We start from the raw sequence: 110,531 nt of genomic DNA on the forward strand, positions 1-110,531 counted from the left end.
CCCTCCTGCATGACCGCCGCGACCAGCTCGCCGTACCGGTTGAAGATCTTGCCCTGACACAGCGAACGACCCGCGCAGGCCGACGGCGACGACTGGTCGTAGAGCAGCCACTCGTCGGCCCGGAACACCCGCATGAACCACATCGCGTGGTCCAGCGACGCCACCTGCAGGTGCTCGCGCTCCTCGAGGTGGGTGACTTGCGCCGAGCCCAAGAGGGTGAGGTCGCTCATGTAGGCCAGCGCGCAGATGTGCAGCACGGGGTCGTCGGGCAGCGGGTCGCGGTGGCGGAACCACACCTGCTGCTGGGCGGCCTTGCCGGGCACCAGCTGCAGGCGATCCCGCGGCACGATGCGGACGTCCCACTCCTCGAACTGCCGGAACCCGGCGTCCTCGAACACCTTGATCGAGTTCAGCCCGGGCAGGCCGTCCGGCGGCGGCGCGGCCGGCATGGCGTCCTGGTGGTTGATGCCTTCCTGATCGGTCTGGAACGACGCCGACATGGAGAAGATGGTCTCGCCGTGCTGGATGGCGTTGACCCGCCGGGTGCAAAACGAGCCGCCGTCGCGGAGGCGCTCGACGATGAAGACGGTGGGCGCCTGGGCATCTCCGGGCCGCAGGAAATAGCCGTGCAGCGAGTGCACCAGGTAGCGGGGGTCGACGGTGCGCACCGCCGACACCAGCGACTGGCCCGCCACATGGCCACCGAACGTTCGTTGCAAAAAACCCGAATCCGGGCTGAACACGCTTCCGCGGTAGATGTTGACCTCGAGCTGCTCGAGATCGAGGATCTGTTCGATCGCCACGACCGATTATTACCAGCCGCGCTCCGCGAGGCGATGCGGAGCGGCGATCTGTTCGACGTTGATGCCCACCATCGGCTCGCCCAGCCCGCGCGACACCTTGGCCAGCACGTCGGGGTCGTCGTAGAACGTGGTGGCCTTGACGATCGCGGCGGCGCGGTGCTCGGGGGCGCCCGACTTGAAGATGCCCGAGCCGACGAACACGCCCTCGGCGCCGAGCTGCATCATCATCGCCGCGTCGGCCGGGGTGGCGATGCCGCCCGCGGTGAACAGCGTGACCGGCAGCTTGCCCGCGCGGGCCACGTCGGCGACCAGCTCGTAGGGCGCCTGCAATTCCTTTGCCGCGACGTACAATTCGTCCTCGGACAGCGACGTCAGCCGGCGGATCTCGCCGCCGATGGCCCGCATGTGCGTGGTGGCGTTGGAGACGTCCCCGGTGCCGGCCTCGCCCTTGGAGCGGATCATGGCCGCGCCCTCGGTGATGCGTCGCAGCGCCTCGCCGAGGCTGGTCGCGCCGCACACGAACGGCACGGTGAACTTCCACTTGTCGATGTGGTGGGCGTAGTCGGCGGGGGTCAGCACCTCCGACTCGTCGATGTAGTCCACGCCGAGGCTCTGCAGGATCTGCGCCTCGACGAAATGCCCGATGCGCACCTTGGCCATCACCGGGATGGTCACCGCGGCGATGATGCCCTCGATCATGTCGGGGTCGCTCATCCGCGACACCCCGCCCTGGGCGCGGATGTCGGCGGGCACCCGTTCCAGCGCCATCACGGCGACGGCGCCGGCGCCCTCGGCGATGCGGGCCTGCTCGGGGGTGACGACGTCCATGATGACGCCGCCCTTGAGCATCTCGGCCATGCCGCGCTTGACCCGCGCCGTTCCCGTTGCTGCCCGACTCGACGCTGCGGCGCTGTCCATTGGCTCGTTCTTTCCCTCAACCATTGCGCTTCCACTCTAGTGGTCAGCGACGAGCGAGTTTCCCCGCGATCAGCGGATCGCCTCGGGGACGCCGGGGTTGCGGGCGCCATCGGCCAGCCGGTTGGCCGCGGGCAGCAACTCGCCCAGTTGCCGCGGGTAGACCTGTTCGCCGGCCGCGGTCAGCGCGGCGATGTCGTTCGCGTCGCACCAGCGGGCGCCGCGAATGTAGCGGTGCTCCAATTCGGTCCGTCCCGCAATGGACGGCTCGAACCGGCGGGTGCGGTGGACCAGGTAGAACTCCTCGCTGTCGATCAGCGAGCCGTTGAACTCGAAGACCTCGTCGCGCCGCCAGACGGGTCCGATCAAATCGGCCGGTGCGACCCGCAGGCCGGTTTCCTCGGCCAGCTCCCGCGCGGCGGCCTCGGCCAACCGCTCGCCGTGCCGCACCTCGCCGCCGACGGTGAACCACCACCTCGGCGCGGCCCCGTCCCGGAAGGCGGGGTTCGCCGGGTCCGACCCGCACAGCAGCAGGACCGCGCCGGTCTCGTCGAGCAGCACCGCCCGCGCCGAGGTGCGGTGGTTGGGCACGCCCGGCGCGCTCAGGTCGTCGTGCGCCAGCGCGTGCGGCCGCTCGACGATCTCGAAATAGCTTGGCAGCGCGGCGGTTCCGCCGAGCCGAAAGGCGCGCACCAGGCGTCGTTCGGCCAGCGCGAGGGTGTCCCGGACCGCGTCGTTGTGGAATCGGCGGGCCAGCACCACCCGGGCCTCGGCGTCGGCCAACTCGGCGACCAGGCCCGCCGGCAGCGACGCCGGATCGACTATCGCCAGCGCGGCCGACAGCTCGTTCTCGGCGTTCTCGCGCGCGGGCCGGGGCGCGTGTTCCGCGGCGTCGGCCAGCGCCGCCAGCCGGCCACCCTCCGAAGAACTCCCATACCCGTCGATCGCGACGGCGCGCGCCACCACCGCGCGCCGCGCCAGCGCGCCGTCCAGCGCCTGCCACGACAGGTCGTAGCGGACGTGGAGCCGGTCCAGCCGGTTGGCCGTGCGGTACGCCCAGCCTCCGGCCAGCGCGACCAGCGCCACCAGCACCACGATGGCGATGATCGGCCAGATCATCAGCTGGCCACCTGCACCTTGGCGCCCGACCCGGCGACCGTCTCGTACACCCGCATGATCTGGCCGGCCACCACCGACCAGTCGTAGCGGCGGACCGCCGCCGAGGCGGCCGCGACGTAACGTTCGCGCAGCACGTCGTTCTCCAGGACTTCGATCAGCGCGCCGGCCAGCGCGGCGGCCTGCAAATCTGGGGGGTCCACCGGCACCAGCCGCCCGCACTCGCCGCCGCGCAGCACGCGCCGGAAGGCGTCCAGGTCGCTGGCCACCACCGGGGTGCCGGCGGCCATCGCCTCGACCAACACGATGCCGAAGCTTTCCCCGCCGGTGTTGGGCGCGCAATAGGCGTCGGCGCTGCGCATCGCGGACGCCTTCGCGGCGTCGTCGACCTGGCCGAGAAAGCGCATGTGCTTCGCCAATTCGCCGGCCTGGTCGCGCAATTCGTCCTCGTCGCCGCGCCCGACGATCAGCAGCTGCACGTCCGGGCAGCGCCGCACCACCCGCGGCAGCGCGTCGAGCAGCACCGCCATGCCCTTGCGGGGTTCGCCGTAGCGGCCCAAAAACAGCACCGTCTTGCCCGGCCGCGGATAGCCGTCCAGCCGCGGCGCCGCGGCGAACGCGGCGACGTCGACCCCGTTGGGGATCTCCACCGCGTCGGTACCCAGCGCCTCCATCTGCCAGCGCCGGGCCAGGTCGGACACCGCGATGCGGCCGACGATCTTCTCGTGCATCGGGCGCAGGATGCCCTGAAACACCGTCAGGGTCAGCGACTTGGTGGTCGACGTGTGAAACGTCGCCACGATCGGCCCCTCGGCGATGTTCAGGGCCAGCATCGACAGGCTCGGCGCGTTGGGCTCGTGCAGGTGCAGCACGTCAAAGTCACCCTGTATGAGCCACCGCCTGACCTTGCGGTGGGTGGCCGGGCCGAACCGCAGCCGGGCCACGGACCCGTTGTAGGGAATCGGGACGGCCTTGCCCGCGGAGACGACGTAGTCGGGCAGACAAGCCTGCGGCGACGCCGGCGCCAGGACGCTCACCTGATGCCCGCGGGCGCGCATCACCTCGGCCAGCTGCAGCACGTGGGACTGCACCCCGCCCGGCACGTCGAACGAGTACGGACAGACCATCCCGATCCGCATCAGGTGTCCTCGAGCCGCGCCAGTTTGACCCGCCTTTCAGTGGGCAGGTCGGCCAGCCACTGCGGCTGCAGCATGTGCCAGTCCTCGGGGTGGGCGGCGATGTTCTTGGCGAACCGATCGGCGAGCGCCTGGGTGATGGCTTGGGTGTCGCCGCCGGTGCAGTCCAGCGCCGGGCCTATCCACGCGACCCAGCCGTTGCCCTCGAACCAGCAGTGCGTCGGCAGCAGCGCCGCCCCGGTCTGCAGCGCGAGCTTCGCCGGTCCCGCCGGCATCCGGGTGGGTTCGCCGAAGAAGTCGACCTCGACACCGGTGCGGGTCAGGTCGCGCTCGGCCATCAGGCACACCACCCGGTTGGCCCGCAGCCGTTCGCACAACACCTCGAAGGGCGGGCGGGCGCCGCCGGAGAGTGGCAGCACTTCGAAGCCGAGGCTTTCGCGGTAGGCGATGAAGCGCCGGTACAGCGACTCGGGTTTGAGGCGCTCGGCGACGGTGGTGAAGGTGCCGTGGGCGTGCGCCAGCCACACCCCGGCCATGTCCCAGTTGCCGCTGTGCGGCAGCGCGAGCACCGCGCCGCGGCCCGCGGCCAGCGCCGCATCCAGATGGTCTTGCCCCAGCACCGAGTCGTGCAGCTGGCGGGCCAGCGCGGGCAGGTTCATCGTCGGCAGGCGGAAGGCCTCCCGCCAGTAGCGACCGTAGGAGGCCAGCGCGGCGCGCATCAGCGCGTCGGGCACCTCGTCCGGCGCCACACCGATGACGCGGGCCAGGTTCTTGCGCAGCTGGGTCGGGCCGCCGCGGCGGGCCGCGTACCGCGCTCCGGCGTCGAACGCGGTGCGGGCGGCGAACTCCGGCAGCGCCCGCATGGCCATCCAGCCGGCCGCGTAGGTCCAGTCGGTCGCGGTGCCCGTCACCAGGCGGCTCCCGGGGATCACGGCTCGCTCGTTCCCGCCGTGGGGCCCATGGGATCGCCGGCCCCCGGCGAGGTCCGCACCGTGTGCAGGCGCTGCGCGCAGGTGACCAGGCTGGCCGCCGCGAGCAGCCACATCGCCACCGGTAGCGCCGGCGGCCAGGGGACGAACGGGAAGTCCGAGACGCCGGTTCCGACCAGCACGATGATCAGCCGTTCGGGCCGTTCGATGATGCCGCCGCCGCCGCGCAGCCCGCTGGCTTCGGCGCGGGCCTTGATGTAGGAGATCACCTGCGAGGTGATCAGGCAGATCAGCGTCGCCGCCACCAGCAGTTTGTCGCGCAGGCCGAAGGCGATCCACCACAGCAGGCCGCAGAACACCGCGCCGTCGCTGACGCGGTCGCAGGTGGCGTCCAGCACCGCGCCGAAGCGGGTGCCGCCGCCCCTTTCCCGGGCCATCGCGCCGTCGAGCATGTCGAAGAGCACGAAGAACGACACCACCACCGCGCCGGCGAACAGCTTGCCCGTCGGGAACAGCGCCAGCGCCCCCGCCACCGCCACGACCGTGCCCACGATGGTGACGGCGTCCGGCGTCAACCCCACCCGCAGGCATGCCCTGGCGGCCGGAACGGTGAGCCGCGCGAACGCCGCCCGGGACAGGAACGGCACCTTGCTCATGAGCGCCGCCCCTCCTCATCGCTGCGCTCTGCATCGTCGCCGCCGCGGCTCATGACTGCCGTGCCCACTCCGTGGCCAGCAGCCGGCGGGTGTCGCGCAGCAACTGCGGGATCACCTTCGACCCGCCGACGATGGTGATGAAGTTGGCGTCGCCACCCCAGCGGGGCACGACGTGCACGTGCAGATGCTCGGCCAGCGATCCCCCCGCCGACGTTCCCAGGTTCATGCCGACGTTGAAGCCGTGCGGCCGCGACACGCCCTTGATGACGCGAATCGCCTTCTGGGTGAAGGCCATCAGCTCCGCGCTCTCCGCGTCGGTCAGGTCCTCGAGCTCGGAGACCCTCCGGTAGGGCACCACCATGAGGTGCCCGGGGTTGTAGGGGTAGAGGTTGAGCACGGCGTAGACGAGTTCGCCGCGAGCGACCACCAGGCCGTCTTCGTCGGGCAGCTGCGGAATGTCGGTGAACGGCTGCTCGGTCTTGCCGTTGTCGCGCTTCAGCGGCGCCTCGGCCAGATACGTCATCCGGTACGGCGTCCACAACCGCTGCAGGTGGTCGCGCTCGCCGACGCCCCTGTCGACGATGGTCTCCTCGGTGCGGCCGGGACGCTCGTCATCACTCACCGACGGCGACTTTCACCAGTTCGGCTGCGGGAACGGCGTTTTCGCGATCGGCGATCCACTTCACGATGGCATCGACCGCGCTGTCGCGGCGCACGCCGTTGATCTGCGTGCGGTCACCGAAGCGAAAGCTCACCGCCCCGGCCTGCACGTCGCGGTCGCCGGCCAGCAGCATGAACGGCACCAACTGGGCGGTGTGGTGGACGATTTTTTTGGCCATCCGGTCGTCGCTGGCGTCCACCTCGACTCGCACGCCGTGTGACTTCAGCTGCGCCGCAACGCTTTCCAGGTAGGCGACGTGCTCGTCGGCGACGGGGATGCCGACCACCTGGACGGGCGCCAGCCAGGCCGGGAACGCCCCCGCGTAGTGCTCGGTGAGGATGCCGAAGAACCGCTCGATCGACCCGAACAGCGCGCGGTGGATCATCACCGGGCGCTGGCGGGTGCCGTCCCGGGCGGTGTATTCCAGCCCGAAGCGCTCCGGGAAGTTGAAGTCCAGCTGAATGGTCGACATCTGCCAGGTGCGCCCGAGCGCGTCCTTGACCTGCACCGAGATCTTCGGGCCGTAGAACGCCGCGCCGCCCGGGTCGGGCACCAGGTCCAGGCCGGATTCGGCGCCCACCTCGGCCAGCACGTTGGTGGCTTCCTCCCACACCTCGTCGGAGCCCACGAACTTCTCCGGGTCCTTCGTCGACAGTTCGAGGTAGAAGTCGGTGAGGCCGTAGTCGCCGAGCAGGTCGAGCACGAACCGCAGCAGTGAACGCAGCTCGTCGCGCATCTGGTCGCGGGTGCAGAAGATGTGCGCGTCGTCCATCGTCAGGCCGCGCACCCGGGTCAGCCCGTGGATCACGCCGGACTTCTCCAGGCGATAGACGGTGCCGAACTCGAAGAGCCGCAACGGCAATTCGCGATACGACCGCCCGCGTGCCCCGAAGATCAGGCAGTGCATCGGGCAGTTCATCGGCTTGAGGTAGTAGTCCTGGCCCGGCTTGCGCAGCGAGCCGTCGTCGTTGTACTCCGCGTCGATGTGCATAGGCGGGAACATGCCGTCGGCGTACCAGTCCAGGTGGCCCGACGTGTGGAACAGCTGGGCCTTGGTGATGTGCGGGGTGTTGACGAATTCGTAGCCGGCCTCGGCGTGCTTGCGCCGCGAGTAGTCCTCGAGCTCCCTGCGCACGATGCCCCCCTTGGGGTGGAAAACCGCGAGGCCCGAGCCGATTTCGTCGGGGAAGCTGAACAGGTCCAGCTCGACGCCCAGCTTGCGGTGGTCGCGGCGCTGGGCCTCGGCGATCAGCTCCAGGTGGCGGTCGAGCGCCTCCTGCGACTCCCACGCGGTGCCGTAAATGCGTTGCAGGCTGGCGTTTCTCTGGTCGCCCCGCCAGTAGGCGGCGGAGCTTCTGGTCAGCTTGAACGCCGGGATGTGCTTGGTGGTGGGGATGTGCGGTCCGCGGCACAAATCGCCCCAAACCCGTTCCCGGGTGCGGGGATTGAGGTTGTCGTAGGCGGTGAGCTCGTCGCCGCCGACCTCCATGACGTCGGGGTCGCCGGACTTGTCGTCGACGAGCTGGAGCTTGTAGGGCTCGTCGGCGAGCTCCTCGCGCGCCTGGTCCTTGGACTCGTAGACCCGCCGGTCGAACAGCTGCCCGTCCTTGACGATCTGGCGCATCCGCTTTTCCAGCTTGTCCAAGTCCTCGGGCGTGAACGGCTGCGCCACGTCGAAGTCGTAGTAGAAGCCGTCGGTGATCGGCGGCCCGATGCCCAATTTGGCGTGCGGGAACAGGTCCTGGACGGCCTGGGCCAGCACGTGCGCGGTCGAATGCCGGATGACGCTGCGGCCCTCGTCGGTGTTGGCGGCCACCGGGATCACCTCGGCGTCGGCGTCGGGAGCCCAATTCAGGTCGCGCAGCTTGCCCTCGGCGTCGCGGACCACCACGATCGCGTCGGGCGCGCCCCGCCTCGGCAGCCCGGCCGCACCGACCGCGGCGGCCGCGGTGGTCCCGGCGGCAACCCGGATCGGGGCTTGCGGGTGGCCGCCATCGGCTCGCGGGGCGGGCTGTGCGGGGGCGCTCATCGGGTTGGTCTCCAGGGTCGGTTGGGGTGACTGATAATCGTTGCCATGCTATCGGGGCCGACCGGCCTCAGGGCTGGCCAGGCTTGAGCCGCACGAACAGCGCGTCGGCTTCGGTCAGCAGGGTGTCGCCGTCGCTCAGCCGCCCGGAGACGAAGATCTTGCGCCCGTCCACCTTGTCGACTCCCGCGTCCAACCGCAATTCCTTTTCGATCGGCACGATGTTGCGGTAGTCGATCTTCAGGTAGGCGGTGCGCTGGTAGGGGCCGCCGGTGAGCACCGCCGACGTCAACCCGAGCACGGTGTCGAACAGCATCCCCAGCGCCCCGCCGTGCACGGCGCCGTTGCGGCCCAAGTGAAACCGGGCGAAGCGCGCCGTGCCGTGGATCCGGCCGTCGTCGCCCTTGCTCGCCGACATCGGCACCGTCAGGACGTTGCCGCGCATCGGCAGGTCCATCCGCCGCCCCGACGGCGACGCCCACTCGTCGGCGTCGAACGGGCTCAGCAACGCCGACACCTTCTCCAGCAGGTCGGCGGCCTCGGTGATCACCTCGTCGGGCGCGTCGACGGCGCGGGCGTGGTCCTGGAGCCTGCGCACGCCGTCGACGAAGCGGCCGTAGTCGGGTCCGCCCTTGGTCGTCGGCTCGGGCGGATTGAACCCGCCGCCGGGATGCTGCTGATTGTCCGCCACCAGGACACCGTATCCAGCCCGCGAGACTGCAACTACCGACGGGTTCACTCGCGAAACGCGTCGTGGAACGCAGTTTCGCGGCGCGACTAGACGGTGGTCTGCGCCCCGGCCGCCGTCAGCGTCTCGAACTCCTCGTCGGTCAGGGTGATCTCGGCGGCGGCGACGTTCTCCTCCAAATGCGCGACGCTGGACGTGCCCGGGATCGGCAGCATCACCGGCGAGCGCTTCAGCAGCCAGGCCAGCGCCAGTTGCGACGGCGTCGCGTTGTGTTCTGCGGCGATGCGCTGCAGCGGGCCGTCGGGGGCGGCCAGCGGCCCGGCGGCCAGCGGGAACCACGGGATGAAGCCGATGCCCCGGCCTGCCGCGGCGTCCAGCAGCGGCTCGGCACCGCGCGCCGACAGGTTGTACATGTTCTGCACCGACACGATCTCGGTGATCTGCTGGGCCGCGTCGAGCTGGTCGACGTCGATCTCGGACAGACCGATGTGGCGGATCTTGCCCTCGTTCTTCAGCGTGAGCAGCTCGCCGACCTGGTCGGCCAGCGGGAAGTCGCGGTCGATGCGGTGCAGCTGGAACAGGTCGATGGTGTCGACGCCGAGGCGGCGCAGGCTCATCTCGCACTCCTGGCGCAGGTAGCTGGGATTGCCCAGCGGGATCCAGACGTCCGGGCCGGTGCGCAGCAGCCCCGCCTTGGTCGCGATCACCAGCCCGTCATAGGGGTGCAGCGCCTCGTGGATGATCTCCTCGGATATGTAGGGGCCGTACGAGTCCGCGGTGTCGATGAAGTTCACGCCGAGTTCGACGGCGCGCCGCAGGACCCGGACGCACTCGGCGCGGTCGGCGGGCGGGCCCCACACGCCCTTGCCGGTTATCCGCATGGCGCCGAAGCCGAGCCGGTTGACGGTCAGGTCGCCGCCGAGGGTGAACGTTCCGGATGCTTGGGCTATCGCTTTGGTCACCTTTTCGACCGTACGCCGCAAACGCGGCCGCGCATCTCGGCGTGGCAAGCTGGGCGGGTGGACCTGGCAGCGCTCGAGGAGCTTCCGCTGACCTACCGGGAGGTGGGGGCCACCGCGGCCGGCGAGCTGCCCGCCGGGTACCACCATCAATATGCCGAGCGCCAGATCGGCACGGGCCAGGAACGTTTCGAGCGGGCCGCCGACGCCGTCATGCGCTGGGGCATGCAGCGCGGGTCGGGGCTGCGCGTGCACGCCAGCTCCGACGTCGCGGAAGTCGACACGGTGCTGGTGGTGCGGATGGGCTTCCTGCCCGCGCCGTGCCGGGTGGTGTACGTCGTCGACGAACCCGACATGCGCGGGTTCGCCTACGGCACCCTGCCGGGCCATCCAGAGTCCGGTGAGGAACGCTTCATCGTGCGCCGCGACCCGACCACCTCCGCGGTCTACGCGGAGGTGTCGGCGTTCTCCCGGCCCGCGACCTGGTGGAGCAAGGCCAGCGGGCCGTTGGTGACGGTGGCCCAGCGCGTCATCGCCGGGCGCTACCTGCGCGCGGTGTGAGTTCTCGGCGGGCGGACCCGCTCGAACCACACCGGCATGCCGCCCACGACGCGCCGAGATTTGCGTTAGCGCGGGAAAGTTCGAGTGGACGGCGCGCTCACGTCGATCTCGATGCGGAAAAACGACCCCGAACCCCGACCGACGAAAGGCCTACCGCCCCCAGCGGGCCAGCAACGCTTCCGCGCCGGCGCACATCCGGTCGATGACCTCCCCCACCGACGCGTCGTCGCGGATCATCCCGACGCCCTGGCCGGCGTCGACGGGGGCGATGCGGCGGTCGTCGGCGGCGAGGGCCGCGGCCAGTTCGTCGCGGGCCGGCGGGTCGAGCGCGTCCTCGCGGCCCGTCCAGCGCGCGACGAAGTCGTTGGCCAGCACGCGCGACGGGAACCGCGCCGGCCAGGGCCGCCCCCTGGCGACGTCGAAGGCCCGGGTGAGGGCCGTGTCGGTGGCCCCGGCGGCGATGAGCGCCCGGCGACTGCCGTCACCGGTCAGCGCCTCCGGGCAGGCCGCCAGGCGGGTGCCCACCCACGCCCCGCTCGCGCCGGCGGCCAGCACGGCGGCCAGGCTCCGCGCCGAGGCGATGCCGCCGCCCGCGAGCACCGGCACGGCGGCGCCGTCCAGGGCATCCAAAACGGTGTCGAGCAACGGCAGCGTCGCGAGCTTGACCTCGCCATGCCCGCCGCCCTCCGACCCGCGCGCGACGAGGATGTCCACGCCCGCGTCGACCGCCCGGTGCGCCCCGACACCGTCGTATACCTGTGTGACGGTGGCGATTCCGGCGTCGTGGGCCTTGCCGACCCACGACCAGTCGGTGCCGAAGCTGACCGACAGCAGGGCCGGCCGGGCGGCCAGCGCGTCGTCCAGCAGTCCCGCCTCGGTGCGCATCACCCAGTCCACCAGGCCGATCCCGAACGTCCCGCGCACGTGCCGCAGCTGGGTCCGCAGCAACTCCCTGCTCCCGTCGCTGCCCATGCCGACCATGCCCAGGCCGCCGGCCGCGCTGACCGCGGCGGCCAGCCGGCCACCGGCGACCCCGCCCATCGGGGCGTTGACGATCGGTACCCGGAGCCCGAAATCCCTTGACCAGGGTGTGGATAGCATCCCGCTACGAGGGAAGGCTCTTCAGCACGGTCAGCATGACCACCGAATCCTCGACCGCGTGCAGGGCGTGCCGTTCGGCCGGAATCGCGACATAGTCGCCGGCCTTGCCCTCCCACGCGTCACCGCCGGTGGTCAGGCGGACGTGCCCGTGCAGCACCTGCAGCGTCGCCTCGCCGGGACTGTCGTGCTCCGAAAGGTCGTGGCCGGCGAGCAAGGCCAGCACGGTCTGCCGGAGCTCGTGGGCGTGACCACCGTGGATGGTGTGCGCCGCGCGCCCGCTGTGCGACCGCCCGGCCTCGGCCAGCTTTTCGGAGGCGAGGCCGGTCAGCGAGATGGATTCCATAGTCGGACCCTTCGGTTGTGAAAGCCGGTTATCAGACGGTCAATAGCAGTATCCCCGCCACGAGCAGGGCGACCACCTTGACCGCCTCGAAGCCGACGTAGACGTAGTGGGCGCGGGAGCGGGGTCCATCCGACCCGGCGAGCACCCGGTCGGAGCGGCGGGTCAGCGCGGGGCGCACCGCGATCAACTGGATGGCGAGCGCGGCGATGGCAACGAAGAACGCCACGGCGATCCGCGTGGGTGTCGGGCCGGCCACCACGATCGCGAGGATGACGAGGGCAAAACCAGCCTCGACGGTGTTGAGCGCGCGGAAGACCAGGCGCCCGATGCCGAGCCCGATCTGCAGGGTCACGTCGGGGGCGCGGAACTTCAGCGGGGCTTCCAGAAACGAGATGGCGAGCACCATGCCGAGCCAGACGAACGTGACGGCGACGGCGACGGCCGGCCCGGCGCTCATCCGGCGGCCCCCACGGGCGTGAGGTGGGCCAGGCACAGATCCGGTTCGACGAACGCGTCGAGCCGATCGACGGAAACCGGCGCCGCCCAGGTCTCGAGGGCCCCCTGCATCAGCCCGAGGTGGATGGGGCAGACGACGGAACTCCGGGTTTCGGCCAGCTCCAGGAACGGGCAGTGCCGCAGGCCGACCTGGTGCTCCCCGTTGGACGTCCGGCGCTCCGGCGCGAACCCCAGGTCGTCGAGCACGCCGACCAGGTGGTCGATCGCCTCGTCGGCGCTCGTGGCGCGCCCCGGCGGCGATTCCTGGCTTGTCTCCAGCGTTCGCCCCCACTCGCGCCCCGCGGCCATCGCCTTGGCGCGCGGATTTCGTTCGGTGGCCAGCGCCATCGTCAAAATCTCGGCGAGCATCCGGTAGTGGCGCGTTCCGCCGCGATCCATCTGGCGGACCGCCTGGAACATCAGCGCCGGGCGCCCCGGACCCTTGCGGCCGGGCTCGACCTGCTCCACCTGGCCGTCGCCGACCAGGCTGTCGAGGTGGAAGCGCACGGTGTTGGGGTGCACGCCCAGCTCCTCGGCGATCGCGACGATGCTCATCGGAGCGGGCGACGACCGCAATAACCGCAGCACCTCGCGGCGGCGGCGACCGGTGGTTTCCTCGACTGACCTAATGCCGCTCACGCTCCTTCAGTCTCGTCGGTTCTCGGCCGGGTGAAGAACGCCTCATTATCGGCCAGGCAGGGCGTCAGCTTCTTGGGCGGGTCGTCTTCGTCGTCGATCGCCTCCACCCGGCGCGCCATGAGTTTACACAATAAATTTTGTAAAAACAAAGACGGCTCCGACGACTGGCGAGCTCGGCGCGCGAGCGGCGCAAGCCGGACAGGCGCCCGGCGATCGTTCGCGGCCCGTGCCGCGCCGGCGGCGGGGCCCGGGCCGAAAAGCGCTGTGCGGCAAGCGGGTCCGAGCCGTCTCGGGCCGGCCGCGTCTTCCGGTGACTTTGGACCCTATCCGCAACGAGCGCGTTACTGAATAATGACCTCGTCTGACGTAACTTGGCTGCGGCGGTTGCGGCTGAACACAAAGGAGTATGACGGTTATGGGTGGCAACCCACCGTTGTTATTGACCGATTCTGACGTAGACGCCCTCGCGCGGGAATTCCTGCGCTCGCGCTACCTCGGTCCCACCTACGCCGGCTGGTCGCCCGATCGCCGCCTCGACACCTTCCTGCGGCGCAGCGGCCTGGCCCGTGTCGCCGACGACGGCGACCTGTCCACCATCGTCCTGGATCGCATCATGGCCCAGGTGAGCGTCGCGCCGCGCAATTAGCTCGCCGGACGGCCCCCGCCAACGGGACCCCGAAGCCTTGCCGCCAAAGAAGTTGTTAGCAAACGGTTTTCGACCGGGTGCCGGCCATTCAACAAATTGGTCGATAAACGAACCGCCGATCTTCATCGACAATATCGTTGGTCTTAATCAACAATTTCGTTGGCGTATACCGACCCGCCCATAAAGTAACTGGCGTGTCCGACCGCTCGAGGCAGGCCGAGTACATGCACGCCTCCCGACGCCGCCGTTCCTCGCCTCACTCGTGTGACAACCGCGAACAAGCGATCCTGGCCACCGCCGAGCGGCTCCTGCGGGAACGGCCGCTGGCCGACTTCTCCGTCGACGACCTAGCAAAAGGCGCGGGCATTTCCCGTCCCACCTTTTACTTCTACTTCCAGTCGAAGAACGCGGTGTTGCTATCGCTGCTCGACCAGATGAACGGCAAGGCCCATGCGGCGCTCAACGCGCTGGGCGGCACGCTGTTTGGGGACCCCGCGACGCTGTGGCGGGCGCGCATCGAGGCGTTCTTCGAGGTGTCCGGCTCTCACCCGGCGGTCGCCGTGGCCGGCGCGGCGGCCAAGGCCACCAATCCCGAGGTCCGCCAGCAATGGTCGACGCTCATGCAACGGTGGATCTCCTCCACCACCGCCGCGATCACGGCGGAGCGCCAGCGCGGCGCCGCTCCCGACACCTACCCGGCCGAGGACCTGTCCGTCGCGCTGAACATGTTGAGCGAGCGGGTGATGGCCGCGACGTTCACCGCCGAGGAGCCGGCGATCCCCGAACACCGGGTGATCGACACGCTGGTCCACATCTGGCTGGCCAGCATCTACCGGGGCGACTCCAGGGTCCTGGCGACCTAGCCCCCGCCGTCGGCTACAGGGCCCGCACCAGCGCCGCGCGGCCCTTCGTGCGCAGCTTGTGCAGCGCCGAGCCGCGGTATTGCTCCATCCTGGCGGCCATCTTGTTGCCCAGCTCCTCCAGCTCGGCGTCGGTGATCTCCACCTCGGGAGGCGCGGGAATCATGTCGCGTTCCTCCTCGTCGGCGTGCGCCTCGAGAACCGTCTTGAAGGAGTTCCACTCGTCCTCGTAGCCCGGCGCGCTCTGCGGCGTCTTGAGCAGCACCGAGAGCTGGTCGATCACCTGGCGATGCTCGGCATGGGCGACGGCGATCAGCTTGCTGGCCGCGCCCAGGGCCGGGTAGTACAGGTCGTCCTCGATGCGGAAATGGATGTCGAGCTCGATCAGCATCTCGTCGAAAAGGCCATGGCGCTCTTCGCTGTTCACCGGCGCCTCGCTGACCTTGCGGCCGAGGCCCTTGATCACGACGTGGTGCTCTTTCAGTACGTCGTAGGCGTTCACTGCGCTTCTCCCTTTCGACCCGCGGCGGGCTCCTCCTCGCCGCGCACTTCGACCATTCCGTCGACCAACCTGGCCTCATACCGGGGCAGCGGGGCCGCCGACGGGCCGCGCAAAACCTCGCCCGACTCGGCGGCGAACCACGATCCGTGCCACGGGCACACGACCCGGCCGCGATCCACCCAGCCGTCGGCCATCGGGGCCGCCAGGTGCGGGCAGAACTCGCCGAACGCCGACACCTCCCCGGGCTTGGTCTGGCACACCACCAGTCCCACGCCGTCGACCTCGACGCGCACCGGCTTTCCGTTCAGCGAGCTGGCGGGCAACACCGCCGTCCACTCCTTGGTGCGCAGCCGCTCACCCGACCGGTCGATTCCGATCCCGGACTCGAAGACCAGGGCCCCGCCGAGGTAACTCCCGCCGAGGGTGATCGCGTAGCCGAGCGCGGTCAGGACGATCCCGCGGCGATGGCGGCCCCGGTGGCGATCCCACCAGGACTGCGCGTAGAGCGCGGTCGCCGCCAGGTTCACCAGCCCATGCACCAGCCCCACCCGGCGGTCCTCCTCATGGGTGTGCTGCCAATCGGTGACGCCGGTGATGGCGGAGCCGACGCTGGCCAGGACCGCCAAGCCGAGGGCGCGGGAGGCGAACCGCGACGCGTCGCGGACCTCGGTGGCCGGCCGGCCCGGCAGCACGCTGAGCGCGTCCAGCGCCACCGTCGTGCCGAGCGCCCCGCTCGTCAGGGAGGCCAGCGGCGGATGGACCGGGTGCCCCAGCCAGACGCCGTGCAGCGCGTTGGTGACGGTGTTGCGCGCGCCGCCCATCGCGTTGTAGCCGAAGCTGAGCAGGTGCTCCAGTCGATAGCTCGGCCGATCCAGCCACTCTTGCCGGCCGATCGCCGAGAGCACTCGCGGTCCGAGTTCGCGCAATCGACCACCGGCACCCCGTGACCGATCAACCATGACGCCGCCCTTCCTCACCTACAGAGCCACACGGCGGTAATCCACGCAAAATCGGCGATTACCCCTGCCTTACCGCGCGCTCACAGGCGCGGCAGGCCTAACGTGACCCACCGTAGCGGCGCCCCCTGGATCCTTAGTTGTGTGCCACCTGTGAATTAGCACAAAGCATTCTTGTAAGAACCTGGCAGTCGGTTTCGTGGCCGCGGGGGAGTGTCGGGCCACCGGAATCGAAATTGCCATTAGTCTCGGCTTCGTGTGCGGGGCTAGTGTGACCGGATACCGCCGATACGTCGCCATCGGTGACAGCCAGACCGAGGGCCTGTGGGACGGCGACGACGCCGTCGGCCTCCTCGGGTTTGCCGACCGGCTCGCCACAGTCATCGACTCCCTCTATCCGGGTTTGCAGTACGCCAACCTGGCGATCCGGGGCAAGCGGATGGGCGACGTGCTCCGCGAGCAAGTGCCGCGGACCCTGGCGATGCGGCCCGACCTGATCACCGTGTGCGCGGGCATGAACGACGTCATCCAGCCGGGACGCTCGTTTGGGCGCGCCCTGATCGACCTCGAACACGTCCACGCCGCGCTGGCCGGATCGGGGGCGACGGTGGTGACGACGACCTTCCCGAACGTCGCACAATTCCTCCCGCTCGGCCGGATCGTGTCGTCGCGGCTCACCCGCATCAACGACGCGATCGCCGCTGCCGCCGCCCGCTACGGGTTCAGGCTGGTCGACCTGTACGGCGCCGCCTCCATGCGCGACGTGGACACGTGGGCCGTCGACCGCGTCCACGCGTCCACCAAGGGCCACATCCTGTTCGCCGCCGCGGCCGCCGAGGCCCTGAATCTGCCTGGCAGCAACCATGATTGGGCCAACGCCAGCGGCGACCCCATGTGGCTGTCATTCCCGTCCGGCGCGTACGAACAGCTGCGCTGGGCCCACGACAGTTTCGTCCCCTGGATCTGGCGCCGCCTGCGCGGACGGTCGTCGGCCGACGGGCGATCGCCCAAACGCCCGCTGCTGGAACCCCTCGGCGCGCCGCGGGAAAGCGACGACGTTGCGGCGCGGTTTGACGACCGGTCGGGCATCCTTGACCCATGAACGTCGAGGCCCTGCTGCAGTCGATCCCGCCGCTCGCGGTCTACCTCGTGGTCGGCGGCGTGGTCGGGATCGAGAGCCTGGGCATTCCCCTTCCCGGCGAGATCGTGCTCGTCAGCGCGGCGCTGATGTCGTCGCACCACGACCTGGCCGTCAATCCGCTCGGCGTCGGCGTCGCGGCGGTGATCGGCGCCATCGTCGGCGACTCGATCGGGTACACGGTCGGGCGCCGGTTCGGCATGCCGCTGTTCGACCGGCTTGGCCGGCGGTTCCCCAAACACTTCGGCCCCGGACACGTCGCCCTGGCCGAAAAGTTGTTCAACCGCTGGGGGGTTCGGGCGGTCTTCTTCGGCCGCTTCATCGCGCTGCTGCGGATCTTCGCCGGCCCGCTCGCCGGGGCCCTGAAGATGCACTACCCGCGCTTCCTGGCCGCCAACGTGTCCGGCGCCATCTGCTGGGCGGGCGGCACCACCGCGCTGGTTTACTTCGCCGGCATGGCCGCCGAACGCTGGCTGGAGCGGTTCTCCTGGATCGGGCTGGTCATCGCGGTCGTGTGCGGGCTGGTCGCCGCGATCCTGTTGCGCGAACGCACCTCGCGGGCGATCGCCGAACTGGAGGCCGAGCACTACCGCAAGGCCGCCGCGGCCGACGTCGCGTGAGGTCCCCGGGCCGGATGGGCTAGCCCGCCGCCTCGCCGACGTCCTCGGGCGCCACCGGGCGGTGCTGTTCGATCAGGGCGCTGGCCATCTTGCGGGCCCGCAGGGCGGCGTCCAGCTCGCCCACGGCCGCGAGAATGATGGCGCCCTTCATCAGGATGTGCCAGGACGAGGCGAAGTCCTCGACGTCGGTCAGCCCCGCCGCGAGGGCGCGGTGACGCACGATGTCGCGGACGTGGTCGATGTGGGCGATGCTGGCCCGCCCAGCCGGGTGATCCGCCCCCAATTCGAGCAGCACGTTGATGAACGAGCAGCCTTCGTAACGGTCGCGGAGCTGAAACCAGTCGTGCATGACGTCGAAGATCGCGAGCAACTGTTCCTCGGGCGTGTTGCCCCGCCGCCGTGACTGCTCCTCGATCAGGCCGTGCGTCCACAGCTCCTCGCGTCGCTGCAGCACGGCCAGCACGAGGTCGTTTTTGGTGGCGAAGTGACGGTAGAGGGTCGCCCTGGCCACGCCGGCCCTCTCGATCACCTCGTCGGTGCCGACCGCGCGGATCCCGCGCCGGCTGAACAGGTCGTACGCCGAGCTCAGGATGCGTTCACGGGCCGACGAAGCCGGCGTCGTGACATCATGGCTTGTCATAGCGAGCCTTACCATACTCTTAAGTGGCCACATGTAGACAGACCGCCCTGTCTCGTTATACAAATGAGATTCGCGATTTGCGAAAGAAGTCGTCTTCAGACAGAAGGACGGGCGTCCATCCCCGGCGTCAGTAGCGCCGGTCGATTAGGGAGTCCACCATGAGTCCGGTAATCGCTGAACCCATGTCCAGCCCGCATTTGACGCTCAGCACGCGGCTCGTCTACGAGCTGGGCGACCCACACAGCACGCTGCGGGCGACCACCGACCGCGACGGCGCGGCGGTGCTCATCAACGCGGGCGGCGAAATCGACGCCTGCAACGAGCACACCTGGCGCCGGCTGGTCGGCGAGGCGGCCAACGTCGTCACTCCGCCGGGGCCCTTCGTGGTCGACGTCACGGGGCTCGATTTCATGGGCTGCTGCGCGTTCGCCGTGCTGGCCGACGAGGCGCGACGGTGTCGACAACGCGGCATCGACGTGCGTCTGGTGAGCCGCGAGCCGATCGTGGCCCGCATCGTCGACGCGTGCGGCCTCAACGGCATGCTGCCCATTTACCCGACCGCGGACGCCGCGCTCGCGATGGCCGCTCGTCACGTCACCGCAAGCAGGCGGTAGAGCCCGACGAGGGCGATCAAAACCATCTGGGAGAGCGGCACTTGCCCTCGGGGCGCTACTCGGGAAGGCCGAAGAGCTTGACGACGCCGTGATCGCGGCCGGCCGTGTAGCCCCCGTCGACGGCGATGGCCTGACCGCTGACGAACGAGGCGTCGGCGGACAGCAGGAACGCCGCCATGGCCGCGACCTCGTCCGGACGGCCGAGCCGTTGCAGCGCATGCTCCTTGGTGATCGAATCCAGCGGACCCTCCATCCCCGGCAGGCCGAAGACGCCCTGGGCCATGGGCGTTTCGATGAAGCCGGGGCAGATGGCGTTCGCCCGGATGCCGCTCGGCCCGTAGTCGAGCGCGATGTTCTTGGTGAGCAGCACGACGCCGCCCTTGGCCGCGTTGTAGGAGCTGCCGCCCGCGGTGCCCTCCAGCCCCTCGATGCTGGCGACGGTCACGATCTAGCCCCGCTCACCGTCGACTCGGGGTTGCTCGATCATCCTGGCCAGGGCCGCCTTGGCCACCAGGAACGTGCCGGTGAGGTTGATCCCGATCACCCGGTCCCATTCGGCGCGATCGAGCAGGTGGACGGGGCCGCCCCCGGCGACGCCGGCCGCGTGGAAGACGCCGTCGAGGCGCTCGGGCACGGCGGCCAGCACCGCGGCGACGGCGGCTTCGTCGGTCACGTCGGCGGTCACGAACCTGAAGTCGGGGCCGAGATCGGGCGGGGCGGCCAGGTCGGCGCCGACGACGCTGCCGCCGTCGGCCAGCAGGCGCTTCGCGGTGGCCAGGCCGATGCCCGACGCCGCACCCGTCACGACGAACGTGCGGGCGCGGGCGGCGTTGACCATGTCAGCCATGGTGGCACACCGCGGATCGGCCTTCCGGCCGCCCGGCCGAATCGAGTGGGCGCCCATGGCTTTGGCCGTGAGCCCACGGCGGCGGATCGGCCGGATTTTCCGCTCTGTGCGCACACGCAAAGCCGCTGGCGCACAATGTGTCCTGGACATCCGCGGGCACGGTGCGACGGGAGAGCCGCGACCGCGCGTCACGGAATGGAACACATCGCACCAGCGGAGGGACTATGACGGCAGCCGACGCCACGGCCGGGACGACGGAGACGCTCGTCGGATTCGTCGAGCGACACGAACGGCGGCGGCCCGACGGCATCGCGATCCGCTTTGGCGACCGGCAGTGGTCGTGGGCGCAGTGGGCGTCGCGGATCCGGCGCGCGGCCGGGGCGCTGCGAGCCGCCGGCGTCGAGCGTGGCCAGTGCGTGGCATTCCTGGACAAGAATCACCCCGCCTGCCTCGAAATCCTCTTCGCCGCCGCCTCGATCGGAGCCGTGACCACGGTCGTCAATTGGCGACTGCGCGGCGCCGAGCTCGTCCACGTGCTCGACGACAGCCGGGCGCGCGTGCTGTTCGTCGGCGACGAGTACGAATCGTTGCTCGACGCGGCCTCGCCCGTGGAAACCGACGCCGGCGTCGACCAGGGCGAGACCGCGCTGGTGATCTACAGTTCCGGCACCACGGGCCGGCCGAAAGGGGTGCTGCTGAGCCAGCGCGCGCTGGCCAATCACGCGGCGAACCTGGCGCCGGCGTTCCCGTTCTCCGAGGGGGACGCGAACCTGGTTGCGATGCCGCTGTTCCACGTCGGCGGGATCGGCTACGCGCTGTTCGGGATCCGGGCGGGGGTGCCGACGATCATGGCCCGCGAACCCGACGCCGCGGCGCTGATCGGGGCGGTGCGGGCCGGCGCGACCCACGCGTTTTTCGTGCCGCCCGTGATCGCCCGGTTCCTGGACGCCGGCGAGGCGGCGAGCGTGACGATCTCGGGCTTGCGCTACATCGTCTACGGGGCCGCCCCCATGCCGTTGCCCCTGCTGCAGCGGGCGCTCGCGACCTGGCCCGACACCAACTTCGTCCAGGTGTACGGGCAAACCGAGCTGTGCGGGGCGGTCACGGCGCTCGGCGACGCCGACCACCGCGATCCGTCGCGGCCCGAGTTGCGGCTGTCGGCCGGAAAGGCGGTGCTGGGCACCGAGATTCGGGTCGTCGACCCCGAGACGGGCACGCGGCGTCCCGCCGGTGAGCCGGGCGAGATTTGGGTGCGCAGCAATCAGAACATGAGCGGCTACCTGAACCGGCCGGAGGCGACCGCCGAGACGATCACCGCCGACGACTGGGTCCGCACCGGCGACGTCGGGCGCCTCGACGCCGACGACTACGTCTACATCGAGGACCGGCTGAAGGACATGATCATCACCGGCGGCGAGAACGTGTATGGGCCCGAGGTGGAAAGCGTGCTGATCGAGCATCCCGCCGTCGCCGACGCCGCGGTCATCGGTGTGCCCGACGACTACTGGGGCGAGTCCGTCAAGGCGATCGTCGTCGCCGCCACCGAGGTCGACGCGAAAGACATCATCGAATTCTGCCGCCGGCATCTGGCCGGCTACAAATGCCCGCGGACCGTGGATTTCGTGCCGTCACTCCCCCGCAACCCGAGCGGAAAGATACTGAAAACCGCCCTGCGCGAACCCTATTGGCGAAACCGCGCGCGTAAGGTCTAAGGACCTACAGGCGCCCCTCGACGCGCAGTTGCGGGTGCACCCAGTCGGGCGAGCGCCGCTCCTTGAACGCGCGGAAGCCCTCCCTGGCCTCGGCGTCGGACAGGCTGGCGGTCATGCCGATGCGGTCATAGAGGCCGAGGTAGCCGTCGATGCTGGACTTGATGACGCCGCGGGCGCGGGGCGCGGTCCGGCAGGCCTGCGCCAGTGCGTCTTTCGCCGCGGTGAGCAGGCTGTCGTGGGGCACCACACGGGTGACCAAACCCCAGTCGAGGGCCTCGGCCGCGGTCAGCACCCGGCCGGTGAACATGAGGTCGCGGGTGCGCACCGGCCCGATCAGGCGGGCGAGCATCTGGCTGTAGTAGGTGTCGGCGTAGCCGCGGAACAGCTCGGGCACCCGGAAGGTCGCCCGCTCGCTCACCACGGACAGGTCGCTGCACAACGCGATCTGCATGCCGCCGCCCTGGCACAGCCCATTGACCGCGGAGACCACGGGCTTGGCCGAGGTCCGCACCGCGTCGAACGGCGTGACGTCCATGCCCAGCGCCGAGCCGAAGGTGATCCAGTCGTCGGCGCCTCCCCCGCCGCCCATGTCGCCCCCGGGCGCGAAGACGTCGCCGGTTCCGGTGATCAGCAGTCCGGCCAGATCCGGATCCTCGTTGAGACGTCCTACTGCGCAACGGATTCCGAAGTACATCGCGGGCGTCATGGCGTTTTGCACGTCCGGGCGGTCGATGGTGCACACCGCGATCGGTCCCTGGCGCTCGAGCCTCAGGTACGGGGTGCCGAGCCAATCGCCTTCGGGTGGGCGCGGGCCGCTGTGCGGTGTCGCCTCGTGATTGCCTGCCATCATTCACCGTCCTTGAGTCAGCGCTGCTGGATTTCGTTGGCGATGTCGACCGGAACTATCGAGCCGTCGGTCCGGTGGTCGGACGTGTCGCGGCATTCGCCGTCGACGTCGACCCACGCGTGGCCCTTGAGTGGGATTCCCGCGGGCGGACGCGGGGGCACCGTGAGGATGATGTTGACGCCGCCCTTGCGCAGGGTGGGCGAGTGGGATGTGAAGTCGGAGTCGGTGCTCCAACCGTCGGCGACGAGCGCCTTGATCACCGCTTGAGGATCGGCGGGTCCATTGTGCGGGACCCCGGCCACCCAGAACGAGACCTTCGCGGCCCCGCGAAATGGCGGCTCTCCCTGATCGTTACACGATTCGTAACTGAACGTCGCCTCGGTCACCTGGCCATGCACGGCGTTGACGATGTCGCGGGCGGCGTCGACGACCTGGGCGCGGGCCTGTTGCGGCGAGATCGGGTGGCGCACCTCAGCACACCCGGACAGCGCCAGGCCGACGCTCACCGCCGCCGCGGCGATCCGTAACGACAGGTTCCACACTCGTCACTTCCTTTCACCGTCGCGATGGCGCTAGCCGGCCGGTCCGCTGTGAACGTGGCCGGCGGTCCCCAGCCGCAGGGCTTCGGGGTCAAACCATTCACCCACACCGTATGCACCGCGATGGCTCGCGGTCATGCCGTCGTGTTGCAGGGCATCGCCATGGCTGGAGACCACGTCGGAGATGCTGAACAACGACTCCGAGCCCTTGTCGAAGTAGTGGGAGTGGTCGTAGATGGGATTCGCGGTGTACTCGGGGTTTTCGGCCCTGAACCGGGTGGAGCCGTAGCCCTCCACGGCGGGGTCGTCGCCGAGCCCCGCGAGGCTCGGACCGATCAGGCCGGGCCCCCTCACCTGACCGGGTGACCAGGTGACCGCGTCACCCGAGGCCGCCCCGACGAAAAGGTGCCCACCGGGCGACAGATGGAAGTCGGCCGCCGAATGCGCCAAATCGGTGCCCGGCGAGCCGACCAGCACCACGTCGTCGGTGCGCATCCCATACGCCGCCGACGCGTCCGACACGACGGTCGATCCGTAGGAGTGGCCGACCACCGTCATGTGCGTCGGGGCGCCGTCGTGGGTGACCGCCAACGCGTTCACGTCGGCGGCCAACAACTGGCCACCGGTGCGCGCCATGTTCGGCTCCCACAGGCCCGGGTCGTGCCAGGTGTTGGGGGCGTCGTAGCCCACCCACATCACCACCGCGGTCTCCTTGCCCCAATCGGCGCGGGCGGACTCCTCGTACAGGCGCACGCCGTCGGGGTTGGCCAGCGTGCCCTCCCGCACGCCCGACCCCAGCCCCTTCACCAGCACCGCGGTGTTGGCCGCCGTGTCGGGGTTACCGATCGCGATGGCCGCGGCCCCCTCGCCGCCGAACGCCTCGGGCTCGTACCTCAGCAAAAACACGGGCGGGTGGTTGTCAGGCCACTTGTCGACGGCCTGCGCGGACTTGGCCAGGCCGTCCCGGGCGCGGCAGGCGTTGGTGTAGCGGGTGACCGCCGAGGCGGACAGCCCGTACTTGCCGGGATCGCTCAGCACGTCGTTGACGGACACGCCGCTCCGCTGGGCGAGGTCCTCCACGCGATGAAGGTCGTCGTTCATCACGGCCCTGTTGACCTCGCCGCGAGCGTCGACCGGAATGCCGTTGAGGTTCCCCAACTCCGGGGGATGGCTGGCGATCAGTTGCCGTTGTTGCTCCGGGCTCAGCGTCTTCCACCACCGGTTGACGTCCTCAGTGCTGGCCCCCGGCGACGGAAGCTGAACCGGCTCTTGGGGTTTCGGCGGCGATTCCGGCGCGTCCAGCGCCTGGATGGCCGCCGGGTCGTAGCCGTCGGTGCGCAGCGTGGTCAGCGACGTGTTCAGGTAGCCGGAGTAGCCGGCGCGTATCGACCGCAGCTGGCCCAGCGCTGATTTGGCGTCCCGGATGGCGTCGTCTTCGCAGGTCCGGATGAGCGCGTCGAGCGCCGATCTGTCGTCCGCGCCGAGGTGGCCGTTCTTCTCCAGTTGCACCGCCTGGCCGATTTCGTTGTCGAGTTGCTGCAGTTGACTTTCCAGGGTCGAGATCAGCCCCGCGCCGGTGCGTTGCGCCTCCGCCAGGGCGGCCGCGATGTTCTCCAGGTCGACGCCGATCTTGGGCAGCTGCAACGACTGCGCGCCCAGCGCTTGGGTCGTCCGCCGCACTTCGGCGGAGTCATTGATCGGGTGCTCGCCGTTCTCGTGATTCCACGACGCCGCAAAGCGGCGACGGGCCTCCTCGAAGGCCGCGCCGGACTCGGCGGTGCAGCGACCCGCGGCATGAAATGCCTCGGCGAGATCGGAAATCTGCGCCGGGCGTCCGGATTGCAGGCTTTCGTTGATCGCCCAGGGGTCGCCGCCGGCTTCGGCGATCAGCGCCGGGATGCTTATGTAGCGCAGCTGCATCGCTTCGCCCGCGGCCTCGCGCCGACGCGCCCAGGGGCCAGCAATGCAATATCGGCGAGCATCGCTACCCCTTCCCCAAGGCCAGTGATAACGCTACTACCGCGTATCTCGGCACACAGCTCAGAGGCGACCGCAAAGAAGGCTATTGCCGCTGCGAAGTGATCCTGTCGGTGCGGTAACCGGAAAAGATTGCGGGACAAACCCGTTCGCGCTGGCCAGGCAGGACCAGCTGGACCAGCAAGCGGTCGTTGAGTCGCCGGTTCTGAGACTGACGGCGGACCGATTCGACGCGAACCGCGGGCCCGACACGGTGCACCATCGGGCTGTCACGTATAACGATGACCCGACGGGGCGCCGTGCTCACGGCTCGCCTAACAGCCGGTACGCTGCGTCCGCCACACGACGGCCAGCCCCAAGCAGCGGTGGTCACCTGGCCGAGCAGCTACAAGCCGGACGATGGTCGGCAACTCAGGATCACGGTAGTGATAAGACAAGATCCATTTGCCGACAAAACAGGATAAGTAGACCGACAAATCAGGATTATATGATCGACAAAACAGGAGTACCATCTCGACCGTGATGTTAGATGGTGCTGGTCACGAGCTGATTGAGCGGCACATGTTAGAACAGTTGCGGGAGGTTGCAGAGTACACCCGTGTCGTACTCATCAATGGTCCACGGCAGGCTGGTAAGACGACACTGCTCGAACAGCTACACGCCGAGCTAGATGGGTGGCTGCGTTCGTTGGATGTTGACGTCGAGCGCGCGTCCGCGCGAGCCGATCCCGAGGGGTATGTCATGTCCGCGCCGCGCCCGACGTTCCTGGACGAGGTCCAGCGCGCCGGGGATCCGTTGATCCTGGCGATCAAGATGGTGACCGATCGTGACCGCCAGCCCGGACAGTTCTTTCTGTCGGGGTCGACCCGATTCCTGACGGTACCGACATTGTCGGAGTCACTAGCCGGGCGGGTCGCAATCCTTGACCTGTGGCCGCTGTCTGTTGCCGAGCGAGCAGGTGTTCGGCCGGAGATCATTGCGCAACTGCTCACCGAACCCCAAGCGGTCCTGGGCATCGAGGCCGCGCCCGTCACGCGGCATGAGTATCTGCAGCTGGCCTGCACCGGTGGCTTTCCGGAAGTGGTACAGCGGCCCGCGGGTCGCGCTCGCAGCCGGTGGTTCTCGGACTATCTACGCACGGTGACGCAGCGCGACGTGCGTGAGCTGAAGCAAATCGAGCATCTGGAGCGCCTGCCTCGGTTCATGCGCTACCTCGCCGCTATCACCGCGCAGGAGTTGAACGTAGCCGAAGCGGCGCGGGTCATGGGGGTCGACGCGGGGACGATCCGCTCGGATCTCGCGTTGTTCGAGACGGTCTATTTGGTGCATCGCCTGACGGCCTGGTCTCAGAATCTGACCGCGAAGATCAAAAAGCGGTCCAAGATCCACGTCGTCGACAGTGGTTTCGCGGCCTGGTTACGCGGGCAAAGCGTCGACTCTCTGGCCAGGCCAACCGCGGAGGGCGCGGGCCCGATCATGGAAACGTTCGTGATCAACGAGCTGATGAAGCTACGTGCGGCGGCCGATATCGAGGTTGACTTGTATCACTTTCGCGACCGAGACGGACGAGAAATCGACTGCATCCTCCAGACACCAGACGGTCGCGTCGTGGGTGTCGAGGTCAAAGCCTCGGCAACAGTGAACATCCACGACTTCCGACACCTGTCATTCGCGCGCGATCGACTCGGCGACCAGTTCATCACCGGCGTTGTCTTCTACACCGGTACCCGCGCACTGCCGTTCGGCGACCGGTTAATGGCCCTACCCATCAACCTTCTCTGGAACGGACAACCCGTCTCTGGCCTGTAGTCGCATACCCAATTGCCTTACGGCAAAGGCAGGTTGGAACGTCCGCCACCAAATGTCGCGGGGTAAGGGTCCACGGATCGGAGTCGGACAGCGACTCGCGGACATGATCGGTCCCCACCTTGCCGAGGTTCCAGTAACGTCGTAGCCACTTCGCCGCGTCGTGATCGTCGCTGCCGCTTGCCGGCCACCACAATCCTGGGATCGAACATGCAGCCGCGCCGCCATCGAATGCGCAAGCCGGCCCGCCCTGACTCCGCGCGACAGTGGGTTCGCTCCGGAGCCCGGGCCGCCGTGCGGGCGTATGCCAAGCGGTATGGCGTCGACCGCTACACCGCGCACGACGAACTCACCGCAATCGGGTTTCCACTGCCGGCCAGCGCGGGGAAATGGGCGCAGCGACCACCACCCCCTGTGCCGCGCAAACGTCCCCGGCGCGCTGATGAGGTCGACGACGCTACCCTGACTGGGTCTGGGTGGGTGACCGTCGGATGTTTGTCGTCGGCCGTTGGTTGAGCTCCTGCGGCCCGCGTATCTCGCACTTGGGTGCGGCGATCTAGAAGAATACGCTGCACGCCAAGACCTGACTCGACGTTTCTGGTCCTCCGCACCGGTGGGCCGCATGTCGGGTGCAGTGCGGTTCCTCCGAAGGACCTTCCGCCAGCCGAGCGGAAGATCGAGCTGCGGCGGATTTTTAGCGGATTAATGCAATCGCCAGCGATGGCCGGCCCCGCCAAAGTTACTGACCTGCGCGTGACGTGCAAGGTGTCGGTGGTCCCGGCTGGGATCGAACCAGCGACCTTCCGCGTGTGAAGCGGACGCTCTTCCACTGAGCCACGGGACCGGCGCCGAGAGGCGAACGAGGTCGAAGACTAGCACGAGGCGGGCGTCCCAGGACGGGCCGCATGCGCCGCAACAGGGCACGCGCTAGCCTAGAGCCGCAACTCATCAAGAGATTTGTGCGCGCCCGTTCACGTGGACTATCGTCGTCCTTCGCACCGGGCGACGATCTCGTCCGTTGCGCGCGGATGTAGCGCAGTTGGTAGCGCATCACCTTGCCAAGGTGAGGGTCGCGGGTTCGAATCCCGTCATCCGCTCGAAGGTGCAAGTGGCATCAATCCCAGCGGTGGAGTGGCCGAGTGGTGAGGCAACGGCCTGCAAAGCCGTGCACACGGGTTCGATTCCCGTCTCCACCTCCAGTTTTGAACCCCCAGCGCGATTAGCTCAGCGGGAGAGCGCTTCCCTGACACGGAAGAGGTCACTGGTTCAATCCCAGTATCGCGCACTGCATTTCTGCCTCCACAGGGAGGCGCTGCCCATCCAAGCAAGCACACCACGAGGGCGGCGGCATTTGCTGCCGCATGAACAGGCCCGGCTGCCTCCATCACATTAGCCGCGGGCCGCCGCGTCTTCCAGGAGATCGGCTGCCTTGGCGAGGCTTTCGGCGGATTTGGTCATTCGCGCGGCAACCTCACGGGCCGAAGCGACGCACCGCGGAGCCAGGACGGAGCCCAGGTCCGCGGCCAGCGATTCCGGGGTGGTCGCCACCAACTGACGCCCGAAGCCGACTCCCAGCCGCTCGACGGCGGCCGCCCACATCGGCTGATCGAGCCAGAGCCAAAGGACCAGCGTGGGGATCCCCGCCCGCAGGCCCGCGGCAGTCGCGCCCGCTCCCCCGTGGTGGACCACAGCGCGGCACGCGGGAAGGACCGCGGCATGGTTCACCGCCTCCACGACCTTGACGTGGTCGAGATGCGGAATCGTGGTGAAATCATTGGGACCGCTGCACACCAGCGCCCGCACGCCCAACTGCGCACAGGCCGCTCCGATCATGGCGACCGTGTCAGCGGGAGACGAGATCGGTGTGCTGCCCAGGCCGAAGCAGATCGGCGGCTCCCCCGCGGCGATCCACGACAACACCTCGTCGTCGACACCCGTGGGCGACTCGAGCGTCAGCGCGCCGACGAAGGGCCGTCGGCCATTCGATTCCACCCAGTGGCCGGCCGGCCCGGGCAAGCAGATCTCGTCGTAGGCCTGAATCTCCAACGCGCCCGGTTGCGACGAGGACTCGGCCGCCTCCGGCAAACCGAGCGCACGGCGCTGGGCGTTGGCGACCCCCGCTGTCGTCGCCGAATAGAGCAGCCCGGTCGACAGGATCCGCGCCGGGAAGAAGTGCAGAGCGGCCAGCGGAATGCCGTGATACTCCGCGACATTGGCGGCGAGCTTCTGCTCGTTGATGCCCGCCACGAGCAGGTCGGCACCCTGTGCCAGCGACGTCAGCGTGGCGCTTTTGTCCATCCAGGTCCGGGTCAGATGCTCCACGGCTTCGGGCAACGCGCCGATCGGGTTTCGAACGTTGCGAACGAATTCCTGGGCCGCGTCTATCCGCTCCCGCGTGTCCGGTCCGTAGGCGACCGCGGCAAGCCCGGCCGACTCGACGAAACCGAGCTTGTCGGGCGGGACCGCCATGCGCACGTCGTGGCCCCGGCGCCGCAGCTCCCGGCCCACAGCGGCGCACGGCTCGACATCGCCCCGACTTCCGTAGCCGGCCAGGACGAATTTCATCGGCGGAATCGCTCACGCAGTTGCGGGTCGGTCTCCCACCACAGTCCTGACGGCGCGGCGCTTTCACCCTCGGCCGCTTCCGCCGCGTCCAACTCGGCGTCGACCTGGACCGCCTGTGCCCTCTCGTCGCGGGACAGCGCCCGCATCAACAACAGCACGAACGGCCACCCGACGACGTCCCCGAGGATCCATAGGACCCCGGCGCCGATCGTCTGATCGAGCCGCTGATCCGGGCCCCACGATCGGTGCAACGCCGCGTAATACGCGGCGCCTATCAACGAACCCTGCCAGATGACCAGCCACAGGACGCCGTCGCCGAGGGCCTCGGCGACGGTGATCAGCAGCGAGATCAGCTGCGGGTACTTGCGGGGAACGGGGTCCGCTTGCAGCCGGGCGTAGAAATAGCCGAAACCCAGCGCTACCAACAGGATTCGAGTGGGCGCGCCGATCCATTCGCTGTCCAGGGACGCGGTGTACCAGGGCGTCAGGTAGAGCAGCCACGGCGTGCCGAGCATCGCCAGCGACGTGGTCGACGGGTGCGCGAACACCCGGGCGACCCGGGTCGCCAACACCCGGTCGATGCGATCGCGCCCGGTGGGGCCCAGCGCGTCGCGGGCGGCGGTGAGCGGCCTGCCCTGCGCGAGGAAGAACGGCACGACGTACAGCAGCAGCAACACCTGCAGTGCCCGCACCCAAAACAGGGCGTAGGCGTACGCGCCGATCGCGCTTGCCGTGGCCAGGGCCCACACCGCGATGCCCACCGCGAAGCACCAGGCCTGCGCGGGTCCGACCGGTTGCTCGGCGTTTCGGCCGCGCCGGTAGCACCAGGCGTACGCGGCGGCCGCCAGCACGATCGCCGCCGCGGAGACCAGGTCCAGATGCCACGTCCGGACCGCGGCGGCCCCGGTCAGCGGTCCCGGATCGACGGGCATGACAAAGGCCTACGGGCCGGCGTCGGTCTTGACGCCGTGGGCCGACAGGGCCGTGGGGCAGTACACGTTGGCGGCAATCGCGGTGAACCTGGCGGCGTTGTCCCCGTGCAGTCCGGAGTTCTGGGCCTGGATCGTCTTGACAACGTCCGCCATCTGCGTGCCCTGCCCCACCGCCTGGCACACCCATTTGCCGGCCGTGATGACCCTGCCCGCGTCGGGGTAGGTGATGCCGGCCGCCTGGAGCGACGCGAGGAATGCGTCGTCGTTGCTGTCGGCGCGCGCGGGCACCGCCATGCCGAGCAGGGCGGCAAGGCTGATCAGCGTCACGAGTGGCGGTTTCACGGCTTCCCGATCGTCGCAGACCGGCGACCAGCCCGCATCCCCATAATGCGAGATGATGCGAGCGTCAACCAACGGTTGACAGCGTCTAATCGTCAACCTACCGTTGACGGCATGTCCCAGCCGACGCCCATCGCCTATCCCGTCCGCCTCGACGAATTGATCAACGCCATCAAACAGGTCCACAACGACGTGCTGGACCAACTCGCCGACGCCGTGCTGGCCGCCGAGCACCTGGGCGAGGTCGCCGACCACCTGATCGGGCACTTCGTCGATCAGGCCCGCCGCTCGGGGGCGTCCTGGACCGACATCGGCAAGAGCATGGGCGTCACCAAGCAGGCCGCCCAAAAGCGGTTCGTCCCGCGGGCCGAGGCCGGCGCGCTCGATTCCGAGCAGGGCCCCTTCAGCCGCTTCACACCGCGAGCCCGCAACGCCGTGGTCGTCGCCCAGAACGCCGCGCACGACGCCGCCAACGCCGAGATCACGCCCGACCACCTGTTGCTCGGGGTGCTCAGCGATCCGGGCGCGCTGGCCACCGTGTTGCTTCATCGGCAGGACGTCGACATCGCCGTTCTGCGTGCGTCCGTCGAGCTGCCCCCGGCCGGCGCCACGTCGCTTGCGCTCATCCCGTTCAGCGGGCCCGCGCGCAAGGCGCTCGAGCTGACCTTCCGCGAGGCGCTTCGGCTCGGCCACAACTACATCGGCACCGAACACATGCTGCTGGCGTTGCTCGAACTCGAGGACGGCGCCGGACCCCTGCACCGGTCCGGCGTCGACAAGGACCGCGTCGAGGCCGATCTGATCGCCGCGCTCGAATCGCTGAGCGGCGGCAGGGGCGTCGATGAACCGGCGCCGGAGGACGGCTGACCAGCTGCGTCGAACCCCTCCCCTTCGCATTACCCCATGTGGCATCATGCGAGGGTCCCGTTCAAGGGTGCCTAGGAGGCGAAGACGTGGCAAAGATGCACCGTTGGCTGATCGTCCTGTCCATCTTTCTCGTCGCCGTGGCGAGCGTCACCGCCGTCGGTGTTGCTGTGTCCGCGCCGCGCGCGTGGGCCGGGGACGCGCCGATCGGCCACATCGGCGACACCCTGCGGGTGGACACCGGCACCTACATCGCGGACGTCACCGTCAGCAGCGTCGCCCCCTGCGACCCGCCGCCCGGATTCGGCTACACCCGCAGCGGCGTTCCGATCAAAAGCTTCCCCGGCAGCACCCCTAACCGCGCCGACGTGACGGTCCGCGCGATCCGGGTGCCCAACCCGTACATCATGGCGACCGAGTTCAGCTTCGACGGGGTAACCCCGTTCGCCGACGCCTACAAGCCGCGGGCCTCCGATGCGCCCGACGCGCTGGACAGCGTGCTCGGCAACGCGCCGAACGGGGCGATCGTGCGCGGCGGGGTGTATTGGGACGCCTACCGCGATCCGGTCTCGACCGTCGTCCTGCTGGACAAGAAGACGGGCGTGCACCTCGCGCAGTGGAACCTCTGAGAACCCGGTCGCTCACCGTACGCACCGCCACGACGGGTTCGGTCGACGCCGACGAGCTGGCTGCCGTCGCCGCGCGCACCTTTCCGCTGGCATGCCCGCCCTCGGCGGCCCCGGGGAACATCGCGTCGTTCATCGCCGCCAACCTGTCGGCCGAACGCTTCGCCGAGTATCTGGCCGATCCGCGACACGCGATCGTCACCGCGGCACAGGGCGGCCGAATCATCGGTTACGCCATGATCATTCGCGGCGCCGACGACGACACCGCGGAGCTGTCAAAGATGTACCTGCTGCCCGACCACCACGGCGCCGGGGTGTCGACCGCGCTGATGGACCTCGCGCTGGCCACCGCCGAGGAATGGGGCGTGCGCCGCGTGTGGCTGGGCGTCAACCAGAAAAATCAACGCGCACAACGCTTTTACGCCAAGAACGGATTCACGGTTAACGGCACCAGGACCTTTCAGGTGGGCACCGGCCGCGAAAACGACTACGTCATGGTCCGCGAGCTTGGTTGATTCCGGCGGCCGTCGGCGTCGTACGGGCCGGAAGCGGACCCGTGCATGCGGGAACTGTAGCGGCGTGCTGCAATCAAGCCCATGCCGCTCTCTGACGCCGGCGGGGCCGAGACGCCGCTGACGCTGCTCGGGTCGATGCGCGAACTCGACGACGGCGAACTCCTGCGGCTCTACGGCTACCCGAAACGCGACGGGCCGTGGGTGCGGGCGAACTTCATCACCAGCGTGGACGGCGGCGCCACCGCCGACGGCACCAGCGGCGCGATGGGCGGGCCCGGCGACCGCCTCGTCTTCAACCTGCTGCGCGAACTCGCCGACGTCATCGTGGTCGGCGCGGGCACGGTGCGCATCGAGGGGTATTCCGGGGCGCACCCGGCCGTCGCCGAGCGGCAGCGGCGCCAGGCCGGCGGGCAGAGCGAGGTCCCGCCGTTGGCGATCGTCACCAAGTCGGGCCGCCTCGACCGGGACATGGCGGTGTTCACCCGGACCGAGGTGCCGCCCCTGGTGCTCACCTGCACGGCGGCGGCCGACGAGACGCGCAGCGTGCTCGGCGACCTTTGCGAGGTGGTCGACTGCTCCGGCGGCGACGCCGGCAAGGTCGACGAGGCCGTCCTGCTGGACGCCCTGGCGGCCCGCGGGATGCGCCGCATTCTGACCGAGGGCGGGCCGATGCTGCTCGGGTCGTTCGTCGAGCGCGACATGCTCGACGAGCTGTGCCTGACGATCGCGCCCTACCTCGTCGGCGGCCTGGCGCGACGCATCGCGACGGGCCCGGGTCAGGTGCTCACCCGGATGCGCTGCGCCCACACCCTGACCGACGGCGCCGGTTACTTGTACACCCGCTACCTGAAGGCATAGCTACTGTGGTCGGCATGAGTCGGCAGATCGCCTCCGCGACGGTCCTGGTCCCGTTGGCCGTCATCGTCACCGCGGCGGTGGCCGGCTGCGTCCCGGGCCTGGGGGCCGACCCGCGCTTCGCCACCAATTCCGGCGCGCGGCCGCAAGGGGTGGCCACGACGAAGCCCCCGGCCAGCGGCCCGCCGCCGATCGCCGCGCCCAAGAACGACCTGTCGTGGCATGACTGCACGTCGAAGGCCTTCAGCGACGCCGCCGTCCCGGCCGCGCCCGGCGTGCAGCTGGATTGCGCGAACTACGACACCGACCTCGACCCGGTGAACGGCGGGTCCGGGACGCTGAGCATCGGCGTGGTCCGCGCGCGCTCGAGTCAGACGCCGCGCGACGCGGGCCCGCTCGTCTTCACCACCGGCTCCGACCTGCCGTCGTCGACGCAGCTGCCGGTGTGGCTTTCGCAGGCGGGCGCCGACGTGCTGCAGACCCATCCCGTCGTCGCCGTCGACCGGCGCGGCATGGGCATGTCGAGCCCCATCGACTGCCGGGATCAACTCGACCGTCAAGCGATGCGCGACCAGGCGCAGTTCCAGCCCGGCGACGACCCGGTGGCCAACCTCTCCGACATCTCGAACACCGCCACCACCAACTGCACCGACGCCATCGCGCCGGGAGCCACCGCCTACGACAATTCGCATGCCGCCTCCGACATCGAGCGGCTGCGCAGCCTCTGGGACGTGCCGGCGGTCGCCCTGGTCGGGATCGGCAACGGCGCCCAGGTGGCGCTGGCCTACGCCGCGTCGCGGCCCGACCGGGTCGCCCGGCTGATCCTCGACTCCCCGGTCGCCCTGGGCGTCAACGCCGAGGCGGCCGCCGAGCAACAGGTCAAGGGCCAGCAGGCCGCGCTCGACGCGTTCGCCGCCCAGTGCGTCGCGGTCAACTGCGCGCTGGGTCCCGATCCGAAGGGCGCCGTCAGCGCGCTGCTGGCCGACGCCCGCGCCGGGAAGGGCCCCGGCGGCTCACCGGTGGCCGCGGTCGCCAACGCCATCACCGTCGCGTTGGGCTTTCCGGCCGGCGGCCGTGTCGACGCCACCACCGCCCTGGCCAACGCGCTGGCGGCCGCCCGCTCCGGCGACGCCAGCCAGTTGAACAGCTTGATCAACCACGCCTACGCCGTCGGCGACTCCGACGGCCAGTTCATCAACTCCTGCAGCGACGCGATCAACCGCCCGACCCCGGACCGGGTCCGCGAACTCGTCGTGGCATGGGGCAAGCTGTATCCCCAATTCGGCACCGTCGCCGCGCTGAACTTGGTCAAATGCGTGCACTGGCCCACGGTTTCGCCGCCGGCGCCGCCGAAGAACCTCAAGATCGACGTCCTGTTGGCGGGCGTGCAGAACGACCCGATCGTCGGCAGCGAGGGGGTGGCTCAGACGGCGGCCACCATCATCAACGCCAACGCGGCCAGCAAGCGGGTGATGTGGCAGGGCATCGGCCACGGCGCCAGCATCTACTCGCCGTGCGCGGTCCCGCCGCTGATCGGCTACCTCAACAGCGGCAAGCTGCCGGGGACCGACACCTACTGTCCCGCCTGATTGTTGGGGCACTCCATCGGTGTACGGTGCGCTGGTGACGGCAGCTGACTTGTTTCGTCCCCGCGCCGGCGCACCCAGCGCGGCGACGATACTGCGGTCGGCGTTGTGGCCGGTGGCCATCATGTCGGTGTTGCACCGCAGCATCGTGCTCACGCTCAACGGCAACATCACCGACGATTTCAAACCCGTCTACCGCGCGGTCCTGAACTTCCGGCACGGCTGGGACATCTACAACGAGCACTTCGACTACGTCGACCCGCACTACCTCTACCCACCCGGCGGCACGCTGTTGATGGCGCCCTTCGGGTACCTGCCGTTCGCGCCGTCGCGCTATCTGTTCATCCTGATCAACACCGTGGCCATCCTGATCGCCTGGTACCTGCTGCTGCGGCTGTTCAAGTTCACGCTGTCCTCGGTGGCCGCGCCCGCCCTGCTGCTGGCCATGTTCTGCACGGAGACGGTGACCAGCACGCTCGTCTTCACCAACATCAACGGCTGCGTCCTGCTGGCCGAGGTGCTGTTCTTGCGGTGGCTGCTGGACGGCCGGGTTAGTCGACAGTGGTGGGCGGGCGTGGCCATCGGGCTAACGCTCACGCTCAAACCCGTGCTCCTGCCCCTGCTGTTGCTGCCGCTGCTGAACCGCCAGTGGCGGGCGCTGGTGCCGGCGTTCGTGGTGCCCGCGGTCATCAACGTCGCCGCGTGGCCGTTGGTCAGCGATCCGATGGACTTCGTCACCCGCACGCTGCCCTACATCGGGGGCGTCCGGGACTACTTCAACAGCTCGATCGAGGGCAACGGCGTGTACTTCGGCCTGCCCACCTGGCTGATCGTCTTCCTGCGGATTCTGTTCACGGTGCTGGCCGCCGGTGCCGTGTGGCTGCTGTACCGCTATTACCGCACGCGCGACCCACTGTTCTGGTTCACCAGCTCGTCGGGCGTGCTGCTGCTGTGGTCGTGGCTGGTGCTGCCGCTGGCCCAGGGCTACTACTCGATGATGCTGTTGCCCTTCCTGATGACCGTCGTGCTGCCCAACTCGCTGATCCGCAACTGGCCGGCGTGGCTGGGAATCTACGGCTTCCTGACGCTGGACGACTGGCTGATCTACCGATACATGAGGTATGGCCGCGCGCTGCAATACCTGAAGATCACCTACGGCTGGTCGCTGCTGCTGATCGTGGCGTTCAGCGTGCTGTACTTCCGCTACTTAGACGCCAAGGCGGACAACCGGCTGGACGGCGGGATCGATCCGCGCGCTAGCGTGGACGCATGACCCCGAAGGTGCAACTGACCGACGACGAGTGGCGCCGGAAACTCACGCGTGAGGAGTTCGACGTGCTGCGTCGCGCCGGCACCGAGCGGCCCTTCACCGGTGAGTACACCGACACCAAAACCGAAGGCGTCTACCAATGCCGGGCCTGCGGCGCCGAATTGTTCCGCAGCACAGAGAAATTCGAGTCGCACTGCGGCTGGCCGTCGTTCTTCGACCCGGCCAACTCCGACGCGGTGATCCTGCGCCCCGACCATTCGCTGGGGACGACGCGCACCGAGGTGCTGTGCGCGAATTGCCACAGCCACCTCGGCCACGTCTTCGCCGGCGAGGGCTACCCGACGCCGACGGATCAGCGCTACTGCATCAACTCGATCTCGCTGCGGCTGGTTCCTGCCTAGGACGCGCGAGACTGTAACCAGCGACGGCTTTACTCGAGAAACGCGTCGCGGAATACAGTTTCGCGACGAGCGGCGTCAGTCCGCGCGGGTGGCGTGCACCTCCCAGAACGGGGCGTGCACCCGGCCGCCCACAAGCCACGGCTCCATGACCCGGAACCGGTCCAGCAGCGTCCGCGCCTGGTCGGCCATGTCGGGGTTGCGGGCCGCCATCATCTCGATCGTCTGGACGCTCAGGTTGACCCGGTAGGTGGTCGGGCCCAGGTAGGTGATCTCCCAGCCGGCGTCCGGCAGCACCTGGCGAAAGTCGGCCTCGGACAACGACCGCATCATCCTGAAGCCGTTGACGTCGTGCTCGCCGAACTCGAACATGTACAGCCGCGCCCCCGGCTTCGTCGCCCGGCGCAGCGCCCGCGCGTACGCCTTCTGCATCTCGGGTTCGGTGCTGAAGGTGTGGTAGAAGGCGCAGTCGACGACGGTGTCGAACCGGTCGTCGAATCCCTCCAGCTTGGTGGCGTCGGCCAGCTCGAAATTCACCGACACCCCGGCCTTTTGCGCGTTCTCCCGGGCCCGCTCCAGCGCGCCCGCCGACCCGTCGATGCCGGTCGCCGAATAGCCCTTCGAGGCGTAATAGATCGCGTGGTGCCCCGGCCCGGTGCCCGGGTCGAGCACCTCGCCCTTGATCGCCCCCAGCGCGACGAGCTGCTGGACCACCGGCTGCGGGCCGCCGATGTCCCACGGCGTGGCGGCCGGCAGCCCGTGGGACAGCCGCTCGTCGCGGTACATCTCCTCGAAACGGGTGGGGTCGGTGACGTCGGGATGGCTCATGGCAGCGAGTTCACCAGCTGCTCGACCGGCACCCGCGGCCCGGTGAAGAACGGCGTCTCGGCGCGGGTGTGCCGGCGGGCGTCGGTGGCGCGCAGCTCGCGCATCAGGTCGACGATGCGGTCCAGCTCGGGGGCCTCGAACGCCAGGATCCATTCGTAGTCGCCCAGCGCGAACGCCGGCACCGTGTTGGCGCGGACGTCCTTGTATTCGCGGGCGGCCATGCCGTGCTCGGCGAGCATGCGGCGGCGTTCCTCGTCGGGCAGCAGGTACCACTCGTAGGACCGCACGAACGGGTACACGCAGATGTAGGCGCCGGGCTCCTCGCCGGCCAGGAACGCCGGGATGTGGCTCTTGTTGAACTCGGCCGGGCGGTGCAGCGCCACGCTGCTCCACACCGGCGCGCAGGCCCGGCCCAGCGTGGTGGTGCGCCGGAAGTCCGCGTAGGTGGCCTGCAGCGCCTCGACGTGGTCGGCGTGGGTCCAGATCATGAAGTCGGCGTCGGCGCGCAGGCCCGCGACGTCGTAGAGGCCGCGCACCACAACGCCGCGCTCCTCCTGCTGCTTGAAGAAGGTCGCGGCGTCGTCGGTGACGGCGTCGCGCTGGTCGCCGAGCTCGCCGGGGCGCACGGAGAACACCGAGAACATCAGGTAGCGAAGGGTCGCGTTGAGCGCGTCGTAATCGAGTTTGGCCATGGAACCTATCGTGCCACTTCCGCATTGAGGGCCTCGGCGGCTCGTCCGGCCGCCCCGACGCACGCCGGCACGCCGATGCCGTCGAGGTAGCTGCCGGCCACGGCGAGGGCCGGCGGCAGGCCGGCGCGCAGCTCGGCGACCAGGTCGGCGTGGCCGGGGCCGTACTGCGGCATGGCGTCGATCCAGCGCTGGACGCGGGCGTCGACCGGGCCGACGGCAACGCCGAAGACGGTGGCCAGGTCGCCCAGCGCCCAGGCGAGTAGCTCGTCGTCGGAAGTGCTTTTGGCCACGTCGTCGCCGAACCGCCCGAACGACAGCCGCAGCTGCTGGGTGTCCCCGCGGGAGCCCCACTTGCGCGATGAGAGCGTAATCGCCTTGGCCCGCAGCGGCTCGCCGGTGGCCACCAGCACGCCGGAGCACTGCGGGAACGGGGTGCCGGCGGGCACGGCGAGCGCCACCACCGCCGACGACGCGCTGGCGATCCGGCCGGCGGCGGCCGAGCTGCGCGGCGCGACCTCGCGCACCAGGCGGGCCAGCCGTGGGGCCGGGACGGCCAGGACCACCGCGTCGGCGTGCCAGCGGGCGCCGGTGTCGTCGTGCAGCTCCCAGCCCGGCTCCAGCCGTTCCACCGCCGCGCGAACCCACCGCACCCGGCCGCGCTCGACGAGCTCGTCGATCAGCGTCTGGTAGCCGCCGTCCAGCGCCCCGAACACCGGCCCGCCGGCGTTCGGGGGCAGCGCCCGCCGGACCGCGTCGGTCAGGCTGGCGGCGCCGCCGTCGAGGGCCGCCGCCACGCCGGGGGCCGCCGCGCGCAGGCCGATCGTCGCCGCCGATCCCGCGTACACCCCGCTCAGCAGCGGGTCCACCGACCGGGCCACGACCTGCTCGCCGAACCGGTCGCCCACCAGCTCGGCGACCGCGGGATCGCCGCCGGGCCGCCACTCCAACGGCCGGGCGGGCTCGGCGTCGATGCGCGCGACCGTCGCCTCGTCGACCAGCCCCGCGACCGAGGCGGCCGACGACGGGATCCCGACGACCGTGCCGGCCGGCAGCGGGTGCAGGTCCCCCCGGCTGTAGATCAGCGGCCGGGCGCCGGTGGTGGACAGCCGGCGCCCCGACAGGCCCAGCTCGGCCAGCAGCGCCGGCATTTCGGGCCGGCGCAGCACGAACGCCTCGGCGCCCAGGTCCATCGGCCGCCCGCCGACCCGCTCGGTGCGCAATATCCCGCCCAGCCGGTCGGCGGGCTCGAACAGCGTGATCGTCGCGTCCTCACCCGCCGCCGCGCGCAGCCGGTAGGCCGCCGTGAGCCCCGAGATCCCGCCGCCCACAACGCAATACGAGCGGGGCCTCATAGCGAGTGGACCAGCGACACCAGCTCGGTCAGCACGCCGGGATCGGTCTCCGGCAGCACCCCGTGGCCCAGGTTGAAGACGTGGCCGGCCGCGCCCGCGTCGACGGCGCGGCGCCCGTCGTCGACCACGGCCCGCGCGGCGCGTTCGGCCACCGGCCACCCCGCCAGCAGCACCGCCGGATCGAGGTTGCCCTGCAGCGCCGTGCCGGGTTGGACGCGGGTCGCGGCGTCGGTCAGGGAGGTTCGCCAGTCCACGCCGACCACCGTCGCCCCCGCCTGCGACATGGCGCCGAGCAACTCCGCGGTCCCCACCCCGAAATGCGTCATGGGCACGCCGCATTCCGCCAGGCCGGCGAACACCCGCGAGCTGTGCGGCAGCACGTAGTGGCGGTAGTCGGCCAGCGACAGCGTCCCCGCCCACGAGTCGAACACCTGGATGGCGTCCACCCCGGCGTCGACCTGGGCCCGCAGGAACGCGACGGTCAGGTCGGTCAGCTTGGACATCAGCGCGTGCCAGCTGGCGGGCTCGGCCAGCATCATCGCCTTGGTGCGGGCGTGGTTGCGGCTGGGACCGCCCTCGACGAGGTAGGACGCCAGCGTGAACGGCGCGCCGGCGAAACCGATCAGCGGCACGTCGCCCAGCGCGGCAACCAGCAGCGACACCGCCTCGTACACGGGCTGAATCGCTTGCGGGTCAAGGGGTTTCATCGCGTGGACGTCGGCATCGGTGCGCACCGGGTGCGCGATCACCGGCCCGACGTCCGCGACGATGTCCAGCTCGACGCCCGCGGCGCGCAGCGGCACCACGATGTCGGAGAACAGGATCGCCGCGTCGACGCCGTGGCGACGGATCGGCTGCAGCGTGATCTCGCAGGCCACCTCGGGGCGCAAGCACGCCGCCAGCATGCTGTGCCGTTCGCGCAGCGCCCGGTACTCGGGCAGCGAGCGGCCGGCCTGCCGCATGAACCACACCGGCACCCGGCCGGGCTTGCGCCCGGTGACGGCGGCCAGGTACGGCGACTCGGGAAGCGCGCGACGGGCGCGCGCGGGGACGTCGGGGGTCTTCATCGGCCTCAATGCTGCCATGCGCCGACATTGCGTAACATCGACGCCGATGCCCGCCACGTACGACGAATTCCCCAGCCTTCGCTTCGAACCCGGTGAGAACGGCGTGCTGACGCTGGTTCTGGACGCCCCGGGACTGAACTCCGTCGGGCCGCAGATGCACCGCGACCTCGCCGACGTCTGGCCGGTGATCGACCGCGATCCCGACGTGCGGGTCGTGCTGGTCCGCGGCGAGGGGAAGGCCTTTTCCTCCGGCGGCAGCTTCGAGCTGATCGAGGAAACCATCGGCGACTTCGACGGCCGGATCCGCATCATGCGCGAGGCCCGCGATCTCGTGCTCAACATGGTCAATTTCGACAAGCCCGTGGTCTCGGCGATCCGGGGGCCGGCCGTCGGCGCCGGCCTGGTGGTGGCGCTGCTGGCCGACATCTCGGTCGCGGGCCGGACCGCGAGGTTCATCGACGGGCACACCCGACTCGGGGTCGCCGCCGGCGACCACGCCGCGATCTGCTGGCCGCTGCTGGTCGGCATGGCCAAGGCCAAGTACTACCTGCTCACCTGCGAGACCCTGCTCGGCGAGGAGGCCGAGCGCATCGGCCTGGTCTCGACCTGCGTCGACGACGACGACGTGCTGCCCACCGCCACCCGCATCGCCGAAAACCTGGCGCAGGGCGCACAGAACGCGATCCGCTGGACCAAGCACAGCCTCAACCACTGGTACCGCATGTTCGGGCCCGCCTTCGAGACGTCGCTGGGCCTGGAATTCGTCAGCTTCGGCGGCCCCGACGTCCGGGAGGGCCTGGCCGCGCATCGCGAGAAACGCCCGGCCCGATTTACCGGGGAAACCGGCGGCTGAGCAGGCTCGATACCGGCCACCATGAGGCCTGATAACGGCTTGGTCGCGACGGGTGCGCCATCCGGCGCGCCTGTTCCCGCTTGTCGGCCGAGGGGTCTACCGTCGAGTTTTGGGACCCGCGCCCGCGACGATGCGGAGCGGGAGCGACGAAGAGGAGCGACCCCGTTGACCTCAGCTGAACCGGCCCCATTCCGCGAGGCGGTGACGGCGATGAACGCCGTCACCGTGCGGCCGGAGATCGAGCTGGGCCCGATCCGACCGCCGCAGCGGCTGGCGCCCTACAGCTACGCGCTCGGGGCCGAGGTCAAACACCCCGACCTCGACGTCATCCCCGAACGGTCCGAGGGCTTGACCAACGAAGAGGCGTTCGGTCGCCTGATCCTGCTGTACGACCCCGACGGCGCCGACGCCTGGGACGGGAACATCCGCCTGGTGGCCTACATCCAGGCCGACCTGGACCCCAGCGAGGCCGTCGATCCCCTGCTGCCGGAGGTCGCGTGGAGCTGGCTGGTCGATGCGCTGCAGTCGCGCCTGCAGCAGGTCACCGCGCTGGGCGGCACCGTCACCGCGACCACGTCGGTGCGCTACGGCGACATCTCCGGGCCGCCGCGGGCCCACCAGCTCGAGCTGCGGGCGTCGTGGACGGCGACCACCCCGGCGGTCGGGGCCCACGTCGAGGCGTTCTGCGAAGTGCTGGAGCACGCCGCGGGTCTCCCGCCGGACGGCGTCACCAATCTGAGCTCGCGGTCCCGCGCCTGACATGGGCGAACCGGCGACCCCTGGGCCCGGCAGCACCCCACCCGAACCCACCCCCCTGGTCCAGCCGGCCGACGGGATTCCCGATCTCTCCGTGACCGTCCCCGAGATCGAGGCGGCCGCCCGGCTCCTGGCCCGCGGGCGCGGACCGTTCGCGGTGGACGCCGAGCGGGCGTCGGGTTTCCGCTACTCCAACCGGGCCTACCTGATCCAGATCCGGCGGGCCGGCGCCGGCACCGTGCTCATCGACCCGGTCAGCCACGGCGCCGACCCGCTGACGGCGCTGCGGCCCGTCGCCGAGGTGCTCGGCACCGACGAGTGGATCCTGCACTCCGCGGACCAGGACCTGCCCTGCCTGGCCGAGGTCGGCATGCGCCCGCCGGCGCTCTACGACACCGAGCTCGCCGGGCGGCTGGCCGGATTCGACCGGGTGAACCTGGCGACCATGGTCGAGCGGCTCCTGGGCCTCGGGCTGGCCAAGGGCCACGGCGCGGCCGACTGGTCCAAGCGCCCCCTGCCCGCCGACTGGCTCAACTACGCGGCGCTGGACGTGGAGCTGCTGATCGAGCTGCGCGCCGCGATCTCGGGCGTGCTCGCCGAGCAAGGCAAAACGGAGTGGGCCACACAGGAATTCGACTATCTGCGGATCTTCAAGGCGGGAGAGGACGGCGGCGAGCTGGCGCCGGCCGCGCGGCGGGAACGCTGGCGGCGCACGTCGGGGATCCATCGGGTGCGTGACCCGCGCGGCCTGGCCGCGGTTCGCGAATTGTGGGCGGCGCGCGACCGCATCGCCCAGCGCCGCGACATCGCGCCCCGCCGCGTCCTGCCGGATTCGGCCATCATCGACGCCGCCCTCACCGATCCGACGACGGTCGAGGGCCTCGTCAAACTGCCGGTGTTCGGGGGACGCAACCAGCGCCGCAGCGCCGAGGTCTGGTTCGCGGCGCTGGAGGCGGCCCGGCACAGCACGGATCCGCCGGACGAGGTCGAGGCGCCGAATGGGCCGCCACCGCCGGCGCGCTGGAGCCGGCGGAAGCCGGAGGCCGCGGCGCGGCTGGAGGCGTCGCGGGCCGGGCTGTCGGAGGTGTCGCAGCGGGTGGGTGTTCCCACGGAGAACCTGGTCTCACCCGACCTGGTGCGGCGCCTGTGCTGGGACTGGGAGACCGCGCCCGACGCGCTCGAGGCGGTCGACGGTTTCCTGCGCGCCGGCCACGCGCGGCCGTGGCAGCGAGAGCTCGTCGACCCCGTTTTGGCCCGGGCGCTGCAGCCGCCGGCCGACGACGGTTAGTCCAGGTGCTCGCGGATCTCCGCCTCCGCGACGCCGCTGCCCAAAGCCGCGACCCAGCCGGTGATGCGGCGCGCCACATCCTGGTCGGTCAGCCCCTGGTCGGCCAGCACCTCGCCCCGCGAGGCGTGCTCGTAGAACCCCTGCGGCAGCCCGACGTCGCGGCAGGGCACGTCGATCTCCGCGCGCCGCAGCGCGGCCGACACCGCCGAGCCCACGCCGCCGTTGACGCCGTTGTCCTCGCACGTGACGACCAGCTTGTGCCACGCCGCCAGTTCGAGGACGCCGTCGGAGACCGGCAGCACCCAGCGCGGGTCGATCACCGTCACCCCGATCCCCTGGTTGTGCAGCCGCTTGGCCACCGCCAACGCCATCGACGCGAACGCGCCGACGCCGACCAGCAGCACGTCGTGGTTCAAGCCGGGTGCCGGCACCGCGAGCACGTCGACACCCGAGTGGCGCTCCAGGGCCGGGATGTCTTCGCCCACATCGCCTTTGGGGAACCGGATCGCCGTCGGGCCGTCGTCGACGTCGAGGGCCTCGCCGAGTTCCTCGCGCAGCCGGGTCGCGTCGCGGGGCGCGGCCACCCGGATGCCGGGCACGATGTTCAGCATCGACAGGTCCCACATGCCGTTGTGGCTGGGGCCGTCGGAACCGGTGACGCCGGCCCGGTCGAGCACCATGGTGACGGGCAGCCGGTGCAGCGCCACGTCCATCATGATCTGGTCGAAGGCCCGGTTGAGGAACGTCGAATAGATGGCGACCACCGGGTGCATGCCGCCCATCGCCAGCCCGGCCGCCGACGTCAGCGCGTGCTGCTCGGCGATGCCGACGTCGAACAGGCGATCCGGGAACTGCTGGCCGAACGCCGTCAGCCCGGTCGGGCCGGGCATCGCCGCCGTGATGGCGACGATGTCGCGGCGCCGCCTGCCGTAGCCGATGAGCGCGTCGGAGAAGGTCGCCGTCCAGCCCGGGCCGGCGACCTTGGTCGCCTGGCCGGTCGCCGGGTCGATCACGCCGCAGGAATGCATCTGCTCGGCCTCGTCGTCCTCGGCCGGCGCGTAGCCCATGCCCTTGCGGGTGACGACGTGCACGATCACCGGCCGCCCGAAGCCGCGGGCGTGGCGCAGCGCGGCCTCCACCGCGCGCTCGTCGTGGCCGTCGACCGGGCCGACGTACTTCAGGCCGAGGTCGGTGAACAGCAGCTGCGGCGACAGCGAGTCCTTGATACCGGCCTTGACGCTGTGCATGAAGCGGTAGGCGAGCTGGCCGATGAGCGGCAGCGAGCGCACCGCGTCGCGGCCCTTCTCCAGCACGTGTTCGTAGGCCGGCTGCAGCCGCAGCGTCGCGAGGTGGTCGGCGACGCCGCCGATGGTCGGCGCGTAGCTGCGGCCGTTGTCGTTGACCACGATGATCACCGGGCGGCGCGACGCGGCGATGTTGTTCAGCGCCTCCCAGCACATGCCGCCGGTGAGGGCGCCGTCGCCGACCACCGCGACCACGTGCCGGTTGCGCTGCCCGGTCAGCTCGAACGCCTTGGCCAGGCCGTCCGCGTAGGACAACGCCGCGCTGGCGTGGCTGGACTCCACCCAGTCGTGGTCGCTCTCGGCGCGCGACGGGTACCCCGACAGCCCGCCCTTTTTCCGCAGGCTCTCGAAGTCGTGGCTGCGGCCGGTCAGCATCTTGTGGACGTACGCCTGGTGGCCGGTGTCGAAGAGGATGGGGTCGTGCGGCGAGTCGAACACCCGGTGCAGCGCCAGCGTCAGCTCGACGACGCCGAGGTTGGGCCCCAGGTGCCCCCCGGTGGCGGCGACCTTGTGGATCAGGAACTCGCGAATCTCGGCGGCCAGATCGCATAGCTGCTGCTGGGAAAGGTGTTGCAGATCGGCGGGCCCGCGGATCTGTTCCAGCATCCCGTCAGTCTACGCAGCGGCCGCCCGATCCCCGGTCCCTCAGTGCCCGGCCGGCCCGGTGGGCGGCCGGGCGCCCCGACGTATTGTCTGCACTATGCGCGCCGCGGAACTCGCCGAGGACTTCCCGGTCGTCACCGTCGACTCCGACGCGCTCGATGCCGCCCGCCTGCTCGCCGAGCACCGCCTGCCCGGGATCGTCGTCACCGACCGGTCCGGAAAGCCCTTCGCGGTGCTGCCGGCCTCCCAGGTCGTCCGGTTCATCGTGCCGAAATACGTCCAGGACGACCCCTCGCTGGCCGGCGTGCTCACCGAGTCCGTGGCCGACCGCGCCGCGGACAAGTTGGGCGGCAAGACGGTCGGGGACATGCTGCCCGAGCACCTGACCAATGTGCCGTGGGCGCAGGCGGACGACACGATCATCGAGGTGGCCGCCGTGATGGCGCGGCTGCGCAGCCCGCTGATCGCGGTGGTCAAAGACAAGGCGTTGGTCGGCGTCATCACCGCGTCGCGCCTGCTGGCCGCGGCCCTAAAACACTGACGCCAAACCCTTGAGCACACAGGACAATCGATGAGCGTCGTCGCGGTCGCCGTGTTCGTCGTGGCCTACGCGCTGATCGCCAGCGACCGCGTGCACAAGACGCTGGTGGCGCTGGCCGGCGCGGCGATCGTGGTCGCCCTGCCGGTGATCGATTCCGACGACGTGTTCTACTCCCGCGACACCGGAATCGACTGGGACGTCCTGTTTTTGCTGCTGGGCATGATGATCATCGTCAGCGTGCTCCGGCAGACCGGCGTGTTCGAGTACACCGCGATCTGGGCCGCCAAGCGCGCCCGCGGCTCGCCGCTGCGCATCATGGTCCTGCTGGTGGTCGTCACCGCGATCGCGTCGGCCCTGCTGGACAACGTCACCACGGTGCTGCTGATCGCCCCGGTCACGCTGCTGGTGTGCGACCGGCTGGCGATCGGTCCGGCGCCGTTCTTGATGGCCGAGGCGTTCGCGTCGAACATCGGCGGCACCGCGACGTTGATCGGCGACCCGCCCAGCATCATCATCGCCAGCCGGGCGGGCCTGAGCTTCAACGACTTTCTGATCCATCTGGCCCCGATCGTGATCATCGTCCTCGGCGTCTTCGCCGCGTTGTTGCCGCGCCTGTTTCCGGGCGCGTTCGCCGTCGACCCCGAGCGGGTCGCCGACGTCATGTCGCTGGAGGAGCGCGAGGCCATCCGCGATCCCCGCCTGCTGATCAAATGCGACGTCGTCCTGATCGCGGTCCTGGCGGCGTTCGTCGCCCACGGCCCGCTGCACATGCAGCCGTCCATCGCGGCGCTGCTGGGCGCGGGCGTTCTCATCGTGATTTCCAGGCTGGAGCATTCCGACTACCTGGCCGGCGTCGAGTGGGACACGCTGTTGTTCTTCACCGGGCTGTTCGTGATGGTCGGGGCCCTGGTCAAGACCGGCGTCGTCAACGACCTGGCGAAGGCGGCCACCGCGGCGACCGGCGGGCACGCCCTGCTGACGACGATGGTGATACTCGCCGCGTCGTTCGTGCTCAGCGGCCTCATCAACAACGTCCCGTACGCCGCGACGATGGCGCCGATCGTCGCGCAGCTGGTTCCGTCGATCGCGGGCCACGCCGGCGCCCAGGCGCTGTGGTGGGCCCTGGTCCTCGGCACCGACCTGGGCGGCAACCTGACCGCCGTCGGCGCCAGCGCCAACGTCGTCATCCTCGGGATCGCCCGGCGCGCCGACAGCCCCATCTCCTTCTGGGAGTTCACCCGCAAGGGCGCGATCGTCACCGCGGTCTCCGCCGGGCTGTCCGCGCTCTACCTGTGGCTGCGGTATTTCGTTTTCGGCTGAGGCGAGACTGCGGTGGCGGCGCCGAGCCTGCGCGTAGAGCGTGTGCAATCGCGTTACCGGCACCCTGAGCGCAGTCTCGGCGCGGCGGTGAAAGCCTACTGCGCCAGCAGCGCCACGCATTCGGTGTGATGCGTGAGGGGGAAGGCATCGAACACCCGCAGCTTCTCGACGGCGTAGCCGTGGCCGCGGTAGAGGCCGATGTCGCGCGCGAACGACGCCGCCTCGCAGCCGATGTGCACCACCCGCGGAACCCCGGCGGCGGCCAGGAGGTCGATGACGTCGCGGCCGGCACCTGCCCGCGGCGGATCCAGCACGGCCACGTCCGCCCTCGAGGCGCTCGCGCGTTGCGCGGTCAGCGCGCGGCGCACCGAATCGGTGACGACGTCGACCTGCGGCAGGTCGGCCAGCGCGGCCCGGGCGGCCCGCGTCGCCCCGCGCGACGTGTCGACCGTCAGCACCCGGCCCGACTCCCCCACCGCGTCGCCGAGCACCGCGGCGAAAACGCCCGCGCCGCCGTAGAGATCCCACACGGTCGCGCCGGCGCCGGGCCGCGCCCAGTCGGCGACCAGGCCGCTGTAGACCCGCGCCGCGTCCCGGTGCGCCTGCCAGAACGCCGTCACCGGCACGCGCCAGTTGCGCGCGCCCACCCGCTGCACCGCCTCGTAGCCGCCTTCCGCCACCGTCGTCACGGTCCGGCCGCCCTGCCGCAGCGTGCGCACCACGTGGCGCTCGCCGTCGTCGTCGACCGCGACGTGCAGCTGCGCGGTCGGGGGCCAATCGGCCTCCGCCAGCCCGTCCAGCATTCCGGCCGGCAGCTGCGCGCAGCGCAGGTCGGTCACCAGCTCGGCGCTGTGGTACCGGTGAAAGCCCGGCCGGCGGTCGCCACCCGTATCCAGCCGGACCCGGGTGCGCCAGCCGGTGGGGCCGGACTCCGAAAGCGCCTCGGCCACACCGCTCCAGCGGTGTCCGCCCAGCCGCTCCAGCTGATTGGCGACGACCTGGGCCTTGAGCACCCGCGCCGCTTCCGGGGCGACGAACGCCAGATCGCAGCACCCGGCGCCGTCGACCCCGGCGATCGGGCACAGCGGCGCCACCCGATCGTCCGACGGTTCGATCACCTCGACAACCTCCGCGTGCCAATAGGACCCGCGGTCCGCGGTGACCCGCACCCGCACCTGCTCGCCGGGCAGCGCGTAGCGGACGAACACCACCCGGCCCTCGTGGTGTGCCACGCAGCTGCCGCCGTTGGCGGGGGCGCCGGTGACCACCGTGAGTTCCGGGCCGGCCGGCGCGCTCAATCGAAGATTCCGCGCCGGGTGTCGCCGGGCGCCGCGTGGTGTTGGAGCGTCATGAGCCGCTCCGACGAATTCAATTGCCAGGGAACGGAAGTCACCATGACGTTGGGCATGAACAGCAGCCGGCCCTTGAGCCGCAGCGCGCTTTGGTTGTGCAGCACCTGCTCCCACCAATGGCCCACCACGTACTCCGGAATGAACACCGTCACCACGGTGCGGGGCGACTCCTTGCTGACCCGTTTGACGTAATCGAGTATCGGACGGGTGATTTCGCGGTACGGCGAGGCGATGACCTTGAGCGGCACGCTGATGTCGCTGTCCTCCCACTTGTGCACCAGATCGCGGGTCTCCCCGTCGTCGACGCTGACCGTGAGGGCCTCCAACGCGTCGGGGCGGGTGGCGCGCGCGTAGGCCAGCGCCCGCAGGGTCGGCAGGTGCAGCTTCGACACCAGCACCACGGCGTGATTTCGGCTGGGCAGCACCACGCCGGTCTGGGCGGCGGCCTGCTCGGCCAGTTCCCGGTTGACGGTGTCGTAGTGCTTGCGGATCAGCTTCATGACGATGAACAGCGCGCTCATCGCGACGACGGCGATCCACGCCCCGGCGAGAAACTTGGTGATCAGCACGACGAACAACACCGCGCCGGTGGAAAGCAGGCCGACCGTGTTGACCACCCGCGAGCGCATCATCTTGCGCCGCGTCCGCGGCTCGGTCTCGGTGCGCAGCAACCGGGTCCAGTGCCGGACCATGCCGATTTGGCTCAGCGTGAACGAAATGAACACCCCGACGATGTACAGCTGGATCAGCGCGGTGACCTCGGCGCGGAACGCGATGATCGCCAGGAGGGCCGCCACCGACAGGAACAGGATCCCGTTGGAGAACGTCAATCGGTCTCCGCGCGTGTGCAATTGGCGCGGAAGGTAGCTGTGCTGCGCCAGGACCGAGCCGAGCACCGGGAACCCGTTGAACGCGGTGTTGGCCGCCAGCACCAGGATGAGCGCGGTCACCGTGGCGAGCAGCAGGAATCCGATGTGGAAGCTGCCGAACACGGTCTCGGCCAGCTGCGCGACCAAGGTCTTCTGGTAGTAGTTCGGCGGGGCGCCGGTCAGCTGGGTGGCCGGATCCTCGACGAGCTGGACCCCGATCTTCTCGGCCAGCACGATGATGCCCATCAGCAGCGCCACCGCGATCCCGCCCAGCATCAGCAGCGTCGTCGCCGCGTTGCGCGACTTGGGTTTCTGAAACGCCGGCACCCCGTTGCTGATCGCCTCCACACCGGTCAGCGCCGCGCACCCCGAGGAGAACGACCGCGCCACCAGGAACGCCAGCGCGAAACCGACGACCTGGCCGTGCGCGGCGTGCATCTCGAACCCGGCGGACTCCGCCCGCAGCGGGTTGCCCAGCACGAAGATCCGGAACAGGCCCCAGCCGATCATGATGAGGACCCCGACGATGAACGCATAGGTCGGGATGGCGAAGGCCACCCCGGACTCGCGGACGCCGCGCAGGTTCAGCGCCATCACCAGCAGGATGGAGGCCACGCAGAAGAACACCTTGTGTTCGGCCACGATCGGGATCGCCGAGCCGATGTTCGACATCGCCGACGCCGTCGAAACGGCAACGGTGAGAACGTAATCCACCATCAGGGCGCTGGCGACCACGAGGCCGGCGGTGTCGCCGAGATTGGTGGTGACCACCTCGTAGTCGCCGCCGCCCGACGGGTAGGCGTGCACGTTCTGCCGGTAGCTGGCCACCACGACCAGCATGACCGCGGCCACGGCAAGACCGATCCACGGCGTCAGCGCGTACGCGGTCACCCCGGCCACCGACAGCATCAGGAAGACTTCCTCGGGCGCATACGCCACCGACGACAGGGCGTCGGAGGCGAACACCGGCAAGGCGATCCGCTTGGGCAGCAGCGTGTGGCTCAGCCGGTCGCTGCGAAACGGCCGACCGATGAGCAACCGGCGCGCGGCGGTGGAAAGTTTGGGCACGAGAGCCAAGAGTAAGCCCACCGAGGCTTGGTAGCGTTTCGTAGGCGAGAATGTCCCGAACCCGAAATCGGCTGGACAACCGGGTTTGCCGAACGCCGGACGCAGGACGCAACCGAGAGGACCTCACGTGCGGGTGGTGGTGATGGGTTGCGGCCGGGTGGGCTCGTCGCTGGCCGACGGGCTGTCCCGAATCGGCCACGACGTGGCGGTCATCGACCGCGACGGCACCGCGTTCAACCGGCTCAGCCCGGAGTTCGCCGGCGAGCGGGTGGTGGGCCAGGGGTTCGATCGGGACGTTCTGCTCAAGGCGGGCATCGAGGAGGCCGACGCGTTCGCCGCCGTGTCCTCCGGGGACAACTCCAACATCATCTCGGCCCGGCTGGCCCGGGAGACCTTCGGCGTCCAGCGCGTCGTCGCCCGGATCTATGACGCCAAGCGTGCCGAGGTCTACGAGCGCCTCGGCATTCCGACGATCGCCACGGTCCCCTGGACCACCGATCGGCTGCTCAACGCGCTCACCCGGGAAGGCGAGACCGCCAAGTGGCGCGACCCGACCGGCACCGTCGCCGTGGCCGAGGTCGACCTGCACGAGGATTGGGTCGGGCGCCGGGTCACCGAGCTGGAGCAGGCCACCGGCGCCCGGGTGGCGTTCTTGATCCGGTTCGGGACCGGCGTGTTGCCCGAACCGAAGACCGTCATTCAGGCCGGCGACCAGGTGTACCTCGCCGCGATATCCGGCCGCTCCGCCGAGGCGGTGGCCATTGCCGCGTTGCCGCCCAGCGAGGACCTCGAGACGGGACCGCAGAAGTGAAGGTCGCCGTCGCGGGGGCCGGCGCGGTCGGCCGCTCGGTCACTCGCGAGCTGCTGACCAACGGCCACGACGTGACCCTGATCGAACGCAATCCCGATCACGTCGACGTCGACGCGATCCCGGCCGCGCACTGGCGCCTGGGCGACGCCTGCGAGCTGAGCCTGCTGCAGTCGGTGCACCTGGAGGATTTCGACGTCGTCGTGGCCGCGACCGGCGACGACAAGGTCAACGTGGTGCTGTCCCTGCTGGCCAAGACCGAGTTCGCGGTGCCGCGGGTGGTGGCCCGGGTCAACGATCCCCGCAACGAATGGCTGTTCACCGACGCCTGGGGGGTGGACGTGGCGGTGTCCACGCCGCGCATGCTGGCGTCGCTGATCGAGGAGGCCGTCGCCGTCGGCGATCTGGTGCGGCTCATGGAATTCCGCAGGGGCCAGGCCAACCTGGTCGAGATCACGCTGCCCGACGACACGCCGTGGGGCGGCAAGCCGGTGCGCCGGCTGCAGCTGCCGCGGGACGCCGCGCTGGTGACGATCCTGCGCGGCCCGCGCGTCATCGTGCCCGAAGCCGACGAGCCGCTGGAGGGCGGCGACGAGCTGCTCTTCGTCGCGGTCACCGAGGTCGAGGAGGAGCTGCGCAAGCTGCTGCTGCCGGCCGCCGAGCCCGGCGACGACGCGGGGCCGTGAGGGGGGGTTCGGCGCGCTACTCGGCGTCGGCCGGCTCCGGTGCGGGCAGGGCCCGCTGGGCGGCCTTGATCGCCGCGTAGGTCGCCAGCGCGGCCAGCAAGGTCAGCGGCCAACCCATCCCGATCCGCGCCACCCCGAGCCAACCGGTCTGGTCGGCGTCGTAGAGGAGCCGCTGGACCGCGAACCGGGCGCCGAAGACCAGCGTCCAGCACAGCGACGCGACGTCGAACGCGTAGACGGCCCGGGGCGCCCCGCGCCAACCGCGGTCACGCCCGCCGGCCCAGCTCCAGATGTAGCCGACTAGGGGGCGGCGGATGAGGATGGACACGGCGAAGACCACCGCCCACAGCAGCGACATCCAGATGCCCAGCAGGAAGTAGCCCTTGGACTCCCCCACGATGTAGGCGATCAGCGCGCACACGGCGACCCCGATGAACCCCGACAATGCCGGCTGGGTGGATTCCCGGCGGATCAGCCGCCACAGCAGGACCAGCGCGGCCACGCCCAGCGCGGACCCGATCGCGGGCACCAAGCCGGACAGGCCGGAAGCCACCACGAACGTCACCACCGGCAGCGACGAGTAGACGATGCCGCTCACCCCGCCCGCCTGGGCCAGCAGGCGTTCCGGGCTGGTGCGATTGGTCGTCACGGGCTTGCCCACACCGCCGGGGAGAGTCACCGCTGGATTTCGTAGTGCGGGTTGTAGATCGCCTTGGTCCCGTTCTCGAGCTTGCCCATCCGGCCCCGCACCCGCAGCGTGCGGCCCGAGTCGATGCCGGGGATGCGGCGTTGACCCAACCACACCAGCGTGACGGTGTCGGTGCCGTCGAACAACTCGGCGCGCACCCCGCCCGAACAACCCTTGCCGTTCGTCTCCACGCTGCGCAACGTGCCGATCATGGTGACCTCCTGGCCACGCTCGCAATCGATCGCACGCTGCGCGCCGGTACTCGCGACTTCGTCGGACAACTCTTCGGAGTCACGTTGCTCCGGGTCCTCCGTCAAGCGACGGGTGAGCCGGCGCAGATACCCTTGGGCCCCCATGGCCACTCCTGAAATGCTGGTAAATCCTCGACGCTTCCATCTATGCCAACGGACACCGTAGACCTCTTGGTTCCCCGGCGCCAACCGAGCCAAACGGTATGTTGAGCGCCTATGACGGCCGTGCAATATCGAGGGGCGGCGGTCGATCTGCGCGGTGTCACGACGGTGTTGTTGCCGGGGACCGGCTCCGACGACGACTACGTCCACCGGGCGTTTTCCGGCCCCCTGGAAAGGGCCGGCGCGGTGCTGGTCGCCCCGCCGCCCCGCCCGGATCGGTTGATCGACGGCTACCTGTCCGCCTTGGACGAGGCCGCACGCGAAGGCCCGATCGGCGTCGGCGGCGTCTCGATCGGCGCCGCGGTGGCGGCCGCGTGGGCGCTGGCCCGTCCCGATCGCGCGATCGCGGTCCTGGCCGCCCTGCCGGCCTGGGCGGGCGCCCCCGGAACGGCGCCGGCGGCCCTGGCGGCGCGCTATTCGGCGGCCCGGCTGCGCGCCGACGGTTTGGCGGCGACGACGGCGCAGATGCGGGCGTCGAGCCCGGCGTGGTTGGGCGACGAGCTGGCCAGGTCGTGGCGCGCCCAGTGGCCGCAACTGCCCGACGCCATGGACGAAGCGGCGTCCTACGTCGCGCCGAGTCATACCGACCTGGCCCGGCTCGCCACACCGCTGGCGGTGGCCGCCGCGGTCGACGATCCGATCCACCCGCTGCGGGTGGCTGTCGACTGGGTCGCGGCCGCGCCGCGCGCGGCGCTGGAAACCGTGACGCTGGATCAGATCGGCGCGGACCCCACGGCGTTGGGCGCGGCCTGCCTGTCCGCGCTGGCCGCCGTCTAGCGACCCTTGGTCGCTTTTGCGGTGTTGACTCTGCGCCCACCAGGAAGAAGTTCGAGTAGACCGCCTGGTGGGCGCAGAGTCATCGACGCGGACCGTCAGCCGCCGGTGGAGCGGAGCTGCTGCATGGCCGACCCCTCGGCGCTTCGGCGCTCGGCCGGCTGCTGCGCCTCGGCCTGTTGCGAGGCCCGCTGCGCGGCCGCGGCCGCGGCCAGCTGCTCCGCCATCGGTTCGGGCAGCTGCACGGCCAGCGGCGTCCGCACCGGCAGCGGTGTGTCACCGCGGCGAACCACGGTGTCCGCCAGCGCCGCACGCGCCTCCCGCTCCAACGCCTCCATGGTGTCGTAGGAGCCGTTGATGACGCAGCGGATCATCCAGCGATAGCCGTCGACCCCGATGAAGTGCACCACGCCGGCCGCGGCGCCGATCACCTCGCGGCCCCACGGGCCGTCCACGATGCTGACCTGCGCCGAGTCCTTGCGCAGCGAGTCGGCGAGCTCGCCGGCCACCTCGCGCCACAGGCCGCCCGTCTTGGGCGCCGCGTAGGCGGCGATCGTGAAACGACCGTTGGGCGTGACGACCCACACCGCGCTGGGGACGCCGGTCTCGGTCAGCTCGACCTGCAGCTGGCCCGCCTCCGGCATCGGGATGAGCACGGAGCCCAGGTCGAGCCGGGCCAGCTCCGCGACCGCGGGGTCGTCGAAGTCCTCGATGTCGAACGGGCCCTCAAGCTCGTCGGGCTCCTCGGCGGAAGCCTGGGCCTCGACGTCGTCCGTGGGGTCGCCGTCGTCTTTGTCTGAGCGCTTACCGAATGCCGCCATCACAAACTCGCATGTCCTCCGGAGGAACCGTGGCCACCGTCGCCACGGGATGTCTGGGCCAGCCCGGCCTCGTCGAACGACGACACCTCCACCAGCTCCACCAATTCGACCCGCTGCACCAGCAACTGGGCGATCCGGTCGCCGCGGTGCACCACGATGGGCTCGACCGGGTCGAGGTTGATCAGCGCGACCTTGATCTCGCCGCGGTAGCCCGCGTCGATGGTCCCGGGACTGTTGACGATCGAAAGCCCCACCCGCGCGGCCAATCCCGAGCGCGGGTGCACCAGGCCGACCATTCCGAACGGAATGGCGACCGCGACACCGGTGCCCACCAGGGCGCGTTGCCCGGGGGCCAGCGTGACGTCTTCGGCGCTGTAGAGATCGACCCCGGCGTCGCCGTCGTGGGCGCGGCCGGGCAGCGGAAGTTCGGGGTCGAGGCGGACGATGGCCAGACTGGTCGACACGGGGCCACAGATTACCCTTGACCGCGTGTCCACTACGCGCGTCGCGCCGCACAGTGTGCGATATCGCGAACGACTATGGGTGCCCTGGTGGTGGTGGCCGCTGGGCTTCGGGCTGGCGGGACTGATCGCTTTCGAAGTCAACCTGGGCGTTCGCTCCCTTCCCGACTGGCTGCCGTTCGCCGTCCTGTTCACGGTTGCGGCCGCGGCGCTGCTGTGGCTGGGCCGCGTCGAGATCCGGGTCACCGCCGACCCGGCCGCCCCGGGCGGGGTGGAACTGTGGGCGGGGGAAGCGCACCTGCCGGTCACCGTGATCGCCCGGTCCGCCGAGATAGCGCGCTCGGCGAAGTCCGCGGCCCTGGGCCGGCAGCTCGACCCGGCGGCCTTCGTGCTGCATCGGGCATGGGTCGGACCGATGGTCCTGGTGGTCCTGGATGACCCGGACGACCCGACGCCGTACTGGCTGGTGAGCTGCCGTCACCCGGAGCGGGTGCTGTCGGCATTACGCAGCTGACCGATCAGGCTGCGCAGTCGGTACAGATCATCACGCCATTCTTCTCGCTGGCGAGCCGGCTGCGGTGTTGCACCAAAAAGCAGCTCGAGCAGGTGAACTCGTCGGCCTGCTTGGGAATGACGCGAACCGACAGCTCCTCACCGGACAGGTCGGCGCCGGGCAACTCGAAAGATTCGGCGGATTCGGATTCATCCACATCGACCACCGCCGAGGCCGCTTCGTTTCGTCGTGCTTTGAGCTCCTCCAGCGAGTCCTCCGAGACGTCGTCGGTCTCGGTGCGCCGTGGAGCGTCATAGTCGGTAGGCATAATTTTCCCTGCCTTATCCCCTCGAATGCCCTCGTTATCCCAAGCAACGCTTTGTACCAGCGTCGAACGCATCCACCAAATGATTCGTGCCCGTATCACGTCCCGCTGTCATGTGATTTACGTCACACCACCGGGTTGACCCTTGTCTTGAGTCTTAAACAGGGCGTTTAGAGTGCAGCTATGGTCGCACAAATCACCGAGGGTACCGCTTTTGACAAGCACGGTAGGCCCTTTCGGCGACGCAATCCCCGCCCCGCGATTGTCGTGTTGGCCTTCCTGGTGCTGGCGACCGGGGTGGTCTGGACGGTGGCGCTGACGCGACCGGCGAAGGTGCGCGAGGCCGTGGTGTGCAACCCGCCGCCGCAGCCGGCCGGGTCGGCGCCGGCCCAACTCGGCGAGCAGGTGTCGAGGACGGCCATGGCGGACGTCGTTCCCGCCAAGCTCGGCGACACCAGGGTCCGCGTCCTTAACGCCAGCGGGCGCGGTGGACAGGCCGCCGACGTCGCGGGCGCGATGAAGGACCTGGGCTTCGCCCAGCCGACCGCCGCCAACGACCCCGTCTACGCCGGCGCCAGGCTGAACTGCCAGGGCCAGATCCGTTTCGGCACGGCCGGCCAGGCCACCGCGGCCGCGGTGTGGCTGGTGGCCCCCTGCACGGAACTGTTCAACGACAACCGCGCCGACGACTCCGTCGATCTCGCCCTCGGCACGGAGTTCACCGCGTTGGCGCACAACGACGACATCGACGCGGTGCTGGCGAGCCTGCGCCCGGGCGCCACCGAGCCGTCGGATCCCCTACTGCTGCAGAAGATTCACGCCAGCAGCTGCTGAGGCGGTCAATCCAGGATCGGGTCCAGGCCGTTGAACCGCTCCAGGACGGCCAACAGCTCGTCGGCGATTCCGGGGGCGGCGGCCACCACCAACCCGCCGCCGCCCGCGCCGTCGTGCGCCGGCACCACCACGCGGGCACCCGCCTCGGCGGCGATCAGGGCGCCGGCCGCGCGATCCCAGACCTGCAGTCCGTGCTCGTAGAAGGCGTCCAGCCGGCCCGCGGCGACCATGCACAGGTCCAGCGCCGCCGAACCGATGCGGCGCACGTCGCGGACCGCCGGCAGCAGCCGCGCCAACAACGCCGCCTGGGTGGTGCGGCGCCGCCGCGAGTAACCGAAACCGGTGCCCAGCAACGCCATCGACAAGTCGTCGACGGCCGAGCAGCGCAACGCGCCCGTCCCCCGCTCGTCGGTGACGTGCGCGCCGAGGCCCGCCGCCGCCGAGTACACCCGGCCGGCGACGACGTCGGCGACCGCGCCCGCGACCGAGACGCCGTCGATCTGGGCGCCGACCGACACCGCGTAGGCCGGGATGCCGTAGACGAAATTCACCGTGCCGTCGATGGGATCGAGCACCCAGGTGACCGCGTCCGTGGCCGCGGGATCGGCGGGGCCGCCACCCTCCTCGCCGAGGATCGGGTCGCCGGGCCGAAGCTCGGCCAACCGATCCCGCAGCAGCCGCTCGGCCTCGGTGTCGACCACGGTCACCGGATCGGTCGGCGTGGTCTTCGACCGCACCGCGCCGCTGCCCGCGGTCGCCGGGTCGTCACCGAACAGCTCGGCGCGGCGGCGCCGCACGAACCCGGCGGCCTCGGCGGCCAGCGTCTCGGCCACCGAACGCAGCCGCGCGGGCTCGGCCGGCTGAACCGCGGGGCGCGTCACCGCTCTATCGCATCACAGCCGCCGCGGCCGCGCAGACGCCCCCGCTAAGGTGAGCGGACAGCCAAGTCTCGCCGAGGAGTTTCGATGACCAGCCCCGACTCGACCGCCTCCACGCCGCAGCGTCGTGGATTCGGGGTCGACGTCGGCGGCAGCGGCATCAAGGGCGGCATCGTCGACATGGACACCGGGCTGTTGATCGGCGAACGGATCAAGCAGTTGACCCCGCAACCGGCGACGCCGTCGGCGGTCGCGAAGACCATCGCCGAGGTCGTCAACGGGTTCGGCTGGACCGGCCCCCTCGGCGTGACCTATCCCGGCGTCGTCACCCACGGCGTCGTCCAGACGGCGGCCAACGTCGACAAGTCCTGGATCGGGACCAACGCGCGCGACGTCATCAGCGCCGAACTCGACGGCCAGGACGTGACGATCCTCAACGACGCCGACGCGGCCGGGCTCGCCGAGCAGCGCTACGGCGCGGGCAGAGACCAGCCCGGCCTGGTCGTGTTGCTGACCTTCGGCACCGGGATCGGCTCCGCGGTCATCCACAACGGGACGCTGATACCCAACACCGAATTCGGGCATCTCGAGGTCGGCGGCAAGGAGGCCGAGCAACGCGCGGCGTCATCGGTCAAGGAGAAGAACAACTGGAGCTACGAAAGGTGGGCCAAGCAGGTCACCAGGGTGCTGGTGGCCATCGAGAACACGATCTGGCCGGATCTGTTCATCGCGGGCGGCGGCATCAGCCGCAAGGCCGACAAGTGGCTGCCTTTGCTCGAAAACCGCACCCCGGTGGTGGCCGCCGCCCTGCAGAACACCGCCGGCATCGTGGGCGCGGCCATGGCCGCGACCTGGGACGTGACGCACTGAAATTTGCCCGGTAGGCCGGTACGACCGGGCACTGTCGTTACAATGGTGCTCGGCGACCGCCCGACCGAACAGCGTGCGAGTAGTCACGCTGATATCAACGCCGACATTCGACATAGCAGACACTTTCGGTTGACCATGCCCATACCCACCGGAAGTGAGCCCAAACGAAGGGGTGTAAGTGGCAGCGAGCAAGGCAAGTGCGGCAACCGATGAGCCGGTGAAACGCACCGCCGCGAAGTCTCCATCGTCCCCCGCCAAGCGACCGGCGGCAAAGGCCGCCAACGGCTCCGCCCCGGCGAAGCGGGCCACCAAGACGCCACCGCGGGCCGCCAAGTCCACACGGGCGCACGAGACCGCCCACGAGACCGCCAAGGCCACGACCGAAACCGCAAAGAAAACCCGCTCCCCGGCCAAGAGCGCCGCCGCGAAGGCGCCGGCTGCGCGCGGGGCGAAGGCCGCCGCCAAAGCCGCCCCCGGGGACGCCGACGCCGGCCTGGAGGCGCTCGACACCGACGGCGCCGTCGAGGATCTCGACGTCGAACCGGACCTCGAAGCTGAGCCCGGCGAGGATCTCGAGATCGACGCCGAGGACCTCAACCTCGACGACCTGGAGGACGTGGCGCCCGACGGCGCCGACCTCGCCCCGGAGGAGGGCGAGGACGACGGCGCCGCCTCCGCCGCGGCTGGCACCGCCGCCGCCGACGAGGAGGAGGAAATCGCGGAGCCCTCCGAAAAGGACAAGGCCTCCGGCGATTTCGTCTGGGACGAGGACGAATCCGAGGCGCTGCGGCAGGCCCGCAAGGACGCCGAACTCACCGCCTCCGCGGACTCGGTTCGGGCCTACCTCAAGCAGATCGGCAAGGTGGCGCTGCTCAACGCGGAGGAAGAGGTCGAGCTGGCCAAGCGGATCGAGGCCGGCCTGTATGCCACGCAGCTGATGACCGAGCACGCCGAGCGCGGCGACAAACTGCCCGCCGCCCAGCGCCGCGACATGACGTGGATCTGCCGCGACGGCGACCGCGCGAAAAACCATCTGCTGGAAGCCAACCTGCGGCTGGTGGTGTCGCTGGCCAAGCGCTACACCGGCCGCGGCATGGCGTTCCTCGACCTCATCCAGGAAGGCAACCTGGGCCTGATCCGCGCGGTCGAAAAGTTCGACTACACCAAGGGATACAAGTTCTCCACCTACGCGACGTGGTGGATCCGCCAGGCCATCACCCGGGCCATGGCCGACCAGGCCCGCACCATCCGCATCCCGGTGCACATGGTCGAGGTGATCAACAAGCTGGGCCGCATCCAGCGCGAGCTGCTCCAAGACCTGGGCCGCGAGCCCACGCCCGAGGAGCTGGCCAAGGAGATGGACATCACGCCCGAGAAGGTGCTCGAGATCCAGCAGTACGCGCGCGAGCCGATCTCGCTGGACCAGACCATCGGCGACGAGGGCGACAGCCAGCTCGGCGACTTCATCGAGGACAGCGAGGCGGTGGTGGCCGTCGACGCGGTGTCGTTCACGCTGCTGCAGGACCAGCTGCAGTCGGTGCTGGAGACGCTGTCGGAGCGCGAGGCCGGCGTGGTGCGGCTGCGCTTCGGGCTCACCGACGGCCAGCCGCGCACCCTCGACGAGATCGGCCAGGTCTACGGCGTGACCCGCGAGCGCATCCGCCAGATCGAATCCAAGACCATGTCCAAGCTGCGCCACCCCAGCCGCTCGCAGGTCCTGCGCGACTACCTCGACTGACCGGCCGGCCGCGCCGCATGCCAGCCAACCGCACGGTGGTCTCGTCCGGGTCCGACTTCGAGTCGGCGGTCGGCTATTCGCGCGCGGTGCGCGTCGGCCCGCACGTGTCGGTGGCCGGCACAACCGGCGCCGGACCCGCCGGCGACATCGCCGCCCAGACCCGAGACGCTTTGCGCCGCATCGAGATCGCGCTCCAGCAGGCGGGCGCGGCGCTCACCGACGTGGTGCGCACCCGCATCTACGTGACCGACATGTCGCGCTGGCGGGAGGTCGGCGCGGTGCACGCCCAGGTTTTCGGCGAGATACGCCCGGCGGCCACCATGGTCGAGGTCTCCGCGCTGATCGCCCCCGGCCTGCTGGTGGAAATCGAAGCCGACGCCTACGTGGGGTCCTGAGGCGCCACGACCGGGGGGAAGGTCCCATCCGGCGACGGCGGATAGGCGGCGACCCCGATCACGGCGCGGACGGGCAGCGGACCGTACAGATGCGGGAACAGCATCGACTCCGGATCCGTTGCCACCCCGGGCTCCCACCGCACGGGCGAGCCCAGCAGGCGCGGATCGACGTGCAACAGGACCAGGTCGTCGCGGCCGCGGAAGAGCCGGTTGGCCGGCAGGTGGACCTGCTCGGGCGTCGATAAATGGATGAATTCGGCGGGCGCCTGGAGGCGGATCCCGCCCCGGCGGCGGGCGCGAGACCAGTCCCGCGCCCCGCAGAGGTGGACCAGCACGCGAGCGGCGACGGTCACAGTCGCATACCTTAGAGAGCCCACCCGGGCGGGCCCGAACGGGTCGTGAGAAACGACACACCCGATAACCACCGGGGAACAAGGTGAAAACGCCATACGTCTGAGAGAGTGAATGCACGAGAACGGAGCAGCCATGAATGGAACTCTGACCAGTCCCGGACTGACGAGAGCGGACCGCTGCGACCGCTGCGGCGCCGCGGCTCGTATCCGGGCCACGTTGCCTTCCGGGCTTGAGCTTCTCTTCTGCCAGCACCACGCCAACGAGCACGAGGCGAAGCTGAGCGAGCTGGACGCCGTGCTGGAGGTCAGCGAAAGCTAGCCCGCCGAACTCACCCGCCGGCAATGTCGCGGGCACGGGCAGTCATCGGTAATGCTGGATGGGTATGAGCGATCAGGTCGCAAAGCCGTCGCGCCACCACGTCTGGCGAATCAGTCTCAGGACCCTGTCGAAAAGCTGGGACGACTCCATCTTCTCGGAGTCGGCGCAGGCCGGTTTCTGGTCGGCGCTGTCCCTGCCGCCGCTGCTGCTGGGGATCCTGGGCAGCCTGGCGTACGTGGCGCCGCTCTTCGGCCCGGACATGCTGGCCAACATCGAACGTCAGCTGATTTCGACGGCCCACAGCGTGTTCTCCCCCAGCGTGGTCAACGAGATCATCGAGCCGACGATCCGGGACATCGCCAACAACGCGCGCGGCGAGGTGGTGTCGCTGGGCTTCCTGATCTCGCTGTGGGCGGGTTCGTCGGCGATCTCGGCGTTCGTCGATTCGGTGGTCGGGGCGCACGACCAGACGCCGCTGCGCCACCCCGTGCGGCAGCGATTCTTCGCCCTGTTCCTGTACCTGGTGATGCTGGTGGTCGTGGTCGCGGCGGCGCCGCTGGTGGCGGTGGGGCCGCGCAAGGTGGGCGAACACATCCCGGTCAGCCTGGCCAACGTCCTGCGCTACGGCTACTACCCGGCGCTGATCCTCGGCCTGATGGTCGGGGTCATGATCCTGTACCGGGTGGCGTTGCCGGTGCCGCTGCCGTCGCATCGGCTCATCTTCGGCGCGACGCTGGCGACCGCGGTCTTCGTGATCGCCACGCTGGGATTGCGGATCTACCTGCGGTGGATCACCAGCACCGGGTACACCTACGGCGCGCTGTCCACGCCGATCGCGTTCCTGTTGTTCTCGTTCTTCGGCGGTTTTGCGATCATGCTGGGCGCCGAACTCAATGCCGCCATCCAGGAGGAGTTCCCGGCGCCGGCGACGCACGCCCACCGGCTGCGCAACTGGGTGCTCTCGCACGCGCCCGGCAACGCTGAGAGGCCCCAACGCGACGTCGCGACGGCGGAGCCGCCGGCCTGATCAGTCCCTCTTGAGCCGCTCGTAGATCTGTTTGCACTCGGGGCAGACCGGCGAGCCGGGCTTGGCCGCCCGGGTGACGGGAAATACCTCCCCGCACAGCGCCACCACGTGGTTGCCCATCACCGCGCTCTCGGCGATCTTGTCCTTCTTGACGTAGTGGAAGTACTTGGGCGTGTCGCTGCCGGTCCCGTCGTCGACGCGTTCGTCGGTCTCGGTGCGTTCGATCGTCTGGGTCTGCATGCCTCATATTGTGCACTGCCCGCGGGCCCCAAAACCGGCGAAGCCGGAATCGATCGCGTGTGGGACAGTGGAGGGATGAAGCGCGACTCCGATGCGGGGTCCGGAGACGGGTTCGACGACTTCGACGACAGGGACCGGCCGGTTCTCATCACCAGCGCCGCACCCTCGTACGAAGAGGAGCATCGCGCTCGGGTCCGTAAGTACTTGACGTTGATGGCGTTCCGGATTCCGGCGCTCATCCTGGCCGCCCTCGCGTACGGCGCCTGGCACAACGGCCTGATCTCGCTGCTGATCGTGGCGGCGTCGGTGCCGCTGCCGTGGATGGCGGTGCTGATCGCCAACGACCGGCCCCCTCGCCGCTCGGACGAGCCGCGGCGGTTCGAGGAGTCCCGGCGCCGCACTCCCCTGTTCCCGAGGGCCGAGCGGCGCGCGATCGAGCCGTCGCGCGACCCGCAGCCACGAACGCACGTGCCGCCCCGCGCCTACGGCGACGGTCCCCGCTAGCCGGCCGCCCGCCGGACTTCTCAGGACATTCTCAGGTCGTCGGCACATTTGTGCACGTCAAGGCGTGTGAGATCGCGCGGGGGTGGGAACTCCCGGAACGGGTCTGTCGTTAAACGACATGACAGTACAAGGCGAACGGGAGGTCGCTATGGCGGAAGCCACCACGAGGGCCACCACAAGCAGGATCGACAGCGATCTGGATGCTCAAAGCCCCGCGGCTGACTTGGTGCGCGTCTACCTCAACGGCATTGGTAAGACGGCGCTGCTCAACGCGGCGGGCGAGGTCGAACTGGCCAAGCGCATCGAGGCGGGGCTGTATGCCGAGCATCTGCTGGAGACCCGCAAGCGCCTCGGCGAGAACCGCAAACGCGATCTCGAGGCCGTCGTGCGCGATGGCGAGGCGGCGCGCCGTCACCTGCTGGAAGCGAACCTGCGCCTGGTGGTGTCGCTGGCCAAGCGCTACACCGGTCGGGGGATGCCGCTGCTGGACCTCATCCAGGAGGGCAACCTCGGGTTGATCCGCGCGATGGAGAAGTTCGACTACACAAAGGGTTTCAAGTTCTCGACCTACGCCACGTGGTGGATCCGTCAGGCCATCACCCGCGGCATGGCCGACCAGAGCCGCACCATCCGCCTGCCGGTTCACCTGGTCGAGCAGGTCAACAAGCTGGCGCGGATCAAGCGGGAGATGCACCAGAACCTGGGACGCGAAGCCACCGACGAGGAACTGGCCGCCGAATCCGGCATCCCGGTCGAGAAGATCAACGACCTGCTGGAGCACAGCCGCGACCCGGTGAGCCTGGACATGCCGGTCGGCTCCGAGGAGGAGGCCCCGCTGGGCGACTTCATCGAGGACGCCGAGGCGATGTCCGCGGAGAACGCGGTGATCGCCGAGCTGCTGCACACCGACATCCGCAGCGTGCTGGCCACCCTCGACGAGCGCGAGCACCAGGTGATCCGGCTGCGTTTCGGCCTCGACGACGGCCAGCCGCGCACCCTGGATCAGATCGGCAAGCTGTTCGGCCTGTCCCGCGAGCGGGTCCGCCAGATCGAGCGGGACGTCATGTGCAAGCTGCGCAACGGCGAGCGCGCCGACCGGCTACGGTCGTACGCCAGCTAAAGTCGCCAACCCGAGCCAAACAGCAAGACGGTATGCCCGCCGCGTCGCGGCGGGCATACTGCTTGCCTGGGCAGCGTTACACCCATTCGCGCAGCTGGCGAAGTAGACTCGGCGTCAATGGAGGGTACTGAATGAACGACCTGGTCGATACCACCGAGATGTACCTGCGGACCATCTACGACCTCGAGGAAGAGGGCGTGACGCCGCTGCGTGCCCGGATCGCGGAACGCCTCGACCAGAGCGGCCCGACTGTCAGCCAGACCGTGTCCCGCATGGAGCGCGACGGATTGCTCCACGTCGCCGGCGACCGCCACCTGGAACTCACCGACAAGGGCCGGGCGCTGGCCGTCGCCGTGATGCGCAAGCACCGCCTCGCGGAACGATTGCTCGTCGACGTCATCGGGCTGCCGTGGGAAGAGGTGCACGCCGAGGCGTGCCGGTGGGAGCACGTGATGAGCGAGGACGTCGAACGCCGGCTGGTCAAGGTGCTCAACAACCCCACCACCTCCCCGTTCGGCAACCCGATTCCGGGCCTGCTGGACCTGGGCGTGGGCCCGGAGTCCGGCGCCGACGACGCCAACCTCGTCCGGTTGACCGAGCTGCCCGCCGGATCGCCGGTGGCGGTCGTGGTTCGGCAGCTCACCGAGCACGTCCAGGGCGACATCGACCTGATCACGCGGCTCAAGGACGCCGGCGTCGTCCCCAACGCGCGGGTGACCGTCGAGACCAGCCCGGCCGGCGGGGGGGTCACCATCCTGATCCCGGGCCACGAGAACGTCACCCTGCCGCACGAGATGGCGCACGCCGTCAAGGTCGAGAAGGTCTGACCCGCGCCCTACCCGGCCCGGCGGCCGAACGCCCGTCGCGGCGGCAGCCGCACTCCCAGCCGCTTGGCCTGCCGGTAGCCGGTGACCGCCAGCTCCCGGATGTGTTCGGGCCGCAGACCCGACTGCAGCGCCGTGTCCAGCATGCCCGCCATCCGGTGGTCGGGGTCGCAGCGCAGCGCGGCCTCCAGCGACACCCCGGCCAGCGGACCGTCGCCGCGCACGTAGGCGCTGAACGCCAGCAACACCAGCGCCTCGACCCGCCACGGCGGGGGCAGGGCGCGCGCCAGCAGCGCCCACAGCGATTCCGCTTCGCCGGCGCCCTCGCCGACCGCGAGGGCATACAGCGTGTCGCGCACCCGCACGTCGCCCAGCGCGCAGCCCAGCTCGGCCAGCTCGTCCTCGGACAGCGACTGACCGCCGGCCACCCGGGCCGCGGCGGCCATCGCGTTCTGGACGTCGCGCCGGCCGCAGCCCACCGGATCCGCGCGGTGCGCGCCCTCCCGCTTCGCCGCCTGCCGCCCGACCGCGTCGGCCAGCCCGGCGCTGCGCGCCGCGTCGTCGACCGCGATGACGGCCTGCAGGTCGGCGCGCCGCGGGTAGAGCCGCCTGCCGTCCAGCACCGCCGCGGCGGCCAGCGGCGACGCCGACGGATCGTCGACCGCGCCGCCGGACCCGCAGCCGTCCACGCACTGCCACCGCCCGCCCCGGGCCACCCGGTCGACCACGTGCGCGGCCCACAGCTCAATGTTGTGCTGCGACAACGCCTCCGCGAGCAGCGAGCACAGCCGCCGGTGCTCCTCGGCGCACCCCGGGCAGTGCGCGCCGTCGGCGTCGACGATCACCGCGATCGCCGCGTCGGGCTCCGCGGCGGCGGCGATTTCGGCGAGGTGTCCGACCCGGTCGGCGAGTTCCTCGGACAGGTCGACCCGCATCACCGACCCCAGTTCCCCGTCGTCCAACGACACCAGGACCAATGAATTTTCCGGAACGAAGCCGAGAACGGCGGGTAGCGCGGCGATCAGCGCGCCAGGGCGGTTGAGTTCAAAGTCTCCTCGATGCGTTGTCATGGGCACCAACGGTGGCGGCCGGCGCCGTCAGGCCGTGTTCACGCACCGAGATCGGGCCGCTCGTCTGTGGAGAAAGTCTCGACTGTGGGCCTTATCGTCTATCCCATGGGTTCGATGCAGGAGTACGACATCGTCGTCATCGGTTCGGGGCCGGGCGGCCAGAAGGCCGCCATCGCCTCGGCCAAGCTGGGCAAGTCCGTGGCCATCGTCGAACGCGGCCGCATGCTCGGCGGCGTCTGCGTCAACACGGGCACGATCCCGTCAAAGACGTTGCGCGAGGCGGTGTTGTACCTCACCGGGATGAACCAGCGCGAGCTCTACGGGGCGAGCTACCGCGTGAAAGACCGCATCACCCCCGCCGACCTGCTGGCCCGAACCCAGCATGTGATCGGCAAGGAAGTCGACGTTGTGCGAAACCAGTTGATGCGCAACCGAATTGACCTGCTGATCGGTCACGGCCGATTCGTCGACCCGCACACCGTCGTCGTCGAGGACCCGGGCCGCAGGGAGATGACCACCGTCAGCGGCGAGTACGTCGTCATCGCCACCGGCACCAGGCCGGCGCGGCCGTCCGGGGTCGAGTTCGACGAGGAACGCGTCCTCGACTCCGACGGGATCCTCGACCTCAAGTCGCTGCCCGCCTCGATGGTCGTCGTCGGCGCCGGTGTGATCGGCATCGAGTACGCTTCCATGTTCGCCGCGCTGGGCACCAAGGTCACCGTCGTGGAAAAGCGGGACGACATGCTGGACTTCTGCGACCCGGAGGTGGTCGAGGCGCTGAAGTTCCACCTGCGCGACCTGGCGGTGACGTTCCGGTTCGGCGAGGAGGTGACCGCGGTCGACGTCGGCTCCGCGGGCACCGTCACCACCCTGGCCAGCGGCAAGCAGATTCCCGCCGAGACGGTCATGTACTCCGCGGGACGCCAGGGGCAGACCGACCACCTCGACCTGCACAACGCCGGCCTCGAGGTCGAGGGCCGCGGACGGATCTGGGTCGACGAGAAATTCCAGACCAAGGTGGAGCACATCTACGCCGTCGGCGACGTGATCGGCTTCCCGGCGCTGGCCGCCACCTCGATGGAACAGGGACGGCTCGCCGCCTACCACGCGTTCGGGGAACCGACGATGGGCATCACCGACCTGCAGCCCATCGGCATCTACTCGATTCCGGAGATCTCGTACGTGGGAGCCACCGAGGTCGAGCTGACCAAGGACTCGGTTCCCTACGAGGTCGGGGTGGCTCGGTACAAGGAGCTGGCCCGCGGCCAGATCGCCGGCGACTCCTACGGCATGCTGAAGCTGCTGGTGTCCACGGAGGATCGCACGCTGCTCGGGGTGCACATCTTCGGCACCAGCGCCACCGAGATGGTGCACATCGGGCAGGCCGTGATGGGCTGCGGCGGCACCGTCGACTACCTGGTCGACGCGGTGTTCAACTACCCGACGTTCTCCGAGGCCTACAAGGTCGCCGCGCTGGACGTGACCAACAAGATGCGGGCGCTCAGCCAGTTCCGCCGCTGACCCGATCAGCAGCTGTCGTCGAGGTCGTTGGGCACCGGATCGCCGGGGCCGCCGGCCTCGGCGCGGGCCAGCAACTGCGCGGTCTGGGCGTCGAACGGCGCCGAGTAGGACACGTTGGCGGCGCACCCGCCGCGTTCGAAACCGCCGATCAATCCGGTCAGCGTGGTGCCGCTGACCCAGGGCGCGCCGCTGGTGCCGTCCACCAGCCCCTCGCACACCAGCGAGGGAAACCCATTGTCGCTCACCGACGTGCTGGCCTGGCAGCCGATGGGCGTGCCGCCCACGCCGGCCGGATACCCCAGCACCGTGACGTGGCTGCCCGGCGGCGGGGCGGTGCCCAGCGTCAGCGCCAGGCCGACGTGTGACTCGACCGGCACGCCCGCGTCGTTGCTGAGCCGCGCGATCGCGTAATCGGCGTGCGGATCCTTGCTGGCGGTCCAGCGGGGATCGAGGTAGACGGCGTCGGCCTTCCACACGTCCGGGGGCGCGGCGTCGCCGGCGAAACCGGGAACGAAGGTCAGCTGGGCGGCCCCGGCCAGGCAGTGCGCCGCGGTCATCATCAGGTTGCCGCCCGCCGAATGCACCACGGAACCCGTGCAGATGTGCAGGGGGCCGTTGTTGATGAAGACCGCGCCGACGCGCCTGTCCGGGTCCACCGGACCCGCGACCGCCTGCTGCTGGGGCCGGCCGGGCCGCTGCACCGGCCCGGTGGCCCGCGGGGCGGACACGCCCGGGCCCGCCGCGTGGTCGGCGGGCCGGCTGCACGACGTCAGTAACGCCGCCACACCGACCAGCGGGCACAGCAACAGCGTCGGTATGCGCATTTCGTTTCCATCATGCCCGATGCGGATTACGTTCGAGGACCATCGCGTTTCGAACCTGGAAGGGTGCCCACCGATTCGGGAGACACCGGGTAGGGCACCCTGGAGAGATTCCCGAGAGGAGGAATGCCCGATGGCCCGCCATCACAGCCCAGACGACGAGGACCACCAGCCAGGGCAGCCCGGCATGTACGAGCTCGAGTTCCCGGCGCCCCAGTTGTCGACGGCCGACGGCCGCGGCCCGGTGTTGGTGCACGCCTTGCAGGGCTTCTCCGACGCCGGCCATGCGATACGGCTGGCCGCGACGCACCTGAAGGCGGCGCTGGACACCGAGCTGGTCGCGTCGTTCGCGATCGACGAGTTGCTGGATTACCGCTCGCGGCGGCCGCTGATGACCTTCAAGACCGATCATTTCACCCACTACGACGACCCGGAGCTGAGCCTGTATGCGTTGCGCGACAGCGTCGGCACCCCGTTTTTGCTGCTGGCCGGCATGGAACCGGACCTGAAGTGGGAGCGGTTCATCACCGCGGTGCGACTGCTCGCCGAGCGGCTGGGTGTGCGGCGGACGATCGGCCTGGGCACCGTCCCGATGGCGGTGCCGCACACGCGGCCGATCACGCTGACGGCGCATTCCAACGACCGGGAGTTGATCGCCGATTTCCAGCCGTGGATCTCGGAGATCCAGGTTCCCGGCAGCGCGTCCAACCTGCTGGAATACCGGATGGCCCAGCATGGGCACGAGGTCGTCGGGTTCACCGTGCACGTCCCGCACTACCTGACCCAGACCGACTACCCCGCCGCCGCCCAGGCGCTGCTCGAGCAGGTGGCCAAGAGCGGATCGCTGGAGCTGCCGCTGTCGGCGCTGACCGAGGCCGCCGCGGAGATCCGGGCCAAGATCGACGAGCAGGTCGAGGCGAGCGCGGAGGTCGCTCAGGTGGTGGCCGCGCTCGAGCGCCAGTACGATGCCTTCATCGAAGCCCAGGAGAACAGGTCGTTACTCACTCGCGAGGGGGATCTGCCCAGCGGCGACGAGCTTGGCGCCGAGTTCGAGCGATTCCTTGCCCAGCAGGCGGAGAAGAAGAACGACGACGACCAGGCCTGAGTTTTCACCGCGGCCATAGCCCGGCCCGACACCAAGGTTGGCGACATGACCGAGCGGAAGCGCAAGAGCAATCTTCGCCCCGTGCGCGAGGTGACGGCGCCCACGCTCGAGTTCCGCACCATCCATGGCTACCGGCGGGCCTACCGGATCGCCGGCTCCGGCCCGGCCATCCTGCTGATCCACGGCATCGGTGACAACTCCACCACCTGGAACGCCGTGCAGGCCAAGCTCGCCCAGCGATTCACGGTGATCGCGCCGGACCTGCTGGGCCACGGGAAATCCGACAAGCCGCGCGCCGACTACTCGGTCGCCGCCTACGCGAACGGCATGCGTGACCTGCTGTCCGTGCTCGACATCGAGCGGGTGACCATCATCGGCCATTCGCTGGGCGGCGGGGTGGCCATGCAATTCGCCTACCAGTTCCCGCACCTGGTGGAGCGGCTGATCCTGGTCGCCGCCGGCGGCGTCACCAAGGACGTCAACGTCGTTTTCCGGCTGGCGTCGTTGCCGATGGGCAGCGAGGCGCTGGCGTTGCTGCGGCTGCCCCTGGTGCTCCCGGCGGTGCAGCTGGCGGGGCGGATCGCGGGCCTGGCGATCGGGTCGACCGGCCTGGGCCGCGACCTGCCCAACGTGCTTCGCATCCTCGACGACCTGCCGGAGCCGACGGCCTCGGCGGCGTTCAGCCGGACGCTGCGGGCGGTGGTGGACTGGCGCGGCCAGATCGTGACGATGCTGGACCGATGTTATCTGACCGAGGCCATCCCGGTTCAGATCGTGTGGGGCACCAAGGATGTGGTCGTTCCCGTCCGTCACGCGTGGATGGCGCACGCCGCGATGCCCGGCTCCCGCCTCGAAATCTTCCAGGGCTCGGGCCACTTTCCGTTCCACGACGACCCCGCCCGCTTCATCGACGTCGTTCAGCGCTTCATCGACACCACCGAGCCCGCCGAATACGACCAGGCGGCCCTGCGCGAGATGCTGCGCACCGGGGGCGGCGAGGAGGCCGTCACGGGCCCCGCCGACACCCGCGTCGCCGTGTTGAACGCCATGGGTTCCGACGAACGCAGCGCCACCTGATCCGCCTCCATCGGCGCGGGCCCGTACAGTCGGGCCATGGGTATCGACGTGGCGGTGCTGCGCGTGTTCACCGATCCGGCGGGGAATTTCGGCAACCCGCTCGGCGTCGTCGACGCCGGCCGGGTCGATCGCCGCGACCGGCAGCGGCTGGCGGCCCAATTGGGTTACAGCGAAACGGTTTTCGTCGATCTTCCGGCCGCCGGCTCGACCACCGCGCACGCCACCATCTACACGCCCGGGGCCGAGCTTCCGTTCGCCGGGCACCCGACCGTCGGCGCGGCGTGGTGGCTGCGCGAGAACGGTTGGCCGATCAACACGCTGCGGGTGCCGGCGGGGATCGTGCAGGTGAGCCACGAGGGCGGCCGCACGGCGATCAGCGCACGCGCGCAGTGGGCCCCCGAAGTGGCCATTCACGAATTCGATTCGGTCGACGACCTTTTCGCCGCCGACCCGGCGGATTTCCCCGCCGACACTGCGCACTACCTGTGGGCGTGGATCGACCGGTCGAGCGGAGCGCTGCGCGCCCGGATGTTCGCCGCCAACCTGGGCGTCCCCGAGGACGAGGCGACCGGGTCGGCGGCGATGCGGATCACCGACTACCTCAGCCGCGACCTGCGCATCACCCAGGGCAGGGGGTCGCTGATCGAAACCACGTGGAACCCCGAGGGCTGGGTGGGGGTCGCCGGGCGCGTCGTCGGCGACGGTGCCCGGCGGATCGACTGACCCGGCGCTCAGCCCTGCCGGTGCAGCACCGCGGCGAGGTGATCCTGCAGCGGTTGCCCCATCGCGCCCATGCGCACCGAGTACGACAGCTCGTCGCCGTCGACGCGCAGGGAACGACCAAGCGCGGTCACCTCTTTGGCCGTCGGCGCCAACCCGATCGCGCTGGTGGCCATCTCGACCTCGATGAGGCCGCCGGTCACCGAGAACGTGCCCACCTCGATTTCGGTGATGCCGCTCGGGTGGGCCAGGACCAGTTCGACGGCGCCCGGCCGCGGCACCCGGAGATATCCCGTCTCGGCGTGCAGGGGCTTGCCGTCGGCGACCGCCCTGGTCTTTTGCGCGTAGGCCAGAAACGGCTTGCCCACGTGGGAGAACACGACTTCCTCGACATACTCGAAGGGCTGGATCGTCGGGTACGTGCCGCGACCTTGACCGGTCCAGGTCCCCAGCAGGGGGGCCAACGCCCGGAGGTCGGGGTGCAATTCGGGCGGCATGGAAAGCAGCCTAGTGGCCGGCCCGGCGGGCGCCGCGACCCGTCAGCCGGGAGTCGATACGTTGCGGTGCGCGCGCAGGGCCTCGATCTCGCGCTCGAAATCGTCCGCGGACGAGAACGACCGGTACACCGACGCGAACCGGAGGTACGCCACCTCGTCGAGGTCGCGCAGCGGGCCCAGGATGGCGAGGCCGACCTCGTGGCTCGGGACCTCCGGCGATCCCGCGGCGCGCACGGTGTCTTCCACTTGCTGGGCAAGCAGATTCAGCGCGTCGTCGTCGACCTGACGGCCCTGGCACGCGCGGCGGACCCCGCTGATGACCTTCTCCCGGCTGAACGGCTCGGTGACGCCGCTGCGTTTGACCACGGCCAGCACCGCGGTTTCCACGGTGGTGAAACGTCGTCCGCACTCGGGGCAGGACCGGCGGCGCCGAATGGCCTGGCCTTCATCGGTTTCCCGCGAGTCGATCACCCGGGAATCGGGATGGCGGCAGAAGGGACAGTGCATGACCGCTCCTTCGCCGTGCCGACATACGCGGAACACCCCGAGCGTACCCGTGCCGTCGCCCGGGGGGCCACCGCGGCCGCGACGGGGCCGCGCACACGGCGACGAGAGCCGAGCGGCCTTGGCGTACCGGCCTTTTCGCAATTCAACGGGTCAGCCGACCGGCGCGATCAGGGTCTGGCCCGCGGCCACCGCCGGGGAGTTCAGGTCGTTGAGTTCGCGGATGCGCTCGGCGACCTGGCGGGCCGGCGCGTCCGGTGCCACCCGGTGGGCGACGTCGGACAGGGACTCCCCCGGTTCGACCCGCACGACGGCCAGCCGGTCCGGCACGGGTGCGCCCGACGCCCCGGGGTCGCCGTTGACCGCCTGCCCGACGTTGGCGACCAGGCCGAGCCACAGCGTGATCAGCCCGGCGATCAGGCCCAGCCCGAACGTCGTCGCCACCGTGACGGGGCGCCTGCGATGGGGCGCGGCGGACATCGCGACGCCGGTGCCGTGGTAGCGCGGTGGCGCTCCCGCCGGCCCGATCGGGCGGGGTCCGCGGGAGCGGGCCAGCCCCTCCCGGCCGTAACGGGGCCCCCGCACCGGCGCGGTGACCGGGCGGCGAGCGCCGCAGGCGCGCGGTGCGACTGTGTGGGTGATGGTCATCTGCGTTCCTCCGGTCGACTGGTTCTCGCTCGTGTGTTCGACTTTAGTCGCTCGCGTGTTCGATACCCGAACATTTGAGCGAAGCGTGTCGCGCAAGCAAAACGCTAGACCCCGCCACCGACAGACCCTTGCCGCAATCGTCCGACATGGGCTTCGAGTACCCCGCCCGCGCGAAAGTTACACACCTGTGATTCGCCCGAACCCGGGGACCGGTCGGGCGACTCGTAGCCGCCGCCGCGACACGCTAGTCGAACACTTGTTTGATTATTGGCCGCGGTGCGGCTACATTCAGTGCATGAGCGACAGCAACGACACCCGATCGACCGGCCCCTCCGTTGGCTCGGAAGGCCGGTTGCATCCCGTGGATCCCTCGCTGACCGAACGGCAGCGCACCATCCTGAAGGTCATCCGCGAGTCGGTCACCACCCGCGGTTACCCGCCGAGCATCCGGGAAATCGGCGATGCCGTCGGCCTGACCTCGACCTCCTCGGTGGCTCACCAGCTGCGCACCCTGGAGCGCAAGGGGTATTTGCGCCGCGACCCGAACCGCCCCCGGGCCGTCGACGTTCGCGGCGCCGAGGGCGCGGCCGCCGCCGGGCCGGCGGCCCCCGTCACCGACGTCGCCGGCTCGGACGCCTTACCGGAACCCACGTTCGTGCCCGTCCTCGGGCGCATCGCCGCCGGTGGACCGATCCTCGCCGAGGAAGCCGTCGAAGATGTCTTCCCGCTGCCCCGCGAGCTGGTCGGCGACGGCACGCTCTTCCTGCTCAAGGTGGTGGGCGACTCGATGGTCGAGGCCGCGATCTGCGACGGCGACTGGGTGGTGGTGCGCCAGCAGCACGTCGCCGACAACGGCGACATCGTCGCGGCCATGATCGACGGCGAGGCCACCGTCAAGACGTTCAAGCGCGCCGGCGGTCAAGTGTGGCTGATGCCGCACAACCCGGCGTTCGATCCGATACCGGGCAATGACGCGACCGTGCTCGGCAAGGTCGTCACGGTGATCCGCAAGATATAGCCGCGGCCCGAGCCCGGCTCAGTCGGCCTCAGTCGGCCTTGAGGAAGCCGTTGGCCTGCGCGACTTCTTCGCTGGACAGCCAGATTTCGGCGAGCGTGTCGTGGTAGAGCTCGCTGCCGGGCGTGTAGTAGAGGCCGAAGCGGGCGCTGGCCTTGATCGGGTATCCGTCGGGCACCTGGTACGGGTCGTCCAGCGGCAGGTGGATCGTCGGGCGCCCGGCGGGGCCCGACGCCGGTTCCGAGGCGTCGTCGGCGTCCACGGCCGCATGCCGCCCGGTCCTCGGCTCCGCGCCGGCCGCGACGGCCTCGGAGACGGCGGCGTCCGGCGCCTGCGCGTAGTCGGTATCCGTGTAGTCGGTATCCGTGTAGTCGGACTCCGCGTAGTCCGCCTCCGGGTAGACATCCTCGTCGGGGACATCGACGTAGCCGGCCTCCGACAGGGCGGCCGCGGAGACGGCGGGTATGGAGTCGGTGTCCACCGCGTCGGGGTCCTCGTCGTCGGCGCCCGGACCCTCGAAATGTCCTGGGCCCTCCTCGGATTCGGGCGGCGCCTCGCCCCCGTGCTGGACGTCCTCGTCCAGGTCGGCGGCGGCCCCGGCCGCGCGACCCCAACTGACCCGCGCCGCGGGCCCGGCGTCGGGTGGCGGCTGCTGATCCGCGGGGTACAGGTCGTCGAGCGCGAAGTGCTCGGTGGCGGCGTCGACGTCGTCGTGGCCCCAGCCCCCCTCAACGGGGGGCTCGTAGGCGGCGGTGTCGCCGCGGGAGCGACGACGCCGACGCCAGCCCCACGCCACCAACGCCGACAGCGCGACCAGCGCCAGCGCCGCAGCGGCGACCAGCAGCCACCACCAGTGCAACGCGAACTTCTTGGCGTGGGAGGGCATCGCCGCCGTGCTCGGCTGGTTCTGCCCGGACACCTGCAGACCGGACAGCAGGGGAGCCAGGTTTGACGGGTCGGTGGTGAACGAGTTCTTCGCCCGGTTCCAGGCGACCTTGCCGCCGGTGAACTGCTGCGAAACCACGTCGCCGTTCACGGCCTGATCATCGACCGGCGCGCCCAGTTTGCCGGTGGGACCGCGGAGCTTGTCCCACGCGGCCTTCATGGAGCCCCGCACGACGAACGCGCCGTGGTTGGAGGTCCAGAAGATGACCGGCTTGTCGGCCGCCGAGAACGTGGCGATCCGGCTGGACGGCGCGATGCCACCGTCGGACTCGTTGGCGGTCGGGAACCCGAGGTCGCTGCCGACCGGCCCGCCCAGCGACTCGTATTTGGCCAGGATGTCGCTCTCGAGCGCGTTCGCGCCGGTGGCCGGGCTGAAGAACACCTTGCCGCTGGCGAAGTTCTGCGCGATCCCGTCGCCGCCGATGGGATACGACCCGCCCTGCTTGGCGCCCAGCGGGCCGGCGGCGCCGCCGGCCGCGCGCCAGGCCATGTTGATGGCCGCGGTCGGATCGATGGCGACCTGCAGGCCCTTCAATTGATCTGCCAGCGCCGCGGGGTTGGTGGTGAACTCCTTGGTTTTGCGGTTCCAGGAGATCTCACCGCCGCTGAACTTCTGCGCGGTGACCTCGCCGTCGTAGGTCTCGTCGCCGATCGGGGCCCCGAGAACGCCGCCGGAGCTGCCGAGTTTGTCCCACGCGGCGTTCAACGCGCCGCGCACGACGAACGCGCCGTGGTCGGGCGTCCAGAAGATCACCGGCTTGTCACTGGCGGAGAAGGTGGCGACTCGGCTGTCGGGGCCCGCCAGGCCGGGAACCTCGTTGATGGTCGGGAATCCCAGGTCGCTGGCGGGCGGGCCGCCGAGCGTGTCGTATTTGTCCAGAATCGGCCCGTAGAGGAATTTGGCGCCGGTATCCGTGGTGTAGAACATCTTGCCGCCGTCGAAGTCCAGGGCGAACCCGTCGCCGGCGGGGTAGACGTCACCCTTGCGGGCGCCGAGCGGTGAGCTGTCGCCGCCGGCCTTCTCCCACGCGGCCATCATGGCGGCCTCGGCGTCGCCGATCGGAGACGCGACCGCGGCGGGCGCCAGCAACGCGGCGGCCAGCACCGTCGCCGCCATGCCGATCAGCGTGCGCCCGACCAGCTTGCGCATTCGACCTCTCTGCCCGTTCACCAAGCCTCCCAGCCGACGCATAGGCCCTGATCGCTGGCCGTGCCCGCACCCCGCTAGCGGTTCAATCCCATGACGATCCGCGTTATCGCGGGGCCCGGATAACTGTGCTCCTGCCGACGAGAAATGCGAAGTCCAATCACGAATAGTGCGGAAACGGATACCGCGCCGATGTCGAAATGATGCGGAACCACTCCCGTATCGCGACCGACCCCACTGCGCTCGAATTATCGTGCCGGGGGTTGCGGGCAGTGCTCGTTCACCGGGAATGTCGCCGCGCGGCCACGTCGCGGACTCGACATACGCGAATCGCATGTGCCGACGTTATCCGAAGCCGTTAGTTTTTCAGCGATCTACCCGGCGAAAACCCCAAAATTTTGTGCCATTCATTGTTTTGCCGGCAGGGCGCGGATCGCCTCGTCGGCTGGACCCCGGCTAGACCCCGAGGCTGCGGCCGATGATCTCCTTCATGATCTCGGTCGTGCCGCCGTAGATCGTCTGCACCCGGGCATCGAGATAGGCTCGCGCGACGGGGTATTCACGCATGTAGCCGTAGCCGCCGTGCAATTGCAGACAGCGGTCGATCAGGTGCACCTGTTTCTCGGTGGCATACCACTTGGCCATGGCGGCCTGTTCGGCCGTCAGCTTTTTGTCCAGGTGCAGGCGGACGAACTCGTCGACCATCATGCGCACCACGGTGGCCTCGGTCGCCAGCTCGGCGAGGACGAAACGGCTGTTCTGGAAGCTGCCGATCGGCCTGCCAAAGGCCTTGCGCTCCTTGGTGTATCGCAGCGTGTGCTCGAGCACCTGCTCCATCGCGGCGGCCGCCATGATGGCGATCGAGATCCGTTCCTGCGGCAGGTTCTGCATGAGGTAGATGAACCCCCTGCCCTCCTCGCCGAGCAGGTTTTCGGCCGGAACCTCGACGTCGGTGAACGACAGCTCGGCCGTGTCCTGCGCGTCGAGCCCGATCTTGTCCAAATGGCGGCCCCGTTCGAAGCCCTCCATGCCCCGCTCGACGACGAGCAGCGAAAAGCCTTGCGCGCCTTTCTCGGGGTCGGTCTGCGCCACCACGATCACCAGGTCGGAGTTGATTCCGTTGGTGATGAACGTCTTTGACCCGTTCAGCACGTAGTGGTCGCCCCGCCTGACCGCGCGGGTCTTGATGCCCTGCAGGTCGCTGCCGGTGCCCGGCTCGGTCATCGCGATCGCGGTGATCAGCTCCCCGGTGCAGAACTTGGGCAACCAGCGCTGCTTCTGCTCCTCGGTGGCCAGGGCCAGCAGGTACGGCGCCACGATGTCGTTGTGCAGGCCGAAACCGATCCCGCTGTAGCGCCCGGCGGTGGTCTCCTCGGTGAGGATCGCGTTGTACCGGAAGTCGGGATTGCCGCCGCCGCCGTACTCCTCGGGCACCGACATGCCCAGGAAGCCCTGCTTGCCGGCCTCGAGCCAGACGCCCCGGTCGACGATCTTCGCCTTCTCCCATTCGTCATGGTGGGGCGCCACGTGGCGGTCGAGGAAGCCGCGGTAGGACTCGCGGAACAGGTCGTGCTCGGGCTCGAACAGGGTGCGCTGGTACTTGATAACGCTACTCATGGATTACCTCCGCTGACCTCCGGCGAACGGGAACGCTGCCGCCCAACATATACCAACCAGCCGGTTGGTCGGCGGCCGGCGGGGTCGGCCCCGCGCCGCTTCAGTGGGCGGTGAACTCCCGCAGGCTGGCCGCCAGCGCCACCGGCACGCGCGCCCTGATCCGGGTGCCATCGGCGTTGTGCTCCTCCTGCTGCACACGCCCGCCCGCGTGCAGGCGGGCCACGAGGTCGCCGCGGTCGTACGGGATGACCACGTCGACGGCGGTGTCATTGGGGGCGGCGAGTTCGGCCATCCGCCGCCGCAGGGCGTCGATGCCGTCGCCGGTGCGCGCGGACACGAACACCGCGCCGGGCAGCGCGTGCCGCAGCTTGGCGAGCATGAGATCGCTTGCGGCGTCGACCTTGTTGACCACCAGCAGCTCGGGCGGCGGGTCGCCGTGATGGGAGGCGATCTCCGCAAAGATCTCGGAGATCACCTGGCGGACCGCGTTGATCTGGGCCAGCGGGTTGACGTCGGAGCCGTCCACCACGTGCACCAGCAGGTCGGCGTCGACCACCTCTTCGAGCGTCGAGCGGAACGCCTCGACCAGCTGGGTGGGCAGGTGCCGGACGAACCCGACGGTGTCGGTGAGCACGAATGGGCGGCCGTCCTCGAATTCCGCGCGCCGGGTGGTGGGTTCGAGGGTGGCAAACAGCGCGTCCTGCACCAGCACCCCGGCCCCGGTCAGCGCGTTGAGCAGGCTGGACTTGCCGGCGTTGGTGTAGCCGACGATGGCGATCGACGGCGTGTCGCTCTCCAGGCGGCGGCTGCGCTGGGTGTCGCGGGCCTGCTTCATGTCCTTGATCTCGCGGCGCAGCTTGGCCATCCGCTCGCGGATGCGGCGCCGGTCGGTCTCGATCTTGGTCTCACCGGGGCCGCGCAGGCCCACCCCGCCGCCGCTGCCGCCGGCCCGGCCACCGGCCTGCCGCGACATCGACTCGCCCCAGCCGCGCAGCCGCGGCAGCATGTACTGCATCTGGGCCAGCGACACCTGCGCCTTGCCCTCCCGGCTGGTGGCGTGCTGGGCGAAGATGTCCAGGATCAGCGCGGTGCGGTCGATGACCTTGACCTTGACGGCCTTTTCCAGCGCGGTCAGCTGCGCCGGGGACAGTTCGCCGTCGCAGATGACGGTGTCGGCGCCGGTGGCCAGCACCACCTCGCGCAGCTCGGCCGCCTTGCCCGAGCCGATGTAGGTCGACGGGTCGGGCTTGTCGCGGCGCTGGATGAGTCCCTCGAGCACCTGCGAGCCGGCGGTTTCGGCCAGGGCCGCCAGCTCGGCCATGCTGGCCCGGTTGTCGGCGGCGCTGCCCTCGGTCCACACCCCCACCAGCACCACGCGTTCCAGCCGCAGCTGGCGGTACTCGACCTCGGAGACGTCGGCGAGTTCGGTGGACAGGCCCGCGACGCGGCGCAGCGCCGAGCGGTCTTCGAGGGCGAGCTCACCGACGCTGGGCGCCGGCTCGACGGGGCCTGTGTCGGGCGAATCGGGAAAAGTCATCAGCAATATCCGATGGTGGCACGTCGCGGTTGGCAATGCATCCGAATTACAGTGCGCTCCACCATTCCCCGCTGATCTCGCCGCGGGCCACCAGCACCGACGGCCCGCGCAGGAAGCTGGTGGCGTCGGTGACGGTGACGACGACGTCGCCGCCGGGGACCCGCACCGTGAGCGTCCCGGTGTCGGCGCCGGCGTCGGCGAGCGCGGCGACCGCGCCCGCCACCGTCCCGGTGCCGCACGAGCGGGTCTCGCCCACCCCGCGCTCGTGGACCCGCATGTGCACCACTCCGCCGGCCGCCCCGGTGAGCACCTCGACGTTGACCCCGTCGGGGAACCGTGCGCGGTCGAACCGCACCGGCGCCGCGACGTCCAGGGCCGCGAGCTCGTCGACGCTCAGCCCGGGGTCGACGCACGCCAGGTGCGGGTTGCCGACGTCGATCGCGATGCCGGCGAATCGCCGCCCGCCGATGACGGCCTCCCCCGCGCCCAGCCGGTTGGCCTTGCCCATGTCGACGGTGACGTCGGCGTGGGTCTGACCGGCGTGATGCAGGGTGACCAGTCGCGGGCCGGCCAGCGACCCGACGACGAACTCGTCGCGGGTTTCCAGGCCGCTGGCCCGCAGGTAGTGCGCGAACACCCGCACGCCGTTGCCGCACATCTGCGCGGTCGACCCGTCGGCGTTGCGGTAGTCCATGTACCAGTCGCCCGCGCCGACGCCGTCGGGCAGGCGCCCGAGCACGCCGGCCGCCACGGCGGCGCCCGCGGTGGTGATCCGCAGCACCCCGTCGGCGCCCAAGCCCCGGCGCCGGTCGCACACCGCGGCCACCCGGGCGGCGGTGAGCGTCAGCTCGGCGTCGAGGTCGGGCAGCAGCACGAAGTCGTTCTGCGTGCCGTGGCCCTTGGCGAAAATCACCAGTTCAGGGTAGCCCGACGACGGCACTTCAGCCCGCCCGCCGCCACGCCCGCAGCGCGCCGTCGAGGAGGCCGGCGGAATCGGCCGCGTCGATCCAGTGCACCCGGTGGTCGCGGCGAAACCAGGACCGCTGCCGCCGCACGTAGCGCCGGGTGCCCGCGTAGGTCTGCTCCCGCGCGGCGCGCAGGTGGTCGGCGTGGCCCCCGGCGTCGAGCGCCGCCAACACCTGGGCGTAGCCGAGGGCGCGCGACGCGGTGACGCCGTCGCGCAGGCCCTGGTCCAGCAGCGCGCGCACCTCGTCGACCAGGCCCCACTCGAACATCGCGTCGGTACGCCTGGCCAGCCTCTCGTCGAGAATCGTTGTATCACAGTCCAATCCGACGATCGCGGTGTCCCAGCGCGGCGCCCCGATGCGCGGCGCGGACGCGGCGAACGGCCGTCCGGTGAGCTCGACGACCTCGAGGGCCCGCACCGTGCGCCGCCCGTCGGTGGGCAGGATCGCCGCGGCCGCCGCCGGGTCGCGGCGGGCCAGCTCGGCGTGCAGCCCGTCCGGCCCGATCTCGGCGAGCCGCTCCTCCCAGCGCGCCCGCACCGCCGGGTCGGTCGCGGGAAACGACCAGTCGTCGAGCAGCGATTGGACGTACAGCATCGAACCGCCCACGATCACCGGCACCGCGCCCCGGGCCGTGATCGCCTCGACGTCGGCGGCGGCGGCGCGCTGATAGCGGGCGACGGTCGCGGTCTCGGTCACGTGCAGGACGTCGAGCTGGTGGTGGGGAACGCCGCGGCGCGCGTCGGCGGGCAGCTTGGCGGTGCCGATGTCCATGCCGCGATACAGCTGCATCGCGTCCGCATTCACGACCTCCGCCCCGGCCTCGCCACCGAGCCGCCCGACCCGCTCCGCGAAGTCGAGCGCCAGCTGCGACTTGCCGGTACCGGTGGGCCCGATGATCGCGAGCGGCCGCACGGCTACCCTCACGGCTGCCAGGCGCCCGCGAAGTAGCCCACGCCGTAGGGCGCGCCACGGTAGAGCTCTTTGGCAGATCGCGGCCCCGGCTCGGTCAGGCCGGCCAGCACCTGGAACGCGACCCGCCCCACGATCCGGGGCGACAGCCCGGCCAGGGCGGCGGCGTCGCCGTTTGCCAGCGCGTCGTCCAGGGCCAGCTGCGCGTCGGCGTCGCCGGGGTGGTGGCCGCCGGGCGCGGCCGGGGTCAGGGTGTTCGCGCCGTCGGCGACGACGAGCACGCCGATCGGATCCGGCGTCGCGTCGATCTCGGCGCGCAATCGCCTGCCGTGGGCCAGCGCGGCGGCGGCGGCGTAGTCGCCGCGGTAGACGCGGACCCGCGCGCTGGCCTCGGGCCGCGCCCGGCCCCGCACCCAGGCGGCGAGCAGCGCGCACAGGGGAAATTCGGCGGGCGGCCCGGCGCCGTCGTGGGCCCGCGGGGAGAGCGAGACCCGGACGTCGGCGCCGAAGCCCGCGAAGGTGCCCACGGGGCCGCCGGGCTCCAGCAGCCCGTCGGCGCCACCCGTTCCGAGGGCCACCCAGCGGGTTGGCAACAAGGCGGCGGCGGCCAGCACCGCCGAGGTCAGATCGGCCACCTCGGCGGCGGCCGCCCCGGCGAGCTCGGGAACGAGCACCGGCGCGCAGGGGACGATCGCGATGGTGCCCAGCACGCCACCAAACTAACGAGCACCGGATGCGAGCGTGAGCCCGACTAGGTGATCGGCTCGCTTCCCTTCGGTGCCGCCGGGGAAATGCCGCCGGGCAGGCGTTCGCGCGGCGCGCCGTCGCAGTCGGCGGCTCTCAGGTCCCGCCCGGTCCCGGCCGCCATCGAGGCGGCCTCGCCGCGGGCCAGCGCCACCGTCGCGATGATCACCAAAGCCACCGCCGCGACCAGGACGAACGCCCCGGGACCTCTGGCTTCGAGCGTCTCGCCCAGCACCGTGATCCCGAGCACGCCGGCGACCACGGGCTTGGCCACGGTCATCGTGGGCAGCGACGCGGTCAGCGCGCCGGCGCGAAAGGCGGACTGCTGGAAGATCATTCCGCACAGGGCCACCAGCAGCCAAGGATAGAACTCGGGCGCGCGCAGCACGGCGCCGAAGCCCTCCTCGAGCAGCTCGACGATTCCCTTGGTGAGCACCGCGAAAAGCGCCAGCGACGAGCCGGCCACCACCGCGAGCAGCACCGCCGCGACCGGGCGGCTCGACCAGACGCGCGCCGCCAGCACGCACAACACCAGCGCGGGGCCCATCACCAGGGCCACGACCATCCACGTCGACGCCGGCGCCCGCTCCTGGCCGGACTCCGGGTTGCCGACGATGATGACCACCGCCAACGCGGCGGCCAGCGCCGTCGCCCACGCCCACTCCCAGCGGGTCACCCGGTGGTTGGCCAGCCGCGCGTAGATCGGCAACGCGAACAGCAGCGCGGTCACCTGCAGCGCCGTCACCAAGACCACCGACCCCCACGCCAGGGCCACCGCCTGCAGGCTGTAATTGGTGACCGCCGCCAGGCCGCCCAGCCACCATCGCCTGTCGCGCAACGACATGCGGAACAGCTCGAGGTGGCCGACCTCCCTGTCGGTGATCTCCTGCGCGGAGCGCTGCCGGATCACATCGCCGACCGCGGAGGCCAGCGCCGCGCACAGGGCGATCAGCGCCGCGACATCCACCTTCGACATGTGGACCCCCTCGTCGGCGTTCCCACCAGCGTTCCCCTCGAAGCTGTGTGTACACGTGCTGTTCGATCAGAGTTCAGCGACCACTGTAGTGCGACGGCCCCTCACGCGGAGCCCGCGGCAAACCTATCCGCGGCCGGCCACACCCACCGCCAACCGGGGAGCGGCGGCCATCCCCGGCACCGGCAGGCGGTCTTCGGTGAACTGCGCGGCGTCGCCCGCCGACATCGATGCGGCTTCGCCGCGGGCCAGGGCCGCCGTCGCCACGACCACCACGACAACCGCCGCCGCCAGCACGACGAGCTTCGGGCCGCCGGCGCCAAGCGTTTCGCCAAGCACCGTCACGCCCAGCAGCGAGGCCACCACCGGCTCGGTCACCGTCATCGTCGGCAGCGAGGCGGTGAGGGCGCTGGCCCGAAACGCCGACTGCTGAAACACCGTTCCCAGCACCGCGACCAGCAGCCAGCCGTACAACTCCGGGGTGCGCAGCAACGCCCACGGGCCGGCGCCCGCCACGTCGACGATGGCCTTGGTGAAGACGGCGAACAACGCCCACGACGACGCCGACACCGCCGCGAGCAGCACCGCCGCGAGCGGGCCCGACCAGATCCGCGCGCCCAGCACGCAGAACACCATCGCCGGGCCGATGACCACGGCCACGACCGCCCAGGTCTGCAACGACGCCCGCGGGTAGCCGGCCGCCGGTTCGCCGACCGCGACGAACACCGCCACCGCGGCGGCCAGCAGCACCGCCCACCCCCACTCCCGGCGGGTCAATCCCTTCTTGGTCAGCCACGCGTAGACCGGCAGGGCGAACAGCAACGCCGTCACCTGCAGCGCCTGCACCAACACCACCGACCCCAGGCCCAGCGCCACGGCCTGCAGCGCGGCGCTGATCACCGCCGCCGCGCCGCCCAGCCACCACCGGAGGTCACGCAACGACATGCGCAGCAGCTCGACATGGCCGACTTCTTCGTCGGTGATTTCCTGCGCGGACCGCTGCCGGACCACGTCCCCGACGCCCGAGATCAGCGCGGCGACCAGCGCGAGCAGCGCCGCGATATCCACCTTGGCGATGTTGACCCGCCCCCTCTGCAAACCCCACCAGAAACACCAGCCGCTTCCGTCACCGTACCGGGCCGCGCGGTGCCGCAATATGGCCGGAGCAACGGTGGAATCGAACTGTGACCCCCGCCGGCACAAGGTGGGCGCGCGGCGCGGGGCAAACTGCTTGAATACTGTGGGAACCGGTTGAGGAGCGTCGGCGGCACGGCCGCGCCGGCCTCCCGACCGTACGGGTGCCGCTACGCGCGGCGGGCGCGCGGGGATAGTGACCGCGCGAAGTGTTGGCAGAAGGGTAGTGACGAGCGCATGACGGCTGACGAGCCCCACAGCAACGATTCGGCTGGGCCGGTTTCGGGGCCGGCGCCGCGTCCCGGACCGCGTCCCGGCCCCCGGCCCCCGAGCTCGGGGCCGCGGCCCGCCGCCCACCCGGTGGCGGTGCACCCGCCGAGCGATCCGCACCGGTTCGGACGCGTCGACGACGACGGCACGGTGTGGCTGGTCAGCTCGGCCGGCGAGCGCATCGTCGGCTCCTGGCAGGCCGGCGACCGTGAGGCGGCCTTCGCCCACTTCGGCCGCCGGTTCGACGACCTGAGCACCGAGATCACCCTCATGGAGGAGCGGCTGGCGTCGGGCACCGGGGACGCCCGCAAGATCAAGGCCCACGCGTCCGCGCTGGCCGAAACGTTGCCGACGGCGCCCGTGCTGGGTGACGTCGACGCGCTCGCGGGCCGGCTGACCAGCCTTGTCGAGCACGCCGGCGCCGCCATCACGCAAGACCGATCCCGGCGCGAGGAGCATCGGGCCGCCCAAACCGCCCGCAAGGAGGCGCTGGCCGCCGAAGCCGAGGAGCTGGCCGCCAATTCGACGCAATGGAAGGCCGCCGGGGATCGGCTGCGGGCGATCCTGGACGAGTGGAAGACCATCAGCGGGCTGGACCGCAAGGTCGACGACGCGTTGTGGAAGCGCTACTCGGCGGCCCGGGACACCTTCAACCGGCGGCGGGGCTCCCATTTCGCCGAGCTGGACCGGGAGCGATCGGGCATCCGGCTGGCGAAGGAACAGCTCTGCGAGCGTGCCGAAGAGCTGTCCGATTCGACGGACTGGGCCGCCACCAGCGCGGAGTTCCGCAAGCTGCTCGCCGAGTGGAAGGCGGCGGGGCGGGTGACCAGGGACGTCGACGACGCCCTGTGGCGGCGCTTCAAGGCCGCCCAGGACACCTTCTTCGCCGCCCGCAACGCCGTGTCGGCGGAAAAGGACGCGGAGTTGCACGCCAATGCCGCCGCCAAAGAGGAGCTGCTGGCCGAAGCGGAACGCCTCGACACCGGCAACCTCGACGCGGCCAGGGCGGCGCTGCGGTCCATCGCCGACAAATGGGATGCGATCGGAAGGGTGCCGCGGGAGCGCTCCGCCGAGTTGGAGCGGCGGCTGCGCGCGGTGGAGAAGAGGGTGCGCGAGGCCGGCGACGCGGATTGGGCCGATCCCCAGGCGCAGGCCCGGGCCGAACAGTTCCGGACCCGCGCCGAGCAATACGAACAGCAGGCCCAGAAGGCCGCGGCGGCCGGGCGGACGAAGGAAGCCGAACAGGCCAAGGCCAACGCCGAACAGTGGCGGCAGTGGGCCGAGGCCGCCGCCGAGGCGCTGACCCGCAGACCCTAGTCGGCGGGCTCCGGGGGCTTCCGGGCGTCGGTGTCGGCGTCGGTGTGCACGCTGTCCAGCAACGTCATCGACTGCTGCGCTGCGGCGACCCGGCGCCGCTGCTCCTCGGCGGCCAGCTGCACGACGGTGCGCGACCACACCACGCGGGCCCAGTGAAAGGTCAACAGGATCACGGCGATCCACGCGACGATCAGCCCGATCCCGGGTCCGGGATGCCCGGCGGCCACCGTTTGGCGCGACCAGATGGCCAACATTCCGGCCGCCGCCGCGATCCCCGAACCGGCCAGCGCGACCCAGGCCAGCGCCCAGCGCCGCGTCATCAACGCCAGCATCGAGAAGCCGACGCCGAACACCAGCGCCAGCCAGGCGAACACCCGCGAAGGCAGGGCCACCGCGGCCGCGCCGGCGCCGTGGCTGCCGAACAGCACGTCCCATCCCCGCACGTCGCCGGTGTGCGGCAGGATGAACGAACCCAGCAACACGAACACCAGGATCGCGACCACGAGGGCCCGTGGGCCGGGCTCGATCTCACCCGCCACCCGGCGTTCGGCGGCCTCGATTTCGGTCCGCAAAGCGTCGAGGTCGGTGTGTTCTTTCTTCATCGGGCACATCCCAGGGGTTCGATCGGATCTATCGACGGCCCGATTGTCGGCATGCCGAGACCGATGGTCGACGGGCGCCGGCCGGCGGCGTGCGCGTCACCCGCCCGCGTGCGGCGGTGGGTGAGGACGCCCGCGTCGGCGATGAGGTGGTGCGGCGCGGCCCCGGTGATCACCGTCGTGACGACGTCGCCTGGCCGCACGCCGTCGCCGGCCGCGAAGTGCACCAACCGGCCGTCGCGGGCCCGTCCGCTCATCCGGGCGGTGCGGGCGTCCTTGCGGCCCTCGCCGGTGGCGACCAGCAGCTCGACGCTCCGCCCGATCAGCGCGCGATTGCCTTCCAGCGAGATCTGCTCCTGCGTGTCGACCAGCCGCTCGTAGCGTTCCTGCACAACGGCTTTCGGGAGCTGCCCGTCGAGTTCGGCGGCCGGGGTGCCGGGCCGCTTGGAGTACTGGAAGGTGAACGCGGCGGCGAACCGGGCCCGCCGCACGACGTCGAGCGTGGCCGCGAAGTCCTCGTCGGTCTCGCCGGGGAACCCGACGATCAGGTCGGTGGTGATGGCCGCGTGCGGCATGGCCGCCCGGACCCGGTCGATGATCCCGAGGTAGCGCTCGGCGCGGTAGGACCGCCGCATCGCGCGCAGCACCCGGTCGGATCCCGACTGCAGCGGCATGTGCAGGGCGGGGCAGACGTTCGGCGTCTGCGCCATCGCCTCGATGACATCGTCGGTGAACTCGGCCGGATGCGGCGAGGTGAACCGCACGCGTTCCAGCCCGTCGATGCGCCCGCAGGCCCGCAGCAGCCCGGCGAAGGCGCCGCGATCGCGGGGCAGCGCCGGGTCGGCGAAGGACACCCCGTAGGCGTTGACGTTCTGGCCCAGCAGCGTGACCTCGAGCACGCCGTCGTCCACCAGGGATTCCACCTCGGCCAGGATGTCGGCCGGACTGCGGTCGACCTCCTTGCCGCGCAGCGACGGGACGATGCAGAAGGTGCAGCTGTTGTTGCACCCGACGGAGATGGAAACCCAAGCGGCGTAGGCGGATTCGCGGGCGCTCGGCAGCGACGACGGGAACTGCTGCAGCGCCTCGGCGATTTCGACCTGCGCGGCCCTGTTGTGCCGGGCCCGGTCGAGCAGCGTGGGCAGCGACCCGATGTTGTGCGTGCCGAAGACGACGTCGACCCACGGGGCCTTGCGCAGCAGCGCGTCGCGGTCCTTTTGGGCCAGGCAGCCGCCGACCGCGATCTGCATGTCGGGGTTGCCGCGCTTGCGCGGGGCCAGGTGGCTGAGGTTGCCGTACAGCTTGTTGTCGGCGTTCTCACGGACGGCGCAGGTGTTGAAGACCACCACGTCGGCGTCCGAGCCGTCGGCGGCCCGCCGGTAACCGGCCGCTTCCAGCAGGCCCGCCAACCGCTCGGAGTCGTGGACGTTCATCTGACAGCCGTAGGTGCGGACCTGGTAGGTGCGCGCCCGGGCAGCGGGCCCGGCCAGGCCCGGGGCGTCCGGCGCCACCATCGAAGTCACGGGGCCATGGTACGGCGACCGGGGTCCAGCGGATTAACCCGCAGCTTGTCAGACCCGGCGGCGCTCCCGTTCGGCGGCCAGTTCGGCCAGGACCACCTCGCAGGCCAGGTTCTGGCTGTAGCCGCGGCGCGCCAGCATTCCCACCAGCCTGCGACTCACCCGCGCTTCGTCGCTCAGCGTCTCCCGCCGCAGCTTGGACCGCACCAGCTGCTGCGCCCGGTCGCGCTCGGCACCGGCGTCGATCCCGCCCAGCACCGCGGTGATCACGTCGTTGTCGACGCCCTTGGTGTGCAGTTCGGCGGCCAAGGCGCGCTTGCTTTTTCCGGCTTTCGCCCGGCGGGATTGCACCCACTGTTCGGCGAAGTCGGCGTCGTCCACCAGGCCGACGGCGGCCAGCCGGTCCAGCACCCGGGCGCTGACGTCGTCGGGATAGCCGCGTTTGGCCAGCTGTCCGGACAGCTCGGCCCGGGTGCGCGCTCTCGCGGTGAGCAGGCGCAGGCACAACGCCCGCGCCTGCTCTTCGCGGGGGGGCTCAGAAATCGACGGGGGCGGGCAGGACGTCGTCATCGGTCACGACCGCGCCAATGCCAAGCTTTTCCTTGATCTTCTTCTCGATCTCGTTGGCCACGTCGGCGTTTTCCATCAGGAAGTTGCGGACGTTCTCCTTGCCCTGGCCGAGCTGCTCGCCCTCGTAGGTGAACCACGAACCGGACTTGCGGATGAAGCCCTGGTCCACACCCATGTCGATCAGCGAGCCTTCCTTGCTGATGCCCCGGCCGTAGAGAATATCGAACTCGGCCTGTTTGAAGGGGGAGGCGACCTTGTTCTTGACGACCTTGACCCGGGTGCGGTTGCCGACCGCATTGGTGCCGTCCTTGAGCGTCTCGATCCGGCGCACGTCCAGGCGCACCGACGCGTAGAACTTCAAAGCCTTTCCGCCCGTTGTCGTTTCAGGACTGCCGAACATCACGCCGATTTTTTCGCGGAGTTGGTTGATGAAGATGGCGGTGGTTCCCGAATTGTTCAGTGCGCCAGTCATTTTCCGCAGCGCCTGGCTCATCAGCCGGGCCTGCAGTCCGACGTGGCTGTCCCCCATCTCGCCTTCGAGTTCCGCGCGCGGCACCAGGGCCGCCACCGAGTCGATGACCAGGATGTCCAGCGCGCCGGAGCGGATCAGCATATCGGCGATCTCCAGCGCCTGCTCACCGGTGTCAGGCTGGCTCACCAGCAGCGAATCGGTGTCGACGCCGAGCTTCTTGGCGTAATCCGGGTCCAGGGCGTGCTCCGCGTCGATGAACGCCGCGACGCCGCCGGCGGCCTGGGCATTGGCGACCGCGTGCAGCGCGACGGTGGTCTTACCCGAAGACTCCGGGCCGTAGATCTCCACGACCCGGCCGCGCGGCAGGCCGCCGATGCCCAAGGCCGCGTCCAGCGCGATGGATCCGGTCGGGATGACCGAGATCGGTTGATGCGTCTCGTCGCCGAGACGCATCACCGAGCCTTTGCCGTAGCTCTTCTCGATCTGGGCCATCGCCAGTTCGAGGGCCTTCTCGCGGTCGGGGGCTTGTGCCATGGTGCCTCTCCTATAGTTCGATGTGTTCGGCGACCGGTATCGGTCGGTTGGCCGTGACACTAGAGATGGCCACCGACAAGTCGACATCTCCGAACGCCCACCACAGTAGCCGAACACCTGTTCGATTCAAGTGGACACGCCGCGCGTGTGGCAATATCAGCCCCGAATCAGCCCCGAAAGCCGCGCCCCACAACACATGGACATCTCCGCCGATCTGGTCGAAACATCTTCCTATGGAGGGTTTTTCGCGATAACCGTGGGCGGAGCGGCGGCCGGATGGCATCCGGTGGGGCGGTCCTACGCCGACGGATTCGCCGATTTGATCGAGGCCACCGCCCGGCGCTACCACACCACGGACCTGCGGATCGCCGCCTCGCTGGTTCATCTCGGCCACGCCGCCCGGCTCTGGTCGCCCATGCTCGCGTGCGCGCTGGGCCACGGCGTCGTTCCCGACCTCAAGGACCTGCAGCGCGCCGACGGCGGGGCCCAGCTACGACTGCCCGAACCCGTCGGAGAACCCCTCGATTCGCCCGCTCCGGACGTGCTGTACCGCGTCGTCGTGCGACAACACATGGAACCCCTGGCCGCCGGCCTGCGGGTCAAGCTGGCGCCCGGCCTGCTGGCCGGCAACATCGCCTCGGCACTGGTTGGGGCGTCCCGGGCGTTGCTTTCGACGCGCCCCGACCTGCGTCGGCCAATCGTCGAGGTCACCGACTCGCTGCTGGACACCGGCGCGTTGGCCGGGTCCGGCGTGATCACCGGCCCGAACCTGGGCTTCCGGCGCCGCAGTTGCTGCCTCTTCTACCGCCTGCCCGACGGCGGCACATGCGGCGATTGCCCGCTTTAGCCGTCGAGTGTGTGTTGGTGGCGTCGGGTGTGCGCTAAGGGCGCGATTTCGGCCGGCAGGCCGCCGTGGATGCACACCCAACGCCACCGGCGCACACCGAAGGACCCGAGCGACGCTCACCACTGGTCGCGCGGCACGTCGAAGTCGACGCACAACGCCCGCCAGACCTCGCGTGGCTCGATGCCGTCCTCGATCGCCCCGGCGGCGGTCCGGCCGCCGAAGCCGCTGAGCACATGGTCGACCAGCACCGACGCGCCGTAGGCGGTGCCGAACCGCAGGACGACCCGCTCGTTGAACTCCGTCAGCCGCACGCCCGCCAACATACCGAGCGAATCACCCCGCCAGAGCCAGCGCCTCGTGGCACACCCGCACCGGGTCGGCGACCCCGGCGACGCTCGCGGCGGCCACCTGCGCGGCCTCCCGATAGCCGGGCGACGACAGCACCTCGCCGACCGCGGTCACCAGCGCGTCGGCGGTCAGCGGCCGGATCAGCCGGGCGCTCCCCTGCCGTGCCACCCGGTTGGCCATCTCCCACTGGTCCCCGCCGCCGGGGACCACCACCAGCGGCACCCCGGCCAGCAGCGCCTTGGCCACCATGCCGTGACCGCCGCCGCAGATCACCAGGTCGGCGCGCGTCAACAACTCGGATTGCCGCCCCAGGCCGACCACCGCCCACGGCGGCACCGCCAGCTCCGCCCCGCCCAGCCGCGACACCACCAGGCGCGCCCCCGCCGGCAGCGTCTCGCCGGGTATCAGGCATTCCAGCGCGACCTCGGCCAACCCCGAGGTCCCGGTCAGCGCGGTCGACGGCGCGACCACCACCACCGGCCCGGGGCCGGGCGGAACCTCCAGCACCCGATCCGTCGGCTCGAAATGCAACGGCCCCACGACGACGGCCTCGGCCGGCCAGTCCGGACGGGGAACCTCGAGGGCGGGCAGCGTCGCGATCAGCCGCCGCAGCGGACCGGGGTCCCGCGCGGGCAGCCCGATCTCGACCCGCGCGCCCGCGCGCTGCCGCAGGCCGGCGCGCCACGACCGCGTCGTCAGCGCCCGCATCACGGCGTCGCGCACCCGGCCGCGGATGCCGATGCCCGCCGCCAGCCCACTGCCGATCGGCGGCAGCCCCTTCGAGGGCAGGTACAGCGGGTGCGGGCTGAGCTCGATCCACGGGATCCCCAACAACTCGGCGGCCATCCCGCCGCCCGCGGTGATGACGTCGGAGACCACCAGGTCGGGCGCCAGGTCGCGCAGCGCCGGCACGTTGAGCACGGCCATCCGCGCCGCGCGCCGGTGGATCCTGGCCCCGGCGTCGACGTCGTCGTCGGTGGCCACCAGCCCGTCCAGCTCGGCGGCGGCAATGCCGGCGGCGCGGGCGGCGCCGATCCATTCCCCGCCGGTGAACAGCGTCGGCTCGTCGCCCGCCTCGGCGAAGCGTTGGCACAGCGCAATCGCGGGAAACGAGTGTCCGGGATCCGGCCCGGCGACCACGGCGACGCGCACCGGCCCCACCCTGCCACAGCGCCGGGCCGCCGGGCTGGCCTACGCTGGCAACCATGACCGAGGTGACTGGAACAGCCGTTGCGAACACCCGCACGGTCGAGAATTTTCTGAACGCCCTGCAGGACGACGACTTCGAAACCGCGGAAGCGGCATTGGACGACGACCTCGTCTACGAGAACGTCGGGCTGCCGACGATCCGCGGCGGCCGCAAAGCGATCAAGCTCTTCCGCCGGATGGAGGGCCGCGCGGCCTTCGAGGTGAAGATCCACCGCATCGCCGCCGACGGCGCCGCGGTGCTCACCGAGCGCACCGACGCGCTGATCTTCGGCCCGCTGCGGCTGCAGTTCTGGGTCTGCGGCGTGTTCGAGGTCCACGACGGGCGAATCACCCTGTGGCGCGACTACTTCGACTTCTTCGACATGTTCAAGGCGACCCTGCGTGGCGTTGCGGCGCTGGCGCTGCCGTCGCTCAAAGCGACGTTCTAGCCCCGGGGCGACGGCATGAGCGGCGACACGGCTCGAACCACACCGAACCCGTGGCAATTCATCCGGTATTGCGCCGGGGCGCGGCTGCCCGACTCGATGCGGGATTGGGTGCGCGACGACCTGACCGGCAAGGGCGCCGCGCGCCGGATGATGGTGCGCGTCGCGGTTCCGGCCGTGCTGGTGCTGGCCCCGTTCTGGCTGATCCCGACGACGCTGGTCGTCCACCTGAGCATGACGCTGCCGATCCTCATTCCGTTCGTCTACTTCTCCCACGCGCTCAACAAGGTGTGGCGCCGTCACATGCTGTCCGTGCACGGCCTGGACCCCGACCTCGTCGACGAGCTCGCCCGCAAGCGCGACGCCCACATCCACCAGGCGTACATCGAACGCTACGGCCCGCGCCCGGAGGATTAGCGCCGGGGCATTCCGCCCAGTTCGTCGAACGCCTGCGCCCAGCCGAGCAGGCGATCGGTGGCGCCGGTCAGCTCGGTGCGGTAACGCTGCTGCGCGGCCGCCAGCCCGGCTCCCGTGTCGCCGTTGGCCGAGGACACCAATTGCGCTGCGGCGGTGACCATTTCGTTGTACTGACGAACGCCGGCGCTCAACTGCGCGGTGAACGCGTTGATGGTGGGCACCAGATACGGCCGCGACGACTCCGCATGCTGCGCCGCCCGCTCCATCGACACCACCTCGGCGGCGGTGGCCACCATGGCCGCGGAGGTCTTGTTGGCCGCGTCGGTCAGGTCGCGGATTTCGGCCGTCGGCAGCATGGAGCCCCGCTCCATCACCCCCAGCAGCGAGGAGAACCCGCGTTCGGAGGCGCCCAGCGCGTACATCGCCGGCCGGGCGGCCGAGCCCGGCGGGGGCAGCCGGCGGGTGTTGGCGGGCCGCTGTGTCGGCAGCGGCTCCGAGCGCAGCCAGCGGTAGCGGAGTAACAGCAGCGTCGCCGGGATCGCCAGCACGACCGCGACGGCGCCGGTCACCTCCAGCAGCAGCGCGAACCAGCCCCACGCCGCCAGCACCGCCGTCACCGCGATCCAAAACAGGCAGCCGACGGCGAAAATCAGGCCCCACCGCAACGCCCGGCGCCGACGGCGCAGCAGCCGCGCCCGCGGATCCGTGGCCGCGCTGACCTTGTGGGCCACCGCGTCGAAAAGGTCGGCGGCGGTGTCCCACCCGCGCTGCACCAGCGCGCGCCAGGGCCCGCGCTCGGTCGCTTTCACCGCCATCGCAGACAATCCGCCGCGTTACTGGCCAAGGGGCTTCTCGGCAACCTGCCCGCCGGTGGTCTCGGCCGGCGCCGGGGTGGCCCCGGGCGCGACCGCCGTCCCGCCCGCCGGAAGGGCCTCGCCACGCATCGACGCGCGGATCTGCTCCAGCCGGGAATGGCCGGCCATCTGGATGCCGGCCTGCTCGACCTCGAGCATGCGGCCCTGCACGGAGCCCTGGGCGAGTTCGGCCGCGCCGATCGCGTTGGCGTAGCGGCGTTCGATCTTGTCGCGCACCTCGTCGAGGCTCGGGGTGGTGCCCGGGGCGGCGATCTCGCTCATCGACCGCAGCGACGCGCTGACCTGTTCCTGCATCTTGGCCTGCTCGAGCTGGCTGAGCAGCTTGGTGCGCTCCGCGACCTTCTGCTGCAGCACCATCGCGTTCTGTTCGACGGCCTTCTTGGCCTGGGCCGCCGCGGACAGCGCCTGGTCGTGCAGCGTCTTGAGGTCCTCGACGCTCTGCTCGGCGGTCACCAGCTGGGCCGCGAACGCCTCGGCGGCGTTGTTGTACTCGGTGGCCTTGGCCGCGTCACCGGCGGCGGTGGCCTGGTCGGCCAGCGTCACCGCCTGACGCACGTTGACCTGCAGCTTCTCGATGTCCGCCAGCTGCCGGTTGAGCCGCATCTCCAGCTGGCGCTGGTTGCCGATCACCTGCGCCGCCTGCTGGGTCAGCGCCTGGTGCTGGCGCTGCGCTTCCTCGATGGCCTGCTGGATCTGCACCTTCGGGTCGGCGTGCTCGTCGATCCTCGCGTTGAACAGCGCCATCAGGTATTTCCACGCCTTGACGAACGGGTTGGCCATCGGTTAGCTCCACCTTCGCTTCTGGTCTGTCGGGCAAGCGCCCTGCCGCTCAATTTATCGGGTCGGCGCCGATCGCCCCACCCCTGCGCACGATCCGACCGCCCGGCGCGCGGGAGCGGTGCGGAGCACTCAGGCCACCGCCAGCGACGCCACCGGCGGAATGACGACCTTGGTGCCGGCGTCGATCGTGGCCCCGCTCGCCCTGCGTTCCTCGCTGGCCATCCGCTCGCCCGCGCCCGTCAGCACCTCCGACAGCGGCATCTCCAGCGCGTCGCAGATCGCGTTGAGCAGCTCGCTGGAAGGCTCCTTGCGGCCGCGCTCCACCTCCGACAGATACCCGAGGCTCACCCGCGCCGAATCCGACACCTCGCGCAGCGTCCGGCCCTGTGTCGTCCGGACCCGGCGCAACACGTCGCCGATGACCTCGCGCATCAATGGCGGCATCCCGCCCTCCTTCGTCCGATCGGCCCCGCTCAGCAGGCACTCACTTAGGTGAACGCCGGCGGCGGTGCCGATGGTTCCCCGGTCAGCCGCCCGTCTGGCGTGCTTCCCGGACCGTCCTGATCGTGCCGGCCACATAGTCGATGCCGGTGACCACGGTGAGCACGATCGCGACCCCCATCACGACGGAGGCCACCACCCGAAACGGCCCCGACAGCGGCAGCACGAACAGCCCGATCGCCAGCGCCTGGACGACGGTCTTGAGCTTGCCGCCCCAACTGGCGGGAATGACGCCGCGGCGTATCACCGCCAACCGCAACAGCGTGACCGCCAGCTCGCGGGTCATGATCACCACGGTCACCCACCAGGGCAGGTCCCCCAGCATCGACAGGCCGATCAGCGCCGACCCGATCAGCGCCTTGTCCGCGACCGGATCGACGAACGCGCCGAATTCGGTCGCCATCCCGTAATTGCGGGCCAGCAGACCGTCGAACCGGTCGGTGAGGCAGGCGACGGCGAAAATCACGAAAGCCACTATGCGGCCGACGATTTGGTGGCCGTCCGCGGTGAACAGGGCGAGCAGGAAGATCGGGACCAACACCAGCCGCAACAGGGTCAGGATGTTGGCGAGGTTGGCGATGCGGGCGCGGCCCGGCGATCCCGTTAGCGGTCCCGTTTGAGGCTGCCCCGACACGGCATCAGAATAACGGTTGACCAGCGAGCCCATCCCCGTCGCCGATACTGTTACCCGTGACCGAAAGCTCCCGGGACCACCGGCCGGTGGTCCGGCGCGCGCGAACGTCCGACGTCCCCGCGATCAAACAGCTCGTCGACACGTACGCGGGACGCATCCTGCTGGAAAAGAACCTCGTGACGCTGTACGAGGCCGTCCAGGAATTCTGGGTGGCCGAGCTTCACGGCAGGGTGGTCGGCTGCGGGGCGCTGCACGTGTTGTGGGCCGACCTCGGCGAGGTCCGCACCGTCGCGGTCGACCCGGCGACGACCGGCCACGGCATCGGCCACGCGATCGTCGACCGGCTGCTGGAGGTCGCCCGCGAGCTGCAGCTGCGGCGGCTGTTCGTGTTGACCTTCGAGACGGAGTTCTTCGGCAAGCACGGGTTCACCGAGATCGAGGGCACGCCCGTCACCGCCGAGGTGTACGAGGAGATGTGCCGCTCCTACGACATCGGCGTCGCCGAATTCCTGGATCTGAGCTACGTCAAGCCCAACATCCTGGGCAACTCCCGCATGCTGCTGGTGCTTTAGGCCGCTTTAGGCCCGCGAGCAGACACAGACTCGCATTCGCGAGGCCCGAGCAATGCGATTCTGTGTCTGCTCGCCGGGCTACTCGTCCGCGCCGTCGCCGGAGTCCAGGCCGCGGATCGCGGCCAGGGTCGCGGCCAGCTCGTCGGGCTTGACCAGCACGTCGCGCGCCTTGGATCCCTCGCTAGGCCCGACGATGCCGCGGGTCTCCATCAGGTCCATCAGCCGGCCGGCCTTGGCGAACCCGACCCGCAGCTTGCGCTGCAGCATCGACGTGGAGCCGAACTGGCTGGACACCACCAGCTCCACGGCCTGCAGGAACAGGTCCATGTCGTCGCCGATGTCGGGGTCGACGTCGGCGCGTTCGCCGGTGGGCTTGGCGGTGGTGACGCCCTCGGTGTATTCGGGTTCGGCCTGGTCCTTGCAGGCGGTGACGACGGCGTGGATCTCGTCGTCGGTGATGTAGGCCCCCTGCAGTCGCACCGGCTTGTTCGTGCCCATCGGCAGGAACAGGCCGTCGCCCATCCCGATCAGCTTCTCGGCGCCCTGCTGGTCCAGGATCACCCGGGAGTCGGTGAGCGACGACGTGGCGAACGCCAGCCGGGACGGCACGTTCGTCTTGATCAGCCCGGTCACCACGTCGACCGACGGGCGCTGGGTGGCCAGCACCAGGTGAATGCCGGCGGCGCGGGCCTTCTGGGTGATCCGCACGATCGCGTCCTCGACGTCGCGCGGCGCGGTCATCATCAGGTCGGCCAGCTCGTCGACGATCGCCACGACGTAGGGGTACGGCCGGTACTCGCGCTGGCTGCCCAGCGGCGCCGTGATCGCCCCGGAGCGCACCTTGGCGTTGAAGTCGTCGATGTGGCGCACCCGGGAGGCCTGCATGTCCTGGTAGCGCTGCTCCATCTCCTCGACCAGCCACGCCAGCGCGGCCGCCGCCTTCTTCGGCTGGGTGATGATCGGCGTGATCAGGTGCGGAATGCCCTCGTACGGCGTCAGTTCCACCATCTTGGGGTCGATCAGGATCATCCTGACCTCCTCCGGGGTGGCCCGCGTCAGCAGCGAGATCAGCATGGAGTTGACGAAGCTCGACTTGCCGGATCCGGTGGAGCCCGCGACCAACAGGTGCGGCATCTTGGCCAGGTTGGCCGAGATGAAGTCGCCCTCGATGTCCTTGCCCAGCCCGATCACCAGCGGGTGGTGGTCGCGGCGGGTCGAGGGCGCGGTGAGCACGTCGGCCAGCCGCACCATCTCCCGGTCGGTGTTGGGCACCTCGATGCCGACGGCGGACTTGCCGGGGATTGGGGCCAGCATGCGCACGCTCTCGGTGGCCACCGCGTAGGCGATGTTCTTCTGCAGCGCGGTGATCTTCTCCACCTTGACGCCGGGGCCCAGCTCCACCTCGTAGCGGGTGACGGTGGGTCCCCGGGTGCAGCCGGTGACGGCGGCGTCGACCTTGAACTGGGTGAGCACCTCGCCGATGGCGTCGGCCATGACGGTGTTGGCGGCGCTGCGCTTCTTGGGCGGGTCCCCGGCGACCAGCAGGCTCATCGGCGGCAGCGTGTAGGGGCCCTCGACGACCCGGTCCAGCGCCTCGGTCTGCTGCTTCCCGCGACGACGGCGTGTCCCGACGGCCGGCTCCCGCACGGTGGGAATGTCGTCCTCGTTGTCACGCAAGGCCGCGGCGGGGTCGGCCGTCGGCCAGGCCTGCGCCTCGTCATCGGGGTGCAGCGGCCCGTCGTCGTAATAGCCGTCGGAAAAGTCCTCGGGCGCGCCGGGATCCGCATCCTCGCCGTACCCGGCCTCGTCGTCGCCAAGCAGCCGGGTGCCGAACATGGCGCGCACGACGTCGGGCACCTCGCGGATCGTGGTCCCGGTCAGCAACAGCAGCCCGAACAGCGCGCCGATGAACAGCAGCGGCGCGGCGATCCAGGCCGTCAACCCATCCGACAGCGGCCCCCCGATGGCAAAGCCGACGAACCCCGCCGCGCGGCGCCGCAGTTCCGGATCTTCCGGCGAACCCGACCACAGGTGGCGCAGGCCCAGAACCGACAGGGCGATCAGGCTTCCGCCCAGGATCAGCCGGGGCCGCGCATCCGGATTGGGCTGGGTCCGCATCAGCGCCACCGCCACCGCGGCGGTGACCAGCGGGAGCGCCAGGACGGCCGAACCGATGAGCGTCCGCAACACCGTGTCGACCCACGCGCCCACCGGTCGCGCGGCGTCGAACCACGAGCTGGCGGCGACCACGACGGACAGCCCGAGCAGGACCAGCGCGATCCCGTCGCGGCGGTGCCCGGGCTCGATGTCGCGGGCCCGCCCGATCGACCGGGCCGCGCCGCCGGTGCCCCGTGCCGCCATCATCCAGGTGGCGCGCATGGCCCGGCCGCAGGTGAGCCCGGCGGCGACCAGCAGCGACCGGTTGCGCCGTTTGGCGGGCCTGCTCGCCCTTCTGCCGGGTGCCGCCTGCCGCGCGCCGCGGGGCCGGGCCTTTGACCTGCTCGTTCGGGATCCGGGGCGCGCGACGGTCTTGCTAGCCATGACGGCAAGGGTAGTCGCAAAAGCATCATCTTTACCACCCGCCACACTGGTAACGCCCTCCCTCGTGGGCGATGCGGCCGGCGGGCCTGAGTAGGGTGGCAACCGGTGACGGAAGTCACCACTTCCCGAGCTTCCAGGAGGCCTCGCATGCCCGTCGTCGTCGTCGCCACCATGACCGTCAAGCCCGAATCGGTCGACACCGTCCGCGACATCCTCACCGGCGCGGTCGAAGAGGTGCACGACGAACCCGGGTGCCAGCTGTATTCGCTGCACCAGACGGGCGAGACCTTCGTCTTCGTCGAGCAATGGGCCGACGAGGACGCGCTCAAGACGCACAGCACCGCGCCCGCGATCGGGAAGCTGTTCGAGGCGGCCGGCCCGCACCTGGCCGGGGCGCCGGACATCAAGATGCTGCAGCCGGTCCCCGCGGGCGATCCGGACAAGGGCCGGCTGCGTCCGTAATGGCCGGGCCACTCGACGGCAAGGTCGCGCTCATCACCGGCGCGGCCCGGGGCCAGGGCCGCGCGCACGCGGTGCGGCTGGCCGCCGACGGCGCGAGCGTCATCGCGGTCGACCTGTGCGCGCAGATCGCCAGCGTCCCCTACCCCCTGGCCACCCCGGACGACCTGGCGGCCACCGTCAAGCTCGTCGAGGACACCGGCTCGCGCATCGTGGCGGCGCGGGGCGACGTGCGCGACCGCGCATCGCTGTCGGCGGCGCTGCGGGCGGGCCTGGACGAGTTCGGCCGGCTCGACATCGTGGTGGCCAACGCCGGGATCGCCCCCATGCAATCGAGCGACGACGGCTGGCGCGACGTCATCGACGTCAACCTCACCGGCGTGTTCCACACCGTGGAGGCCGCCATACCGACCATGGTCTCGCAGGGCAGCGGCGGATCGATCGTGCTGATCAGTTCGGCCGCGGGGCTGGCCGGCATCGGCAGCGCCGACGCCGGCTCCATCGGCTATGCCGCCGCCAAGCACGGGGTGGTCGGGCTGATGCGGGTATACGCCAATCTGCTTGCCCGACACAGCATCCGGGTCAACTCGATACATCCGTCCGGGGTCGACACCCCGATGATCAACAACGAGTTCACCCGGCAGTGGCTCGCCCGGCTGGTCGCCGAGTCCGATTCGCCGCCCGACATGGGCAACGCGCTGCCGGTGCAGGTGCTGCAATCCGATGACATCGCCAACGCGGTGGCATGGCTGGTGTCCGACCAGGCCCGCTACATCACCGGCGTCACCCTGCCGGTCGACGCGGGCTATCTGAACAAGTAGGGCTCATGGCACGAAATCCCGTGGCGCAGACCGCCTTCGGCCCAATGGTATTGGCGGCCGTCGAACAGAACGAGCCACCCGAGCGGCGCCTGGTGGACGACGACCTCGCGGAGCTCTTCCTGCCGGCCCCGCTGCGGTGGCTCGTCGCCGCGACCCGCGCGGCGCCGATCCGCCGCCTGATGGTCCGCGGGTCGGAGTACACCGGCCCCGGATTGTGGGCGAACCTGGCCTGCCGCAAGCGTTTCATCGCCGACAAGCTCGACGAGGCGCTGCCCGACATCGACGCGGTGGTGATCCTCGGCGCCGGCTTCGACACCCGTCCCTACCTGCTGACGCGGCGGATCCGCGTCCCGGTCTTCGAGGTGGACCTGCCGGTCAACGTCGCCAGGAAGGCCGAGACGGTCCGGCGGGTGCTGGGCGAGCTGCCGCTGTCGGTTCGGTTGGTGGCGTTGGACTTCGAGCGCGACGACCTGCTCACCTCGCTGGCCGAGCACGGCTATCGCACCGACTACCGGGCCTTCTTCATCTGCGAGGGCGTGACCCAATACCTCACCGAGGACGGCGTCCGGCGCACGCTTGAGGGACTGCGCGCGGCCGCCGCCGGCAGCCGGTTGGTGTTCACCTACGTCCGCCGGGACTTCATCGACGGGACGAACCGGTACGGCACCCGCACGCTGTATCGCAGCGTCCGCCAGCGCCACCAGCTGTGGCGCTTCGGCCTGGAGCCCGACGAGGTCGCGGGGTTCATCGCCGAGTACGGCTGGCGCCTGGTGGAGCAGGCCGGTCCCGACGACCTCGTCCGGCGCTACGTGGAGCCCACCGGCCGCAAACTCGAGGCCTCCCAGCTGGAATGGTCGGCCTACGCGGAGAAGATTTAGACCTCGATGACCGTCGGCACGATCATCGGCTGCCGGCGATAGGTCTCGCCTACCCACTTGCCGACGGTGCGGCGCACGCACTGGGCGATCCGGACCGGGTCGGTGACGTCGGCGGCGGCCAGCTGCTCCAGCTCCGCCTCGATCTTGCGCGCGGCGGGCTCGAGCGCCTTGGGGTCCTCGGAGAATCCGCGCGAGTGCAGCTGCGGCGCGGCCACCGGGCGCCCGGTGCCCCGCCGGACCACCACGGTCGCCGCGATAAAGCCCGACGACAGGATGAGTCGTTCGCCCAGGGTGATGTCGCCCACGTCGCCGGTGATCAGGCCGTCGACGAACATCTTGCCGACCGGCACCGCCCCGGCGACCGACGCCTTGCCGGCAACCAGGTCGACGCTGACGCCGTTCTCCGCCAACAGGATCGAGTCCTCGGGCACCCCGGCGCGCGCCGCCAGCTTGGCGTTGGCGCGCAGCATCCGCCAGGTCCCGTGCACCGGCATCACGTTGCGCGGCCGCACCCCGTTGTAGAGGAACAGCAGCTCGCCCGCGTACGCGTGACCCGAAACGTGAACGCGCACCTGCTGATTGGTGACGACGCGGGCCCCGATCCTGGCCAGCGAGTCGATGACCCCGTACACCGCCTCCTCGTTGCCGGGTATCAGCGACGACGACAGGATGATCAGGTCCTCCGACGTCAGGGTGATGCTGCGGTGCTCGCCGCGCGACATCCGCGACAGCGCCGACATCGGCTCGCCCTGGGTGCCGGTGGTGATCAGCACCACCCGCTCGGGCGCCATCATCTCCGCGGCGGCGATGTCGATCAGGTCGGCGTCGTCGACCCGCAGGAAACCAAGTTCGCGGGCGATGCCCATGTTGCGCACCATGGATCGCCCGACGAACGACACCCGCCGGCCCAATGCCACTGCGGCGTCGATGATCTGCTGCACCCGGTCCACGTTGGAGGCGAAGCACGCGACGATGACGCGGCCGCCGGCGCCCCGGATCAGCCGGTGCAGGGTGGGGCCCACCTCGCTTTCGGAGGGCCCGACGCCGGGGATCTCGGCGTTGGTCGAGTCGCACAGGAACAGGTCCACGCCTGCTCCATATTGTGAGCCCAGCCGGGACATGCCGGGCAGGTCGGTGGGCCGGCCGTCGAGCGGCAGCTGGTCGAGCTTGATGTCGCCGGTGTGCAGCACGGTCCCGGCGCCCGTGCGGACCGCGATGGCCAGCGCGTCCGGGATGGAGTGGTTGACGGCGAAATACTCGCACTCGAACACGCCGTGCGTGCTGCGCTGCCCCTCGGCGACCTGGACGAAGACCGGGTTGATGTGGTGCTCGCGGCATTTCGCGGCGACCAGCGCCAGGGTGAACCTCGAACCGACGACCGGGATGTCGGGCCGCAGCCTGAGCAGGAACGGGATCGCCCCGATGTGGTCCTCGTGCGCGTGGGTCAGCACCAGCGCCTCGACGTCGTCGAGCCGATCCTCGATGTGGCGCAGGTCCGGCAGGATCAGGTCGACGCCGGGCTCGTCGTGGGTGGGGAACATCACCCCGCAGTCGATGATCAGCAGTCGGCCCAGGTGCTCGAAAACCGTCATGTTGCGGCCGATTTCGCTGATGCCGCCCAGCGCGGTGACCCGCAACCCACCCGCGGTCAGCGGACCTGGTGGGGTGAGGTCTACATCCACGTGCAGCTCACCGGAGCACCGACGCCGCGCGCATGTCGGCGGCCAACGCGTCGACCTGCTCGGGCGTCGCCGGCATCTGCGGCAGCCGGGGATCACCGACGTCGATGCCCTGCAGGCGCAGGCCCGCCTTGGACATCGTCACCCCGCCCAGGCGGGCCATCGCGTTGCACAGCGGGGCGAGGTTGACGTTGATCTTGCGCGCGGTGGAGACGTCCCCGGAGCCGAAGGCGGACAACAACTCTCGCAGCTGACCCGCGGCGGCGTGGGCGATCACGCTGATGAAGCCGGTGGCGCCCATCGCCAGCCAGGGCAGGTTCAGCGCATCGTCGCCGGAGTAGTAGGCCAGCCCGGTCTCGGCGATGATCTGGCCGCCGCCGTGCAGGTCGCCCTTGGCGTCCTTGATGCCGACGATGTTCGGGTGGGCGGCCAGCGCGTGGATGGTCTCGGGCAGGATCGGGATCACCGAGCGCGGCGGGATGTCGTAGAGCAGCACCGGCAGCTCCGTGGCGTCGGCGACGGCGGTGAAGTGCGCGATCAGCCCGCTCTGCGGCGGCTTCGAGTAGTACGGCGTGACCACCAGGAGCCCGTGCGCGCCCTCGGCCGCGCAGGCCCTGGCCAGCCGGACGCTGTGGGCGGTGTCGTAGGTGCCCGCGCCGGCGACGACGCGGGCCCGGTCACCCACGGCCTCCAGCACGACGCGCAGCAGCTCGCGTTTCTCGTCGTCGGTGGTGGTCGGCGACTCGCCGGTGGTTCCCGACACCACCAGGCCGTCGCATCCCGCGTCCACCAGGTGGTTGGCCAGCCGCGCCGCGGCGGCCGTGTCCAGGGAGCCGTCGGCGCCGAACGGTGTCACCATCGCGGTCAGCAGGGTTCCCAACCGTGCGGGGGCGTCGAATCCGACGGTGCTCACGACGTTCAGGTTACCTGGCGCCCCCAAGCCCCCTCACCACCACCGCGAGCGTGCGTGTTTGTGCGGGGACACGCCGCGTGGGCTGTACATCTGCGCACTCTCGCGGTGGCGCGGGGCACGCCCGCGGGGCGCGCCTGGCGCGGGTCAGGCCTCGGTGGCCAGCGGGCTGGTCGCGACCTCGGTGCCGTCGGCCAGGGTGGACACCTCGAAGTCGGCGAACACCGCGGGCGCCACGCCGACGAGCTGGCGCAGGCACTCGATGGCCAGCCGCCGGATCTCCACGTCGGCGTGCTCGCTGGCCCGCATCGCGACGAAGTGCCGCCACGCGCGGTAGTTGCCGGTCACGACGATGCGGGTCTCCGTCGCGTTGGGCAGCACCGCCCGGGCGGCCTGCCGCGCCTGCTTGCGCCTCAACACCGCGCTGGGCTCACCGGCGAACTTGGCCTCCAGCCTGGCCAGCAGCTCGGTGTAGGTGGCGCGGCTGGCGTCGGCCGCCGCGACCAGGATCCGCCGCAGCTCGGGGTCGTCGTCCATGCCCGGCGGGATGACGACCCGCGAGTCCCCCTCCGGCACATAGCGTTGCGACAGCTGCGAGTAGGAAAAATGCCGATGCCGGATCAGCTCGTGCGTGCACGACCGCGAGATGCCGGTGATGTAGAACGACACGCTCGCGTGCTCGAGCACCGAGAAGTGCCCGACGTCGATGATGTGCTCGATATAGCCCGCGTTGGTGGCGGTCTTGGGGTTGGGCTTGGACCAGCTCTGATAGCAGGCCCGGCCGGCGAACTCGACCAGCGCGGGGCCCCCGTCGGCGTCGGTGGTCCACGGCACGTCCGGCGGCGCCAGGAACTCGGTCCTGGCGATCAGTTGCACGCGCAGCGGCGCGGTCTCGGCCACGGCGCTCACCTTAGCCCCGGCGACGGCGCGCGGCGTGCCATCAGACGAGTTCGGCCCGGCAGGCCAGCCCCGGTGCGCGGCTAAGGCGCGTGTCCGCGGTCAGCAGTGGAACGTCAAGGTGACTGGCCAGGGCCACATAGAGCGCGTCGTAGAAACTGAAGTTGTGCCGCAGGCTCCACGCTCGTCGGGCGAGCGCTCCCACGTGTGGATAGCGATCGTCGATGAGCAAGCCGGCGACGCGCAGCGCGGTATCGGCTTCCCTGGTGCCGATATGTCCTGCCTGCTCGTGGCGGCGCAGCACGTTGCCGACCTCAGCGTCGATCAAATGCGGTGCGTGCCGCCGCATTTCGGGCAACCGTGCCCGGAGTGCATCGGCGGCGTCAGTCTTGCCGACCAAGGCCAGCACGAGGGCGGACGCATCGATAACGTAGTCGCTCACCGCCGGTCTGCGGCCAGATCCGCGAGGATGGATTCCGTCGTCGCCCCCGGTTTGGCGCTTTCCTCACGCGCGGCCTCCATGGCCGCCAACGCCTCTTCCGCAGTGGACCGGCTCGCGAAGTCGATCACCCAATCACGCATATAGGACTGGATGGAGCGCCCCGCGACGCGGGCGCGCTTACGGATCACCTCGTACGCATCTTCGGGGATTTCCCGGATCTGTATCGTCGCCACTGCGCTAGTTTAGCGCTGTAGCGCTGGCATAGCGCACCAATTCCAACCTTCATCGGGTAGTCCGAAAGAGTTCACGGCGACGCTCACTCGTGAAGTCGATGCTGTCACTTTGCGTTCTGGATCTTCGGGCGTCCCGAGCGCGGTTTTGGTGAAAGGCCGCGTTATATACGGACCTTGCCCGACGTGAGCGGCGGGATCAGGGCGTCGCGGAGCGCGGACAACCGCGCGCTTTCTTCCCGCCGCGCGTGGCACAGGGCACCCAGGCCGGTGATGGTCCGCGCCGCCGCCGGGGCCAGACGCCGGACGTCGCGCACCCGGACCTCGAGGAGGTCCCGCGGCCGGATCCGCTGATGACTGCCCGAGGTCCCGCCGGCCCGCTGCCGCAAGGTCGCTGCGACATCGGGCTGCCGCAGCGCCGACCACAGCGCCGACGTGTCGACGCCGACGGGCGCGAGCACGACGAATTCCGTGCTGGCCAACGCCATGTGCGACGGCAGGGCCACCACGTTCCAGATCCGCGGGATTCTGGGATTCAGCTTCGCGACCAGGACGCACGGCCGCGACAACAGGAACTTGCCGCTCCGCACGGATCCGGCGGCGACCGGCCGGGGCCTGGCCCCGTCGTCGAACGCCGGAAGGCTGAAGTGCGCGACGACGTCGTCGAATTGGTCCGGGCTAACAAATGCCGCCGACCGGCTCGCCAGGCTGGACAGCGGCGCGTACTCGGCGACCGACTCGGCGATGGCGACCATCAGGCTCTCGGCGGCCGCGATCACGCGGTCGTTGGCGGCGATCTTGTCGTCGAGGGCGCCGAGCACCTCGGCGATCCGCACCCGTTCGGGCGCCGCGACGGCGCGAACCGAAATGTCGCGGAGAATCCTCTGATTGAGCAGGGGCTGCCCGGATCCGGCGCGGTGATCGCCCAGCCCGCAGGTGTGCAGCGCGTAGTACCAATATCGCGTCTCGCGCGGATCCTTGGCCCGGCACACCAGTGCGTTCTCGGTGACCCACACGTCGGAATCGCAATACCGCACGCTGCCGCAATACGATCCGACGCGGCCGAGGACGATGAGAGGCCCGCTCGCGTTGCGCTCCGCCGCATACCCGATTGCGCCATTGGCGCCGTAGACGCGAAAGCGCCCGCCCGACGCCCGGTGCGGCGGGCTGGTTCCGCTGCTGAAGTCCAGGTACTCGCCCAGCCGTGCCTTCACCGCAGGCGCTCCACCTGCTCGCGCACCACTGCGTCCAGTCGCGCGGATTCGTCCAGGGCCGCCAGCAGGTCCTTGGTCAACCGGGCGATCCTCTCGTCGACCGGTTCCCCGTCGTCGGCGGCGGCGGGCGCGCCCACGTACCGCCCCGGGGTCAGCGTGTAACCTGCGGCCCTGATGTCGTCCAGCGTGGCGGACGTGCAGAACCCCGGAACATCTTGGTAGGTCAGGCCTTTGGCGGCGGACGACTCCGATCCGCACCACGCGTGATAGGTGTCGCCGATGCGGATGACCTCCTCGCTCGTCAGCGCGCGCTCCGCGCGGCCCGCCAGGTATCCCAGCCCGCGGGCGTCGATGAACAGCACCTGCCGCGACCGGTGCCCCTTGTCCCTCGCGAAGAACCACAGGCACACCGGGATCGACGTGCTGCGAAACAGCTGTCCGGGCAGCGCGACCATGCACGACACCAGGTCGGCCTCCACGATCCGCGCCCGAATGTCGCCTTCCCCCAGCGTATTCGACGACATCGATCCGTTGGCCATCACCACGCCGGCCTTGCCGCCCAGGGCCAGCTTGGACAGGATGTGCTGAATCCAGGCGAAGTTCGCGTTGGTGGCCGGCGGAACGCCGAAGCGCCAGCGCGGGTCTCGTTCGTCGCGGGCCCAATCCTTGATGTTGAACGGCGGATTGGCCATCACGTAGTCCATCTGCACGCCGGCGTGCTGGTCGCCGGCGAACGTGTCGCCCCACCGCGCGCCCAGGCCCGCGCCGTCAATGCCGTGCACGGCGAGGTTCATCTTCGCCATCCGCCAGGTCTGCTCGACGCTCTCCTGGCCGTAGACCGCGACCTTGGCCGGGTCGCCCTCGCGCTCGGCGACGAACTGCTCGGTCCGGATGAACATTCCGCCCGAACCGCAGCACGGGTCGTACACCCGCCCGCTCGACGGTTCGAGGACCTCGACGATCACCCGCACGACGCTGGGCGGGGTGAAGAATTCGCCGCCCCGCCGCCCCTCCGCGCGGGCGAAATTGCCCAGGAAGTACTCGTACACCTCGCCCATCAGGTCGCGCGCGCGACGGCCGTCCCGCCCGAATCGCGCGCCGTCGAGCAGCTCTATGAGCTCGCCAAGCCGGCGCCGGTCCAGGTTTTCGTACAGCCGCGGCAGCATCCCGGCCAGCGCGGGGTTGGCCGCCATCACGGCGCCCATCGCGTCGTCGACGAGCCGGCCGATGTTCGAGGCTTTTGCGTTGTCCGCCAAAGGTTTCCAGTGCTTCTCGGAGACGTGCTTGAGGAACACCAGCCCCAGGATCACGTCCTTGTATTGGCTCGCCGACAGCGAACCACGCAGCTTCTCGGCCGCCTTCCACAGCGTCGCCTTGAGCTCCTGGGACGCGGTCATCGGCCGGCCCGCTTGGCGGCCGCGCGCAGGTCGGCGGCCAGATCGCCCCGGCCGGACACGCTGACCCCGCCCAGGCCCAGCCACGACGCCATGGACTCCAGCTCGCCGGCCAGCGCCGCGGCCACGCGCACTTTCGGCTGGTCCGGCTCCCCGAACGCGCCGACCACCCGCAGCGAGTCGGACGCCCGGTCGGCCTTGAGGTCGACCCGCGCGACCAGCTCGCCGTTTAGCAGCAGCGGCCACACGTAGTAGCCGTACTGCCGCTTGGCCGCGGGGGTATAGATCTCGATGCGGTAATGAAAGCCGAACAGCCGCTCGACGCGGGGCCGGAAGAAGATCAGCGGGTCGAACGGGCACAGCAGCGCCGTGCCGCGGTCCCGGCGCGGCACCGTCCGGCCGGCCCGCAGGTACGCCGGCGCGGACCACCCGTCGACGTCGACCCGCTCGATCTCCCCGCCGGCCAGCAGGTCGGCGAGGGCCGGCTTGACCTGCCGGGCCGACAGCCGGAAGTAGTCGCGGAGGTCGGCCTCGGTGCCCACGCCCAGCGCGCCGGCGGCCCGCAGCGTGAGCTCGCGGACGGCCTCGTCGTCGTCGACCTCGCGGGCCAGCACGCGCGGCGGCAGCACCCTTTCCACCAGGTCGTAGTGGCGGGCGAAGCCCACCCGAGTGGCGGTGGTGAGCACGCCGGAGGCGAACAGCGCCTCCGCGACCCACTTGGTGTCGCTGCGGCTGCCCCACCAGCTTCCCCTCGGCCCGCGCGGCTCGGCGGCCAGGTGCGCCTCGATCTGCCCGGCGGTGCTGGGCCCGAGTTCGGCGACGGCGGCGACGATCTTGTCGGCGAGCTGCGGGTTGGCCCTGACGATGTGGGTGCCCCAGCGGCCGTGGGTGTACTGGCGCATCCGCCAGCGCAGCAGCGGCCAGTCGTCGACGGCCATCAGCGCGGCCTCGTGCGCCCAGTACTCGACCAGCAGCCGAGACGAGCGCGCCGAATGCGACCAGGCGGCGCGGTCCAGCACGTCGCGGTCGTAGGGACCGAGCCGGCTGAACACCGGCGCGTAGTGGGCGCGCACCGCCACCGACACCGAATCCAATTGCAGCACTTGGATTCTCGAGATCAGGCTCTTCAGGTGCGCGCGGGTGATCGGGCCGCCGGGCCGCGGCTCGCTAAACCCTTGTGCCGCAACGGCTAAGCGCCGGGCCTGGGCGGCGGTCAACGTGCGGCTGCGGATCGACACGCGCCGAGAATACCGGTCGTTCGGCCGTTCGCCGCGGCAAGCCTACGGCGGGTTCACCCGGCGGTGATTTTCTCGTCCAGCGGCACCACGACGCTCGCCTCCGGCAGATCCTTCTGTTCCCGGTATGCCGACGCGAGGGCGTCCGGCACGGTTTCCAGGTCGCGGTGTACTTGCGCCAGTTGCTCGAGGATCTTGATCCGCTGCCGACTCGCCTCGTCGGCCGCCCGCCGCGCCTGCTCGCGGTAATGATCGGCCTCCCGTCGGGCCTCCCGCCACGCCTCGTCGATCGCCGATTGGGTTTCGGCGCGCATGCCGGCCAGTTCGGCGTCGAGCTTCTTTTTCGCGTCGGCATACTCGGCCTCCAGGGCCTCGCGCCGCGCGGCCAGGTCCGCCATCTGCTCTTCGTGCTCTCGCCGCGCGGCCCGCGCCTCGGCCTCGGCCGACGCGACCAGCGCCTCCGCCTCGGCCTGGGCCTCGGCCTGCATCTGGGAAACCTCGTCGACGGTGCGCCGCAGCATGTTCGCCATCCGCAGCTGCACCGCGTGGGGCGAGGGTGAGGTGTCGGTGAGGACGGCGACCTCCTTACGCAGCGCCGCCGTCTCGTCGTCGGATTCCGTCAGCCGCGCCTCGAGGCTCTTGACGTCGTTGAGCAGCAGCTGCTGCTTGGCGGTCAGAGCCTCGATGGAGGCGTCGACCGCGGCCGGATCGTAGCCCCTGAACACGCGCGGGAACGTCTTTGCGGGTTCGGTGATCACTGCCAATTCCCCCCTTCTGGAACGCCCGATAGACCTGTGACCCCCCGAGTACCGAGTATGCCCTTCACGGGGCGGGGCCGCTTACGGCCGGCGGTAGCTGTGGAACCGGTAGCGCAGCCCCGAGCGGCTCACCTGCCACTCCCCCGTCGCGCCCAGCCACGCCTCGTCGAGCACCGGGGCCAGCGCGTCGTCGTCCTCGCGCGGCAGGTCGACGTCGACCTCGGTGACCTCGCAGCGGGTGGCCAGCGGCAGGGCCAGCAGGTAGATCTGCCCGCCGCCGATCACCCACGTCTCGGGTTCGGTCAGGGCCTGCTCGAGCGACCCGAGCACCTCCGCCCCGTCGGCCGGGTAGCCAGTCTGGCGGGACAGCACGACATTTCGGCGCCCGGGCAGCGGCCGAACGCTAGCCGGCAACGACTCCCAGGTCCGCCGGCCCATCACCACCGTGTGCCCCATCGTCACCTGTTTGAAGCGGGCCATGTCTTCGGGCACCCGCCACGGGATGTCGCCGCCGCGGCCGATCACGCCGGACGTCGACTGAGCCCAGACCAGGCCCACGCTGCTCAAGAGCGCGTCATACAGCGACGGGGGCTTTGATCGCCGGGTGCGGGTCGTAGTTCTTCACGACGACGTCGTCGTAGGTGTAGTCGAAGATCGAATCCCTATGGGCCAGAAACAGTTCCGGATATGGGCGCGGCTCACGGCTCAGCTGCAGCCGCACCTGCTCGACGTGGTTGTCGTAGATGTGGCAGTCGCCACCCGTCCAGACGAACTCGCCGACGCCCAGACCGGCCTGGGCGGCCATCATGTGGGTGAGCAGCGCGTAGCTGGCGATGTTGAACGGCACGCCGAGGAACAGGTCGGCGCTGCGCTGGTAGAGCTGGCAGCTCAGCCGCCCGTCGGCCACGTAGAACTGGAAGAACGCGTGGCACGGTGGCAGCGCCATCCGCGGGATGTCGCCGACGTTCCACGCCGATACGATGATGCGCCGGGAGTTCGGGTCGGTGCGCAGCAGATCCAGCGCGGCGCTGATCTGGTCGACGTGCTCGCCCGACGGGGTGGGCCAGGACCGCCACTGTACGCCG

Annotated in this window: 120 protein-coding genes, 4 tRNA genes and 1 pseudogene (2 of these 125 only partly in view); 49 read left to right on the forward strand and 76 right to left on the reverse strand. The window is 70.2% G+C overall.

The genetic code is table 11. The annotated features are described in order from the left end of the window. The 10 genes from tesB to G6N25_RS00830 form a co-directional block, all read right to left on the reverse strand. Nucleotides 1-803 carry the 5' portion of an acyl-CoA thioesterase II gene (gene tesB, locus G6N25_RS00785; RefSeq protein WP_083072620.1) on the reverse strand. Its footprint begins 43 nt before the window's first position, so 803 of the gene's 846 nt are visible here — the first part of the coding sequence; the start codon lies at nt 801-803; its stop codon lies off the left edge, out of view. 9 nt (nt 804-812) lie between these two features. Next, on the reverse strand, nt 813-1,721 hold the full coding sequence (pdxS, locus tag G6N25_RS00790) for a pyridoxal 5'-phosphate synthase lyase subunit PdxS (RefSeq protein WP_083072621.1): 909 nt from the start codon (nt 1,719-1,721) through the stop codon (nt 813-815). A 69-nt stretch (nt 1,722-1,790) separates the two neighbouring features. Continuing rightward, nucleotides 1,791-2,837: an NUDIX hydrolase gene (locus G6N25_RS00795; RefSeq protein WP_083072622.1), complete on the reverse strand. Its 1,047-nt coding sequence runs from the start codon at nt 2,835-2,837 to the stop codon at nt 1,791-1,793. Beyond that, nucleotides 2,837-3,973: a glycosyltransferase family 4 protein gene (locus G6N25_RS00800; RefSeq protein ID WP_083072623.1), complete on the reverse strand. Its 1,137-nt coding sequence runs from the start codon at nt 3,971-3,973 to the stop codon at nt 2,837-2,839. Before G6N25_RS00800 ends, G6N25_RS00795 begins: the two co-directional genes overlap by 1 nt. Continuing rightward, on the reverse strand, nt 3,973-4,902 hold the full coding sequence (locus tag G6N25_RS00805) for a phosphatidylinositol mannoside acyltransferase (protein ID WP_083072624.1): 930 nt from the start codon (nt 4,900-4,902) through the stop codon (nt 3,973-3,975). Before G6N25_RS00805 ends, G6N25_RS00800 begins: the two co-directional genes overlap by 1 nt. Further along, a complete protein-coding gene (pgsA, locus tag G6N25_RS00810; protein ID WP_083072625.1) occupies nt 4,899-5,555 on the reverse strand; it encodes a phosphatidylinositol phosphate synthase in 657 nt (218 codons plus the stop codon). Before pgsA (G6N25_RS00810) ends, G6N25_RS00805 begins: the two co-directional genes overlap by 4 nt. 49 nt (nt 5,556-5,604) lie before the next feature. After that, a complete protein-coding gene (locus G6N25_RS00815; RefSeq protein ID WP_083072626.1) occupies nt 5,605-6,177 on the reverse strand; it encodes an HIT family protein in 573 nt (190 codons plus the stop codon). After that, nucleotides 6,170-8,245: a threonine--tRNA ligase gene (gene thrS, locus G6N25_RS00820; protein ID WP_083072627.1), complete on the reverse strand. Its 2,076-nt coding sequence runs from the start codon at nt 8,243-8,245 to the stop codon at nt 6,170-6,172. Before thrS ends, G6N25_RS00815 begins: the two co-directional genes overlap by 8 nt. A gap of 67 nt (nt 8,246-8,312) precedes the next feature. Continuing rightward, the gene (locus tag G6N25_RS00825; RefSeq protein ID WP_083072852.1) at nt 8,313-8,936 is read right to left on the reverse strand and encodes a PaaI family thioesterase; all 624 of its coding nucleotides are present in this window, start codon (nt 8,934-8,936) and stop codon (nt 8,313-8,315) included. A gap of 83 nt (nt 8,937-9,019) precedes the next feature. Continuing rightward, complete coding sequence (locus G6N25_RS00830) at nt 9,020-9,880, reverse strand: aldo/keto reductase (protein WP_083072854.1); 861 nt, start codon at nt 9,878-9,880, stop codon at nt 9,020-9,022. Between the two features lie 69 nt (nt 9,881-9,949). On the opposite strand from G6N25_RS00830, the gene G6N25_RS00835 reads away from it, so the two are divergent. Then, nucleotides 9,950-10,450, forward strand: coding sequence for a DUF1990 family protein (locus G6N25_RS00835; protein WP_083072628.1), 501 nt, complete (start codon nt 9,950-9,952; stop codon nt 10,448-10,450). A gap of 150 nt (nt 10,451-10,600) precedes the next feature. Here the strand turns inward: G6N25_RS00835 and G6N25_RS00840 are convergent, their stop codons facing one another. Genes G6N25_RS00840 through G6N25_RS24065 form a run of 5 tightly spaced genes read right to left on the reverse strand, consistent with a single transcriptional unit; the run spans nt 10,601 to nt 13,147 of the window. Continuing rightward, nucleotides 10,601-11,551, reverse strand: a complete 951-nt coding sequence (locus tag G6N25_RS00840) for an NAD(P)H-dependent flavin oxidoreductase (RefSeq protein ID WP_083072629.1) — start codon at nt 11,549-11,551, stop codon at nt 10,601-10,603. Nucleotides 11,552-11,555: 4 nt separating this feature from the next. After that, nucleotides 11,556-11,894 carry a cupin domain-containing protein gene (locus G6N25_RS00845; protein ID WP_083072630.1) on the reverse strand — a complete coding sequence of 113 codons (339 nt, stop codon included), beginning with the start codon at nt 11,892-11,894 and terminating at the stop codon, nt 11,556-11,558. 31 nt (nt 11,895-11,925) lie between these two features. After that, nucleotides 11,926-12,351 (reverse strand): hypothetical protein, encoded by a 426-nt coding sequence (locus G6N25_RS00850; RefSeq protein WP_083072631.1) that lies wholly within the window; start codon nt 12,349-12,351, stop codon nt 11,926-11,928. Next, nucleotides 12,348-13,028: a helix-turn-helix transcriptional regulator gene (locus G6N25_RS00855; protein WP_232065669.1), complete on the reverse strand. Its 681-nt coding sequence runs from the start codon at nt 13,026-13,028 to the stop codon at nt 12,348-12,350. The genes G6N25_RS00850 and G6N25_RS00855 overlap by 4 nt, the downstream gene beginning before the upstream one ends. Next, entirely contained in the window at nt 13,025-13,147 is a 123-nt protein-coding gene (locus G6N25_RS24065) for a hypothetical protein (RefSeq protein WP_264055767.1), read from the reverse strand. The genes G6N25_RS00855 and G6N25_RS24065 overlap by 4 nt, the downstream gene beginning before the upstream one ends. Nucleotides 13,148-13,467: 320 nt before the next feature. On the opposite strand from G6N25_RS24065, the gene G6N25_RS00860 reads away from it, so the two are divergent. Then, on the forward strand, nt 13,468-13,674 hold the full coding sequence (locus G6N25_RS00860) for a hypothetical protein (RefSeq protein WP_179961695.1): 207 nt from the start codon (nt 13,468-13,470) through the stop codon (nt 13,672-13,674). Between the two features lie 224 nt (nt 13,675-13,898). Beyond that, entirely contained in the window at nt 13,899-14,537 is a 639-nt protein-coding gene (locus G6N25_RS00865) for a TetR/AcrR family transcriptional regulator (RefSeq protein WP_179961696.1), read from the forward strand. Nucleotides 14,538-14,550: 13 nt separating this feature from the next. Here the strand turns inward: G6N25_RS00865 and G6N25_RS00870 are convergent, their stop codons facing one another. Both G6N25_RS00870 and G6N25_RS00875 read right to left on the reverse strand, forming a co-directional pair. Beyond that, nucleotides 14,551-15,036, reverse strand: a complete 486-nt coding sequence (locus G6N25_RS00870; RefSeq protein WP_083072635.1) for a hemerythrin domain-containing protein — start codon at nt 15,034-15,036, stop codon at nt 14,551-14,553. Further along, complete coding sequence (locus G6N25_RS00875; protein ID WP_083072636.1) at nt 15,033-15,995, reverse strand: Rieske 2Fe-2S domain-containing protein; 963 nt, start codon at nt 15,993-15,995, stop codon at nt 15,033-15,035. Before G6N25_RS00875 ends, G6N25_RS00870 begins: the two co-directional genes overlap by 4 nt. Before the next feature lie 253 nt (nt 15,996-16,248). Here G6N25_RS00875 and G6N25_RS00880 point away from each other — a divergent pair, with 253 nt between their 5' ends. Both G6N25_RS00880 and G6N25_RS00885 read left to right on the forward strand, forming a co-directional pair. Beyond that, nucleotides 16,249-17,094 carry an SGNH/GDSL hydrolase family protein gene (locus G6N25_RS00880; protein WP_083072637.1) on the forward strand — a complete coding sequence of 282 codons (846 nt, stop codon included), beginning with the start codon at nt 16,249-16,251 and terminating at the stop codon, nt 17,092-17,094. Further along, the gene (locus G6N25_RS00885) at nt 17,091-17,750 is read left to right on the forward strand and encodes a DedA family protein (RefSeq protein WP_083072638.1); all 660 of its coding nucleotides are present in this window, start codon (nt 17,091-17,093) and stop codon (nt 17,748-17,750) included. Before G6N25_RS00880 ends, G6N25_RS00885 begins: the two co-directional genes overlap by 4 nt. 19 nt (nt 17,751-17,769) lie before the next feature. Here the strand turns inward: G6N25_RS00885 and G6N25_RS00890 are convergent, their stop codons facing one another. Then, nucleotides 17,770-18,390, reverse strand: a complete 621-nt coding sequence (locus tag G6N25_RS00890) for a TetR/AcrR family transcriptional regulator (protein ID WP_083072639.1) — start codon at nt 18,388-18,390, stop codon at nt 17,770-17,772. A gap of 158 nt (nt 18,391-18,548) precedes the next feature. Here G6N25_RS00890 and G6N25_RS00895 point away from each other — a divergent pair, with 158 nt between their 5' ends. After that, a complete protein-coding gene (locus tag G6N25_RS00895) occupies nt 18,549-19,004 on the forward strand; it encodes an anti-sigma factor antagonist (RefSeq protein WP_083072640.1) in 456 nt (151 codons plus the stop codon). A gap of 55 nt (nt 19,005-19,059) precedes the next feature. Here G6N25_RS00895 and G6N25_RS00900 read toward each other — a convergent pair. Further along, nucleotides 19,060-19,851: pseudogene (locus G6N25_RS00900) on the reverse strand (SDR family NAD(P)-dependent oxidoreductase). A gap of 224 nt (nt 19,852-20,075) precedes the next feature. Between G6N25_RS00900 and G6N25_RS00905 the strand changes: the two are divergent. Continuing rightward, a complete protein-coding gene (locus G6N25_RS00905) occupies nt 20,076-21,563 on the forward strand; it encodes an AMP-binding protein (RefSeq protein ID WP_083072641.1) in 1,488 nt (495 codons plus the stop codon). Nucleotides 21,564-21,567: 4 nt separating this feature from the next. Here G6N25_RS00905 and G6N25_RS00910 read toward each other — a convergent pair whose 3' ends face one another. From G6N25_RS00910 to G6N25_RS00920, 3 genes are read right to left on the reverse strand one after another with little or no spacing between them, the layout of a single operon-like run. Then, nucleotides 21,568-22,410: an enoyl-CoA hydratase/isomerase family protein gene (locus tag G6N25_RS00910; RefSeq protein ID WP_083072856.1), complete on the reverse strand. Its 843-nt coding sequence runs from the start codon at nt 22,408-22,410 to the stop codon at nt 21,568-21,570. Nucleotides 22,411-22,427: 17 nt separating this feature from the next. Continuing rightward, complete coding sequence (locus G6N25_RS00915; protein ID WP_179961638.1) at nt 22,428-22,952, reverse strand: hypothetical protein; 525 nt, start codon at nt 22,950-22,952, stop codon at nt 22,428-22,430. Between the two features lie 30 nt (nt 22,953-22,982). Beyond that, nucleotides 22,983-24,869, reverse strand: a complete 1,887-nt coding sequence (locus tag G6N25_RS00920; protein ID WP_083072642.1) for a putative alpha/beta hydrolase — start codon at nt 24,867-24,869, stop codon at nt 22,983-22,985. Nucleotides 24,870-25,445: 576 nt separating this feature from the next. Here G6N25_RS00920 and G6N25_RS00925 point away from each other — a divergent pair. Then, on the forward strand, nt 25,446-26,735 hold the full coding sequence (locus G6N25_RS00925; protein ID WP_083072643.1) for an ATP-binding protein: 1,290 nt from the start codon (nt 25,446-25,448) through the stop codon (nt 26,733-26,735). Between the two features lie 769 nt (nt 26,736-27,504). Here G6N25_RS00925 and G6N25_RS00930 read toward each other — a convergent pair. Beyond that, a tRNA-Val gene (locus tag G6N25_RS00930) sits at nt 27,505-27,576 on the reverse strand. A 180-nt stretch (nt 27,577-27,756) separates the two neighbouring features. On the opposite strand from G6N25_RS00930, the gene G6N25_RS00935 reads away from it, so the two are divergent. From G6N25_RS00935 to G6N25_RS00945, 3 genes are all read left to right on the forward strand, one after another. Next, nucleotides 27,757-27,829 (forward strand) — tRNA-Gly (locus G6N25_RS00935). Nucleotides 27,830-27,857: 28 nt separating this feature from the next. Continuing rightward, nucleotides 27,858-27,931 (forward strand) — tRNA-Cys (locus G6N25_RS00940). A gap of 14 nt (nt 27,932-27,945) precedes the next feature. Continuing rightward, a tRNA-Val gene (locus tag G6N25_RS00945) sits at nt 27,946-28,017 on the forward strand. A gap of 104 nt (nt 28,018-28,121) precedes the next feature. On the opposite strand, the gene G6N25_RS00950 is transcribed toward G6N25_RS00945, so the two are convergent. Genes G6N25_RS00950 through G6N25_RS00960 form a run of 3 tightly spaced genes read right to left on the reverse strand, consistent with a single transcriptional unit; the run spans nt 28,122 to nt 30,523 of the window. Further along, on the reverse strand, nt 28,122-29,297 hold the full coding sequence (locus G6N25_RS00950) for a glycosyltransferase (RefSeq protein ID WP_083072644.1): 1,176 nt from the start codon (nt 29,295-29,297) through the stop codon (nt 28,122-28,124). Continuing rightward, nucleotides 29,294-30,229: a cytochrome c oxidase assembly protein gene (locus tag G6N25_RS00955; protein ID WP_083072645.1), complete on the reverse strand. Its 936-nt coding sequence runs from the start codon at nt 30,227-30,229 to the stop codon at nt 29,294-29,296. The genes G6N25_RS00950 and G6N25_RS00955 overlap by 4 nt, the downstream gene beginning before the upstream one ends. 9 nt (nt 30,230-30,238) lie before the next feature. Next, nucleotides 30,239-30,523, reverse strand: coding sequence for a DUF732 domain-containing protein (locus tag G6N25_RS00960; protein ID WP_083072860.1), 285 nt, complete (start codon nt 30,521-30,523; stop codon nt 30,239-30,241). Between the two features lie 159 nt (nt 30,524-30,682). On the opposite strand from G6N25_RS00960, the gene G6N25_RS00965 reads away from it, so the two are divergent. The 7 genes from G6N25_RS00965 to msrB all read left to right on the forward strand — a co-directional run bounded on the left by G6N25_RS00965 (nt 30,683) and on the right by msrB (nt 36,685). Beyond that, nucleotides 30,683-31,435 (forward strand): Clp protease N-terminal domain-containing protein, encoded by a 753-nt coding sequence (locus G6N25_RS00965; protein WP_083072646.1) that lies wholly within the window; start codon nt 30,683-30,685, stop codon nt 31,433-31,435. A 95-nt stretch (nt 31,436-31,530) separates the two neighbouring features. Further along, nucleotides 31,531-32,061, forward strand: coding sequence for a hypothetical protein (locus G6N25_RS00970; RefSeq protein ID WP_083072862.1), 531 nt, complete (start codon nt 31,531-31,533; stop codon nt 32,059-32,061). Then, entirely contained in the window at nt 32,049-32,573 is a 525-nt protein-coding gene (locus G6N25_RS00975) for a GNAT family N-acetyltransferase (protein ID WP_142272488.1), read from the forward strand. The genes G6N25_RS00970 and G6N25_RS00975 overlap by 13 nt, the downstream gene beginning before the upstream one ends. 81 nt (nt 32,574-32,654) lie before the next feature. Continuing rightward, nucleotides 32,655-33,431, forward strand: coding sequence for a pyrimidine reductase family protein (locus G6N25_RS00980; RefSeq protein ID WP_083072647.1), 777 nt, complete (start codon nt 32,655-32,657; stop codon nt 33,429-33,431). Beyond that, complete coding sequence (locus tag G6N25_RS00985; RefSeq protein ID WP_142272501.1) at nt 33,428-35,017, forward strand: alpha/beta hydrolase; 1,590 nt, start codon at nt 33,428-33,430, stop codon at nt 35,015-35,017. Before G6N25_RS00980 ends, G6N25_RS00985 begins: the two co-directional genes overlap by 4 nt. A gap of 19 nt (nt 35,018-35,036) precedes the next feature. Beyond that, nucleotides 35,037-36,287: an arabinofuranan 3-O-arabinosyltransferase gene (gene aftC / locus G6N25_RS00990; RefSeq protein WP_083072649.1), complete on the forward strand. Its 1,251-nt coding sequence runs from the start codon at nt 35,037-35,039 to the stop codon at nt 36,285-36,287. Further along, nucleotides 36,284-36,685: a peptide-methionine (R)-S-oxide reductase MsrB gene (gene msrB, locus G6N25_RS00995; protein WP_083072650.1), complete on the forward strand. Its 402-nt coding sequence runs from the start codon at nt 36,284-36,286 to the stop codon at nt 36,683-36,685. Before aftC ends, msrB begins: the two co-directional genes overlap by 4 nt. A 75-nt stretch (nt 36,686-36,760) precedes the next feature. Here msrB and G6N25_RS01000 read toward each other — a convergent pair whose 3' ends face one another. Genes G6N25_RS01000 through hemE form a run of 4 tightly spaced genes read right to left on the reverse strand, consistent with a single transcriptional unit; the run spans nt 36,761 to nt 40,621 of the window. Continuing rightward, complete coding sequence (locus G6N25_RS01000; RefSeq protein ID WP_083072651.1) at nt 36,761-37,510, reverse strand: class I SAM-dependent methyltransferase; 750 nt, start codon at nt 37,508-37,510, stop codon at nt 36,761-36,763. Then, a complete protein-coding gene (gene hemQ / locus G6N25_RS01005) occupies nt 37,507-38,202 on the reverse strand; it encodes a hydrogen peroxide-dependent heme synthase (RefSeq protein ID WP_083072652.1) in 696 nt (231 codons plus the stop codon). The genes G6N25_RS01000 and hemQ overlap by 4 nt, the downstream gene beginning before the upstream one ends. A 5-nt stretch (nt 38,203-38,207) precedes the next feature. After that, nucleotides 38,208-39,554 carry a protoporphyrinogen oxidase gene (locus tag G6N25_RS01010; protein ID WP_083072653.1) on the reverse strand — a complete coding sequence of 449 codons (1,347 nt, stop codon included), beginning with the start codon at nt 39,552-39,554 and terminating at the stop codon, nt 38,208-38,210. Beyond that, nucleotides 39,551-40,621: a uroporphyrinogen decarboxylase gene (gene hemE, locus G6N25_RS01015; RefSeq protein WP_083072654.1), complete on the reverse strand. Its 1,071-nt coding sequence runs from the start codon at nt 40,619-40,621 to the stop codon at nt 39,551-39,553. The genes G6N25_RS01010 and hemE overlap by 4 nt, the downstream gene beginning before the upstream one ends. 46 nt (nt 40,622-40,667) lie before the next feature. Here hemE and G6N25_RS01020 point away from each other — a divergent pair, with 46 nt between their 5' ends. The 3 genes from G6N25_RS01020 to G6N25_RS01030 all read left to right on the forward strand — a co-directional run bounded on the left by G6N25_RS01020 (nt 40,668) and on the right by G6N25_RS01030 (nt 43,518). After that, nucleotides 40,668-41,474 carry an enoyl-CoA hydratase/isomerase family protein gene (locus G6N25_RS01020; RefSeq protein ID WP_083072655.1) on the forward strand — a complete coding sequence of 269 codons (807 nt, stop codon included), beginning with the start codon at nt 40,668-40,670 and terminating at the stop codon, nt 41,472-41,474. A 165-nt stretch (nt 41,475-41,639) separates the two neighbouring features. Continuing rightward, on the forward strand, nt 41,640-42,233 hold the full coding sequence (locus tag G6N25_RS01025) for a DUF3000 domain-containing protein (RefSeq protein ID WP_232065671.1): 594 nt from the start codon (nt 41,640-41,642) through the stop codon (nt 42,231-42,233). Nucleotide 42,234: 1 nt separating this feature from the next. Continuing rightward, the gene (locus tag G6N25_RS01030) at nt 42,235-43,518 is read left to right on the forward strand and encodes an HRDC domain-containing protein (RefSeq protein WP_083072656.1); all 1,284 of its coding nucleotides are present in this window, start codon (nt 42,235-42,237) and stop codon (nt 43,516-43,518) included. On the opposite strand, the gene dxs is transcribed toward G6N25_RS01030, so the two are convergent. After that, complete coding sequence (gene dxs / locus G6N25_RS01035; protein WP_083072657.1) at nt 43,515-45,428, reverse strand: 1-deoxy-D-xylulose-5-phosphate synthase; 1,914 nt, start codon at nt 45,426-45,428, stop codon at nt 43,515-43,517. The genes G6N25_RS01030 and dxs overlap by 4 nt on opposite strands. A 94-nt stretch (nt 45,429-45,522) precedes the next feature. Between dxs and G6N25_RS01040 the strand changes: the two genes are divergently transcribed. Together G6N25_RS01040 and G6N25_RS01045 are read left to right on the forward strand one after the other, a co-directional pair. After that, nucleotides 45,523-45,966 carry a CBS domain-containing protein gene (locus G6N25_RS01040; RefSeq protein ID WP_083072658.1) on the forward strand — a complete coding sequence of 148 codons (444 nt, stop codon included), beginning with the start codon at nt 45,523-45,525 and terminating at the stop codon, nt 45,964-45,966. Nucleotides 45,967-45,996: 30 nt separating this feature from the next. Then, nucleotides 45,997-47,286, forward strand: coding sequence for an ArsB/NhaD family transporter (locus G6N25_RS01045; RefSeq protein ID WP_083072659.1), 1,290 nt, complete (start codon nt 45,997-45,999; stop codon nt 47,284-47,286). A 95-nt stretch (nt 47,287-47,381) separates the two neighbouring features. On the opposite strand, the gene G6N25_RS01050 is transcribed toward G6N25_RS01045, so the two are convergent. Together G6N25_RS01050 and G6N25_RS01055 are read right to left on the reverse strand one after the other, a co-directional pair. Next, a complete protein-coding gene (locus G6N25_RS01050) occupies nt 47,382-48,584 on the reverse strand; it encodes a class I SAM-dependent RNA methyltransferase (protein ID WP_083072660.1) in 1,203 nt (400 codons plus the stop codon). After that, nucleotides 48,581-50,575, reverse strand: a complete 1,995-nt coding sequence (locus G6N25_RS01055) for an APC family permease (RefSeq protein WP_083072661.1) — start codon at nt 50,573-50,575, stop codon at nt 48,581-48,583. The genes G6N25_RS01050 and G6N25_RS01055 overlap by 4 nt, the downstream gene beginning before the upstream one ends. A gap of 127 nt (nt 50,576-50,702) precedes the next feature. Here G6N25_RS01055 and G6N25_RS01060 point away from each other — a divergent pair, with 127 nt between their 5' ends. Continuing rightward, on the forward strand, nt 50,703-51,386 hold the full coding sequence (locus G6N25_RS01060) for a potassium channel family protein (protein WP_163672333.1): 684 nt from the start codon (nt 50,703-50,705) through the stop codon (nt 51,384-51,386). After that, nucleotides 51,383-52,069, forward strand: coding sequence for a potassium channel family protein (locus G6N25_RS01065; RefSeq protein ID WP_083072662.1), 687 nt, complete (start codon nt 51,383-51,385; stop codon nt 52,067-52,069). Before G6N25_RS01060 ends, G6N25_RS01065 begins: the two co-directional genes overlap by 4 nt. Nucleotides 52,070-52,085: 16 nt before the next feature. Here the strand turns inward: G6N25_RS01065 and G6N25_RS01070 are convergent, their stop codons facing one another. Then, nucleotides 52,086-52,718: a DUF3159 domain-containing protein gene (locus G6N25_RS01070; protein WP_083072866.1), complete on the reverse strand. Its 633-nt coding sequence runs from the start codon at nt 52,716-52,718 to the stop codon at nt 52,086-52,088. A 26-nt stretch (nt 52,719-52,744) separates the two neighbouring features. Then, nucleotides 52,745-53,113, reverse strand: a complete 369-nt coding sequence (locus tag G6N25_RS01075; protein ID WP_163672335.1) for an OB-fold nucleic acid binding domain-containing protein — start codon at nt 53,111-53,113, stop codon at nt 52,745-52,747. A gap of 111 nt (nt 53,114-53,224) precedes the next feature. Here G6N25_RS01075 and G6N25_RS01080 point away from each other — a divergent pair, with 111 nt between their 5' ends. Then, the gene (locus G6N25_RS01080; protein WP_083072664.1) at nt 53,225-53,947 is read left to right on the forward strand and encodes a hypothetical protein; all 723 of its coding nucleotides are present in this window, start codon (nt 53,225-53,227) and stop codon (nt 53,945-53,947) included. A gap of 95 nt (nt 53,948-54,042) precedes the next feature. Here the strand turns inward: G6N25_RS01080 and G6N25_RS01085 are convergent, their stop codons facing one another. Both G6N25_RS01085 and dut read right to left on the reverse strand, forming a co-directional pair. Then, on the reverse strand, nt 54,043-54,765 hold the full coding sequence (locus G6N25_RS01085; RefSeq protein WP_083072665.1) for a DUF3710 domain-containing protein: 723 nt from the start codon (nt 54,763-54,765) through the stop codon (nt 54,043-54,045). Beyond that, a complete protein-coding gene (dut, locus tag G6N25_RS01090) occupies nt 54,765-55,229 on the reverse strand; it encodes a dUTP diphosphatase (RefSeq protein WP_083072666.1) in 465 nt (154 codons plus the stop codon). The genes G6N25_RS01085 and dut overlap by 1 nt, the downstream gene beginning before the upstream one ends. 25 nt (nt 55,230-55,254) lie before the next feature. Between dut and G6N25_RS01095 the strand changes: the two genes are divergently transcribed. Continuing rightward, entirely contained in the window at nt 55,255-55,740 is a 486-nt protein-coding gene (locus G6N25_RS01095) for a DUF3093 domain-containing protein (RefSeq protein WP_083072667.1), read from the forward strand. Nucleotides 55,741-55,744: 4 nt separating this feature from the next. On the opposite strand, the gene G6N25_RS01100 is transcribed toward G6N25_RS01095, so the two are convergent. Then, a complete protein-coding gene (locus G6N25_RS01100; protein ID WP_003919098.1) occupies nt 55,745-56,047 on the reverse strand; it encodes a DUF4193 domain-containing protein in 303 nt (100 codons plus the stop codon). A 180-nt stretch (nt 56,048-56,227) separates the two neighbouring features. Between G6N25_RS01100 and cei the strand changes: the two genes are divergently transcribed. Then, nucleotides 56,228-56,878 (forward strand): envelope integrity protein Cei, encoded by a 651-nt coding sequence (gene cei / locus G6N25_RS01105; protein WP_083072668.1) that lies wholly within the window; start codon nt 56,228-56,230, stop codon nt 56,876-56,878. A gap of 5 nt (nt 56,879-56,883) precedes the next feature. On the opposite strand, the gene G6N25_RS01110 is transcribed toward cei, so the two are convergent. After that, the gene (locus G6N25_RS01110) at nt 56,884-57,759 is read right to left on the reverse strand and encodes an inositol monophosphatase family protein (RefSeq protein ID WP_083072669.1); all 876 of its coding nucleotides are present in this window, start codon (nt 57,757-57,759) and stop codon (nt 56,884-56,886) included. Nucleotides 57,760-57,843: 84 nt separating this feature from the next. Between G6N25_RS01110 and ppgK the strand changes: the two genes are divergently transcribed. The 3 genes from ppgK (at nt 57,844) to G6N25_RS01125 (ending at nt 60,759) form a co-directional block, all read left to right on the forward strand. Continuing rightward, nucleotides 57,844-58,626 (forward strand): polyphosphate--glucose phosphotransferase, encoded by a 783-nt coding sequence (gene ppgK / locus G6N25_RS01115; protein WP_083072670.1) that lies wholly within the window; start codon nt 57,844-57,846, stop codon nt 58,624-58,626. Nucleotides 58,627-58,804: 178 nt separating this feature from the next. Continuing rightward, complete coding sequence (locus tag G6N25_RS01120) at nt 58,805-60,364, forward strand: RNA polymerase sigma factor (RefSeq protein WP_083072671.1); 1,560 nt, start codon at nt 58,805-58,807, stop codon at nt 60,362-60,364. Nucleotides 60,365-60,381: 17 nt separating this feature from the next. Then, the gene (locus tag G6N25_RS01125) at nt 60,382-60,759 is read left to right on the forward strand and encodes a RidA family protein (protein ID WP_083072672.1); all 378 of its coding nucleotides are present in this window, start codon (nt 60,382-60,384) and stop codon (nt 60,757-60,759) included. Here the strand turns inward: G6N25_RS01125 and G6N25_RS01130 are convergent. Then, nucleotides 60,744-61,112, reverse strand: coding sequence for a DUF952 domain-containing protein (locus tag G6N25_RS01130; protein WP_232065672.1), 369 nt, complete (start codon nt 61,110-61,112; stop codon nt 60,744-60,746). The genes G6N25_RS01125 and G6N25_RS01130 overlap by 16 nt on opposite strands. Nucleotides 61,113-61,245: 133 nt before the next feature. Between G6N25_RS01130 and G6N25_RS01135 the strand changes: the two genes are divergently transcribed. Next, nucleotides 61,246-61,431 carry a DUF7455 domain-containing protein gene (locus G6N25_RS01135; protein WP_083072674.1) on the forward strand — a complete coding sequence of 62 codons (186 nt, stop codon included), beginning with the start codon at nt 61,246-61,248 and terminating at the stop codon, nt 61,429-61,431. A gap of 64 nt (nt 61,432-61,495) precedes the next feature. Beyond that, the gene (locus G6N25_RS01140; RefSeq protein ID WP_083072675.1) at nt 61,496-62,458 is read left to right on the forward strand and encodes a YihY/virulence factor BrkB family protein; all 963 of its coding nucleotides are present in this window, start codon (nt 61,496-61,498) and stop codon (nt 62,456-62,458) included. On the opposite strand, the gene G6N25_RS01145 is transcribed toward G6N25_RS01140, so the two are convergent. Continuing rightward, nucleotides 62,459-62,698 carry a DUF3039 domain-containing protein gene (locus G6N25_RS01145; RefSeq protein ID WP_083072676.1) on the reverse strand — a complete coding sequence of 80 codons (240 nt, stop codon included), beginning with the start codon at nt 62,696-62,698 and terminating at the stop codon, nt 62,459-62,461. A 57-nt stretch (nt 62,699-62,755) separates the two neighbouring features. On the opposite strand from G6N25_RS01145, the gene G6N25_RS01150 reads away from it, so the two are divergent. From G6N25_RS01150 to ideR, 3 genes are all read left to right on the forward strand, one after another. Next, the gene (locus G6N25_RS01150; RefSeq protein WP_083072677.1) at nt 62,756-63,202 is read left to right on the forward strand and encodes a DUF3099 domain-containing protein; all 447 of its coding nucleotides are present in this window, start codon (nt 62,756-62,758) and stop codon (nt 63,200-63,202) included. Nucleotides 63,203-63,350: 148 nt separating this feature from the next. Continuing rightward, on the forward strand, nt 63,351-64,322 hold the full coding sequence (gene sigB, locus G6N25_RS01155) for a sigma-70 family RNA polymerase sigma factor SigB (RefSeq protein WP_083072678.1): 972 nt from the start codon (nt 63,351-63,353) through the stop codon (nt 64,320-64,322). Nucleotides 64,323-64,453: 131 nt separating this feature from the next. Beyond that, a complete protein-coding gene (gene ideR / locus G6N25_RS01160; protein ID WP_083072679.1) occupies nt 64,454-65,149 on the forward strand; it encodes an iron-dependent transcriptional regulator IdeR in 696 nt (231 codons plus the stop codon). A gap of 8 nt (nt 65,150-65,157) precedes the next feature. Here ideR and G6N25_RS01165 read toward each other — a convergent pair whose 3' ends face one another. Further along, nucleotides 65,158-66,216 (reverse strand): DUF4192 domain-containing protein, encoded by a 1,059-nt coding sequence (locus G6N25_RS01165; RefSeq protein ID WP_083072680.1) that lies wholly within the window; start codon nt 66,214-66,216, stop codon nt 65,158-65,160. A 114-nt stretch (nt 66,217-66,330) separates the two neighbouring features. Between G6N25_RS01165 and sthA the strand changes: the two genes are divergently transcribed. Continuing rightward, entirely contained in the window at nt 66,331-67,737 is a 1,407-nt protein-coding gene (gene sthA, locus G6N25_RS01170; RefSeq protein ID WP_142272502.1) for a Si-specific NAD(P)(+) transhydrogenase, read from the forward strand. 5 nt (nt 67,738-67,742) lie between these two features. Here sthA and G6N25_RS01175 read toward each other — a convergent pair whose 3' ends face one another. After that, nucleotides 67,743-68,561 (reverse strand): trypsin-like serine peptidase, encoded by an 819-nt coding sequence (locus tag G6N25_RS01175; RefSeq protein ID WP_083072682.1) that lies wholly within the window; start codon nt 68,559-68,561, stop codon nt 67,743-67,745. Nucleotides 68,562-68,691: 130 nt separating this feature from the next. Here G6N25_RS01175 and G6N25_RS01180 point away from each other — a divergent pair, with 130 nt between their 5' ends. From G6N25_RS01180 to G6N25_RS01190, 3 genes are read left to right on the forward strand one after another with little or no spacing between them, the layout of a single operon-like run. Beyond that, the gene (locus G6N25_RS01180) at nt 68,692-69,663 is read left to right on the forward strand and encodes a proteasome assembly chaperone family protein (RefSeq protein ID WP_083072683.1); all 972 of its coding nucleotides are present in this window, start codon (nt 68,692-68,694) and stop codon (nt 69,661-69,663) included. Nucleotides 69,664-69,708: 45 nt separating this feature from the next. Next, on the forward strand, nt 69,709-70,740 hold the full coding sequence (locus G6N25_RS01185) for an alpha/beta fold hydrolase (RefSeq protein ID WP_083072684.1): 1,032 nt from the start codon (nt 69,709-69,711) through the stop codon (nt 70,738-70,740). Nucleotides 70,741-70,776: 36 nt separating this feature from the next. Continuing rightward, on the forward strand, nt 70,777-71,463 hold the full coding sequence (locus tag G6N25_RS01190; protein WP_083072685.1) for a PhzF family phenazine biosynthesis protein: 687 nt from the start codon (nt 70,777-70,779) through the stop codon (nt 71,461-71,463). A gap of 8 nt (nt 71,464-71,471) precedes the next feature. Here G6N25_RS01190 and G6N25_RS01195 read toward each other — a convergent pair whose 3' ends face one another. The 3 genes from G6N25_RS01195 to G6N25_RS01205 form a co-directional block, all read right to left on the reverse strand. After that, nucleotides 71,472-71,957 (reverse strand): peroxynitrite isomerase, encoded by a 486-nt coding sequence (locus G6N25_RS01195; protein WP_083072686.1) that lies wholly within the window; start codon nt 71,955-71,957, stop codon nt 71,472-71,474. Nucleotides 71,958-71,999: 42 nt separating this feature from the next. Next, the gene (nrdR, locus tag G6N25_RS01200) at nt 72,000-72,464 is read right to left on the reverse strand and encodes a transcriptional regulator NrdR (RefSeq protein ID WP_083072687.1); all 465 of its coding nucleotides are present in this window, start codon (nt 72,462-72,464) and stop codon (nt 72,000-72,002) included. Between the two features lie 150 nt (nt 72,465-72,614). After that, entirely contained in the window at nt 72,615-73,109 is a 495-nt protein-coding gene (locus G6N25_RS01205; protein ID WP_083072688.1) for a LysM peptidoglycan-binding domain-containing protein, read from the reverse strand. 295 nt (nt 73,110-73,404) lie between these two features. Between G6N25_RS01205 and lexA the strand changes: the two genes are divergently transcribed. Further along, nucleotides 73,405-74,127, forward strand: coding sequence for a transcriptional repressor LexA (gene lexA / locus G6N25_RS01210; RefSeq protein ID WP_083072689.1), 723 nt, complete (start codon nt 73,405-73,407; stop codon nt 74,125-74,127). Nucleotides 74,128-74,155: 28 nt separating this feature from the next. Here the strand turns inward: lexA and G6N25_RS01215 are convergent, their stop codons facing one another. The 8 genes from G6N25_RS01215 to G6N25_RS01250 all read right to left on the reverse strand — a co-directional run bounded on the left by G6N25_RS01215 (nt 74,156) and on the right by G6N25_RS01250 (nt 84,041). After that, on the reverse strand, nt 74,156-76,240 hold the full coding sequence (locus G6N25_RS01215; RefSeq protein ID WP_372506898.1) for a sunset domain-containing protein: 2,085 nt from the start codon (nt 76,238-76,240) through the stop codon (nt 74,156-74,158). Nucleotides 76,241-76,672: 432 nt separating this feature from the next. Continuing rightward, nucleotides 76,673-77,833, reverse strand: coding sequence for an acyl-CoA dehydrogenase family protein (locus G6N25_RS01220; protein ID WP_083072691.1), 1,161 nt, complete (start codon nt 77,831-77,833; stop codon nt 76,673-76,675). 100 nt (nt 77,834-77,933) lie between these two features. Then, nucleotides 77,934-79,370: a GTPase HflX gene (gene hflX, locus G6N25_RS01225; protein ID WP_083072692.1), complete on the reverse strand. Its 1,437-nt coding sequence runs from the start codon at nt 79,368-79,370 to the stop codon at nt 77,934-77,936. 46 nt (nt 79,371-79,416) lie between these two features. Beyond that, nucleotides 79,417-80,283, reverse strand: a complete 867-nt coding sequence (gene dapF, locus G6N25_RS01230) for a diaminopimelate epimerase (protein WP_083072867.1) — start codon at nt 80,281-80,283, stop codon at nt 79,417-79,419. Nucleotides 80,284-80,311: 28 nt separating this feature from the next. Beyond that, a complete protein-coding gene (gene miaA, locus G6N25_RS01235) occupies nt 80,312-81,250 on the reverse strand; it encodes a tRNA (adenosine(37)-N6)-dimethylallyltransferase MiaA (RefSeq protein WP_083072693.1) in 939 nt (312 codons plus the stop codon). Nucleotides 81,251-81,258: 8 nt separating this feature from the next. Next, nucleotides 81,259-81,957 carry a class III extradiol ring-cleavage dioxygenase family protein gene (locus G6N25_RS01240; RefSeq protein ID WP_083072694.1) on the reverse strand — a complete coding sequence of 233 codons (699 nt, stop codon included), beginning with the start codon at nt 81,955-81,957 and terminating at the stop codon, nt 81,259-81,261. Nucleotides 81,958-81,998: 41 nt separating this feature from the next. Further along, nucleotides 81,999-82,967 carry a DMT family transporter gene (locus G6N25_RS01245; RefSeq protein ID WP_169924608.1) on the reverse strand — a complete coding sequence of 323 codons (969 nt, stop codon included), beginning with the start codon at nt 82,965-82,967 and terminating at the stop codon, nt 81,999-82,001. Between the two features lie 123 nt (nt 82,968-83,090). Further along, nucleotides 83,091-84,041 (reverse strand): DMT family transporter, encoded by a 951-nt coding sequence (locus G6N25_RS01250; protein WP_083072869.1) that lies wholly within the window; start codon nt 84,039-84,041, stop codon nt 83,091-83,093. A gap of 294 nt (nt 84,042-84,335) precedes the next feature. Here G6N25_RS01250 and G6N25_RS01255 point away from each other — a divergent pair, with 294 nt between their 5' ends. Then, the gene (locus tag G6N25_RS01255; protein WP_083072695.1) at nt 84,336-85,685 is read left to right on the forward strand and encodes a DUF349 domain-containing protein; all 1,350 of its coding nucleotides are present in this window, start codon (nt 84,336-84,338) and stop codon (nt 85,683-85,685) included. Here the strand turns inward: G6N25_RS01255 and G6N25_RS01260 are convergent. From G6N25_RS01260 to recA, 4 genes are read right to left on the reverse strand one after another with little or no spacing between them, the layout of a single operon-like run. Continuing rightward, nucleotides 85,682-86,296, reverse strand: a complete 615-nt coding sequence (locus tag G6N25_RS01260) for an Rv2732c family membrane protein (RefSeq protein WP_142272492.1) — start codon at nt 86,294-86,296, stop codon at nt 85,682-85,684. The genes G6N25_RS01255 and G6N25_RS01260 overlap by 4 nt on opposite strands. Continuing rightward, the gene (gene miaB, locus G6N25_RS01265) at nt 86,284-87,798 is read right to left on the reverse strand and encodes a tRNA (N6-isopentenyl adenosine(37)-C2)-methylthiotransferase MiaB (protein ID WP_083072697.1); all 1,515 of its coding nucleotides are present in this window, start codon (nt 87,796-87,798) and stop codon (nt 86,284-86,286) included. The genes G6N25_RS01260 and miaB overlap by 13 nt, the downstream gene beginning before the upstream one ends. A gap of 57 nt (nt 87,799-87,855) precedes the next feature. Further along, nucleotides 87,856-88,374 carry a recombination regulator RecX gene (recX, locus tag G6N25_RS01270; RefSeq protein WP_083072698.1) on the reverse strand — a complete coding sequence of 173 codons (519 nt, stop codon included), beginning with the start codon at nt 88,372-88,374 and terminating at the stop codon, nt 87,856-87,858. Further along, the gene (gene recA / locus G6N25_RS01275) at nt 88,340-89,380 is read right to left on the reverse strand and encodes a recombinase RecA (RefSeq protein WP_083072699.1); all 1,041 of its coding nucleotides are present in this window, start codon (nt 89,378-89,380) and stop codon (nt 88,340-88,342) included. The genes recX and recA overlap by 35 nt, the downstream gene beginning before the upstream one ends. Nucleotides 89,381-89,576: 196 nt before the next feature. Between recA and G6N25_RS01280 the strand changes: the two genes are divergently transcribed. After that, entirely contained in the window at nt 89,577-90,227 is a 651-nt protein-coding gene (locus tag G6N25_RS01280; RefSeq protein ID WP_083072871.1) for a (2Fe-2S)-binding protein, read from the forward strand. Nucleotides 90,228-90,343: 116 nt separating this feature from the next. On the opposite strand, the gene G6N25_RS01285 is transcribed toward G6N25_RS01280, so the two are convergent. Then, nucleotides 90,344-90,538 (reverse strand): DUF3046 domain-containing protein, encoded by a 195-nt coding sequence (locus tag G6N25_RS01285; protein ID WP_408632421.1) that lies wholly within the window; start codon nt 90,536-90,538, stop codon nt 90,344-90,346. A 22-nt stretch (nt 90,539-90,560) separates the two neighbouring features. Beyond that, entirely contained in the window at nt 90,561-91,727 is a 1,167-nt protein-coding gene (locus tag G6N25_RS01290; RefSeq protein ID WP_083072873.1) for a glycosyltransferase, read from the reverse strand. A gap of 53 nt (nt 91,728-91,780) precedes the next feature. Here G6N25_RS01290 and G6N25_RS01295 point away from each other — a divergent pair, with 53 nt between their 5' ends. Together G6N25_RS01295 and G6N25_RS01300 are read left to right on the forward strand one after the other, a co-directional pair. Next, nucleotides 91,781-92,212 (forward strand): limonene-1,2-epoxide hydrolase, encoded by a 432-nt coding sequence (locus tag G6N25_RS01295; RefSeq protein ID WP_083072701.1) that lies wholly within the window; start codon nt 91,781-91,783, stop codon nt 92,210-92,212. 15 nt (nt 92,213-92,227) lie between these two features. After that, nucleotides 92,228-92,626, forward strand: a complete 399-nt coding sequence (locus G6N25_RS01300; protein WP_083072702.1) for a DUF5313 domain-containing protein — start codon at nt 92,228-92,230, stop codon at nt 92,624-92,626. Here the strand turns inward: G6N25_RS01300 and pspM are convergent. The 4 genes from pspM to pgsA (G6N25_RS01320) form a co-directional block, all read right to left on the reverse strand. Further along, the gene (pspM, locus tag G6N25_RS01305; RefSeq protein WP_083072703.1) at nt 92,623-93,441 is read right to left on the reverse strand and encodes a phage shock envelope stress response protein PspM; all 819 of its coding nucleotides are present in this window, start codon (nt 93,439-93,441) and stop codon (nt 92,623-92,625) included. The two genes, G6N25_RS01300 and pspM, sit on opposite strands and share 4 nt — an antisense overlap. An 18-nt stretch (nt 93,442-93,459) precedes the next feature. Next, complete coding sequence (pspA, locus tag G6N25_RS01310) at nt 93,460-94,281, reverse strand: phage shock protein PspA (protein ID WP_083072704.1); 822 nt, start codon at nt 94,279-94,281, stop codon at nt 93,460-93,462. A gap of 129 nt (nt 94,282-94,410) precedes the next feature. Then, the gene (gene clgR, locus G6N25_RS01315; RefSeq protein ID WP_083072705.1) at nt 94,411-94,725 is read right to left on the reverse strand and encodes a transcriptional regulator ClgR; all 315 of its coding nucleotides are present in this window, start codon (nt 94,723-94,725) and stop codon (nt 94,411-94,413) included. 82 nt (nt 94,726-94,807) lie between these two features. Continuing rightward, a complete protein-coding gene (pgsA, locus tag G6N25_RS01320) occupies nt 94,808-95,416 on the reverse strand; it encodes a CDP-diacylglycerol--glycerol-3-phosphate 3-phosphatidyltransferase (protein WP_197745666.1) in 609 nt (202 codons plus the stop codon). Nucleotides 95,417-95,472: 56 nt separating this feature from the next. Between pgsA (G6N25_RS01320) and G6N25_RS01325 the strand changes: the two genes are divergently transcribed. Then, on the forward strand, nt 95,473-95,988 hold the full coding sequence (locus tag G6N25_RS01325; protein ID WP_083072707.1) for an amino-acid N-acetyltransferase: 516 nt from the start codon (nt 95,473-95,475) through the stop codon (nt 95,986-95,988). 78 nt (nt 95,989-96,066) lie between these two features. On the opposite strand, the gene G6N25_RS01330 is transcribed toward G6N25_RS01325, so the two are convergent. Next, nucleotides 96,067-98,529 carry an FtsK/SpoIIIE family DNA translocase gene (locus G6N25_RS01330; RefSeq protein WP_142272493.1) on the reverse strand — a complete coding sequence of 821 codons (2,463 nt, stop codon included), beginning with the start codon at nt 98,527-98,529 and terminating at the stop codon, nt 96,067-96,069. Between the two features lie 147 nt (nt 98,530-98,676). Here G6N25_RS01330 and G6N25_RS01335 point away from each other — a divergent pair, with 147 nt between their 5' ends. The 3 genes from G6N25_RS01335 to G6N25_RS01345 are packed head-to-tail and all read left to right on the forward strand — an operon-like array spanning nt 98,677 to nt 100,687. Continuing rightward, the gene (locus G6N25_RS01335; RefSeq protein ID WP_083072709.1) at nt 98,677-98,991 is read left to right on the forward strand and encodes a putative quinol monooxygenase; all 315 of its coding nucleotides are present in this window, start codon (nt 98,677-98,679) and stop codon (nt 98,989-98,991) included. Then, nucleotides 98,991-99,809 carry a mycofactocin-coupled SDR family oxidoreductase gene (locus tag G6N25_RS01340; protein WP_083072710.1) on the forward strand — a complete coding sequence of 273 codons (819 nt, stop codon included), beginning with the start codon at nt 98,991-98,993 and terminating at the stop codon, nt 99,807-99,809. The genes G6N25_RS01335 and G6N25_RS01340 overlap by 1 nt, the downstream gene beginning before the upstream one ends. 5 nt (nt 99,810-99,814) lie before the next feature. After that, nucleotides 99,815-100,687 carry an SAM-dependent methyltransferase gene (locus G6N25_RS01345; protein ID WP_083072711.1) on the forward strand — a complete coding sequence of 291 codons (873 nt, stop codon included), beginning with the start codon at nt 99,815-99,817 and terminating at the stop codon, nt 100,685-100,687. On the opposite strand, the gene G6N25_RS01350 is transcribed toward G6N25_RS01345, so the two are convergent. From G6N25_RS01350 to G6N25_RS01400, 11 genes are all read right to left on the reverse strand, one after another. Further along, nucleotides 100,684-102,369, reverse strand: a complete 1,686-nt coding sequence (locus tag G6N25_RS01350; RefSeq protein WP_083072712.1) for a ribonuclease J — start codon at nt 102,367-102,369, stop codon at nt 100,684-100,686. The genes G6N25_RS01345 and G6N25_RS01350 overlap by 4 nt on opposite strands. Before the next feature lie 7 nt (nt 102,370-102,376). Next, entirely contained in the window at nt 102,377-103,279 is a 903-nt protein-coding gene (dapA, locus tag G6N25_RS01355) for a 4-hydroxy-tetrahydrodipicolinate synthase (RefSeq protein ID WP_083072713.1), read from the reverse strand. A gap of 144 nt (nt 103,280-103,423) precedes the next feature. After that, a complete protein-coding gene (thyX, locus tag G6N25_RS01360; RefSeq protein WP_083072875.1) occupies nt 103,424-104,176 on the reverse strand; it encodes an FAD-dependent thymidylate synthase in 753 nt (250 codons plus the stop codon). A gap of 40 nt (nt 104,177-104,216) precedes the next feature. Then, nucleotides 104,217-104,615 carry a type II toxin-antitoxin system VapC family toxin gene (locus G6N25_RS01365; protein ID WP_083072714.1) on the reverse strand — a complete coding sequence of 133 codons (399 nt, stop codon included), beginning with the start codon at nt 104,613-104,615 and terminating at the stop codon, nt 104,217-104,219. After that, nucleotides 104,612-104,848: a FitA-like ribbon-helix-helix domain-containing protein gene (locus G6N25_RS01370; RefSeq protein ID WP_083072715.1), complete on the reverse strand. Its 237-nt coding sequence runs from the start codon at nt 104,846-104,848 to the stop codon at nt 104,612-104,614. The genes G6N25_RS01365 and G6N25_RS01370 overlap by 4 nt, the downstream gene beginning before the upstream one ends. A 161-nt stretch (nt 104,849-105,009) precedes the next feature. Next, nucleotides 105,010-106,059: a restriction endonuclease subunit S gene (locus G6N25_RS01375; protein WP_083072716.1), complete on the reverse strand. Its 1,050-nt coding sequence runs from the start codon at nt 106,057-106,059 to the stop codon at nt 105,010-105,012. After that, a complete protein-coding gene (locus G6N25_RS01380; protein WP_083072717.1) occupies nt 106,056-107,456 on the reverse strand; it encodes a class I SAM-dependent DNA methyltransferase in 1,401 nt (466 codons plus the stop codon). Before G6N25_RS01380 ends, G6N25_RS01375 begins: the two co-directional genes overlap by 4 nt. After that, a complete protein-coding gene (locus tag G6N25_RS01385; RefSeq protein WP_372506687.1) occupies nt 107,453-108,691 on the reverse strand; it encodes a winged helix-turn-helix domain-containing protein in 1,239 nt (412 codons plus the stop codon). The genes G6N25_RS01380 and G6N25_RS01385 overlap by 4 nt, the downstream gene beginning before the upstream one ends. 53 nt (nt 108,692-108,744) lie before the next feature. Next, nucleotides 108,745-109,446: a DivIVA domain-containing protein gene (locus G6N25_RS01390; RefSeq protein ID WP_083072718.1), complete on the reverse strand. Its 702-nt coding sequence runs from the start codon at nt 109,444-109,446 to the stop codon at nt 108,745-108,747. An 81-nt stretch (nt 109,447-109,527) separates the two neighbouring features. Continuing rightward, the gene (locus tag G6N25_RS01395) at nt 109,528-110,013 is read right to left on the reverse strand and encodes a dihydrofolate reductase (RefSeq protein ID WP_179961639.1); all 486 of its coding nucleotides are present in this window, start codon (nt 110,011-110,013) and stop codon (nt 109,528-109,530) included. Nucleotides 110,014-110,020: 7 nt separating this feature from the next. Next, nucleotides 110,021-110,531: the 3' portion of a thymidylate synthase gene (locus G6N25_RS01400; RefSeq protein WP_083072720.1), read on the reverse strand. 290 nt of this gene lie beyond the right edge of the window; the window shows 511 of its 801 coding nt (coding positions 291-801); its start codon lies off the right edge, out of view — the gene reads right to left on this strand; its stop codon occupies nt 110,021-110,023.

The sequence above is a fragment of the Mycobacterium heidelbergense genome (genome assembly GCF_010730745.1).
In the GTDB taxonomy this organism is placed as follows: domain Bacteria; phylum Actinomycetota; class Actinomycetes; order Mycobacteriales; family Mycobacteriaceae; genus Mycobacterium; species Mycobacterium heidelbergense.

Coding starts and splice junctions, on each gene's coding strand:
- pdxS (WP_083072621.1), bottom strand. CDS start 1,721: ATGGACAGCGCCGCAGCGTCGAGTCGGGCAGCAACGGGAACGGCGCGG.
- G6N25_RS00795 (WP_083072622.1), bottom strand. CDS start 2,837: ATGATCTGGCCGATCATCGCCATCGTGGTGCTGGTGGCGCTGGTCGCG.
- G6N25_RS00800 (WP_083072623.1), bottom strand. CDS start 3,973: ATGCGGATCGGGATGGTCTGTCCGTACTCGTTCGACGTGCCGGGCGGG.
- pgsA (WP_083072625.1), bottom strand. CDS start 5,555: ATGAGCAAGGTGCCGTTCCTGTCCCGGGCGGCGTTCGCGCGGCTCACC.
- thrS (WP_083072627.1), bottom strand. CDS start 8,245: ATGAGCGCCCCCGCACAGCCCGCCCCGCGAGCCGATGGCGGCCACCCG.
- G6N25_RS00840 (WP_083072629.1), bottom strand. CDS start 11,551: ATGCTATCCACACCCTGGTCAAGGGATTTCGGGCTCCGGGTACCGATC.
- G6N25_RS00845 (WP_083072630.1), bottom strand. CDS start 11,894: ATGGAATCCATCTCGCTGACCGGCCTCGCCTCCGAAAAGCTGGCCGAG.
- G6N25_RS00850 (WP_083072631.1), bottom strand. CDS start 12,351: ATGAGCGCCGGGCCGGCCGTCGCCGTCGCCGTCACGTTCGTCTGGCTC.
- G6N25_RS24065 (WP_264055767.1), bottom strand. CDS start 13,147: ATGGCGCGCCGGGTGGAGGCGATCGACGACGAAGACGACCCGCCCAAG.
- G6N25_RS00865 (WP_179961696.1), top strand. CDS start 13,899: ATGCACGCCTCCCGACGCCGCCGTTCCTCGCCTCACTCGTGTGACAAC.
- G6N25_RS00875 (WP_083072636.1), bottom strand. CDS start 15,995: ATGGTTGATCGGTCACGGGGTGCCGGTGGTCGATTGCGCGAACTCGGA.
- G6N25_RS00885 (WP_083072638.1), top strand. CDS start 17,091: ATGAACGTCGAGGCCCTGCTGCAGTCGATCCCGCCGCTCGCGGTCTAC.
- G6N25_RS00890 (WP_083072639.1), bottom strand. CDS start 18,390: ATGACAAGCCATGATGTCACGACGCCGGCTTCGTCGGCCCGTGAACGC.
- G6N25_RS00895 (WP_083072640.1), top strand. CDS start 18,549: ATGAGTCCGGTAATCGCTGAACCCATGTCCAGCCCGCATTTGACGCTC.
- G6N25_RS00905 (WP_083072641.1), top strand. CDS start 20,076: ATGACGGCAGCCGACGCCACGGCCGGGACGACGGAGACGCTCGTCGGA.
- G6N25_RS00910 (WP_083072856.1), bottom strand. CDS start 22,410: ATGGCAGGCAATCACGAGGCGACACCGCACAGCGGCCCGCGCCCACCC.
- G6N25_RS00920 (WP_083072642.1), bottom strand. CDS start 24,869: ATGCAGCTGCGCTACATAAGCATCCCGGCGCTGATCGCCGAAGCCGGC.
- G6N25_RS00950 (WP_083072644.1), bottom strand. CDS start 29,297: ATGAAATTCGTCCTGGCCGGCTACGGAAGTCGGGGCGATGTCGAGCCG.
- G6N25_RS00955 (WP_083072645.1), bottom strand. CDS start 30,229: ATGCCCGTCGATCCGGGACCGCTGACCGGGGCCGCCGCGGTCCGGACG.
- G6N25_RS00960 (WP_083072860.1), bottom strand. CDS start 30,523: ATGGCGGTGCCCGCGCGCGCCGACAGCAACGACGACGCATTCCTCGCG.
- G6N25_RS00965 (WP_083072646.1), top strand. CDS start 30,683: ATGTCCCAGCCGACGCCCATCGCCTATCCCGTCCGCCTCGACGAATTG.
- G6N25_RS00970 (WP_083072862.1), top strand. CDS start 31,531: ATGCACCGTTGGCTGATCGTCCTGTCCATCTTTCTCGTCGCCGTGGCG.
- G6N25_RS00980 (WP_083072647.1), top strand. CDS start 32,655: ATGCCGCTCTCTGACGCCGGCGGGGCCGAGACGCCGCTGACGCTGCTC.
- msrB (WP_083072650.1), top strand. CDS start 36,284: ATGACCCCGAAGGTGCAACTGACCGACGACGAGTGGCGCCGGAAACTC.
- G6N25_RS01000 (WP_083072651.1), bottom strand. CDS start 37,510: ATGAGCCATCCCGACGTCACCGACCCCACCCGTTTCGAGGAGATGTAC.
- hemQ (WP_083072652.1), bottom strand. CDS start 38,202: ATGGCCAAACTCGATTACGACGCGCTCAACGCGACCCTTCGCTACCTG.
- G6N25_RS01010 (WP_083072653.1), bottom strand. CDS start 39,554: ATGAGGCCCCGCTCGTATTGCGTTGTGGGCGGCGGGATCTCGGGGCTC.
- hemE (WP_083072654.1), bottom strand. CDS start 40,621: ATGAAGACCCCCGACGTCCCCGCGCGCGCCCGTCGCGCGCTTCCCGAG.
- G6N25_RS01020 (WP_083072655.1), top strand. CDS start 40,668: ATGCCCGCCACGTACGACGAATTCCCCAGCCTTCGCTTCGAACCCGGT.
- G6N25_RS01030 (WP_083072656.1), top strand. CDS start 42,235: ATGGGCGAACCGGCGACCCCTGGGCCCGGCAGCACCCCACCCGAACCC.
- dxs (WP_083072657.1), bottom strand. CDS start 45,428: ATGCTGGAACAGATCCGCGGGCCCGCCGATCTGCAACACCTTTCCCAG.
- G6N25_RS01040 (WP_083072658.1), top strand. CDS start 45,523: ATGCGCGCCGCGGAACTCGCCGAGGACTTCCCGGTCGTCACCGTCGAC.
- G6N25_RS01045 (WP_083072659.1), top strand. CDS start 45,997: ATGAGCGTCGTCGCGGTCGCCGTGTTCGTCGTGGCCTACGCGCTGATC.
- G6N25_RS01075 (WP_163672335.1), bottom strand. CDS start 53,113: ATGGGGGCCCAAGGGTATCTGCGCCGGCTCACCCGTCGCTTGACGGAG.
- G6N25_RS01080 (WP_083072664.1), top strand. CDS start 53,225: ATGACGGCCGTGCAATATCGAGGGGCGGCGGTCGATCTGCGCGGTGTC.
- G6N25_RS01085 (WP_083072665.1), bottom strand. CDS start 54,765: ATGGCGGCATTCGGTAAGCGCTCAGACAAAGACGACGGCGACCCCACG.
- G6N25_RS01100 (WP_003919098.1), bottom strand. CDS start 56,047: ATGCCTACCGACTATGACGCTCCACGGCGCACCGAGACCGACGACGTC.
- cei (WP_083072668.1), top strand. CDS start 56,228: ATGGTCGCACAAATCACCGAGGGTACCGCTTTTGACAAGCACGGTAGG.
- ppgK (WP_083072670.1), top strand. CDS start 57,844: ATGACCAGCCCCGACTCGACCGCCTCCACGCCGCAGCGTCGTGGATTC.
- G6N25_RS01125 (WP_083072672.1), top strand. CDS start 60,382: ATGCCAGCCAACCGCACGGTGGTCTCGTCCGGGTCCGACTTCGAGTCG.
- G6N25_RS01135 (WP_083072674.1), top strand. CDS start 61,246: ATGAATGGAACTCTGACCAGTCCCGGACTGACGAGAGCGGACCGCTGC.
- G6N25_RS01140 (WP_083072675.1), top strand. CDS start 61,496: ATGAGCGATCAGGTCGCAAAGCCGTCGCGCCACCACGTCTGGCGAATC.
- G6N25_RS01145 (WP_083072676.1), bottom strand. CDS start 62,698: ATGCAGACCCAGACGATCGAACGCACCGAGACCGACGAACGCGTCGAC.
- sigB (WP_083072678.1), top strand. CDS start 63,351: ATGGCGGAAGCCACCACGAGGGCCACCACAAGCAGGATCGACAGCGAT.
- ideR (WP_083072679.1), top strand. CDS start 64,454: ATGAACGACCTGGTCGATACCACCGAGATGTACCTGCGGACCATCTAC.
- G6N25_RS01165 (WP_083072680.1), bottom strand. CDS start 66,216: ATGACAACGCATCGAGGAGACTTTGAACTCAACCGCCCTGGCGCGCTG.
- sthA (WP_142272502.1), top strand. CDS start 66,331: ATGCAGGAGTACGACATCGTCGTCATCGGTTCGGGGCCGGGCGGCCAG.
- G6N25_RS01175 (WP_083072682.1), bottom strand. CDS start 68,561: ATGCGCATACCGACGCTGTTGCTGTGCCCGCTGGTCGGTGTGGCGGCG.
- G6N25_RS01180 (WP_083072683.1), top strand. CDS start 68,692: ATGGCCCGCCATCACAGCCCAGACGACGAGGACCACCAGCCAGGGCAG.
- G6N25_RS01185 (WP_083072684.1), top strand. CDS start 69,709: ATGACCGAGCGGAAGCGCAAGAGCAATCTTCGCCCCGTGCGCGAGGTG.
- G6N25_RS01190 (WP_083072685.1), top strand. CDS start 70,777: ATGGGTATCGACGTGGCGGTGCTGCGCGTGTTCACCGATCCGGCGGGG.
- G6N25_RS01195 (WP_083072686.1), bottom strand. CDS start 71,957: ATGCCGCCCGAATTGCACCCCGACCTCCGGGCGTTGGCCCCCCTGCTG.
- nrdR (WP_083072687.1), bottom strand. CDS start 72,464: ATGCACTGTCCCTTCTGCCGCCATCCCGATTCCCGGGTGATCGACTCG.
- G6N25_RS01205 (WP_083072688.1), bottom strand. CDS start 73,109: ATGACCATCACCCACACAGTCGCACCGCGCGCCTGCGGCGCTCGCCGC.
- lexA (WP_083072689.1), top strand. CDS start 73,405: ATGAGCGACAGCAACGACACCCGATCGACCGGCCCCTCCGTTGGCTCG.
- G6N25_RS01220 (WP_083072691.1), bottom strand. CDS start 77,833: ATGAGTAGCGTTATCAAGTACCAGCGCACCCTGTTCGAGCCCGAGCAC.
- hflX (WP_083072692.1), bottom strand. CDS start 79,370: ATGACTTTTCCCGATTCGCCCGACACAGGCCCCGTCGAGCCGGCGCCC.
- G6N25_RS01245 (WP_169924608.1), bottom strand. CDS start 82,967: ATGTCGAAGGTGGATGTCGCGGCGCTGATCGCCCTGTGCGCGGCGCTG.
- G6N25_RS01255 (WP_083072695.1), top strand. CDS start 84,336: ATGACGGCTGACGAGCCCCACAGCAACGATTCGGCTGGGCCGGTTTCG.
- G6N25_RS01260 (WP_142272492.1), bottom strand. CDS start 86,296: ATGTGCCCGATGAAGAAAGAACACACCGACCTCGACGCTTTGCGGACC.
- miaB (WP_083072697.1), bottom strand. CDS start 87,798: ATGGTGGCGCCGGACGCCCCGGGCCTGGCCGGGCCCGCTGCCCGGGCG.
- recX (WP_083072698.1), bottom strand. CDS start 88,374: ATGACGACGTCCTGCCCGCCCCCGTCGATTTCTGAGCCCCCCCGCGAA.
- recA (WP_083072699.1), bottom strand. CDS start 89,380: ATGGCACAAGCCCCCGACCGCGAGAAGGCCCTCGAACTGGCGATGGCC.
- G6N25_RS01280 (WP_083072871.1), top strand. CDS start 89,577: ATGGACATCTCCGCCGATCTGGTCGAAACATCTTCCTATGGAGGGTTT.
- G6N25_RS01295 (WP_083072701.1), top strand. CDS start 91,781: ATGACCGAGGTGACTGGAACAGCCGTTGCGAACACCCGCACGGTCGAG.
- G6N25_RS01300 (WP_083072702.1), top strand. CDS start 92,228: ATGAGCGGCGACACGGCTCGAACCACACCGAACCCGTGGCAATTCATC.
- pspM (WP_083072703.1), bottom strand. CDS start 93,441: ATGGCGGTGAAAGCGACCGAGCGCGGGCCCTGGCGCGCGCTGGTGCAG.
- pspA (WP_083072704.1), bottom strand. CDS start 94,281: ATGGCCAACCCGTTCGTCAAGGCGTGGAAATACCTGATGGCGCTGTTC.
- clgR (WP_083072705.1), bottom strand. CDS start 94,725: ATGCCGCCATTGATGCGCGAGGTCATCGGCGACGTGTTGCGCCGGGTC.
- G6N25_RS01330 (WP_142272493.1), bottom strand. CDS start 98,529: ATGGCTAGCAAGACCGTCGCGCGCCCCGGATCCCGAACGAGCAGGTCA.
- G6N25_RS01335 (WP_083072709.1), top strand. CDS start 98,677: ATGCCCGTCGTCGTCGTCGCCACCATGACCGTCAAGCCCGAATCGGTC.
- G6N25_RS01340 (WP_083072710.1), top strand. CDS start 98,991: ATGGCCGGGCCACTCGACGGCAAGGTCGCGCTCATCACCGGCGCGGCC.
- G6N25_RS01345 (WP_083072711.1), top strand. CDS start 99,815: ATGGCACGAAATCCCGTGGCGCAGACCGCCTTCGGCCCAATGGTATTG.
- G6N25_RS01380 (WP_083072717.1), bottom strand. CDS start 107,456: ATGACCGCGTCCCAGGAGCTCAAGGCGACGCTGTGGAAGGCGGCCGAG.